Raw genomic sequence first — 113,969 nt, 5'->3', positions numbered from 1 at the left:
TGGCGCCGGTGGCCAGGCGATCGCTGGGGTTGGCATCGGCCGGGTCCCACAGCGCGGTGGAGACGAATTTGTACAGGTACTCGTTCTGCGAGTCGTCACCGCTGTAGAACACCACTGGCTTGCCGGCGGTGGTCAGGCCCGGCCAGCAACCTTCGTGGCGGAAACGGCCGAGGGCGGTGCGTTTCACGGCGCGGGTCGAAGCGTTGTACGGGTCGATTTCAACGATGTAGCCATAGGTGCTGGCTTCGTTGCGGTAGTCATCAGTGGCGGTGGCGCCGCTTGGGGTCACGTCGAAGCGGCTGAACTCACCGTTGACCTCGCTTGGATCACCGGCAACGCTCTCCCAGCGATAGTTGCCGTTGCCGGTGCCCACGCCGATGCGTACCTGGTCTGCCGGGCGGGCGCCACTTTTATTGACGAAAATCCCTGGCCAGTTTTCTTCGCAGGTGAGGTAGGTGCCCCACGGGGTATAGCCGTTACCACAGTTGTTGTTGGTGCCGCGGGTCTGGGTGCCGGTCGGCGAGAATTTGGTTTTTACGTGCTCGGTGCCTTTCATCGGCCCCGCCAGGTCCATGACCGTAGCCGTGGTGAAGCGGCGGTTCAACGGATCGTTTTCCATCACCTGCCAACGGCCGTTGACCTTACTGATGCGCATCACGCCCGCACCGTGGGCGTTGATTTCCTTGCGCACTTCTTCGACCGGACGAACACCGCCGACCAGGGTCGGGCCCGCCGGGTGCAGGGCTTGCGCATCGATGTATTCGTGGTTGATCGCAAGCAGGCCGTCGGTGGAGCTGCCATTGATTGGAAAGAAGTGCATGCCGTCGTGGTGCATGCCTACCGCGTTGGCCTGGTCGGTCGAGGTGTTGCTGCCGTCGCTTTTCCAGGGGGCAGCGTTGCTGTTCAGCGGTGTACCCCAAGGGGCCAGCACGTGGGCGGTGTAGCCGGCGGCCACGGTGCAGGCATCGGTGAGGGAGCCGGGGATCGAGTTGAAGCCCAGTTTCAGTGCCGGCTTTGGCGGCTGGGTAGGGGTGTCGTTGTCCGAGCCACCGCCGCTGTCAAAACAGCCCGTCAGGCCGGTACCGGCAATCATGGCGATCGCGGCGCCGAGCCCGCCCCGTACCACACTGCGGCGGCTCAGGTAGGCAGTGAGTACCGATTCCATCGGCTCATTGAGGCTCAGGTTGCGATTCTGGTTGTCGCCAGTCTCTCGACTCATTTCATCAGGTCCTTTGTAGATCACGATTTTTGAAAGGAGCCCGAACTCTAAGAGCCGAATGTGATGATTCGCGGTCGGTTTTGTTAAAAATGTATTTAAGTTTAATTTTTTTATTTCCTTTTGTTGCAGATTTGCATATTTCACTCCTGTTAAAAAACTGACATTAAACCGTCATTAATTGACCCCCACTATGCCGCCCTTAAAGCAGTTAGCCTCAGGGTGAGAGAACAATGGTTTCAATGGTGCGGCGCGATGTATTGGGATGGATGACGCTGGGCGCCTGTGCCCCGTGGCTGGCCGGCTGCTCCAGCCGGGGGGCTGCGGCGGGGCCTGCGGACAGCCAGCCGGTCGACCTGTTGTATATCGCTGACACCCTCGATGCACGCCTGCCGGGTCGCCCGGTGGTGCCCGCCACACGCCTGGGGCCGGCGACGCGCATCGGCCAGGCACCTTGGATTACCGGGGCCAATGCGCGTTTTCGCCAGGCCGATGGCAGCCAGTTGGATGGCCTGCTGGATGCCTCCTTAAGTGACGGTGTGCAAACCGGCGGCTACGCGGTACTCGGCGCGGTGTTGCAACGCCTGCGCGATGAAGCCGGGCCTGAGAATAGCCTGACCCTGGAAAACGGCCAGTGCTGGAATGGCAGCGGCCTGGCCTACCTGACCCGTGGCCTGTCCGGGGTCCAGGGTAGCCAGTTGCTCGGCAGCGAAGTGCGAGTCAGCAGCGACGAGCGCGTGCTATGGCCCGAACAATGCCAGGGCCTGTACCAGCAATTCGGCCACCCGGTGCTGGGCGCCGGGCTGGCCAGCGCCAGCGCGCAACGCCTGGCCACCCCAGGCATGCAGGTGTTCCGCCGGGGCGGCGTGCGCATCGCCGTGGTTGGCATTACCGACCCTTATGCGCGGGACCAGCAAGGATCCTTGAAACAGTGGTTGCACAGCCTGCAACCGGTGCTCACCCAGGCCCGTGAAGAAGCCGACCTGGTGGTGGCCCTGGCCGATGTCGGTACCGGCCCGGGCTTCTGGCTGGCCGAGCGCCTGAGCCAGGTGGACTTGATGTTGTGTGCCCGTGGCCAGGACCTGTGGCCGCAGCCGGTAGAAATCCTGCAAAGCTCCGGCAAGCGCGTCCCGGTGGTGCTGGGCGGGACCCGGGCCAGCGGCGCCTTCCGTATCCGCTGCCAGGCCCAGGCCGGGCAATGGCGCTTTGATGCGCGCTTTTTTGCGGCCCAGGCCAGTGCGTTGGACGCTCCCGCCCAGGCCCACGCCCAGCGCCTGCAACCACGCCTGCAACAACAGCGCGCAGCCCACGCGGCGTGGCTCGACCAACCCTTGGCCAAGGCCCCGGAAAACCTCTGGCGCCGCGATGTACGCGCCGGCAGTTGGGATCGCCTGTTGCACCAGGCCCTGGCCCGCGAGCCCAAGAGCGCGGTACTGCTGCCGGGCCTGCGCTACGACAGCCCCTTGGCCCGTGGCCAGATGATTACCCGCGAACACTTGATCAGCCTGAGCGCCAGCTACCCGGCGCCGGTCGTGGATGTCCCGGCGCAGCAGGTGCGCCAGGTCCTGGAAAACGGCGCCGAACAGCTGTTTGGCGAACCACTGCTATTGGATAACAGCCAGGACTTGCCACGCTGGCTCGGCCAACCCTGGCAGGTCACCTATAGCCCGGGCGGCAAGCGGGTCAGTGAGTTTGCCGAGCCGGTCGGCACCTGCCGCACCTTTGGCCTGGGCTTTGCCGCCGATGCCGGGCAACCGCTGTGGCAGCACCTTGAAGGCTGGTTGCGCGAGCAGCCGGCGGATTGGCAACTGGCGCCGCTGCAATTGCCCGAAGTGCGCTACGTGCAGGGGCATCCGGGATGGCATCCACGGAGCCTGGTCAGTTGAACCGTGCGGGCAACCTGCTGCTGGCAACGCTCCTGGCCTGGCTGGCAGCGCAATGTGTGCTGCAACTGTGGCACGGCATCGCGCAACCGATCGCGCTAAACCCGCCAGCGGCGCCGGTCGCCGACCTGTTGAGCAACCACTGGACACCGCGTCAGGCCCCCAGCGACGACCTGCCGTTGACCACCCTCAAGGTCGATTACCTGGGCAGCCTCAAGGCCACGCCGTTGCGCGCCACGGTACTGGTCCTGCGCTATCAGCAACAAGAACGCACGCTGACCCTGGGTCAGCGCCTGGCTCCCGGCATCGTCCTGCAAGACATTGATGACCGTGGGCTGATTTTCGACAATCAAGGGCAGCGCGAGCGCTTGCCATGGCCGACTGAGCGACCGGTGATCGGCCTCAAGCGCAAGGAATGAACCGACGATGCACATGATCAATAAATGCCTGGGCCTGAGCGCATTGTGCCTGGCCTTGAGTGTGACTCCAGCCCACGCCGAAGACGCGCCGGCCTTGTATGAAGTGAACTTCATCGACACCGAACTCACGGACTTTATCGACAGCGTGTCGCGCATCACCAACACCACCTTCATCATCGACCCACGGGTCAAGGGCAAGGTCACGGTGCGCAGCCTCGATATGCTTGGTAGCGAGGCCATCTATGACATCTTCCTCGCCCAGTTGCGCGCCCAGGGTTTTGCTGCGGTCAACCTGCCCAATGGCAGCGTGAAAATCGTGCCGGACCAGGCCGCGCGCCTGGAGCCGGTGCCGGTGGAGTCTGCACGCCAGGCCGTGCAAGCCAACGATGGCATGGCCACCCGGGTATTCAGTGTGCGCAACGCCGCCAGTGAACAGATGCTCAATATCCTCAAGCCGCTGATTGACCCCCGGGTGGGAGTGATCAGCCCGTACCCGTCGGCCAACCTGCTGGTGATCACCGACTGGCGCAGCAACCTCGACCGTATCGATGCGCTGTTGCAGCAACTCGACCAGGTCAGCCAGGAGCCCCTGGAAGTGCTGCCCCTGGTCAATGCCAGCGCCAATGACACCGCACAATTGATGACCCGCCTGCTGGCCCGCGAGCAGGGCGCCGATGGCGCGCAGGTGGTTGCCGACCCGCGCAGCAACGCGTTGCTGGTACGCGGCAGTGCCGACAGCCGCCAGCGGGTGCGCGCGTTGCTCAAGCAATTGGACCAGCCACAAACTGCCTTGCGACCTTCGAACACGGTGGTGATGTACCTGCGCCATGCCAATGCGGCTGAGGTGGTCAAGGTGCTGCGCGGCTTGAGCCAGGACACCCCGGGCGCCGGTGGCGAAGGCGTGCCCACCGAAGGTGCGCCCAAGCAGATGGCGGTCAGCGCCTCAGGCATTCGCATGGAGTCGGAGGAGGGCACCAACGCCGTGGTGATGGTCGGCCCGGACAGCGAAATCGCCGCCTACCGCACCATCGTCGAACAACTGGATATCCGCCGCGCCCAGGTGGTGGTGGAAGCAATCATCGCCGAAGTCTCCGACACCCGCGCCCAGGAACTGGGGGTGCAATGGCTGTTTTTGGGCGATTCGTTTGGCGGCGGCGCGGTGAACTTTACCAATGGTGGGACGAGCATCGCTGGCCTGGCCGGGGCCGCTGGCAGCGGCGACACCGCAGGCCTGGGCAAGCTGTTGGCCAATGTGCCAGGGGCGACCGCCGGCTTCGGCAAGCTCAATGGCGGCGGGCTGAACTTCCTTGCGCTGCTCAATGCGTTGAAAAGCGAAAGTGGCTTCAACCTGCTCTCGACCCCGACCCTGCTGACCCTGGACAACGCCGAAGCGTCGATCCTGGTGGGCCAGGAAGTACCGTTTGTGACGGGCTCGGTGACACAGAACAACACCAACCCCTACCAGACCATCGAGCGCAAGGAAGTGGGGATCAAGCTGCGGATCAAGCCGCAGATCAATATCGACAACACCGTGCGCCTGGACATCGTGCAAGAGGTCTCGTCGATTGCCGAGAGTACCGGCGCCAGCGATGTGATCACCAACAAGCGCGAGATCAAGACCAAGGTCATGGTCGAAGACAACGGCCTGGTGGTGCTGGGCGGGCTGATCGGCGACGAGGCCAAGAACAGTGACCAGCGTGTGCCGTGGCTCGGCGATATCCCAGGGATAGGGCGGCTGTTCCGCTCCAACGCCAGCCAGCGCACCAAGCAGAACCTGATGGTGTTTATCCGCCCGCGGATCATGCGCGACGGCGAAACCCTGGCCCAACTGAGCAGCGAGAAGTACCGCAACCTAAAGGTCAATTCGAACCTGGCATTGCCCGCGATCTCCGATAACAACGCCTTGCTGCGCCTGTTCCCGGCCAGCCGCGAGCGTCTCGACGAGGGCGTGTGGTGAGTACGTTGTTGCCCTATCGACTGGCACGCCAGGCGGGCCTGGCGCGGGCGCCGGGCGCGCAAGGCTGGACCTTGTGTTTGCGCGAGGATGTCGACACCGACGCCTTGCAGGAAGTGCTGCGCGTGCATGGCCTGCCGACGCTGGTCGAGCACCTCGATCCGGCCCAATACGAACTGCGCCTTGGGGCGTTGTACCAGGCCGGCGAGTCGGCCACGGCAGCGTTGATCGAGGGCATCGGCGAGCAGGTCGATCTCGACAGCCTGATCAACGAACTGCCACGGATCGAAGACCTGCTGGAGAGTGACAACGAAGCGCCGGTGATCCGCCTGATCAATGGCCTGTTCGCTGAAGGCCTGCGTTTGCGGGCCTCGGATATCCATATCGAGACCTTCGAACAGAGCCTGGTGGTGCGCTTGCGGGTGGACGGCCATCTGCGCGAGATCCTGCGCCCGCCACGGGCCTTGTCGGCCATGCTGGTGTCGCGGATCAAGGTCATGGCGCGCCTGGATATCGCCGAAAAACGCCAGCCCCAGGACGGGCGCATTACCTTGCGCTCCGGCGGGCGCGAGGTGGATATCCGGGTTTCGACCTTGCCCGGCATTCACGGCGAACGTGTGGTAATGCGTGTGCTGGACAAGCAGGCCAACCTGCTGGACCTGAACAACCTGGGCATGCCTGCAGAGGTCGAACAGGTTCTGCGCGCCTGCCTGTCGCGGCCCAACGGGATCTTGCTGAGCACCGGGCCCACCGGCTCGGGCAAGACCACCACGCTGTATGCCAGCCTGAATGCGCTGAACGATGGTTCGTGCAATATCCTCACCGTCGAAGACCCAGTGGAGTACGCGATTACCGGCATCGGCCAGACCGCGATCAACCCCCGCGCCGGCATGACCTTCGCCAGCGGCCTGCGGGCGATCCTGCGCCAGGACCCGGACGTGATCATGCTCGGCGAAATCCGCGACCAGGAGACCGCCCAGATCGCGGTGCAAGCCAGCCTCACCGGGCACCTGGTGCTGTCGACGCTGCACACCAACAGCGCGGTGGGCGCGGTCACGCGGTTGCGGGACATGGGCATCGAACCGTTCCTGATCGCCTCCAGCCTCAAGGGCGTGATGGCCCAGCGTCTGGTGCGGCGTTTGTGCCATTGCGCAACGCCGGCACCGTTGCTGGCCGCCGAACGCCAGTTGTGGCCGGAGCTGGCCCTGCTGGAACACAGCTTTCACCCCCAGGGCTGCGACGACTGCCAGGGCAGTGGTTACCACGGGCGGATCGGCCTCTATGAATTCATCACCCTGGATGCCGGCTTGATCAGCCTGTTGTACGACGGCGCCAGCGAAGCGGCCATGCACGAATACCTCGCCGACAAGCGCCAGAGCCTGACCGCCATGGCCACCGAATGCCTGCGCCGTGGCGAAACCAGCCTGGAGCAGGTTCTGCGTGCGGTGCGCGACTGATGCCGACCTATCGCTACCAGGCGCTGGACCTGCGCGGCAATCGCCGCAAAGCCAGCATCCAGGCGGAAAGCGAGCGCCATGCCCGGCAACTGCTGCGTGAGCAGGGCCTGTTTGCCCGTGAGTTGCAGGTGCAGGGCGCAAGCCTGTCGAGCCCGCGCGGGCAACGGTTGAACCATGGGCAACTGTGCGAATTGACCCGCCAGTTGGCCACGCTGTTGAGCGCCGGCATCCCCTTGGTGGATGCCTTGGCCACCCTGGAACGCCAGTTGGCGGAGCCGGCGATTCGCAACCTGCTGGTGGCGGTGCGCGGTGCCCTGGGCGAAGGCTTGAGCCTGGCCCAGAGCCTGCGCCGCCAGGGTGGGCAGTTCAATACCCTGTATTGCGCACTGGTCGAGGCCGGCGAGCGCTCGGGCAAATTGGCGCCGGTGCTGGAGCGCCTGGCCGAGCACCTGGAGCAAGTGCAGAAACAACGGCACAAGGCGCGCACGGCGTTGATCTACCCGGCGGTGCTGATCCTGGTGTCGCTGGCGGTGGTGATCGGCCTGATGACCTTTGTGGTGCCCAAGCTCACCGAGCAGTTCAGCCACACCGGGCAAAGCCTGCCGCTGATTACCCGGGTGCTGATCGGCGCCAGCGAGGGCCTGGTGATGCTCGGCCCGTGGTTGCTGGGGCTGGGCTTGTTGCTGGCGCTGGGCGCGCGGGTGTTGCTGCGCCAGGCGGTATGGCGCTTGCGCCGCGACAGCCTGGCCTTGCGCCTGCCGCGTATCGGCGTGCTGTTGTCGGTGCTGGAAAGCGCACGGGTCTCACGCAGCCTGGCGATTTTGCTCGGCAGTGGCGTGCCGTTGCTCGAATCCCTGGAGGTGGCCACCGCCACGGTTGGCAACCGGCAGATCCACCAGGCCCTGGAGGCGGTGCGTGAGCAGGTCGAAGGCGGCGTGACCCTGTACCGCGCCCTGAGTGCCAGCGGGCACTTCCCGCCAATGCTGCTGAACATGGTCGCCAGCGGCGAGGCCAGCGGCACCTTGCCCGACATGCTGGAGCGCGTCGCCGACAACCAGGAGCGTGGGTTTGCGCGCCAGGTCGACCTGCTGCTGGCGTTATTCGAACCCCTGATGATTCTGCTGATGGGCGCGGTGGTGCTGTTCATCGTGCTGGCGGTGTTGCTGCCGATCATGCAGCTCAATCAGGGCCTGAGCCTTTGAACAGACAACCTGAAAACGGAGAACTTGAAATGCAAAAGCACGCCATGCCTGGCAATCGTGCGGTCAAGCGTCGCGAGCGCGGCTTTACCCTGATGGAAATCATGGTGGTGATTTTTATCATCGGCCTGTTGATCGCGGTGGTTGCGCCCAGCGTACTCGGCAGCCAGGACAAAGCCATGCGCCAGAAGGCCCTGGCCGACCTGGCGACCCTGGAGCAGGCGCTGGATATGTACCGCCTCGACAACTTGCGATTCCCCACCTCGGAGCAGGGTTTACAGGCCCTGGTCAGCAAGCCGAGCCTGGAGCCCTTACCGCGCAGTTGGCGTGCCGACGGCTACATCCGCCGGCTGCCTGAGGACCCGTGGGGCAATGCCTATGGCTATCGCACCCCGGGGCAGCATGGCCGGGTGGACCTGTTTTCCCTGGGCGCCGACGGCCAGGAAGGCGGCGAAGGCACCGACGCCGATATCGGTAACTGGGACCTCTAGGCATGCAGCGCAGTCGCGGGTTTTCGCTCCTGGAAATGCTGGTGGTGTTGTTGATCGTCGGCTTGTTCAGTGCCCTGGGCGTGGCCTACCTGGACGCCGGCCAGGCGCCGATGCGCCAGGCCCTGGCCCAACTGGCCAGCGAGGCGCGCAGCCAAGCGGCCCAGGCGCGGCATGCCGGGCAGTTGCTGGGCTTGCGCTGGAATGGCCGCAGCCCGGAGTTCGTGCGCTGGCAGGTGGGCCGGGGCGCGCATGGGTGGCAGGTCGCACCCTCGCGCGGCGCGCCCTGGCCGGCCGGCTTGCAACCTGACTGGCCGGTGAGCCGCGAGCCCCAGGTGATGTTCACCCCGTCGGGGCTGGCCCGCCCGGTGTCACTCACCTGGCGCTGGGCCGAGGGCCGCCAGCGTTGGCAATGGCAAGCGGACAACACCTTGCATATCGCGACCCTGCCATGAAGCGCCAGCGCGGCTTTACCTTGCTTGAAGTCATGGTCGCCCTGGGGATTGCCGCGTTGATGGCGGTGATGGTCAGCCAGTTGTTGCGCCAGCGCATCGCCACCCATCAAGCGGTCGCGCAACATCGCCTGGGCAGTTTGTGCGCGCGGGAGCTGGAGACGCGGTTTGGCGTGGAACAGTACTGGCCGCAGATCAATGCGGTGAGCGGCGAGCTGCGTCAGGGGCCTGCCACCTGTTACTGGCAACTGACCCTGGGCAACACCGGGGTCAACCGCTTGCGCCGGGGTGAGTTGAGCTTATTTGCCGATCCCCAGCAGCGTCAGCCCCTGGGTCAGTTCAGCCTGTTCCTGGTGCGCCCATGAAGGCGGCGCAGCGTGGCCTGACCCTGATTGAACTGTTGGTAGCCATGGCCCTTACGGCGGTGGTCGGGGTGTTGCTGGCGGCCTTGGTCAATGGCTGGGTCAAGGTGCGTGAGCGCCTGGACGAGCCCGGCAGCGAACCCCAGGTATTGGAGTTCTGCATGGCCCTGGAGCGCCGCTTCGATGGCCTGGTGTTGCGCCAGTTGTACGAGCAGCGCTTGCCCCTGGACCTGGCGTGGCTGGAGTGGCAGCCGAGCCTTGGGCAATTGCAGTGGGTGGCCCTGGGCGCCTGGCCGCCGGCTGAGGGTGCGTCGCGCGTGCAACGTCAGCGCCTGCTGTTCGATGCGCGCCAGCAGCGCTTGAACCTGCTGGTCTCGGCCGACCTGTACGCCGCCGACAAGCCGCGCTGGCAACTCAAGGAGTCACTGGCGCCGGTCGAGCGCGCCACGTTCAGTTTTTACCAGGGCACGCGTTGGCTGGCCTTTCCTTCTACTGTTGCCGCCCAGCCCAATCGCGGCGTGCGGATCGAGTTCGAGCACCATGGAGCCCCTTATGTCTGTACTTTCGCCTTGCCCGATACCCAGCCATGAGCCGGAGCGCAGGCATGTTTGAGCGTCTGCGGGGCAAACCGCGGGAATGGTTGCTGGTGCGCCCACCGGCCACCGCCGAGGACCGTTGGCAGTGGTTGCATTACAGCGCGCACCGGGCTTGCGCAAGCGGCGCCTGGCCGCCACCGTCGGCGCTGCTGCAATTGCCGGGTGCCTTGATTATTCCAGCGCTCGATTGCAGTCACTTCTGCCTGCCGGCGCCGCCGGGGCTCAAGCGCCACGAGTGGCCGCAGTTGTTTGAAGAGTATGCGCAGCAGCCTGGCGAAGCGTTGCTGGTCAGCTGCCTGTCCCGCGAGGCCGGGCAGCTTGAGTTGTTGGTGATGCAACGCGAGCAGGTCCAGCAATGGCTGGCCGAGTGTGCCGCGCTTGGGCTGCAGATCACCCATGGCTGGGCGGAGTTGCAGTTGTTGCCGCCAGCAGAGCCTGGGCAGGTGGTGGAGTGGCGGCGCGAATCGCTGCGTTGCCTCAAGGCGCATTCCCGGCAATGGTTGGTGTGGCCGCCGGTATTGGGTGAGCGCTTGCCCCAGGCTTGGCGCGACCTGCCTGGCGAGACGCTCGAGGGCGACTGGCCGTCGCGCCTGGCGCGCCTGGAGCAGTTGCCCAGTGTGCTGGAGGGTATGCGGCCGACGCGTACACGGGGGCCGCGAGCGCCACGGGTGAGCCGCGTACAACGACACTTGCTGCTGGGTTGCGTGGTGCTGGCGGCGTGTTGGAGTGCGGTGTATCTGGTGCAGAGTCTGCGCCAGGTTGATGTTTGGAAAGCCCAGGTCAGGGCGCTGGCCGGGCCGGCCAACAACCCGCAACAGGCGCGTACGGCCCTGGCGCGGGTGCAGGGCGAGGCGACCGAATGGCAGGTGCGTCAACAAAAAATCGTGGCCCTGGAGCAGGCGCTCTCGGGTTGGTTGCAGCAGCAACCGGGCTGGTCGGTGTCGCGCATCGAGTTTGACGGCAGCCGTTGGCGCCTGGCCTTGCGCGGCAATGGCCCCCAGCCGCTGCCCGCCGAATGGCAGGCCATGGCCCAGGCTGCCGGCGCGCAATGGACTGACCAGGCGCAACATGTCGCCGGTCAACTGCACCTGAGTTTTGATCTGGGAGAACAACCATGAAAGCCCGGATGCTGGAGTACCTGGCCCACTTCAACCAACTGCCGCCCAAGCGCCGCTATGGCCTGTTGGCCGGCTGGTCAACCGTCGGGCTGTTGTTGCTGGTGCTGGTGACACGGCCGCTGCTGGCGGCCTGGCAGGATGCCCGCCAGTGGCAGGCGTTGGCGCAACAGGCCGGCGCGCTGGTGCCGCCAGCGGCGTTCTCCAACGAGCAGTGGCAGGCCCTGGCCGTGTCGCGCCAATGGGTACTGACCCGCGTTGAACAGCAGGGCGACCGCTGGCAATTGCAGGGCGAGCTACCGGGGCCCCAGGCCCTGCAGCTGCTGCTACGGACCGTGCAAGAGCAGGGTGGGCGACCTGTGCAGTGGAGCCTGGAGCAGGGCGGCGGCCAGGGTTATGCCTTCAGCCTGGAAGTGGCGGCGCGGCCATGAGTCGCGCGGTCATCCTCTGGGGTATTTGGGTGTTCAGCCTGACCGTGCTGCTGGAACTGCCGGCCGCCTTCGTTGCCCGCCAGTTGCCATGGCCGACCGGCTGGCAGCCCAGCAGCGTTTCGGGCAGCCTGTGGACTGGCCGTGCGGCACGCGTCGGAGCCCTGGCGCCGGTGGACTGGAAGATCCGGCCGTGGGCGGCGCAAGTGAACCTGGGCTTTCAACAGCGCATCTGGGAGCTGTCGATCCGTGGCTGGCCGTGGAACTGGCAGGCGCAGATGGCACCGCGTGCGGTCAGCGCCTTGCCCGCGCCGATGTTCGTGCTGGACGGACGTTGGGAAGGGCGATTGCAGGTCAATGGCGCGGGCATGAGTTGCCTTCGGGCCGAAGGTGAATTGCTGGGGCACGAGCTGGCGCTGTTGAGCCCGTGGCTGGTCAAGCTGGGCAATACCCGGATCGAGTTGCAGTGCCGGGATGGGGTGCAGTTGCTAGCGGATCTGCAACTGGCTGGCGAGCATCATTTCAAGGTCGAAGCCAAGCCACAGCGGTTGCAAGTAGACGGGCAGGTGGAGCCGGGTGCTGCCGTGATTCCGCTATTGGTGCAGGCGCGATGGCTGCAGCCCGCTGCCCAGGCGTTCAGCAAGGTGCTGGGTAAACCCTGAGGGTTCGATGGATCACCAAAAACTGTCTATCGTCTATGGGCAGGTAGTCTCGCACTTGCGTGTGCGTGGTGTGATTTTCGGTGCGGGTTGTTAGGGCGCCCTGGCGCCTGGAGCGCTCATGGAAAAGCTCAACGTTGGCCCCAAGTCGTCGCTGCAAGGCAAGGTTTCCAATCTTTCTACTGCACGGGCTTATCTGCTCGCCTGTTCGCTGCTGCTACTGGCCATGTTTCTGTTGGTCGGGGTGTTGCTGGTGTCCATTGCCGAGCACTTGAATCACGATGCCGGCGAGCACAGCCGCATTGATATCGAAAACGCCCTGCTGTCGGTTGAGCGCGTCGCTGGTTCGACGGTCAAGGACTATGCGTTTTGGGGGGATGCCTACGAACACCTGCATCAAAAGGTGGATGTGGACTGGGCGTTTGTCCGGCAAAACATCGGCACGACGCTGTTTTCCGACTTCGGTTTCCAGGGGGTGTTTGTTGTCGATCCAGCCGGTCGCACGGTGTATTCGCTGATTGAGGGCCAACTGCAGAGCGTCGCCGTGCAGGACTGGTTGCACCTGCCGATCGAGCCCCTGCTGGCCCAGGCCCGGCAGGCCGCGACCAACAGCCAATCGGTGACCCGCCTGATACAGGCCGATGGCATGCCGGCGGTGTTGGCCGCCGCTGCGCTGACGCCTGGCACCGATCCGAACGTAGAGGCCGATAGCGGTCCCGCTTCGGTGTTGATCTTCATTGCCAAGCTGGCGCCGCAACGGCTGGCTGCACTGGGCGAGGATTTTGGTGTGCAAGGTCTGCGGGTCGCCCCGGCCGGCGGGGCGGCGGCGGGCGCACCGAGCCTGAGCCTCAGGGACAATGCAGGTGTTGTGCAATGGACCGCGGAGGATCCTGGGCGCCAGTTGCTGGGGCTGGTTGTGCCGCTGGTGACAGTTGCCGGCCTGATCTTTGCCTTGATGGCCTGGGTTATCCAGCGCCGCAGTACCGCTGCCGCGCGGGTCATGGACCTTAATTACGCCACCCTGCAAGCCAGTCGTGCGGCGCTGGCGGTCAGCGAGGAGCGCTTTCGTGATGTGGCCGAAGCGGCGTCCGACTGGATCTGGGAAGTCGATACCCAACTGCGGTTTACCTACCTGTCGGAGCGCTTTGATGTGATTACCGGCCTTGTCGGGGCCAACTGCCTGGGGCTGGCGGTGGATCAGCTGCTGACCTCTGATCAGGGCCTGTTGGCCATCTGGTTCAAGGACCACGCCCATCGCCCGAATGCCATCGTGCAGTGCAGCTATGTGTCTGGCGAGGGTCAGCGACGCATTTGCCGGCTATCGGTGCGCGAGATACCTGGCCAGGGTTATCGAGGCACCGCCAGCGACATCACCGAAGAGGTCGAGGCCCGGCGGCGCATTGAATATCTGTCGCAACACGATGCCTTGACGGGGCTGGCCAACCGCACGCGCATGCAGGAATTCCTCGAGGGCAAGCTCAAGGCGGTGCCGACCCTGGCAAGGCCGTTGGTCATGCTCAGTATTGATCTTGACCGCTTCAAGCCGGTCAACGACCTGCTGGGGCACGCGGCTGGCGATGATGTACTCAATCAGGTGTCCCGGCGTTTGCAGGGCTGCCTGCGTGGGGATGATCTGGTGGCGCGCATAGGTGGCGATGAGTTTATGTTGGTGGTGGCGGGCGTGAGCTCGCCGCTGGAGGTGGAAGGCCTGTGTCGGCGCCTGATCGACTGCATAGAACAACCGTTTTACATCACCGAACATGAAGTGTTTATCAGTGCCAGCATTGGTATTGCCATGGCGCCGGCGGACGCGACCCTGGCCGAAGAGTTGCTGCGCTATGCCGATATCGCTCTCTACGAAGCCAAGGAAGGCGGGCGTAACACCTGGCGCTTTTATGCGGGCGATATGAACGCACGCATTATTGAGCGGCGCCAACTGGAAGCCGATTTGCGCCAGGCGATCAAGCACGGTGAACTGCGCCTGGATTTCCAGCCGCGCTACCGCATTGAAGGCAAGCGCCTGGCCGGTGCCGAGGCCCTGGTGCGTTGGGAGCACCCAAGGCGCGGGCTGCTGGGCCCCGACGTATTCGTCCCCATCGCCGAAGAAACCGGGCTGATCCTGCCGTTGAGCAACTGGGTGCTGCACGCGGCCTGCCAGACGGCCGCAGGCTGGCCTGACGACGTGATGATTTCAGTCAACCTGTCCTCCACCGAGTTCCAGCGTGGGCACTTGGTGTCGCGGGTCAAAGCGGTGTTGCTGGAGACGGGCTTGAACCCGGCGCGGCTGGAGCTGGAGCTGACCGAAAGTGTGATGCTCAATGACGAGAAAGTCGCCTTGAGCATCATGCAAGGCCTCAAGGCCCTGGGCGTGCGCTTGCTGATGGATGACTTTGGCACCGGCTACTCGTCGCTGAGTTATCTGCGCTCATTCCCCTTCGACGGGCTGAAGATCGACCGCAGCTTTGTCGGCGGCCTGACCGCCGGTGGTGGCGATCAGTCGATCATCCAGGCGATTGTCGGCCTGGGCCGGGCGCTCTCGCTGACGGTGACCGCCGAAGGCGTGGAGACCCTCGACCAACTCACGGCGCTGAAGGACGTGCAGTGCGATGAAGCGCAGGGTTTCTACCTCAGCGTGCCGGTGGATGCCCAGGCGATCAGCACGCTGATCACGGGCCGGACTGCTTAGCCGCTCCTGACCCTGCTTGCACTGACCGCATATAGATAATATGTTAACAATATAACTATAAATGGTCTGTGGGAGGGGGGTATGCCTGCCTTGTTCAACCCTTGCGTTGAGTTCGCCAACTGGAATCGTGACTTGCGTGCAGTCTGCGGCAATTTCAGCACCGCGCAGTCAGATCGACACAGTCTGTTTATTGGCAGCGTCCACGGCCAGGACGTGTGTGGCCTGGAGTTGGCGCATATCCGCACCAATGCCGGGCTGATCAGCCGCCATCATACCCACGGCGATGGCGACGATGACCGCCACTGTTTTCTGATCCTGCAGGGCAGCGGCCATCAACGCATCCGCCAGCAGCACCGGGTGATTGACCTGGGGCCCGACGATATCGCCCTGGTGGACTCGGCCCAGGCCTTCGAGATTGAGCCCCAGGGGCTGGTACAGAATATCTCGGTGCATCTGTCCCGCGCCGAGGTCGCCCGGCAATTCGGCCAGCAGCGCCTGTTTGGCAAGCTGGCGCGCAACAGCGTCGCCACCCATATGATTCGTGCATTGGTGCGCTCCCTGGAGGATGCGCAACTGAGTGAAGGCTATGGCGGCGAGAACGATGGCCCGGCCGTGGAGCAGGCCCTGATCGGCCTGGCGGTTGCCGGTCTGGACGAGCGCGCCGAGGGCCAGCCGGGCTTTGCCTGCGTGGGCCAGGACGACATTTATGGCCTGGCCACGCGCCTGGTGGAAGCCTCCCTGCAAGAGACCGAATTGAGCCCCGAATACCTGGCGCGGCACCTGAATGTCTCAGTGCGCCAACTCTACCGGCTGTTCGAGCAGCGGCATGAAAGCATCGCGCGCTACATCCAGCAGCGCCGCCTGGAGCGGGTGGCCCAGGACCTGCGTGCGCGGGATTTGCGGCATGAGTCAATCACCCAGATCGCCTTCAAGTGGGGGTTTGTCGATGCCGCGCATTTCAGTCGCGCCTTCAAGCGGCATTTCCAGCATGCGCCCCGGGACTTTCGTCAGCAGCCGCTATAGGCCGCGCTTTGGCAGGGAATGCCAAGGGCTTTGGCAGCCTCAGTCAAGTGGCCGCAGGTGGCAGACCCTCTAATAGCGTGGCCTGAGTCGATTAATGTTGGAGAACAATAACAATGAATACACGGAGCCTGCTGTTGGGCACGCCTCTGCTATTGAGCGCGTTCGCCACCCTGGCCTTGGCCGGGCCGGCCCAGGTCGATGGGCCGCGCATCATCGCCGCCGACCGTGAGCCCGGTAACTGGATGAGCCACGGTCGCACCTACGATGAACAACGCTACAGCCCGCTGAACAGCGTGAATGCCGACAATATCGGCCAACTGGGCATGGCCTGGACCACCAAGCTGGATATCGACAGTGGCACCGAGGCCACGCCGCTGGTGGTCGATGGGGTGATGTACACCACGGGTGCCTTCAGCATCGTCTATGCGATCAATGCGGCCACGGGTGAGTTGTTGTGGAAGTACGATCCCAAGGTCCCTGCCGAGAACCTTGGCCAGGGCTGCTGCGGTCCGGTCAACCGTGGCGTGGCGGTGTGGCAGGGCAAGGTCTATGTGGGCAGTTTCGATGGGCGCTTGATTGCGCTGGATGCCGGCACTGGCCAGCCGGTGTGGAGCGTCGACACCCTCATTGATCGCAGCAAAAGCTACTCGATTACCGGCGCGCCACGCATCGTCAAGGGCAAGGTATTGATCGGCAACGGGGGCGCCGAATTTGGCGTGCGCGGTTATGTCACCGCCTATGACGCCGACACGGGTAAGCAAATCTGGCGCTTCTACACCGTGCCGGGTGACCCCAAGCTGCCGCCGGAAAATGCGGCGATGGCCAAGGCCATGAAAACCTGGGACGGTGACGGCTGGGTCAAGTGGGGCGGAGGCGGCACGGTGTGGGACTCGATGGCCTACGACCCGCAACTGGACCTGCTTTACGTGGGCACCGGCAATGGCTCGCCGTGGAACTACCAGTTCCGCAGCAATGGCAAGGGCGACAACCTGTATGTGTCATCCATTCTGGCGCTGCGCCCGGACACCGGCGAGTACGTCTGGCACTACCAGATCACCCCGCAGGACCAGTGGGACTTCACCGCGACCCAGCACATGATCCTCGCCGATATCGAGATGAATGGCAGCGTACGCAAGGTGATCATGCAGGCGCCGAAAAACGGCTTTTTCTATGTGCTGGATCGCACCAACGGCAAACTGTTGTCGGCGAAGAATTTCGTGCCGGTGAACTGGGCCAGTGGCATCGACCTGCAGACTGGGCGACCGATCCTTACCGGCGCGGCGGACTATTCCAAGGAACCCAAGGTGGTGCAGCCGAGTTTCCTTGGCGGGCATAACTGGCACCCCATGTCCTACAGCCCGAAAACCGGCTACGTGTACATTCCGGCGCAGTACACCCTGGCCGAGTTGAAGGCGGCCAAGGTCCCGCAGTTCCTGGCGAACAAGTCAGTGGTGAACTTCGGCCTGGATGTGCCGGACCTGCCGGAAGACCCGAAAGTCCTCAACCAGATCCGGGATGCTTGGAGCGGAGAGTTGATCGCCTGGGACCCGGTCAAGCAGAAGGCGGCCTGGAAACAACCCTATGTCAGCGCCGGCAACGGCGGCACCCTCGCCACGGCCGGCAACCTGGTGTTCCAGGGCACGGCCGATGGGCGGGTGGTGGCCTATCGCGCCGACACCGGTCAGCCGCTGTGGGAGCACCGGGCCAACTCCGGGGTGATGGCGGGGCCGGTTACTTATACGGTCAATGGCGAGCAGTACGTGGCGTTTTCCGTGGGGTGGGGCGGGATCCTGCCGCTGTTGACCGGCCCGCTGACCAACAAGGGCAAGGTGCGCGCTGAATCGCGGGTGATTGCCTTCAAGCTCGGTGCCACCGGTGAGCTGCCACCCCCCAAGGCCGCGCCGGTACTGCCGACTACCCGCCAGGTACTCACGGCGACCCCCGAGCAACTGGTGCAGGCGCGTGGCATGTTCAATGGCCTGTGTGCCGGTTGCCATGGCCTGAACGCGATCAGCGGCGGGGTCGTGCCCGACCTGCGTTACCTGGATGACAACAAGCACGCGGCATTTCCGGCCTTTGTCAGTGGCGCGTTGATCAATAAGGGCATGCCGAACTTCTCCGACATTCTGCAGCGCGAAGACATGGAGTTGCTGCGCCAGTACCTGGTCAAGCGCACCCGGGATCTGCAGGCCGACCTCAACGCCATTCACTGATCTCCCCTTGTTTGAACTGTGCCGGGCGACGTCTTTTGACGTCGTCATGGCCGAGTGTTGCCTCCAATAACAATAACGGTACTTGCCATGAAAACACTTAGCATCCTGACCCTGCTCTTCAGCCTGGTTCCATTGGCTCACGCCGACGTCAAGCCGGACCCCGGCGACTATACCGCCTTGCCCCAGGGCACCGATGTGGTGGTGCTGTACCAGCAGAACCCACGGGGCGACAAGGTTTACTCGGGCGGCAAGAAAGTCGCCGACAACCTTGACCTGGACATGACCGTCGGGGTGTTGCGCCTGATCCACTTCACCGAGTTCTTCAACACCGGCCTGACCTGGGACCCGCAAATAGTCATTCCTTTCGGTTACCAGAAGACCGGCGCCAGCGACAGCAAGCACTCAGGGTTGGGCGACATTACGTTTGGCGGCACGCTGTGGACCCTCGCGGACCAGACCAACAACCAGCACCTGGGCTGGTCGGCGTTTGTCACCGCGCCCACGGGCAGTGACAAGAACCAGGGTTTTGCCCTGAGCAACAACCGTTGGGCCCTGGATTTCCAGGTGGGCTATATCAAGGGGCTGACCGACAAAATCACCTGGGATGTGATTGCCGAGACGGAGTTCTACGGTGAACAGCGCGCCACCGATGCCAAGAAAGATCCGCTGCTGCAACTGCACAACCACCTGCGCTACAACTTCACTCCAGAGACTTACGCGGCCATCTCCTATCGGCACAATTGGGGCGCCCGCGAGACGCTGGACCATGAAACCCTGGCCACCAGCCGCAGCAATGGCACGCTGGGCTTCACCGTGGCCACGATGGTGGGCAAGCAGGTACAGGTGCTGGGGCAATTGATGCATGACACGGCGGTGCGCGAAGGGGTGAAGATCGACAATTCGCTGCAGTTTCGCCTGGCGTATTTCTACTGACGCTGTCTGTAGGCGCTGTCTCGCGGGGCGTGACAGCGCGGTCTTATTGTTGGGCGAGGATGCTTTCGAGCAACCCGGGAAATCGTTCGGCCAACACATCGGCCCGCAACGAATTCATATGGGTCGTGCCCACGCTGCGCGTATGCACCAGCCCGGCATCACGTAAAACCCGGAAGTGGTGGGACATGCTGGACTTCGGCCGCCCGCCATCCAACTCGCCGCAACTGGCTTCTTCTACGCCGGCCAGGCAGCGCACGATGTCCAGGCGCACAGGGTCACTCAACGCATAGAGCAGGCGTTCGAGGGTCAAGTCTTCGGGGGAGGGGTGTTTAAAGGCTCGCATGAACCGAATGATAACAGGGCTGGCATTGTTTACCATAGTTCGATTAAGATCGAACTATCGAATCAAACGTCACCCTCGTTTCAGGAGCTTTTTCATGTCTGCATTGTTCGAACCCTTCAAGCTCAAAGACGTTACGTTGCGCAATCGTATCGCCATTCCACCGATGTGCCAGTACGTGGCCGATGACGGCATGGTCAATGACTGGCATCACGTCCACCTCGCCAGCCTGGCCCGTGGCGGCGCCGGCCTGGTGGTGGTCGAGGCCACCGCCGTGGCTCCCGAAGGCCGGATCACGCCGGGTTGCGCGGGTATCTGGAGCGATGCCCATGCCCAAGCCTTTGTGCCCATGGTGCAAGCGATCAAGGCGGCAGGCGCGGTGCCCGGCATCCAGATCGCCCACGCCGGGCGCAAGGCCAGTGCCAACCGCCCATGGGAAGGCGACGACCATATTGCCGCCGACGATGCCCGTGGCTGGCAAACCCTGGCACCCTCGGCGATCGCGTTTGGCGCGAACTTGCCGAAAGTCCCCCAGGCCATGACCCTGGAGGATATCGCCCGGGTGCAACAGGACTTCGTTCAGGCCGCACGCCGTGCCCGTGACGCCGGTTTTGAGTGGATCGAACTGCATTTCGCCCACGGTTACCTGGGCCAGAGCTTTTTCTCGGAGCACTCCAACCAGCGCACCGATGCCTACGGTGGCAGCTTCGACAACCGCAGCCGTTTCCTCCTGGAAACCCTGGCCGCCGTGCGTGAAGTCTGGCCGGAAAACCTGCCGCTGACCGCGCGTTTCGGGGTGCTCGAATATGACGGGCGTGACGAACAGACCCTGGGCGAGTCCATCGAACTGGCCCGTCGTTTCAAGGACGGCGGCCTGGACCTGTTGAGCGTCAGTGTCGGCTTCACCATCCCCGACACCAACATCCCTTGGGGGCCAGCGTTTATGGGGCCGATTGCCGAGCGCGTACGCCGCGAAGCCGGTCTGCCGGTCACGTCGGCCTGGGGTTTCGGTACACCGCAACTGGCCGAAGGGGCGTTGCAGGCCGGTCATCTCGACCTGGTTTCCGTGGGCCGTGCGCACCTGGCCGACCCACACTGGGCATACTTCGCCGCCAAGGAACTGGGGGTGGACAAGGCTTCCTGGACCCTGCCGGCGCCTTACGCGCATTGGCTTGAGCGCTATCGCTAAGGGTGACCGTGTTGTGTGTGGGAGCTATCGAGCTTTAGCGAGGTTGCGATGGCGTCCTGTCGGCGATACATGTATCGACTGATCCAGCGCTATCGCAGGCAAGCCAGCTTGTATGGTTAGACTTGTAGGGGTGGTGGGACTAAAAGCCAGCATCTGACTCTAGCCAGTACAGACCGTGGGAGACTTCGCCCCACCCCTTCACCAAAGCGCCGATAAGGAATGCATCGGCCATGACCGACGATAGAAGCAAGCCAGCGCAACGGTGAAGCCCCGACAAGCCCGTAAACCCTAACCCGGAGCTTTTCTCATGGCAATGACTGTCTCGCAATCAATCATTGGAGTGGATGTCGCTAAAGCCGAAGTAGTTGTTTATCAAAGTGAAACTGCTGAAACAAAGATCGTATCGAACAAGAAAAACGAGCTGAAGGCATGGCTGAAGTCTTTGCCTGCGGGCAGCGCCATCGCAATTGAAGCCACCAATATCTATCACGTGGATACCGTCAATTTGGCTCATTCGATGGGCCATATCGTTTACGTGATTGATGGATATCGCCTTAGCCATTACCGCAAAGGCACAGGTGGTCGCGCTAAAACAGACTTCAGTGATGCGCAGTTGCTGGCTCGCTACTTGAAGAATGAACAGGCTGATTTACGCGCTTGGAATCCGCCGCCGAAGATTTATACCAAGCTTCAAAGCTTGCTGCGTCGACGCGCAGCACTGGTGAAAATGCGTGTTGCACTGAATCAGAGCTGGGCGGGCGAGCCATCACTCAAGGCCTCGTCCAAGAGCATTTCAGCGTGTCTTGATAGGCATGAGGGGCTCATTGAGAAAAGGATATTAGATGCTGTTACTGAGGCGGGGCTTTTGCATCAGGTCAAGCGCTGCCAAACCGTCGAGGGCATTGGTTTTCTGACAGCGGTTGCCCTGGTAATGGCGTTTCAGCGAGGAGAATTTGAAAGTGCTGACGCTTACATCGCGTTCTTGGGAATGGACTTGAGAGTATCCGATTCTGGGCAAATGAGCGGACGCCGCTCATTGAGCAAGAAGGGAGATTCAGAGATACGCAGATTGCTGCATAACGCGGCGTCAGCAGGTATCAGGTCAGAAGCCTGGAAACCTTTATACGAGGGTTATCTAGCCAGGGGCCTGAAAACGACTCAAGCCCTGGTCATCATTGGCCGCAAGCTGGCGCGCATCGCCTTTTCGCTCATGAAAAACCTGAGCGAATACCAGTCAAAAGCGGTTTTGGGGGCTTCCCCAAAACCATAGAATCTCCCACATTGGAGAGTCTTTACTCAGCCGTCGCAGCCTCTGCGACGGCTTTTTTTGTGGGCCATGAAAAGTACAATCTTCCATCCGGAACGTGCATGTTGCGCTGCGACCAAGCGCCACATACTGGGCGTGTCTTTACGAACGTTCCCGGTTGTTTTAAGCCTCCTGCCGAGTGAGCAGGGCGCAGGCAGGCCAGGAATGGGGATATCCAATAATAAAGAGAGCACCCATGAAAAAGCCAAACCCTCTGTTGGAAGACCTCAAGTCGGTCTTGCCCGCGATTGCTGCCAATGCCTTCGCCGCCGAGAAAGATCGCAGCGTACCTGCCGAGAACATCGCGTTGCTCAAGGGCATCGGCATGCACCGGGCATTTCTGCCGAAAAAGTACGGAGGCATGGAAATCTCCCTGCCGCAGTTTGCCCAGTGCATCGCTTTGCTGGCCGGCGCTTGCGCAAGCACCGCGTGGGCCATGAGCCTGCTGTGTACCCATAGCCATCAGATGGCTATGTTCTCGGTCAAGTTGCAAGACGAGGTCTGGGGCGTCGACCCCGACGCCACCGCCAGCAGCAGCATCGCGCCATTTGGGCGTACTGAAGAAGTGCCGGGTGGCGTGACCTTCAGCGGTGAGATGGGCTGGAGTTCGGGTTGTGACCACGCCGAATGGGCGATCATGGGCTTTCGCCGCAAAAACGCCGAAGGCACCCAGGATTACTGCTTCGCGGTACTGCCGCGCAGTGACTATCAGATTCGTGACGACTGGTATGCCGTGGGCATGCGTGGCAGCGGCAGCAAGACCCTGATCGTCGATCAGGCTTTCGTGCCCGAGCACCGTATCCAGAAGGCCAAGGACATGATGGAAGGCAAGTCGGCGGGCTTCGGCCTGTACCCCGACAGCAGGATTTTCTTCGCCCCCTACCGTCCGTATTTTGCCAGTGGTTTCTCCACCGTCGGCCTGGGCGTCGCCGAGCGCATGCTCGAGGTGTTCCGCGAAAAAACCAAAAACCGTGTGCGGGCCTACACCGGTGCGGCCGTCGGCGCCGCGACCCCTGCGTTGATGCGTCTGGCCGAGTCTACTCACCAGGTGGCCGCCGCACGCGCCTTACTGGAAAAAAGCTGGGACGAGATCGCCGAGCACAGCGAGCGCCATGAATATCCAAGCCGCGGCACCCTGGCGTTCTGGCGGACCAACCAGGGCTACGCCACTAAAATGTGCATCCAGGCGGTGGATCGCCTGATGGAGGCGGCGGGCGGTGGCGCCTGGTTTGAAACCAACGAACTGCAGCGCCTGTTCCGCGACGTTCACCTCGCCGGCGCCCATGCCTACACCGACTATGACGTTTGCGCACAGATTCTCGGGCGCGAATTGATGGGCCTGGAGCCTGACCCGGCGATGGTCTGACCACGCTACGCTTACCTATAAGAATAATCAGGGCAGGGCCTTCAGCCTGTCCGGGAGTCTTGCATGTCTATTGAAAACCAAGTCGATACCCGCGCCTTTCGCCGTGCCCTGGGCAATTTTGCCACCGGTGTCACCGTGGTCACCGCCGCCGACGCCAGCGGGCGCAAGGTCGGTGTCACCGCCAACAGTTTTAATTCGGTGTCTTTGGACCCGCCGCTGATTCTCTGGAGCATCGACAAACGCTCCACCAGTCACGCCGTGTTTGAAGCCGCCACGCACTTTGCGGTGAATGTGCTGGCCGCCGATCAGATTGACCTGTCGAATAACTTTGCCCGGCCCCGGGAGGACCGTTTTGCCGAGATCGAATACCAGGCGGGTGCGGGCGGGGCGCCGGTGTTGGCCGACTGTTCGGCACGCTTTGAGTGTGAGAAGTACCAGCAGGTCGATGGGGGTGATCACTGGATCATGATTGGCAAAGTGGTGGCCTTCGACGACTGCGGCCGCTCACCGTTGCTCTATCACCAGGGCGCCTATTCCATGGTCCTGCCACACACCCGCATGACCCGCCGTGAGGAGGGCCAGCCAGCGAGCAGCCATTTCCAGGGGCGCCTGAGCCATAACCTCTATTACCTGATGACCCAGGCGCTGCGGGCCTATCAGGCCAGCTACCAGCCCCGCCAACTGTCCACCGGCCTGCGCACCAGTGAAGCGCGGATGCTGATGGTGCTGGAGAACGATGCCGGCCTGAGCCTGGCCGAGTTGCAGCGCGAAGTGGCAATGCCGGTGCGCGAGATCGAAGAGGCGGTGAACAACCTCAAGCGCAAGGCGTTGGTACGCGATGATCAGGACCGGGTAAAGCTCACCACCAAGGGCATCGACGAAACCGAGTCGTTGTGGACCATCGCCCGAGAGCAGCAGGACACGGTCTTCAGCCAATTCAGCGAGGAGCAACTGGAGACCTTCAAGACGGTACTCAAGGCAGTGATCCGGCACTGAGCGCGACGGGTCAATCCAGGTGTTGGAATTCTTTGACGATAAAGTCGATAAACACCCGGGTCTTGGCCGGCAGGTGGTGTCGTGAGGGGTAGACGAGGTTGATTTCCAGGCGAGGCAGGCTCCAGTCGCTGAGGATCGGCACCAGGCGCCCGGCGACGATATCGTCGTGGATCACATAAGTGGGTTGCGCGAGAATGCCCTGGCCCTGCAGCGCGGCCGCGCGCAACAGATAGCCGTCGTTGGATTCCAGCGCCGGAGTGGCGGGCACCGTGATGGTCTGGTCTTCGCGCTGGAACGTCAGCTCATAGGGATCGGTGGCGTAGGTGTAGAGCAACAGATGATGCTCGGCCAACGCCTGCGGATGTTGCGGGCGGCCGCAGCGCTCGAGGTAGTCCGGCGAGGCAGCCAGTATGCGTCGGGTATCGGTCAGGCGGCGGATCACCAGGCTGGAGTCCGGCTCACTGTCACGGGTGCGCAGGGCGACGTCGATGTTGTCGTCAATGATGTCGTGGTAGCGGTTCTCGGCCACGATATCCAGGCGTACATCCGGGTACTGCTCCTTGAACTTGGGCACCAGCGGCAGGATATGTTGCAGGCACAGGGATAAGGATGCAGTCACACGCAACACCCCATGGGGGTGGTTTTTGCTCGCGCTGACGGCCTCGGTCGCGCCTTGCATCGCCGTGAGGGCTGCCTTGGAATTGGTGTAGAACACTTTGCCGACTTCGGTGACGAACAAGCGCCGGGTGCTGCGCTCGATCAGCCTCACGCCCAGGCGATTCTCCAGTGCCGCCAAGTGCCGGCTGGCCGCCGCACTGGACAGGTCCAGGGCGTCTGCGGCCTTGGTCACGCTGCCCAGCTCCGCGACCTTTACAAACAACTCATATTCGGTCCAGCGATCCATCAGCATTGCTCCACTGCGCGCAAGGGTGTTTTCCAGTTACAGCATTTTTCAGGTGTATGCCGACCGTTAAGCTTTTTTTGCCCCTGCCAGTCTAGCCGTTGAGTGCAGGGAAAAACTTGATTGGAGTCGAAATGAGCAAGCATCTGGATGTGGTGAAAAAGTACTTCAAGTATTGCGTCGACGGTAAGGATGTTGAGCGCGTAGCGGAATTTTTTGCCGACGATGTGGTGGTTCACCGCCCCGATTGTCCGGCACCTATCGTCGGTGTCGAACCGTTCAAACAGGCCTTGCGCCTGAACGTGACCGAGCGCTACGAGTCGATCGCGACAACCTTCCAGAAAGAAGTGGTGGCCGGTGATGTGGTGGTGGTTGCGTTGATGCATCACGCCAAGGGTTCCAACATCTGGCATGGTTTTGATGTGAGCGGCAAAGACCTGTCCTGGAGCGCGTTGACGTACTTCCGGTTCAATGCCGAAGGCAAAGTGGTCGAGGAAATCGTCGAGCGCAATGAGCTGTTCATGGCCAAGCAACTGGGGATTGTCGAGTACGACTGACCCGGGCGATTCCCCTGCAGGGACGCAGGCGCACAGCGCACTTTCACTGTGCCAGTGAAACTCTTGACGCGTGCGGGTGGTTTTTCTCGGCGGGGCGAAGGGTAACGATGGACTTGCTGTTTTTGCCTATTTTGATTGGAGTCCTTTTATGGATCTGGTAAGCCTGTCCAAGCGTCGTTATACAACCAAACTCTTCGATTCATCGCGCAAGATTCCCGTGGCAACCATTGAATTGTTGCTGGAACAACTGCGCAACAGCCCGTCTTCCGTCAACTCGCAGCCCTGGCACTTTGTCATTGCCCACGAAGACGAGGGTAAAGCTCGGATTGCGGACAGTATGCAGGGTGGTTTTGAGTTCAATCGCGCGAAGACCCTCGATGCCTCCCATGTGATTGTGCTCTGCACGCGTACCCAGATGCCCGAGGAGTACCTGCAGGCGCTGCTGGAGCAAGAAGCCAGCGATGGGCGTTTTGTGGATGAGCAGGCCAAGGCCGGGCAGGACAAAGGCCGGCGGCGGTTTGTCGATCTGCATCGTTATGACTACAAAGACCTGCAACACTGGATGGAAAAGCAGACTTACCTGGCCCTGGGCACGCTGTTGCTCGGCGCTGCTGCCCTGGGCCTGGATGCCACGCCCATGGAAGGCTTTGACATTAAGGCGCTGGATGCCGAACTGGATTTGCGCGAGCGCGGCTTTACCAGCCTGGTGGTGGTGAGTGTGGGTTACCACAGCCATGAGGATTTTAATGCGGGCCTGCCCAAGTCCCGCTTGCCGGCGCCGGTGTTGTTCGAATTTATCTAAGGGGGGCTGTGGCGAGCGGGGCAAACCCGCTTGCCGTTCAGCTAAGAGAGGGTGTAGGCAATCGGTAACCTGTGGCGAGGGAGCTTGCTCCCGTTGGGGCGCGAAGCGGCCCTAAAATGCGACTGCTACGCACAATAAGCCATAGGCTCCAAGCTTGCTGTCAGCTCACCGGTGCCAGCCACCCGCGCAGCATCTGCGGATGGCGCGCCAGCCACTCCCTGGCCGCCTCATCCGCCGAGCGTTCACCCCGATTGAATGCATCATCCAGCTCGGCAACGATCGGGTTCGACAGACGAATATTATCCAGCACCTGAATCTCTGCCCGGGTCAGCAACGCCAGGCGATCTTCCCGTGCCAGCAGCACTGCCCGATCCACATTACCGAGCAAACCCCTGGGGTCCTTCAGTTCGCGGATACGGTAGCGGTGGTGCAGGAACTGCGGATGCCACAAGGGCACGATGCCCCAGTGCCCTTGGCGATACAGGGCCTCAAAAGCGTCGATGCAATCGTCCTGAGTGCCGGTGCGGAATTGGTAGCCGGCGTCGCTCAAGCCGTACTCATCCATGATTTTCAGGGAAAACCGGGTAATTCCCGCACCCAACCCAATGCCCTGGATCAGCGGGTGCATGCGCGCGCGAACCTCGGGTTTGCGCAGGTCGTCGATGGATGCCACGTCAGCCTCGCTTACATAGTCGGGCACGCCCCACATGGCATAGGGCTGGTAATGCAGGCCCAGTTCACGGGCGGGCACGGCCTGTCGGTACACGCCATGGCTGCATGGCAGCCAGGCCGAGGCCAACATGTCGATGGTGCCTTCGCGCAAGCGCTCGAAATTCACTTCGTGCAGGGCATATTGCCGTTCGACAGTCAGGCCCATGCGCTGCAGGACCAGCGCCACCACGGCGGCGGTGGCGCGATGGAAGGACAGATCGGTGACGCCCAGGCGCACCACACGCGAGCCGTTGGCGATATTGGCCAGGGAAAAGTCCTGGTGGGTCACGGTCGGCGTTTTTGCTGGGCGCCGGGGTGGGGGTCTGCGCATGTTGCTTCCTTCAAGAGCTGCGGCTGATCACGGAGCTAGAGGGTGGGGGCCGGCGCTGCATCAATCTTCACGCGCAGCAGGCTGTAGGGCTTCTGGCGCAAGTCGCGACCTGCGTGGAAGATGCCCTGGCGATGCAACTGGTTGGCCATGAAGTACAGGTAGCCGTCCGGCCCGATGGACAGGGTGTCGGGCCAGAGCACACGCGGGTCGTGGACGATGGTCTGCCACTGTCCATCCGCCAGGCGTTTGCGCACGCTGTTGTGTTCGTAGTCGCCGGCATACAGGGCGCCGGAGGCATCGGCTTCGAGGCCATCGGAAGCGCCTTTTTCCCCCAGGTCCTTGACCGCCATATCCAGCCGCGCTTCGCTGACCGAGGTGTCACGCAGCAACGCGGTGGGTACCGAGTACAGATGGCGGCTGGACAGCGGGCAGAAGTACAGCGTCTGGCCGTCAGCGGACAGGGCGATGCCATCGGACGCTACCGCAAACGGACGGGTGCTGCCGTCGGTGTTGCGAACCTGCAAGACCTGGCCTTCGACCTTGGGCACGAAGTTCGGGTCTACCGAGGTCGAGGTGGCACCGCTGAGTCGGCGCAGGGCAGTGCCGCTGGCAATGTCCATGACGATGATCGCCCCGGGGCCGCTCAGGGAAGAGTCGGTGATGTAGATCACCCCTTCATCGCCCACCCGGAAGTCAAAACGCATATCGTTGACGTAGGTGCTGGGCAGCATCACGTTTTTCGGGAACACCAGGGTCTTGACCACTTTGTTGGTGGCCAGATCGACGGCTACCAACTTGGCACCGCCCGGCGTTGGCGAGGCGAAACCGGGGGCGGCAGTGTCCAGTATCCAGATCCGCCCGCGACCATCGGCCACCACACTTTGCACGCTGATAAAACCCTTGGCCGGGTCTTTCGGATCGGCCTGGTTCATAGCCAGGTCAGGGTAGGGCACGACCTGGCCATCGCGCAGTTCACCCACGGTGAACGGCACCGCGTCGCCCCAGCGTGGAAAATTGACAAAGATCCGCCCGTTTTCGGCAACGCTGACGCCGGTGGGCATGGCGTCGTGGAAGGCGAACACCTGCTCGAGGGTGCCAATGGTTTGCTCGCTGGGCATCGGTTGGGCCTGAGCCGCCTGGCTGCTGATGGCAATCGACAAGGCCAGGGCAGACCAGATAAAGGAGTGCTTGAAGTGCATGAAAAGCTCCGGGAATCCGCAGGAAGGGGCGCGTTGCAGCCCATGGTGTGCGTTCCCGGTCCATGGAAAAACCCACGAATGGCGCTAACAGTTTCATCGCAATCGAGAAAGTGCAGGGCGTTTGAGCCTTGATTTGCGGCGGTTCCAGGTAAATCTGCGGTTGCATGCGCCACTGTTCGCCCGCCAACAGTCAATCAACAGTTTGCTGATTAACCGTGTGTGGCATGGCTATGGAGCTGTCGCAAAGTGAGGAATCATGGGGTTCTCAATCTTGGCGTAACTCGTGCAACGGAGCGCACCTGGCTATATAACTAACGCATCCACGTCGCTCTGCACGCGGGTTTACACCGGCGCAGGCGATGGCATGAGCATTCTTCGGGCAACCAGTAAGGGCGTATTTGCATGAGTGAAACCGAACGCGGACAGGCGACAAAGGCCATCCGCAACGCCGATGTGCTGATCATCGGCGGGGGCCTGAGCGGCACGCTGCTGGCCGTGCAGCTGTTGCGTTTGCCCGGCACGCGGAAGGTTCTGGTGATCGAGCCGCGCATGGAGCTGGGGCGAGGCGAAGCCTATAGCGCGGTGGAGCTGGGGCACACCCTCAATGGCAATGCGGCGCGCATGAGTGTGGACCCGGACAACGCCGATGACTTGACCCACTGGTTGAGCGAGTACATCGCCGCCGGCGGCTGGCCGGAATCGGACCAGCAGCACGTGCCGGTCAGCGAGCTGTTTCCACCTCGGGGGATCTTTGGCGTGTACGCGCAACAGCGGCTGGCGCAGGCTCGGGCGGGATCGGCGTCAACCGTGGAGCATATTCGCGCCGAAGTCATCGACGTGCAGGTAGAGCCGGGCGGCGTGCGCCTGACCCTGGATGACGGCCAGGCACTGCGCGGTGCCCGGGCCGTACTGGCCACCGGTATGTTTCCGGCGGCGCGCACGCCACAAACCCACTCCAGTGGTGTGAATGCGGCGGCGGTTGATCCGTGGGATGTGCGCGCCATGACGCAACTGGACCCACACGCCACGGTGTTGATCATCGGCTCCGGCCTGACCATGGTCGACGCCGTGGTGTCACTGGAACAGGCTGGCCATCGCGGGCCGATCGAGATCTTTTCGCGCCATGGCCTGTTGCCCCATGTGCGCCGGCAACCCCCTACGTGGGCGGACTTTCTCGCTGACGATCATGGCCTGCGCAGCCCACTGCAATTACTGCGGGCAGTGCGCCGCGAATGCCAGAAAGCCCTGGCCCAGGGCATCGACTGGCAAGCACCGCTGGACACCGTACGCGCCCATATCGGTCGTTTGTGGAGCCAGGCCAGCGAGCGCGAGAAACGCCAGTTCGTGCGCCATGTGCGGCCCTGGTGGGAGAGCCATCATCATCGCTCGCCACCCCTGAGCGCCGAACTGCTGGCGCGCCTGCACGGGGAGGGGCGCCTGCGTATCCACGCGGCCTCGTTCCTGGGCCTGGAGCCCACGGTAAACGGCGAAGTGACCCTGCGCCTGCGCCGTCGTGGCGAACAGCACACCACCCACTTCAGTGGCGCGGCGTTGATCAACTCCAGCGGGATCGAATACGACTGGCGCCGCGTGGCCCGGCCGTTGCCCAGGCAATTGCTGGCCCGCGGCTTGATCAAACCCGGGCCCTTGGCATTGGGGATAGCGGCGGATGCCTCGGGGGCGGTACTGGATGAGCACGGCGTTGTGAGTGAGCGACTCTTCGCCATGGGCCCGCCGCTGCGCGGTATGTGGTGGGAGAGCACGGCGGTGACGGATGTGGCGCTTCAGGCCAAGGCACTGGCGCTAAAGCTGGCGCAACTCTAAAGGTGGGAGCTGTGGTGCATCCAAAATCGCCCCGCCGACAAGGCCCCCTGTGGGAGCGGGCTTGCTCGCGATGGCGGCAGCTCAGTCACCGTTTCTAGCGACTGACCCACCGCCTTCGCAGGCAAGCCAGCTCCCACCTTTGATTTGTGGTGGGGCCAAAACTCTCTGCCCCGCGCAGATCCCCTGTGGGAGCGGGCTTGCCCGCGATAGCGGCAGTTCAGTCACTGTTTCTGGCGGCTGACCCACCGCCATCGCAGGCAAGCCAGCTCCCACCCTTGATTTGTGGTGGGGCCAAAATTATTTGCCTCAGTGAGATCCCCTGTGGGAGCGGGCTTGCTCGCGATGGCGGCAGTTCAGTCACTGTTTTTGGCGGCTGACCCACCGCCATCGCAGGCAAGCCAGCTCCCACATTTGATTTGTGGTGGGGCCAAAATCATCTGCTCCAGTGAGATCCCCTGTGGGAGCGGGCTTGCTCGCGAAAGCGGCAGTTCAGTCACTGTTGCTGGCGGCTGACCCACCGCCATCGCAGGCAAGCCAGCTCCCACATTTGAGTTGTGGTGGGGCCAAAATTATCTGCCTGAGTGAGATTCCCTGTGGGAGCGGGCTTGCTCGCGAAAGCGGCAGTTCAGTCACTGTTTCTGGCGGCTGACCCACCGCCATCGCAGGCAAGCCAGCTCCCACCTTTGATTTGTGCTGGGGCCAAAATTATCTGCTCCAGTGAGATCCCCTGTGGGAGCGGGCTTGCTCGCGAAAGCGGTAGTCCAGTTACTGTTTCTGGCGGCTGACCCACCGCCATCGCAGGCAATCTCCCACCTTTGATTTGTGGTGGGGCCAAAATTATCTGCCCGAGTGAGATTCCCTGTGGGAGCGGGCTTGCCCGCGATAGCGGCAGTTCAGTCACCGTTTCTGGCGGCTCACCCACCGCTATCGCAGGCAAGCCAACTCCCACATTTTGGATCTACGTTTATCTTGGGGCTGCATCCAGCCTGACAAACCCGGGCTTGAGCCCGAATACCTCTACGCCTTGGGCGGTAGACTGGCCCGTGGTGACTGTCATCCGTTCCACCGGCTGGTCCATTGCCGCGCGGTACTCCACGCTCATGGTCCCGGCATCATGGCTGATCGCCTGGGCCGGCACGATGATCGCCTGGTCATTGTTGTAGGTCACGACGGTCAGGCGTGCGCTCATGCCCAGGCGGACCCTTTGCAGTTGTTTCTCGGTCAGTTTGGGAATCGACAGGGTCACCGGAAATTGCGCGCTGCCCTGGCTGTCATTGGCGATCGCCAGGCCGCTGACGACGCTGACCGAACCGCTCAGGTGTTCGCCATCGAAACCGTCGCCCATGACTTCCACCGGCTGGCCCTGATGCAGCTGGTTGATATCCAGCTCCGAGACTTTGGCGACGATCTTCAGGCGTTCGATATTGGCCAGCCCGAACAACACCTGGCCCTGGCTGACCTTGCTGCCCGCCTGTACCGGCGCGTTGCTGTTGCCGCTGCCTTGCGGGGTGGCGCTGCCCGGTGGCGGCACGACGATCCCGGAAAACGGCGCCTTGACCTCCTGGCCTTCGAGCAGTTTGCGCAGGGCGTCGTACTTGACCGTGGCGTTGGTCAATTCCATGTCTGCAATCTGCCGGTATTCACCCTTGCCCTGATCAAGGGCCTGTTGCAGTTCACTGCGGGCGGCGGTCAGGTCCAACTGTTGCTGCTGGGCCTGTTGCTTGAGGTCGTCCAGTTCGTTGCGTGGGATGATGCCGCGCTTGAACAGGTTCTCGCTTTCAACCAGTTTGCGCTGGGTGTTGTCGGCGCTCATTTGCGAGGTGCGCAGGCTGCGTCGTGCGCGGCTGACGGTGGGGCCGCTGTCCCAGTCCTGCATTTCCTGCACGGTCCGCCGGGCCTTGAGCTGGGCGGAGAGCGCTTCACGCAGTTGCACTTCGAGGGTGGCGGGGTCCATGCGTAACAGAACCTGGCCGGCTTCGACCCGTTGCCCCTGTTCCACCAGGTTGGCCTGCACATTGCCGTCGAAGGGGGCTGTCAGGGTGACGGTGGTGTCCGGTTCGATCTTGCCCACCAGGCCGATCTGGTGCACCAGGGCTTCGCGCTTGACCTCCAGCCATTGCTCGGCCGTGCCGGTCTGATCGGCGGCAGGCGTTGGGCGACTGAGCAGCGCGAATCCGCCAGCGCCCAGCAGTATCAGCAGTGCAACGCCCAGCAGGGCTTTTTTAGTAGTCATTGAGGGCGATTTCCCAACTTTCCAAGGTCATGCCCAGCGTCAGGTCGAGCTGGGTCTGGGCATTCAGGTAAGCAATCAGGGCATTGAGGCGGGCGTTTTCGGCGTTGCGCAAGTCCGCTTCGAAACTCAGCACCTGGAAGTTGGTGGAGCGCCCGGCGCCGAGCTTGTCCCGTTCGATCTCGATCTTGCGCCGGGACAGTTCCACCGCCCGCTGGGCAATTTCATACTGGCGCCAGCGGGTGCCAAGGTCGCGCACCACGTTATTGACGCTACGCTCCAGTTCCTGGCGCGCGTCGGTGATCAGGATGGCCTGGTTCTCCACATTGACCCGTGCGCGCACTTCGGCCTGGCGGGTACTGATATCGCCGATGGGAATGCGCACCTGGACCCCGGCATAACTGTCCCAGCGCCGATTGCTGGTACTGCCCGCGTCGTTGTCGGTGTTGGCGCGGATCTGATTGGCGCCGCCCACCAGGTCGACCTGCCAGCGCCCGGAATCCTTGGCCAGCACCAGGTTGAGGTCGGCCTGTTGGCTGCCCAGCAGCGCCGAAAGGTATTCGGGCTGCTGGTTCTGCGCCAGGTTAAAGGCCTCACGCTTGTCGATGTCCATGCGCGTGGCCTCCAGGGCTTCGGTGGCACGGATCGGGGTCGCCAGGTCCAGGGCCAGCAGGCGCAGCAACGCCAGGCGGCTCATGTCCAGTTGGTTCTGGGCTTCCTCGACCCCCAGTTGCTGGGAGGCGATGTCGGCCTCGGTCTGCACGATTTCGAACTCGGCCATGCGCCCGGCATTGATCAAGGCCTTATTCACGTCCAGTAGGGTATTGGAGCGCTTGAGGGCTTCCTGGGCGATGCTCAGTTGCTCCTGGGCACGCAGCAAGTCGCGGTAGGTGGCGATGATCTGGCTGATGGTCTGCGCGACGTTGGCCTTGAGGTTCAGGCGGTTGGCTTGCTCGGACAGGCGTGACAGCCGTAGCGGGGCGGTGGTGGCATCCCAGCCGGCGCCACGCATCAGTGGCTGGATGATGGCCAGGTCCAGGCCGTCGCTGCGGTAGCGCCCGGCATGGTTGGCGTTGTTCAGTTGCTGGGTCCAGCCCATGCTCAGGCGGGTGCCGTACTCGCCGAGCAAGCTGGTGGTGGGTGACAGGTTGGCATTGCGGGCGCGGTCGTCGCTGCCCTGGGTGGTGCGGTAGGCACTGTTGAGCACCAGCTTGGGGTTGAAGGCATCTTCGGCCACTCGCAAGTCGAACTTCTGCGCCACTCGTTGCAGGTAGGCGCTGCGAATCGCCGGGTTGTTGCGCAGGCCCAGGTACACCGCGTCGCCCAGGGTCAGGGTGGTGAGCTGGGCATTGAGCGAGACACTGTGCTCATAGCCGCTGCGGGTGGTGGTCGGCGCCGAAGGGCGGATCACGATATCGGCGGCCACGCAGGGCAGGCTCACCAGGGCAATCAGCCACAGCAGGGGTTTATTCATCGCGCAGGGCCTCCACCGGCTGCAAGCGTGACGCCGAGACTGCCGGGTAGATCCCGAAAAACAATCCCACCAGCAAGGTGCTGCCCACGCCCAGGGGCAGGGCCGACACCGCCAGGGAAAACTGCCAGCCCGACAGCCAGGCATAGAGATAGGCGGCCCCCATGCCCAGCACCGCGCCGCACAGGGCGCCGACGGCGGTGAGGGTCACGGCTTCGAGCAGGAACAGGTTGCGGATGTCGCGCTGGCGAGCGCCGAGGGCCATGCGGATGCCGATTTCCCGGCGGCGTTCCGAAACGTTCATCAGCATCACATTCATCACCCCGACCCCACCGCCCACCAGGGAGATGGCGCCCAGGGCCAGCAACAGATAGGCGAAGGTGCGGCTTTGCCGGGTCATGCCGTCGATCATTTGCTGGGGGATCTGGATCTCGACGGTGTGCTCGGTAAGTTGCGCGCCCAAGGCCTTGGTGGTCTCGACGGCGATGTGCTCCATGTCCTGGCCGGCTGCTGCGCGCAGGACCACGCTGCCAACCTGCGGCGAGGAATAGATACGGCGCATACCGGCTGCCGGGATGAACAGTGACTCGTTGGTTTGCACCGGAATCAGCATCGACCGCGGCTGGTTCTGCAGGATGCCGATGACCAGGTACAGGTAGTCGTTGACCCGCACCCGATCGCCCAGGCGCAGCGGGTCACCGGGCGCGCTTAACGCCTGGGCGATCTGGTCGCCGACCACCGCGTAGGTTTCGCCGCTGTCGAACTCGGACAGGAAGCGCCCTTCGCGCAGCGCCAGGCGCATCGCCTCCTTGAGGCCAGGGGTGCTGCCAATCAAGCCGGCGTTGGTGGTGCGGCCATGAAAGATCACCGGCCCGCTGAATGAGGAAATCGCGCCGATGTGGGCGATGCCCGGCACGGCCTGGCGTACGGCTTGTAGATCGAGGTGGGTGGGCATGTGCGCATTGCTGTTGCCTTTGGGCGGGAACTGCGCCACCAGGGTGTCGGTGCCCATGTCCTTGAAAATCATCGCGGCATCTTCGGCGGCGTTATGTCCGATATTGATCAGCGCGACTACCGATGAACTGCCGATGACGATCCCCAGCAGGGCCAGGATCGAGCGCTTGCCCAGGGTACGCAGGCTGACAAAGGCTTCATGCAACAACTGGCTCAGGCTCTGTTCGACCCGCAGGCTCATACGCACTCTGCCTCGTGGACCACGCCGTTGCGCACCAGGATCTGGCGATCCAGGCGTTCGGCGATATGCGGGTCGTGGGTGACGATGATCAGCGTGACGCCTTGATCGTGGTTCAGGGCCAGCAGCAGGTCCATGATGTCCTGGGCGGTGTGGCTGTCGAGATTGCCCGTGGGTTCGTCGGCCAGAATCACCGCCGGTGCGCCCACCAGCGCGCGGGCAATCGCCACCCGCTGGCGCTGGCCACCGGACAGGTCGGCGGGGCGATGATGGGCCCGTTCGGCCAGCCCAACTTGCTCCAGCATGTGCAGGGCCCGCGCCACCGACTCCTGGCGCGACACACCGCGATAGCCCAGGGGCAGGGCAACGTTGTCCAGGGCGCTGAGGCGCGGCAGCAGGTTGAAACTCTGGAACACAAAGCCGATCTGTTGGTTGCGGATCGCGGCCAGTTGATCCGGCGTGGCGTGGAAAATGTCATGGCCGGCGAAGTGATAGGCGCCGCAGTCGGGCAGGTCCAGCAGGCCGAGGATATTGAGCAGGGTACTTTTGCCGGAGCCCGAAGCCCCGAGAATGCCGCAGCTTTCTCCCCGGGCGATAGAGAGGCTGACGTCATTGAGAATGGCCAGGTGCTGTCCGGCCAATTGGTAGCTTTTGCCGATGCCTTGCAGAGAAATAAAGCCTGGGAGCGTTGGAGTATCTGTCATCATGACTACGCCTTGCGCTGCGGCAATCCGGCTTGCTCCTGAAAATCGTTGTAACATCTTCAGGGCCTGCGTGACGAGTGCCAATAGCTGGTTTTTATTCTTTTTTTAAAAACATTGTTTGAATAGTAACTGTGATGCCACAGCTTCGCCAGCCACAGAAATAGAGCGGTTGTTCTGGTGGCAGAGCCTATACCGGTGGCTGGAAAACGCCTGCTCCTGCCCTGGGCAAGCCGTTTACAGGGCGAGCGGCAACGCGCTTGGATAGTATGGTGCAGTGTCACTACTTGCTTTCAAGCATCCGCCCCGGTATAAAAAATCAAATTTTTTTTTAAAACATATTTCCCCCGTGGAACTTATATGGTCGCGAAGAAACTCAGCGCTCCAAATGTAACCAAGACTCGACTGCTGGATGCGACAGAGGCTCTTTTCATCAAGTACGGCTACGACGCCGTGCTGTTGCGGCAAATCACCGAGAAGGCTCAGGTCAATCTCGCCGCAGTAAATTATCACTTCGGGGACAAGGACTCCCTGATGAAAACATTACTGATGCAACGCCTGGAGCCGCTCAACGAGCAGCGCCTGGAGTTGCTCGCCCGGTGCGAGGCCGAGTCTGACGGCCCGCTCGACTGCGACACCTTGCTGGGTGTGCTGTTCGCCCCGGCCATGGGCCTGGAGCGCAGTGATCCGGCCAGCGGCGAGGGGCGGTCCTTTATTCGTTTCCTCGGGCGGGTCTACAGTGATACCTCGCCGTTTATCCAGGAATACCTCAAGGTGCATTACCAGCCGGTGTTCCAGCGCTTCTTCGAAGCCTTCGCCCTGGCGTTGCCCGACCTGCCGCGCAATGAGCTGGGGGTGCGCCTGCAATTTGCCCTCAAGGCGATTTCCGGGGTGATGGCCGGGACCGAACTGCGCCTGCTGATGAACTCCATGAGCCTCGGGCGCCCGGCCACCGACGCCGAAGTCATGGCCAAGCTGATCACCCTGGTCTCGGCGGCCATTCGTGTGCCGCAGCAAAGCCCGGAAGCTGAAACGGCGCTGGCGCGGGTACTCGATACCCAGCGTGCGATTCGCGGCCAGTCGGCGCTGCCGGCAACCGGTAAAGTTGCGCGCTGAGCAAATCACGCGCAAAAAAAAGCCCGCTGGGGCGGCGGGCTTGATGTACAACGTTTGTAACGGATGAGGCTTCACAGTACGTCTGCGGATGTGAATAAAACGTGAAAAAAATGTGGATCCAATATTAAGTTGCAGCGTTTTTCAGATTTTCCACGCCTTGGCACTTTTTGCCAATCGGGCGTGCATCGCGTCTACATTTGCCGCCAGTTGCGCGGTCAATAACCGATAGCCATCCAACGCACTGTGCACTGGCGCCTCCAGGGCAGCTTGGGGATCAGGCGCAGCAAGGCTGGTTCGTTCCAAGCGTTGCGTGGCGCCGGATTGCAGGGCCCGCGCCATCCCGATCAACTGCACACGAATCTGCCGATGCTCAGCCTTGAGCGCCAGTTGCAAGCGCGCCATGGCCTGCTCATCCCGTGGGTCAGGGCGGGTATTGCCGAGAATTTCCAGGGTGCTGATGCACATCCGTAGATGGCGCTGGATCGCGTCCAGCTCGGTCATGGAAATCCGCACTTCCTTGGACACCGACGGCATCAACGAACGCAGTTGCAACATCGCCGCATTCAAGCGATTGAGCAGCTTGAGGTGCTCGTCATCGGTGACCGACTGGCCACTGATGATCCGGCTGTAGATGCCGGCGCAGTCGCGCAGCGCGCTGGCCAGGTTGTAGCGCCAGGAGTACACGGCATACAGCGGCAGGGCGAAGGAAAACGCCAGGGCCAGGGCGATGCCGATCAGGATATCGACGGTGCGCCACAGGCCATCGGACAGCGGGTTGTCCCCGTGGCCGGCGACGATGAACACGGTGATCCCCGACAGCAACGCGGTGTATCCACCCTTGCCGATGGCGTGATAGGAAAAAAAGCCACACACCACCGACATCAACAGGTAGGTCAACAAGGGTTGGCCCAGATAAGCCTGTTGCGCCACCAGCAGCAGGCCGACACTGGCCCCGATCAGCGTGCCATAGGCCCGCTCCACCGCTTTCTTGCCGATATTGCCGTGGTGCTGCAAGCCGCCAATCACCACCAGCATGGTCACCGAGGCCCATTCACCGTGGGGCAGGTTGATACCGGTGGTCAGCAGGATGGTCGCGAGCAGGCCGATGGACACCCGTACCGCGTGGATCAGTTTGGCATGACGATAACGGCGATAGGGGTCGAGCAGCGGTCGCAACAGGCGGCGGGCGAAGGGCGGCAGATTCATCGGGATTAAGAAGGCCTCATCGGTAGGTGGGAGCTGGCTTGCCTGCGATCGCACCACCTCGGAGTCACTGACACACCGAGGCACCTGCATCGCGGGTAAGCCCGCGCCTACATGGGAGCAGTTTAGAAAATATAGTCGGTGGTCAAAAAGCTCGACGCCCTGTCCCGAATGATATCGCTGATCAGTGCTTTGTTGCTGTCCTGGAACTTGGTTGCCACCAGGGTGCGGATCGAGAACACCCGCAGGGCGTCATGCACCGACAACGTGCCTTCGGCCGAGTTCTTGCGGCCATTGAACGGGAAGGTGTCCGGGCCGCGCTGACATTGGGCGTTGATATTGATCCGGCCCACCTGGTTGGCGAAGGTGTCCACCAGGCGCCCGACTTGCGCCGGGTCGGTGCCGAAGATACTCAACTGTTGGCCGAAATCCGACTCCAGGACGTAGTCAATCACCGTTTCCAGGTCGCGGTAGGGCACGATCGGCACCACCGGGCCGAACTGCTCCTCGTGGTACACACGCATCTGTGGGTTAACCGGGTACAGCACCGCCGGGTAGAAGAACGAGCCACGGCTGGCACCGCCATTGGCGTTCACTACCTTGGCCCCGTGTTGCGCCGCGTCGGCTACCAGACCGTTGAGGTAATCCACCTTGCCTGCTTCCGGCAGCGGCGTCAGCGACACGCCTTCGTCCCAGGGCATTCCCGGTTTGAGGCTGGCGAGTTTGTGGTTGAACTTCTCGATAAAACGTTCGACCACGGCTTCATGCACAAACAGGATTTTCAACGCGGTACAGCGCTGGCCGTTGAACGACAGCGAGCCGGTGACCGCTTCGTTGACCGCGTTATCCAGGTCGACCTCAGGCAATACGATGCCGGGGTTCTTCGCATCCAGCCCCAGGGCTGCTCGCAAGCGATGTGGGCGCGGGTGCAGCTTCTTCAAGTCACTGGCTGCCTTGTTGGTGCCGATAAACGCAAAGATATCCACCTTGCCGCTGGCCATCAGCGCACTGACGGTCTCGCGGCCGCTGCCATAAATCACATTGATGACGCCGGCCGGGAAGCTGTCGCGGAAGGCCTCCAGCAATGGCCGGATCAACAGGACGCCGAGCTTGGCCGGCTTGAACACCACGGTGTTGCCCATGATCAGCGCCGGGATCAGTGTGGTGAAGGTTTCATTGAGCGGGTAGTTGTAGGGGCCCATGCACAGGGCGACGCCCATGGGCACGCGGCGGATCTGCCCGAGGGTGTCCTGTTCCAGCTCGAAGCGGCTGGAGCGGCGGTCCAGCTCCTTGAGGGCATTGATGGTGTCGGTGATGTAGTCGCAGGTGCGGTCGAATTCCTTCTGGGAATCCTTGAGGTTCTTGCCGATTTCCCACATCAGCAGTTTCACCACGGCATCGCGCTGTTCGCGCATGCGCCGCAAAAACGCCTCGACATGCTGGATACGCTCGACCACCCGCATCGTAGGCCATTGGCCCTGGCCACGGTCGTAGGCCCGAACTGCGGCGTCGAGGGCGAGCAGGGCGGTCTCGGCATCCAGCAGCGGCGTGCTGCCGATAATCACTGGGGTGTCGCCGTCGGCACCGGCCAACTGGACAGGGCTGCGCACCTGGGCCAACGGGCCGTTCCAGGTGCATAACTGGCCGTCCACCAGATAGTCGCGTTGCTCGATGGGGGCGGCGAGGCGAAATTGTTCGGGAATGCCTTCGGCGGTCGGGAACAGATTGGCAAGCAGGTGAGTGGTGGTCATGTCGCTACCCCTGGAGTGGTTGCACAGCTTGAGTCAGAGATTCCCCCATCGGAGGGCTCTGTTGCAAGGCTTACACGCATTTCCCTACGCACACTGGGGCGCGGCGGGTAAACTACGCGGCTTTCTTGAAGGAGTTCATATGAGTCAGTACCAGCCGGGCATTCTTGCCGCACCGGTGCCGTTGCAGGCACGCCATCTGTTTTTCGCCATCGAGTCCATCGACGCCGTGCCGGCAGCGCTCGACGCGCTGGTGCAGTTGGTCGACTCGGCAGTGGTGGTGGGTTTGGGTGAGCCGCTGGTCAAGGCACTGGGCGCGCACATCGAAGGGCTGCGCAGTTTTGCGCCCATCTCGGCGCCGGGTGCCCACAACCCATCCACCCAACAGGCGCTGTGGTGCTGGTTGCATGGCGAAGACCGTGGTGAGTTGCTGTTGCGCAGCCGGGCCTTTGAAAAAGCCCTGGCGCCGGGCTTTCGCCTGGTGCAGATGACTGAAGGTTTCCGCTACAAGACCGGCTTTGACCTGACCGACTACGAAGACGGCACCGAAAACCCCCATGACGACGCCGCCGTCGAAGCCGCCGTTGCCGGCAGTGGCGCCAGCTTTGCCGCAATCCAGCAATGGCAACACGACCTGGACGGTTTCGCCGCCTTGCCGGCCCAGGAGCGCGACCACATCATCGGGCGTCGCCATGGCGATAACGAAGAGCTGGACGACGCCCCCGAGTCCGCCCACGTCAAGCGCACCGCCCAGGAGAGCTTCACCCCCGAAGCCTTTGTGGTGCGCCGTTCCATGCCCTGGGCCGAAAATGGCCAGGCCGGGTTGATGTTCCTCGCGTTCGGCCACTCCTTTGACGCCTTTGAAGCTCAGTTGCGCCGCATGAGCGGCCTGGAAGACGGGATTGTCGATGGCCTGTACCGCATCAGCACACCGTTGACCGGTGGCTACTACTGGTGCCCGCCGCTCAAGGATGGGCGTCTGGACCTGGGCGCGATCTTCGCGGCCTGAGCCAAACGCTTGTAGGAGCCCACAAACGGGCTCCTATGAGGTCAGGCGCCGCGCATGGCTTCCAGCCACGCTGGATCCAGGCGCGTTTGTTCAGCCTTGATTCCCAGCGCCTTCATCTGCGCCTTATGTTTCTCGATCTCCCCGACCAGTTGCGCCTGGGCGCTGGAATTGGCGTCCAGTTCATGCATCTGCGTCAGCCCCAGGTGATAGAACCGCAGCAGCTTCATCGCCGTCGGGTCGTTGGCCTGGACCCGCTCGGTCACCTTGTGCATCACATTGGTCACCCGCATCAGGCTGCGCTTGAGCTGCCAGCCATAGATCGCCGGCGCCAGCCAGGCCTGTGACCAGAGCGGACCGCGTACCAGGGCGATAGTCAGCACTACGCCGGCCGCCACTCCCCCGATATTGAAACGAAAGTTGTCGCCGCCGGGCTCGCCAAACAGCATCACGGCCAGGCTCGACAGCAGCATGGCCAGGGCGATGAAGATCACCGCGACAATCAGCGTGCTGCGGCGGGTCTGCTGGCGATAGGTTTGCGGATCGACAGGTTTGATCTCAAACATGCGGGATGCAGTCTCCATGAACTAAGTAGGGGTATTGCGCGGCGCGGCATCTTCTCATGGTTTGTGGGTGGGCGTGAGAAAGTTGAACGATGGCAGCCGGGGTTTTCTCTAACGCATGTATGCATCGTCAGCAAAGCGAAGGAGATGACTGTGACTGAACAATCGAACAAGCCCGATGGCCCGCATTCGTCGGAACACGCCAGTGATCAGCACGATTTGGGGTTTGACCCAGACTCACCGGATGTGGCCGACCCGCAGGTCGACCCGGTCGGCCCGGCCGTTGCGCCGTTGGACAAGAAGCACAAAGCCGGCAAGCAGCCGGCTTATGATCCCTTGGGCGATCTGAAACCATAACTTCACGCCCATCAGTGCAGGAGCTGGCAAACCAGCTCCTGCCGCAGCCCCTACAGGCGCTTGGGGGCGATCCAGGTGACGTCGGTGATGCCGTATTTCTCCGCCCATGGCCGCGTGGTCTTCTTGGTGCGCTCGTGGCCAGGACGGCCAATGCGCCCGACGTGGGCCACCCCGGCGTCACAGCTGGCCCAATGCCATGCCTCGGCGTTATTCATCACCTCCGCACGCACTACAAAAGACTTGGGCTCGCCATGCAGCCTGTATTGGATGGTGTAGATCGTTGCCGTGCCCATATTGCCTCCCTGTTTTGATATGGAGTTGATGCAATTAGGTTCAGAAAGGTTCAGAAAGTTTGCGCCCCATTCCTACGATCTATTGCCACAGATCAGTATTGGCAGCGGCAACGGTTACGGGTATTAGTGAAACCTTCGCCCGCGCCCAAGGATCGCGCCATGTCCCAGGATTCACCGAGCCTGACCCACAGCCGCCTGTACCTGCAACGCCTGGGGTATGACAGCCCGCCAGCACCCACTTTGGAAACCCTGGCGCAGTTGCAATTGCGCCATGTCTGTACCTTCGCCTTCGAAAACCTCTCGGTGCTGGCGCAACTGCCAGTGCCCCTTGATCTGGCCAGCATCGAGCAAAAAGTCCTGTTCGACGGGCGGGGAGGTTATTGCTACGAACTGAACCAGATGTTCCTGGCCTTGTTGCAAGAACTGGGCTTCGATGCTCGGGGCATCACCGGTCGGGTGGTCATAGGCGGGCCGCCTGATGCCCACACCCCGCGTACCCATCGCCTGAGCCTGGTGACCCTGGCGGGTGTGCGCTACATCAGCGATGTCGCGTTTGGTGGCATGGTGCCAAGCAGCCCGCTGCAACTGGACAATCTGGCGCCACAGGCCACGGCCCATGAACCCTATCGCCTGACCTTGAAGGACGGCAGCTACACCCTGTGGGCCCAGGTTGGCGAGGAATGGCGAGGGCTGTACGTGTTCGACCTGCAGCCGCAGTCGCACTTCGACTATGAACTGGGCAACTGGTATGTCTCGACCCACCCCGATTCGCCGTTCATCAAACAGTTGAAAGTGGCGCTGATCGGGCCCGGCCTGCGGCGTACGTTAAACAACGGCAACTACGCCGTTCATCACGTGGGCGGTGACAGCGAAAAACGCTCGATCACCGACGTCGACCAATTGCTGGAACTGCTGCGTGAAGCGTTTGGTTTGCGCGTGCCCAAGCACCCACAGCTACGCCCGCGACTGGCGCAACTATTGGTCGATAGCTGATAGGCCTACTCTGGAAGGCTTGATCCAGAGCCTTCGCTGAAGCGTTTTACCTCCAACTCCAAGGCAAATTAAATCGAACCTTTTGCAAAGCAGGGGGTTCGAACCGTTTCTTGAATAATTTGCCCACCTAAAAAGGAGATGTAAAACGATGTCCAAACTATTCGGAAAAATCCTCAAGAATTCCTCGGTCCTGGCCCTGGTTGCCGCACCGGCGATGGTATTCGCTGCGCCGTCCACCGATCCGATTTCCACCTTCGGTATCCTCGGCAGCTACAACGACTTCAAGCTTGAAGGCGGTAGCGAAAGCGACAAGGACCATATGCCGGAAGCCGGCCTGTTCTATAACTTTGGCAACAAGCTGACTGCCGAATCCGGCTTTATCTACCAGGCCGGCGTGGACGCCAAGTTTGGCAAGAAAAGCGACAACAAACTCAAGGAAGGCCAGGCCGACCTCGACCTGGGCTGGCGCGCCGCGCTGGATGCGCGCAACTTTGTCGATGTGCTGGTCGGCGGTGGCTACAGCTGGACCCGTTATGAGCCGGACTCTGGCGACTACGACATGAAACTCACCAACAAGTCGCCGTTTGCCAAGGCGGCGGTGGGTTACAACCATCAGTTCGACAGCATGACCATGCGCGTCGAAGTGGGCGCCCGCCATACCATTGACGGCCGCGCCAAGCTCAAGGTTGACGGCATTGGCAGCGACACCGTGGACCTCAAGGACCGCACTAATCCCTACGCCGAAGTCAGCTTGCTGATGAACCAGAACGGCGACCTGCCGGTGATGGCGGGCCTGTACTACACCCGTACCGAGTACAAGCTCGACGCGGACTCCGAAGTGGCCGATAACACCAAGCTCAAGCGCGATGAGTACGGCTTCAAGGTCGGTCTGGCTTTCTAAGTCGGCTGTTGCGGGCGCCGGCGTTCTGTAATGGAGCGCCGGTCGCCCGACCCTGTCCGCCCAAGCCCCCCTTTGTGTCCCCCAATACCCTCAACGCCGCGCCGTCCCTGACTTAGTGTGAACCCAGCTGTTCATACTAAAAAAGAGAGGCTGGCTATGTGGTCTACGACCTCCCGCCGCATGGGTTTGCTGCTGGCCTTGCTTGGCCTGCTGGCCGCCTGTGACGACAAACCGCAACATCCCCCGCAGCCTGCCACGGCAAGCAACGCCATGCCTGCCGACCCGGCGCTGGCCCAGCTCTACGACACCAGTTGCAAACTGTGTCACGCCAACCCTGCCTCCGGCGCGCCGTTGACCGGCGACAGCCAGGCCTGGAGCCCGCGTGTTGCCCTGGGCGCGGACACCCTGCTGGACCACACCCTCAACGGCTACAACGGCATGCCGCCGATGGGCCTGTGCATGCAGTGTTCCGAGGACCAGTTCCTGGGGCTGATCAGTTTTATGGCCGGTGTTCATATCCAATAACAACAATGGGGTAGGTAATGGTGCTTTCACGCAGGCAACTGTTGCAGCGCTCGGCGGTGGCCGGCGCATTTCTGGCAATCAGCAGTAACCCGGTGCTGGCCCAATTGGCCCGGGCGCCGCGCTTGATCCCCTGGCGCAATTGGTCGGGCGCCCAAAGCTGCCTGCCCCTTGAGCGGCTGGCGCCCAAGGACCTGGGGGAGTTGGTGCAGATCATTCGCCAGGCACCGGGCAAGATCCGCCCGGTGGGCTCGGGCCATTCATTCAGTGCCCTGGTACCGACAGATGGCACATTACTGTCACTGAGTTTTTTCAATGGCTTGCTCGAGCACGATGCCAGCAGTCTGCAAGCCACCTTCGCCGCCGGCACGCCCATGTCACGCATGGGGCCGGCGCTCAAGGCTGTCGGCCAGGCCCTGCCGAACATGGCGGACATCGACTATCAGACCCTGGCCGGCGCCATTTCCACCTCGACCCATGGCACCGGGGTTGGGTTTACCTCGTACTCAGCCGGTGTCACCGGCCTCCAACTGGTGACGGCGGAGGGCGAGGTGCTGGACTGCGACGCCGGGCGTGAGCGCGAGTTGTTCAACGCCGCACGGGTGTCGCTGGGCGCGCTCGGCGTGACCACCCGCGTGCGCATGCAAAACCGCACCCCTTACCGTCTGCGTGAGCGCCAATGGATAGCGCCGACCGAAGAGCTGTTGGAGGACGTGGCGAACAACACCCGCGAGAACCAGCACTGGGAGATGCTGGTGGTGACACATTCCGACTACGCGCTGTCCATCGCCCTCAACGAAACCACCGACGCGCCAACCCCGCCAATCGACCCGGCAGAGGCGGGCGGCAATGAGTTTGTGTCGATTATCGAGAACCTCGACAAATATGCCAGCGACTTCCCCGCAACCCGCCGCACGCTGCTGAACAGCCTGCGCTATTTCGCCAGTTTCCAGGACCGTGTGGCTGAATCGTTCGAGGTCTACGCCAACGTGCGCAATGTGCGGTTCAACGAGATGGAGTATTCGGTGCCCGCCGAACACGGTCCGGCCTGCCTGCGGGAAATCCTCAAGCTGATCCGCGAAAAAGACCTGCGCACCTGGTTTCCCATCGAGTACCGCTACGTCAAGGCTGACGATATTCCCTTGAGCATGTTTGAAGGCCGCGACAGCTGTTCGATCTCGGTGCACCAGCACTACACCATGGACCATCACAACTTTTTTGCCGCGATCGAGCCCATCTTCTGGAAATACGCCGGCCGGCCGCACTGGGGCAAATTGCACACCCTCAATGCCCGCGCCCTGCAGGCCCTGTATCCGCGTTGGAACGAGTTCGCGCGGGTGCGCCAGGCCCTGGACCCCGGCGGCAAATTCCTTAATGCACACCTGTCATCAATCCTGGGAGTAGCCTGATGAACCGCAGACACTTCATGGTCGGCACCCTCGGCGCCGGTGCGTTGCTGGTGGCGGGCGCGGCGCTGCTGCGTCCGGCTGACCGGGGCTCGCCCTACAGCGAATACTTTCGCCAGTTGAACCAGCAGCTCAAAGCCCATGGGCCGATGCGTCCGGTGCTGCTGATTGACCTGGATCGCCTGGATCACAATATCGACATCGTCATGCAGTCGGTGCAGCGCGGAGGTAAACACCTACGGCTGGTGGAAAAATCCCTGCCTGCGCCGGGCCTGTTGGCCTACATTGCCAAGCGCGCCGGCACCCAGCGCCTGATGTCGTTTCACCAACCCTTTCTCAACCATGACGCCCAGGTGTTTCCCGACGCCGATATCCTGCTGGGCAAGCCGTTGCCGGTGCGTTCTGCCGAGCTGTTCTATCAAGGCCATCAGGGGCCCTTCGACCCCGCCCGGCAATTGCAGTGGCTGCTGGATACGCCACAGCGCCTGCAACAATACCTGGCGCTGGCCCAGGGCCTGGGCACACGGCTACGGATCAATATCGAACTGGATGTGGGCCTGCACCGCGGCGGTATCAGCGATAACACGGTGCTGGGGCAGATGCTGGGGTTGATCAGTGCACACCCCAGGCACCTGGAATTTGCCGGCTTCATGGGCTATGACCCGTTTGTCGGCATGGGCGTGCCGGGCATCCTTGGCTCGCCCCAGACGTTGTTCGACAGGGTCATGCAGCGCTACAACGGCTTTGTCGACTTCACCCGCCAGAAGTTTGCAGGGCTGTGGCATGCCGGCCTGACGCTCAACACCGCTGGCAGCCCCAGCTATGGGATGCATGAGCAGGAGCAGCTGAGCAGCGAAGTTTCCGTGGGCACCGCCATGCTCAAGCCCACGCACTATGATTTGCCATCCCTCAGCGAGCACGTCCCGGCGGCCTACATTGCCACGCCAGTGCTCAAAAGCACCGGCGCGGTCAACATCCCGGCGCTGGATGATAAATCCCGGTTGTTGTCCTGGTGGGATCGCAACCAGCGCGCGACGTTTTTTATCTATGGTGGCAACTGGATGGCCGAGTTCGAGTCGCCTTCGGGGCTGCAAAGTAATGGCTTGTATGGCCGCAGCTCCAACCAGGAGATGGTCAATGGCTCGCCGGGGGTTGGCTTGAACATCGACGATCAGGTGTTCATGCGCCCGACCCAGACTGAATCGGTGCTCTTGCAGTTTGGCGATCTGCTGGCGGTGCGCGGCGGCAAAATTGTCGACAGTTGGCCGGTTTACAGCGGTTGAAATGATGCACTCCTGCGCAGGAACTTGCCTGTGGCAAGGGGGGCTTGTTGTGGCAAGCCCCCTCGCTTCAGGCGGATCCTACAACGCAAACGGAATGGTCAGCTTGGCCCACAACATATCGCCTTCCGGCCGGTTCTCTACATCAAACTCCTTGGCCCAACGAATCTCCGCACTGGCGTACTTGAGAAAGGTGAAGTACACCGCCGGCCCCACCGCAAACACCTGGCCCCGCACCCCATCGTCGACATCTTCGCCGTAGATATTGGTGACAGTGCGCCCGTACTGCTTATCGTCAGTCGTCTGCTTGAGATAGTAGCCATTGATACCCAGGCTCAGGTTGTCGGTCACCTTGTAGCTGGCCGAGTAGTCGAAGTGGAAAATCTGCCCGGAACGGTAGTCCGTGGCGTGGTTTTCCTTGTTGAAACTGTAGGTGGTCTTGATCGACAGCTCAGTGCGCTCGTCAGGCAGCCACGTCACCGACAGCAGGGGCTTGTAGGTGTAGAAATTGTTGCTGGTATTGGCCAGGCGGGAAGCATCGTACTCACCGGTAGGCACGGTGATTTCCACGGCGGCACCCAGGGTCAGGTTTTTGCCCAGGTCCCACAGGATTATCGGCGCGATGGTGGTGTCACCCATGCTTTCGCGTTGGTCAGACATGCCGAACAGCGCCACTTGTTGCTTGAGGTACGGCTGCGCGATGTAGCCGCCCAACCGCCCGCCAAACACCCGCAACGGGCTCAGGTAGTCCAGGCGCGGGATGATCGCGTCCGAGCGGATCTTCACCTGCGGCACTTTGCCCCCCAGGGAACTGATGTCCAGTTTCGTCGCTTCATAGTGGTTGTAGTAAAGGTTGAAAGCGAACATGTGGTCCGGCAGGTGATCGACATCCAGGGGCAGGATGTAAAAGCCGTCGGTACCAGGGCCGATATTGTCTACGCCGCCCTCGGTGGCCAGGGTCGGCAGGCTGATGCTGATAAGCGCCAGGGCAAAGGGCAGGGGGGCAAGCGCACGGGTCGGATTCATGTCAGGGCTCATTATTATTGTTGGAAGGTCGGCCCTCACCGGGGCCAGGCCCATACAAATAAGCCCTTGGCGCCCTAGTGGGCAGGGTATTGGCGGCCACATAAGGGGGCTTTGCCGGACAGCGTTCATTCAGAGTGCGGCGAGCCTTGCAAGCACCTATGATTGTCAGGATGTTTCTAAAATAATAACCAGGCATACAGTCGGGAATCGCAGATCCATGCACAGCAAAACCGTTGATCCACATTACGAATTGGCCCTGGTCTCGCCCTTTCTCCTGCAAACCCTGGGGCAGGTTGTGGCGCAAAAGGGCGCCAATGCCGAGCATCTTTGCCGTGGCCTGGGGTTCACCCTGGCGGACCTGGACGACCCGGCGCTGCGCATTTCCTACCGCCAGGCCGTGGCGATGATCCAGCGGGCCCTCAAGGTCATGCCTGAGCAGGGTCTGGGCCTGTGTGTCGGCAATCAGAATGTGCTGGGCACTCTGGGTTTGCTGGGGCATGTCATTTCGTTGTGCAAGACCCTGCGCGATGCCTTTGCCGTGGGCGAACGGCACCAGCACACCTCCGGCGGCATCGCCACCTCGCGCACCCTTGAAGGCGCGCTGGAGGTCATGGTCGAGGTCGAATGCCTGCTGCCCTATGCCGACGTCCAGGTTTTTGCCGCTGAAGAGTTCTTTGCCAGCCTCATGGTCTACGGTCGGACCCTGGTGGGCAGCGAATTCAAGCCGTTGCGCATGGAGTTCATGCATGCGCCGCCGGTGTATGCCGCCGAGTACCGGCGCTTGTTCGGTGATGATGTGCGTTTTGGCTGCCTGCACAACCGCATGGTGCTTGAGGCCCGCTGGCTCGACGTGCAATTGCCCAATCACCATGCCCTGGCATTGCGCCAGGCCCTTGGCCTGCTGGAACTGGAAAGTGCCCAGCTGCACCGCAAAATGGACCTGATCCAGGCGGTGGAGCGCGCTATTTCCCGCGACTTGCAGGGCAGTCAATTGGAGAAGGTCGCCAGTGACCTGAACATGAGCGGGCGCACCCTGCGTCGGCGTCTGACCGACCACGGGCTGACGTTCGAAGCTTTGCTGGAACAGGTGCGTCGTGCCCGGACCATGGGTTTGCTGGGCAACCCCGGGCTGTCCATCGAGCGTATTACCCAAGAGGTCGGCTACAGTGACGTACGCAGCTTTCGCCGGGCGTTCAAGCGCTGGACGGGGCTCAGTCCCAGTGCGTTTCGCAGCGTGGGGTGAGAGCCGGCGCGTGGCCGTGGATTTGCATTGAACCCTGTGGCGCGGGCAGTGCCACATGATGGCAACGCACACTTATCTGGAGGTTGGCATGCGCACCATTGATCTGGCGGGTACCCCGGTTCCGGTCATCGGCCAAGGCACTTGGCGTATGGGGGAAGATTCTGCACGGCGAACAGCGGAAGTCGCTGCCCTGCAATTGGGTATTGACGAGGGCATGACCCTGATCGACACCGCCGAGATGTACGGCGAAGGCGGTGCGGAAGAAGTGGTCGGGGAGGCGATCCAGGGGCGCCGGGACCAGGTGTTCCTGGTCAGCAAGGTCTACCCGCACAACGCCAGTAAAACCGGGGTCCCACGGGCCTGCGAAGCCAGCCTCAAACGCCTGGGCACCGATCACATCGACTTGTATCTGCTGCACTGGCGCGGGCAATACCCTCTTGCAGAAACGGTTGAGGCCTTTGAGCGGCTGCGCGATGCCGGCAAGATCGGGCGCTGGGGCGTGTCCAACTTCGACGTATCGGATCTTCAGGAGCTGGCATCACCCGCCTGCGCCACCAATCAGGTGCTCTACAACATCGAACAGCGCGGCATTGAGTTCGATCTGCTGCCCTGGTGGCAACAACACAACCTGCCGTTGATGGCGTACTGCCCGATCGCCCAGGGAGGAGACCTGCTGAGCAGCCCCACCCTCAAGCAGATTGCCCGTCGGCACGAGGCCACACCGGCTCAAGTGGCCCTGGCATGGGTACTGCGGCAGGACCGCGTTATCGCCATCCCCAAAGCCGTGAGCCCCGAACACGTGCGCCTCAACGCGGCGGCGGCCAGGCTGGTTCTTGACGAGCATGACCTGGATGCCATCGACCGGGTATTCGGCGCGCCAATCCGCAAGCATCCGTTGGCGATGGTGTGACACACCCGACTGCTACGGCATCGCAGCTTGCGACGCCGTTGCCGCCGGGTCGGGCTTCAGCCGGCCACCGGGCTGCGCCAGTCGTCAGAGCCTGAAGTGCCCGAAACCTCATGGGTCCAGACGATTTTGCGGTAGGTAAAGTGCACATCTTCCAGGTGGGTGAAATGCGCATTTCCCGGATCCTGGCAGTTGGGCATCCGTGACTGGATGTCGACGATGATCGCGTCCTCCAACTCGATGGTGAAGTAGTGCTCCTGGGTACCGGCGGATGATGTGCGATACCACTCAAGGCGGCACTTGACCATTTCCCCGGACGTCAGCGCGCTGAAGAGCAGCGGCGAAGATTTATCGAATACCTTGCTGATCATCAGCGGCTTATGGACACGCTGGCCGGTGGGCTGGCCCGATTGCGGATCGCGGGGAATGATGACCTGATGCTGGAATGCCTCGACCAGGATCTGATCCTCGTGGCCTTCCTGATAGATGTTGCCTACCGAATCCTGGGTGAACGTGCCTGCCGTGATCAAACCTTGCTTGGTGCCGGTGATCGAGAGGTATGCGGGTGTTGGCATGACGGGTTTCCTTGCCTGACAGATAAGTTTGCGCCGAGGGGCGCCGTTGCCGGATGGGCGCTGCTTACTAACAAGAAGTGTGCCGGATTTCAGTCGGCCTAATAAAATAAGGGCGCTTGTTCATGGTGGAGACTTAATAGGTGTCGAGTTAGAAGGGCTTTAGTCTTTGAAGTTGAGTTTGTTTGCGCAGTAGTGCGCAGTTAATTGCCTGGTCAGCGTACGTCGCAGTGTTGATAGGTGGATATATAGTTTTAATGCAGCTTGCCTGGAAAGTGTGCGCAGCTTTTTGCGCAAGGGTGCTGGCAGGTATGTCGCCCAATAAAATGGGCTGTTTTATTGGGTGGGAAGAGGGTCGTTGAGCACGCTTAGTTACAAAATTGCGGGCTGCTTTGATTTTGTAGGAATCTCCTTAAGTGCGCCTGGCTGACTTGCCCAATAAAATACAGCTGGCTATGGTTCGTACTTGTCGCTACACGGAAACGGAATTCAGTAAGTGAGGTGTTGGCGTTTATATAGATGCTTGCCCTACTTTAATTGAGCATTGATCAGCACACTGCGGCCATCATGGTTTATTCAGACAAACTTTCTGCTTATTACTTGAAACTTGCCCGGTCGCCGATTTCGGTTGACTGTTTTGCAGGGGAGGATATGCGTTTTTCGGCGGGATACGAAGCGCTGGAAAGTGAGCTGGAAAAAGCCCGCTCGATCCATGGCAACAGCCAGCCGGACTGGCAGTCCGTAGTGGACCAAAGTGAAGCCTTGTTGCGTCACGAATCCAAGGATTTGCGGGTGGTTGCCTGGTTGACATGGGCTCTGTATCAACGCGAGTCCTTTTCCGGCCTGCTCGCTGGGCTCGGCCTGTTGCGCGACCTGTGTGAGCACCATTGGGCGACGGTTCACCCCCTCAAGCAGCGTACCCGCATTGCGGCCTTTGGCTGGTTGGTACAGCGCATTGAACCGGTGTTGGCGCAGAGTTTTTCGCTCAAGCACCAGCGTTCCCTGTTCCAGTGCCTGGCCGAGCAATTGTCCGACCTTGACCAGTTGTGGGTCAGGCACCTGGGGGACGATGCGCCGTTGCTACTGGCTGCGCGCAGGCAACTGGCGGACAAGCTGCAACAGGCCCAGGAGAACGATCCGCCGCCATCCGGGGTGAGCGGGGTGGTTGCCCAGGTCAAGCAGGTCGCGACCCAACTGCTGGCGCCTGAGCCGGTGGTGAACAACGAAAAAGACGTTCACAGGCTCCTGCGTACGCTGCAGGATGGCGCTCGACCGCTGTGTACCTGGTGGCTGCGCCAGAACGCCACTGACCTGCGGGCCTTGCGCCTGAACCGGACGCTGGGCTGGCTGGGTATCACTGGTCTTCCCGACAGCAACAGCGAACAGATAACGCCGTTGCGTGGGTTGCTGCCCGACAAACTCAAGCGCTACCAGGAGCGCTTTGCCCAAGGGCATTACGCCGACCTGTTGCTGGAGCTTGAGGCCAGCCTGGCGGGCGCGCCTTTCTGGTTTGACGGCGTGCGCATGCTCTGGGAGTGCCTCCAGGCGCTGCAGGCCGAACTGGCGATGGTCGAGACAGAGATTCAGTTCGCCCTGTTGCTGCAACGATTACCGGGGGTCGCTCAATTGCGCTTCCACGATGGAACACCCTTTGCCGACGCTACCACTCGCGGGTGGATCGACAGCCAGGTCAGTCACCACCTGCAGGCAAGGGTGCCGCCCAGGAATATTGCCAGAGTTGGTCCGGCGCCATGGGAGGAGGCCTTGCAGACGGTCGCTCCGTTGCTGCGCAAGGAGGGGCTGAAGGCCGCTGTCCAGGCCTACAAAAACGCCATGCAGGCTGCGCGAGGTGACCGTGCCCGGTTTTATTGGCGCCTGGGCCTGGCTCGGTTGTGTATCCAGGGTGCCAAGCATGAGTTGGCCAGGATCCAGCTTGAACAGCTTGAGCAGGAGTTGCAGCACGGCAGCCTGCATCGCTGGGAACCGGACCTGACCCTGGAGGTGTTGCAACTGTTGTACGCCTGTTACGACGTATTGCCCCAGGGCCATGGTCTGCGCGAGCGCAAGGACGATGTCTATCGCAAGCTGTGCCAGGTCGATCTGGAAGCGGTACTCCAATAGGTTTTCCGTCATTACGCAAAGGAGAAACATCATGGCCAAAGAAGGTTCGGTCGCCCCCAAGGAACGCATCAACATCACGTTCAAGCCGGCCATAGGCGGTGCCCAGGAAGAGGTTGAGCTACCCCTGAAGCTGCTGGTCCTGGGTGACTTCACCCAGCGCGAAGACACACGCAAGGTCGAAGACCGCAAGCCCATCGGTATCGACAAAAACACGTTCGACGAGGTGCTGGCCAAGCAAGCCTTGAGTCTGCAGCTGGGTGTTCCCAATCGACTGCAGGAAACCGATGAAGCCGATGAGTTGCCCATCCAGGTCCGCATCAACGCCATGCGGGACTTCAACCCGGCCCAACTGGTCGAGCAGGTTCCGCAATTGAAAAAGCTGATGGAGTTACGTGAGGCGCTGGTCGCGCTCAAAGGCCCCCTGGGCAATACACCGAGCTTTCGCAAGGCCATAGAAAGCGCCTTGGCCGATGACCAGGCCCGTGCACGGGTATTGGCCGAACTGGGGCTGAACAGCCCCGACCCATGACTTTCTCAGTAAAAGGACACTGACCTTATGACCACTAGCCCTAGCGCCCAGGCCACCCCCCTGGATAGCGCATACAGCATTCTCGACGACATCATCGCCCAGACCCGCCTGACGGCCGATGATGGAACCTACGACATCGCCAGGCGCGGTGTGGCGGCCTTTATCGAGGAATTGATCAAGCCACAAAACCGAGGCGAGCCGGTCAAGAAACAACTGGTGGACCGCATGATTGCCGAGATCGACGCCAAGCTCAGCCGGCAAATGGACGAAATCCTCCACCATCCCGACTTCCAGGCACTGGAAGCGGCCTGGCGGGGTTTGCAGCTGCTGGTGGATCGCACCGACTTCCGGGAAAACATCAAGATCGAGCTGCTCAACGTCTCGCGGCAGGACCTGCTGGACGATTTCGAGGACTCGCCGGAGGTTGTGCAGTCGGGCCTCTACAAACATACCTACAGCGCCGAATACGGTCAGTTTGGTGGTCAGCCTGTCGGCGCCATCATCGCCAACTATTTCCTGTCGCCCAGCGCGCCTGACGTCAAGCTGATGCAATACGTATCCAGCGTCGCCTGCATGTCCCATGCGCCGTTCATTGCCGCCGCCGGGCCGGGTTTCTTCGGTCTGGAGAGCTTTACCGGCCTGCCGGACCTGAAGGATCTGAAAGACCATTTCGAAGGGCCGCAGTTTGCCAAATGGCAGAGCTTCCGCCAGAGCGAGGATGCCCGTTACGTGGCCTTGACGGTGCCACGCTTTCTCCTGCGAACGCCCTACGACCCGGTGGACTGCCCGGTCAAGACCTTCGCCTATAACGAGCATGTGGTCAGCAGTCATGAGCATTATCTGTGGGGCAATACGGCCTACGCCTTTGCCACGCGCCTGACTGACAGCTTCGCCCGCTTCCGTTGGTGCCCCAACATCATTGGCCCGCAAAGCGGGGGCACGGTGGAAGATCTGCCGCTGCATCACTTCCAGAGCATGGGCGAAATCGAAACCAAGATCCCCACCGAGGTGCTGGTCTCCGACCGTCGTGAGTACGAGCTGGCGGAGGAGGGCTTCATTGCCCTGACGATGCGCAAGGGCAGCGACAACGCGGCGTTCTTTTCCGCCAGTTCCGTGCAGAAACCCAAGCGCTTCGGCATCAGCGCCGAGGGCAAGGCCGCCGAGTTGAACTACAGGCTGGGCACCCAACTGCCGTACATGATGATCGTCAACCGCCTGGCGCACTATTTGAAAGTGCTGCAGCGCGAGCAGTTGGGTTCATGGAAGGAGCGCACCGACCTGGAGTTGGAGCTCAACAAGTGGATCCGCCAGTACGTGGCCGACCAGGAGAACCCCAGCGCCGAGGTGCGGGGGCGACGACCGCTGCGGGCGGCACGGGTCGTCGTCAGTGACGTCGATGGCGAGCCGGGCTGGTATCGCATCAACCTCAGCGTACGCCCGCATTTCAAATACATGGGGGCGGATTTCACCCTGTTCCTGGTTGGCAAGCTCGATAAAGAATGAGCCGGGGGCCTGAGATGAGTCACTACAGCGGCTTCCTTGAGCGCCTTGCAGGCACCGCGCCTCAGTCGACGGGGCGCACGCCACTCGCCTGTGTCGCCGCGTCGGTGGCCACCCACCTGGGCAACATGCTCAGCACCCGAGCGGGCAGTGTGCAGACGCTGCCCGACTATGGCCTGCCGGACCTCAATGACATGCGTCTGAGCCTGCACGAATCCCTCAGCCAGGCACGCTTTCTGATCGAGCGGTTTATCGCGGCCTACGAACCGCGCTTGAGCAACGTACGGGTCGTTGCGTTGCCACGGGATCGCGACCCGCTAGCCCTGGCCTTTGATATCCAGGGCGCGTTGACCATCGACGGCGTCGTGCAAACCGTGGTGTTTTGCGCAAGCCTGACGGGCAACGGACGTGTCGAGGTCGCCCCAGGTGTCCTTTAACCGCTATTACCAGAGCGAACTCAATGCCTTGCGGCAGTTGGGGCGACGCTTCTGCGAACGCAATCCGGCGCTTGCCCCGTTCCTCGGGGACAGTGGCCGGGATCCGGATGTCGAGCGGTTGCTTGAGGGCTTTGCGTTCCTGACGGGCCGCTTGCGACAGAAGCTCGACGACCAGTTGCCCGAGCTCAGCCATTCGCTGATGCACCTGTTGTGGCCCAACTACATGCGCCCGTTACCCGCGTTCAGCATGTTGCAGTTCGCACCGCTGCTGCGTGCCGGGCCGGCGGTCACGGTCGAGCGGGACACGCCGGTGGAAAGTCTGGCGATTGACGGTGAGCGTTGCCGTTTTCGCACCTGTTACGCAACGGATGTGCTGCCCCTGCAAATCAGCGCGCTGGATTACTCGGCCCAGGGGGAGGGGGCATTGTTGAGCCTGCGCCTGGAGATGACCGCCGAAGGACATATGGGCGAACTGGTGCTTGAGCACCTGCGCTTGCATTTTGCCGGGGAACGCTACGTCAGCCGAATGCTGTACGTGAGTCTGCTGCGCCACCTGCACGGTATCGAACTGCTGCTACTCGATGGGCAGGGCGAACCGCTGCAGGCCCATGACGGGCAGGTGCGGTCACTGCAACTGCCGGCCTGCGGGGTTCAGCCAGCAGGTTTTTCAGAAGCAGAGGCATTGCTGCCTTATCCGCCGAATGCGTTCACTGGGTATCGGCATCTGCAGGAGTATTTTGCGTTTCCAGAGAAGTATCTGTTTGTCGACGTCGGTGGTCTGGATGTTCTGCAAACCTTGCCGGTTGACGTGCTCAAACAGGTGCGGGGCGTTGAGTTGCGCTTCAAGCTTGGCCAGCGCAATCCCGAGCAGGTGCAGCCCACACTGGACAACGTGAAGCTGTTTTGCACGCCGGTGGTCAACCTGTTCAAGCACGATGGAGTGCCGATCCGACTGGATGGCCGGCAGGACGAGTATCTGCTGCTGGGGGCTGACTATGCGCCAGGTCATTGCGCGGTGTTCTCCGTCGACCAGGTCACGGGATGGCGTCCGGGTGGCCTGGGCTACCAGACGTATGTGCCATTCGAGTCGTTCGAGCACGATGAGCAGACTGCGTGCTACAGCATCCGCCAGCGGCCCTCCGTGCAACACAGCGGGCTGGATACCTACCTGAGCTTTGGCAGTCGCCAGTCCGGTGATCAGGAAACCCTGTCTGTCGAGATGACCTGCACCAACCATGATTTGCCACGCACATTGCGTATCGGTGACATCAATCAAGCGTGCGAGCAAACACCCGAATTCCTGTCCTTCAGCAATATCACGGCAGCCACCCCTGGCATTGCGCCCCCGCTGGACAGCGACTTTCTCTGGAAGCTGATCAGCAACATGTCGCTCAACTACCTGTCCCTGAGCGATATCAATGCGCTGAAAGTGGTGCTCGAGACCTATGACCTGCCGCGCTACCACGATCGCCAGGCGGAAAAAGTCAGCATCCGCAGGCTGGGCGGGTTGCGCTCGATCAGCCAGCGGCCGATTGACAGATTACACGGCGGTTTGCCGATTCGAGGTGTGGCAATCGACCTGACCGTCGACCTCCAGCACTTCCTCGGAGAGGGCGACCTGTTTGTGTTTGCCTCGGTCCTCAACGAGTTTTTTGCCCTGTATGCGAGCCTCAACTCGTATCACGAACTGCGTGTTACCAGCACACAAGGAGAGGTGTACCTATGGCCATCCCGGATGGGCCTGCAGGCTCTGCTTTAACCGAACTGTCGCGGACCATTCGCGAGTACTCGCTGTTCCAGGCGATCTCGCAGGTGATCGAGCGTTTGCGTGACGCCCATCCGTCCCTGGGCGATGAGGCGCTGTATGAACGCCTGGAGTTCCAGGCCAACCCGGGGTTGGGGTTTCCCGGCAACGATATTGACCGGGTGACGTTCTTTGTCGAGGGCGGGCAACTGCGCGCACGTTTGCGCCTCAACGTATTGGGACTGGTGGGGGCGAATTCGCCACTGCCGGCGTTTTATGGTGAACACGCATTGACCGAACGGGCGGGCGGTAATCCTGTCGGCGATTTTCTCGACCTGTTTCACCACCGCCTGCATCGGTTGATGCTGCCTTTGTGGCGCAAGTACCGCTACCGGGCGTGCTTTCGGGCGGGAGCCAGCGACCCGTTTTCCGAGCAGATGTTCGCCCTGATAGGCCTGGGCGGCCGTGCCGTTCGGGGCGCGACGCAACTGGACTGGAAGCGCCTGCTGCCCTACCTGGGCTTGCTGGGTATGCGCGCCCATTCGGCGGCGCTTATCGAAACGGTGCTGCGTTACTACTTCAAGCACCCGCAGTTGCTGATCGAACAGTGCGTCAAGCGCAAGGTGGTGATTGCCCGCAGGCAACGCAACCAATTGGGTCAGGCCAGCAGCCTTCTGGGCCAGAACCTGGTCCTGGGGCGGCAGGTCGTCGACCGTGCCGGCAAGTTCAGGGTGCATATCCAGAACCTCGACTGGCAGCGGTTTCATGATTTTCTGCCCACCGGCGCAAGCCACTCTCCGTTCGGCGCGCTGGTGCGTTTCGCCGTGCGCGATCCGCTGGACTATGACCTGCGTCTGGTGCTGCGTACTGAGGAGGTGCGGGCGCTGCATATAGGCCAGCGCAATGTGTGCCGGCTGGGATGGACCAGTTGGATGGGGCAGGCGCGCGCGGATGGCGTGCTCACCCTGGCCAATAAACTCGGTAGAAACGGATGACGATGATGAATGTGGACTTGCAACAACTGATTCGCGTGTTGACGACACACACTCGCCGAGACCTGGAGCGTGCCGCCGAACGCTGTGTGACCCGGGGCGGGACGCAAGTCCTGGTGGAGGACATGTTGCTGGCGCTACTGGAGCACCCGCAAGGATTGCTGGTGCGCGCGCTGCAAGATGCCGGTGTCGAACAGGGCGAGTTGCAAGCCACCCTGCAGCCCAGGGTGGGCCAGGGCACTTCACGCAATCCGGTGTTTGCGCCGTTGCTGGTGCAATGGTTGCAGCAAGCGCTGGTGGTTGCCCAACTGGAATTGGCGCAATCCCAGGTCGGTGACGCAGCCTTGATCCTCGCCTTGCTGCGTAACCCACAGTCTCACGCAGGCAGTCGTTATCAGGTGCTGCTGGCGCGCCTCGATGCGCAGCGCCTGCTTGAATTCGCCCTGAGCGCCGAGATTGAGGGTTCCCGTGGGACAGCCGGCGCCAACAATGAGTCGTTGTTGCAGCGCTTCACCCATGATCTGACTCAGCAAGCCTTAGAGGGGCGGGTTGACCCGGTATTGTGCCGCGACGCAGAAATCCGCCAACTGACCGATATCCTGGCGCGTCGGCGCAAGAACAATCCGATCATTGTCGGTGAGGCCGGTGTCGGCAAGACTGCGCTGGTCGAGGGGCTGGCCCGGCAGATCGCCTGTGGGCAAGTGCCGCCAGTGCTCAAGGATACGCGCCTGCTGGTCCTCGACATGGGGCTGCTGCAGGCCGGTGCCAGCATCAAGGGCGAGTTCGAGCGGCGGCTCAAGGGCGTTATCGACGAAGTGAATGCCTCACCGGTGCCGGTGATCCTGTTTATTGACGAGGCACACACCTTGATCGGTGCCGGCAGCGCGCCCGGCAGCGGCGATGCGGCGAACCTGCTCAAGCCGGCGCTGGCCCGTGGCGAGCTGCGTACCATCGCCGCCACCACCTGGTCGGAGTACAAGAAATACTTCGAAAAGGATCCGGCATTGGTCCGGCGCTTTCAGCCGGTGCATGTCCAGGAGCCCAGTGTCGATGACGCAGTGACCATCCTGCGGGGTCTCACTGCGGTGTATGAAGCCAGCCATGGCGTGTACGTGCGCGATGACGCCGTGGTTGCCGCCGCGCAGTTGTCTGCCCGTTACCTGGCGGGGCGACAGTTGCCCGACAAGGCCGTGGATCTGCTCGATACGGCCTGCGCCCGTGTGCGCATCAGCCTGGTGACAGCCCCGCCGGCGTTGCAGGCCGTGGCGGCGCAGCTGGCTGAAAGCACCGGCCAGCACCAGGCGCTTTGCCGCGATAGGGACGCTGGGTTACCTATAGATCCGGGCGCGCTGCAGGTTCTGGCTGCACGCCTGCAAACCATCGGTTGCGAACACGAGCACCTCAAGCAGTGCTGGACGCGCCAGCGCGAGATGGCCGAAGCGATACTGGCCCTGCGCATACAGGTGAGCCAGGCTCGTCAGTCGGGGCAGGCAATCGAGGTGCTTGAGCAGCAATTGTGCGAGGCCCACGGCAGTCTGCTGGCCGAGCAATCTCACCAGCGCCTGGTCAGCTTCGAAGTGTGCCCACGGCTGGTGGCGGAAGTAGTCAGCGCGTGGACGGGAATTCCGCTGAGCCAGGTGGCCTGCGAGCACAGCACCCAGGTCCGCGATTTCGCCACCGATCTGCGGGCGCGCATTCTTGGCCAGGCGCACGCCGTACAGGCGCTGGATCGCTCAATGCGTGCGGTTGCGGCAGGCCTGAACCGCCCCGATGCGCCCGTGGGCGTGTTTCTGCTGGTCGGCCCCAGTGGCGTCGGCAAGACAGAAACGGCACTGGCCCTGGCCGAGCTGTTGTATGGCGGTGAGCGGTTCCTGACCACTATCAACATGTCCGAGTACCAGGAGCCACACTCACTGTCGCGCCTGATAGGTGCTCCGCCCGGGTATGTCGGCTATGGCGAAGGTGGCGTCCTCACCGAGGCGGTCAGGCAAAAGCCCTATTCGGTGCTGCTGCTCGATGAAGTCGAGAAGGCGCACTCCGGTGTGATGAACCTGTTCTACCAGGTCTTCGACAAAGGGCGGGCCAATGACGGTGAGGGACGTGAGATCGACTTTCGCAACACCCTGATCCTGATGACCTCCAACCTTGGCAGCGAATGCACCATCGACCTGTGCCGGGCCACACCGCATCCCACCCCACAAGCGTTGCAGGAAGCACTTGCGCCGCTGCTCAAGCAGCATTTCAAGCCGGCGCTGCTGGCCCGTATGCGCGTAGTGCCGTACTACCCGATCAACGGAGCGGTGCTGCGGGAATTGGTAGAAAGCAAATTACAGCGCCTGGCTCAGCGTTTGTTGCAGCGCCAGTTAGCGTTCAGCTATTGCCCGCGGCTGGTCGATTACCTGGCAGAGCGCTGTACCCACACCGACAGCGGGGCGCGGTATGTCGATCAATGGATCGACGCCAATCTATTGCCCCTGGTTGTCGATCGCCTGCTTGAGGCAATGGCCAGGGACGAGCATCTGCAGCGTGCCCACGGGACGCTGGATGGCGACGGTCACGTAATCTGTGAGTTTGCGTGATGAGGGAGAACCCGTTGTCACAGGCGCTTGAACCTGCCGAACAGCTGGTGCAGTGGCTCTTGCACATGGGCATCGACAGCGATCGGGCAAGTATGCCTGGCCAACTTGCCCATGCCGCCGTGCAGTTGAGCCAGTGCTCGCTCAGCCAGGTGTACCTGGCAGATGAGGGCGACCGTGGTCTGGTGCTGGCTGCCGAATACCGGCGAGATGCAGGGCCTGGGGATATCGGCGCACGTGCAGCAGTTGATCAGCAGCACCAGCAATTGCTGCAGTTCGCCCTGGAGCACAAGCGCACCTTGAGCATCCGCGGCCTGCAAGACAGCATTTATGACACGACTTTTATTCCGTCAGGCCCGGCGCCCTGGCAATCGTTGCTGTGCGTCCCCGTCACCCATCGCCACCTTGCTGTGAAGGGCGTGTTGTTATGCGTAACCGAACGCAGCATCGACCTGCAGGGGTACGCCACGACACTGGGGCAGTTGGCGGTGTTTGCGCTGCGCCAGCGGTCGCTGTTACCGGAGCCTTGCCCGCCGCCGGCCCATTCGGCGCGCGATAACGTTCTGCGTCCCAACGGCTTCGGCCTGATCGGCAACAGTACGGCGATGGATGAGACCTGCCGCCTGATCGGCAAGGTGCTGGACAGTACCTATACCGTGCTTTTGCGCGGCGAGACCGGCACGGGCAAGGAGGTGGTCGCGCGGGCGATCCATGCCATGGGCCCGCGCCGGTCCAAGGCCTTTGTCGTGCAGAACTGCGCGGCATTCCCGGAAGGGTTGCTGGAGAGCGAACTGTTTGGCTATCGCAAAGGCGCGTTTACAGGCGCCGACCGGGACCGACCGGGGCTGTTCGATACCGCCAACGGCGGCACGTTGCTGCTCGATGAAATCGGCGACATGCCGATGTCACTGCAAGCCAAGTTGTTACGGGTATTGCAGGAGGGCGAAGTACGCCCGCTGGGCGCCCGCGTCGCCCATAAAGTGAATGTACGGATCATTGCCGCCACCCACCGCGACCTGCCTGCAATGGTGGCCCAGGGCAGCTTTCGCGAGGACCTCTACTACCGGCTGGCGCAGTTTCCAATCGAGCTGCCGGCCCTACGCCATCGCGAAGGCGATGCACGGCAATTGGCTCGCCATTTTGCGGGCCAGGCCTGCGCGACCCAGGGGCGAGCACCGGTGTCCTGGTCGGACCAGGCCCTGGATCAACTGTCCAGCCACAGCTTCCCCGGCAACGTGCGCGAACTCAAGTGCCTGGTGGAGCGCGCGGTGTTGTTGTGCGACGACGGGGTGATCCTGCCGCAACATTTGTCGTTGCCATTGGCGTCCTCCACACAGGCCAGCGACGCAACGCTGCGCCAACGCCTGGAGCGCGTCGAACGTGGCTTGCTGATTGATTGCCTGCACAAGAATCGCGGCAATCGCACCCGCACCGCCCGCGAGCTGGGAGTCGCCAGGCGCACCCTGTTGTACCGCCTCGCGCGGCTGAATATCCCTTTCGGTGAAGCATCAAGGGGGAGCGCTGAATGACACCAGCCCTGACTGACAGGCGCCGGCTGTTGCGCTCGGACGGATTTATTTCAATGGGAGAGGCGTGATGATTGTTTCTCGGTGGCAGGTATTAGTCCTTGTTCTGCTGATGTTGGTGCTGAGTGGTTGTACGGCAAATTACGTGTTTGACGACGATGAATATCGGCCGCTGGGAGATCCGCGGCCCGACCAGTACCCGCAATAAGCCCGGAGGCCCCGTATGCAGTTGATATTTGAGATCTGTGGCAATTGGCAAGGCATGCCCGGCTCGACCCGCAACAAAGTGTTTGACGGCGCCGGCGGGGTGATTGGCCGTGGTGCCGATTGTGATTGGGTCATTCCCGATCCCAGCCGTCAGTTGTCCAATCATCATGCCTTGATCAGCTTTCGTGACGATCAGTACTTTCTGACGGACATCAGCAGCAATGGCATTTGCCTGGGGGACAGCGCCGTGCGCTTGCGCAAGGGCCAGGCCCGGCCTATTGGTCAAGGCATGGTGTTTCGGATGGGCCCGTTTGATATTCGCACGCAGTTGGTGGCGGTGGCTGGCGCCGCGAGTCACAGCGACAACCTGATTCCGGATGATGCGTTCCTGCAGCTGGATCCGCTGTATGCCATGCCCGGCCAGGCCCATCAGTCAGAGGAAACGCGCTGGACGGACACCAGCACGGTCGAGCGCCAGCATGTGACTGTGCCGACCCTGGTAGAGCCTGCCCCGCAGATTGCACCAGCGGCAGAAAGCCCCCCGGCAGGTAACGACCACGCGCTGTTCTGGGGGGCGTTTTCCAAGGCGCTGGGCGTGTGCCTGGACCCGCTCGACGAACCAGGGCGGCAAGCGCTGGCAATCAAGGTCGCGGGCTTGCTCAGGCAGGCCGTCGAAGGGTTGCAGCAGAACCTGCACACCCACGAAGAGTTGAAAAGTGAGTTGAGCGCTTCGCTAGGGCGTCCGAGCGACCAGCCTCCCTTGATGGGCGGTGCCGATTCCCTGGAGGCCATGTTGGGCGGTGAGCGGCAGGGGCTGCCAGCCGAACTGGCGGTTATCCAGGCTTACCGCGATTTGCAGGTGCATCAGGTCGCGGTGCTCGCGGGTTGTCGTGCCGCCGTGCGCGGCGCACTGGCGGCGTTTGCCCCGGGCCAGTTGCTGGTGCGTTTCGAACAGCAGGGCAACACGCCGCGGCTCCCCACCAGCGGCGCCTATTGGCGCGCCTACCTGCGCCACTATCAGCGCCTGGTCGAGGACGAAGGCTGGAGTGAGCGCTTACTGAGCGAGGACTTTGCCAACGCCTACCGGGAGCAGGTGCGCCTGGTTTCCACCCTTCACAGTACTTGTTCTGGATGATCCCCATGTCACGCTTCACCTTTGTTCTGTTACTCGCTGTGATGGGCCTGTTGCCCGGCTGCAGCAACCTGTCCCCCTATTCGAAGCTGACCAAGCTGGACCTGACGCTGAATGCCAGCGATCAGGTCAACCCGGATCTGAATGGTCGGCCGTCGCCTATCGTGGTGCGTTTGCTGGAGCTCAGCAATCCGGTGGCCTTCGAGAACGCGGATTTTTTCAGCCTGTATGGACGTGCCGAAAGCACCTTGCCCAAGGACCTGATAAGCAGCGAAGAATGGGAGTTGCGCCCTGGTGAGCAGGTCCCGCTGAAGCTCAGTGCAACGTCGGGCGGCCGCTACATCGGGGTGTTGGCGGCCTACCGGGATTTGCCCCAGGCACGGTGGCGCTATGTCGTGCCGTTGGCCGTTGGCTCGCGGACCCGTGTAGAGCTGTTGTTCGATGAAGCGGGCGTGCGCGCAGCCGATTGGCAGCCGACCCAGGCAGGTGACTCACATGCTGCTCGATAAAGTCACCTGGCAGGAGGGCATGTTGTTGCGCCCTCAGCATCTGCAGCACAACGACCGTTACTACCACCAGCAACTGGCCCGCCGCAGCCAGTTGTCACAGGGCTATGCCTGGGGCTTCCTGACCCTGGAAATCGACCCGCAGTACCTCGAGATGGGCAAGGTGGTGGTCAGCCAGGCCAGTGGCGTGCTGCCTGATGGGACGCTGTTCGATATGCGTGACCTGAGCGCGCCGCTGGTGCTGGAAATTCCTCCAAACAGCGGCAGTCAGGCGGTGTACCTGGCGTTGCCGATGGTTGCCGGCAATGCCGTCGAGGTTCGCCGCCCGGCGCAAGCTGATGTAGTGGCGCGCTACACCGCGTACGAAGTGGAAGTGGGAGACGCCAATGCCGGCGAAGACACACGCTGCGCCATAACCTGCGCCCGCCCGGATTTTCGCCTGCTGCTTGGCGACGACCATGACGTCCAGACCTACGTCAGGCTCAAAGTCGCACAGGTCCTGGACTGTAACGGCCAGGGCGTTGTAGCCCTCGACAGCCTGTTCTCGCCGACGTTCATGCACCTTCATGGGTCGCCCTTTTTACTGTCCTGCCTCAAGGAGGTGGTCAGCCTGTTGGCGTTCCGCGGGGACGCGATTGCCGAGCGTTTGCAGGACGCTGGCCAGGCGGCCGGGGCCGAGATGGGGGACTTCCTGATGCTGCAGTTGATCAACCGTACGGAGTTGATCCTGCGCCACTATCTGGACCAGACCCGCTTGGGCCCCGACGTGTTGTACCAGGCTCTACTGGCGTTGCTGGGGGAGCTTTCGACGTTTTCCAGCGCTACCAAACGCGCCGGTTTTGATGGGCGCTACCAACATAGCGAGCAGGGACCGAGCTTCCGTGAACTGATGACGGCAATTCGTGCGGTGTTGTCGATGGTACTCGAGCAGCACGCCATTGAGCTGGTGCTGCAGCCCCGTCAATACGGGGTGTTGGTGTGTCCGGTCAACGACTTGAACCTGCTGGGCGCTGCGACCTTCATTGTGGTCGCCAGTGCCCGCAGTGATTCGGAGGTGTTGCGCCAGCGGTTGCCGGCGCACCTGAAAATCGGGCCGGTGGAGCGGATCCGCGAGCTGGTCAACCTGCACCTGGCTGGCATTAGCGTCAAGCCGTTGCCTGTGGCGCCCCGGCAGATTCCTTTCCATGCCGAAAAAACCTATTTCATGCTCGAGCTCAGCCCCCGCGACCTGGAGCAGTTGGCACATTCAGGTGGATTCGCCTTCCATGTCAGCGGCGAGTTTGCCGATCTTGAATTGAAATTCTGGGCTATCAGGAACTGAACCGATGACGATGGAAAGGACATACCCGCAGGATGACAAGACGGTCCTGCTGGATCGTCATGGATTTGGCCCGGCGCAGGGCGCCATCACGGATTTCGAGGCACCACCGCGCTTTGAACAGCTTGAGGACCGGATGATGTACGCCGCCCATTTGCAGGGCGCAGAACACTTCAGGCTGGGGCTCAACCCGCTGGTGACAGCGGCCTGGGACCTGTTGTCGGAGGTGGTCCGGCTCAAGGGCGGCACGGCCCGTGAAGGCCTGCACGCGCTCAATGATCGGTTGTCATCGGGCATTACGTTGTTTGAAACCCGCGCCCGCCACGCCGCAATCCTCGACAGCCAGATCACGGCGGCGCGTTACGTGCTGTGTAGCGTAATAGACGAAGCGGTGGTGATCACGGCCTGGGGCAGTCAGAGCGACTGGTCGCAGATGAGCCTGTTGAGCCGCTTTCATAACGAAACCTTTGGCGGCGAAAAATTCTTCGAGCTGCTTGAGCGATTGTCCAGGGATCCGATCAAGCATCTGGCGCTGCTGGAGTTGATGTACGTCTGCCTGGCGCTGGGCTTTGAAGGCAAATATCGGGTGATGGAGCGTGGCCTGCTGCAATTGGACGGCATTCGCGACGCTTTATACCGGCAGATCATCCATGTGCGCGGCCACGCGCCGCTGGCCAGTGAGCCCCGGCCACCGTCCAGCCGCAAACCCCGGCAGGCGATGCGCATTGTTTCTGCAACCTGGGTCTGGGTCTTCGTCGTAATGGGCCTGGCCCTCATGTATTCAGGGTTCGCCTGGGTGCTTGGAGAACAGCGCGAGAGCGTGCTCAAAGCCTATCTGCCGACCACCACCGACATCATCCGGACACCGCAGTAGCGCAGGGAGCGATCCATGAAAAATCTATTCAAAATGCTGGCCTCTGCCTTGGGTCTGACCTGGGTCTGGAGCTTGCTGCTGGTACTGTTGCTGGCGTGGACCGTGTGGCGGTTCGGGCCGCTCCTGGCGGTCGATGACAAGCGTTTCTGGCTCGGTGCGACATCTCGCTTATTGACCATCAGCGGCTTGTTCCTGGCCTGGGGGTTGGCAATGGTCTTTGCCCAGCGGCGCACCCCCGCACAATCCCCCGCACAGGCTTGCGGCCCGGACCAGGCGCTGCCTAAGTCCCGCAAGGGTCTTGTGGAGCACGAACAGCACAACGTGCGTGGCCGCTTCAAGGAAGCGCTGCACATCCTCAAGGCAGCGCGGCGCTATGGCAAACGCAGCGAACGTTGGCGCAACGAATTACCCTGGCACCTGGTGATGGGCGCCAGCGCCAGTGGCAAGACCTGCCTGTTGCAGGCGGGTGGCATGCAACTGCCATTGGACCGGACTGATTGCGGCGCCCCCCACACTGCCGGCGCAATACCCCATTGCGAGTGGTATTTTGCCGATGAGGGGGTCCTGATCGATACCCCGGCGCGCTACCTGACCCATGCCGACAGTGAGGTCGATGGTAGCGGCTGGGCGACTTTGTTGACGCTGTTGAAAGCCCGGCGCCGTGCGCGCCCGCTCAGCGGCGTGCTGCTGACATTGTCGGTGGATACCCTGCTCAATGGCAGCGAGCAGGACCTGAGCGTTGCCGCGCGCCAGTTCAACAGCCGTCTTCACGATCTGCAGCAGACCTTGCATGTGGAGTTACCGGTCTATCTGGTGCTGACTCAGGCGGACCATTTGCCCGGTTTTGTCGAGTTCTTCGAGCGAACGGAGGGGCAGGGCAGCGACGGTCTGTTGGGCGAGCCCATCGTACCCGGCACGGCGGGAACCGATATTGCCCAGGTGCGCCAGGCATTTGAAGCCGTGCTGCAGCGTTTGAGCGGGGAACTGATACAGCGCCTGCATCTGGAGCGCAGCGGCGAGCGCCGCGGGCGTATGGTGGATTTTCCTCGGCAGGTGGCGCAGATCGGCGAGCGTCTGTGTCTGTTTACCGAACTGGCGTTTTCTGCCCATCGTTACCAGCGCGTCAACGCATTGCGCGGTTTCTACTTGACCAGCGCCGGCGAGCGTCCACGGTTTATCCAGGGCCTGTTCAGCCGGGTGGTGTTCGGCGAGGTCGACCTGGCCGGCCTGGACCACCGGGAGCGCGCGCAGATCCGCCGGCGCCAGCGAGGCCTCGCCCTGGCTGCCTTGCTGGTGCTCGGCGGCGCAGGTTCGCTGTGGATGTACAGCTATTCGCAGAATCATCAACGCCTGGAACAACTGCGGGAGTTGGCGCGGTCTCCGGCTCCTCGGCAGGCGGCAGAAGACCCGAGCGTGGCGATAGTTCCACTATTGGACCGTCGATGGGCGGCCACGCAGGTTTTTCCGGCACCGCAAGGCGCGGGATGGTTGCAGTTTTCAGGTTTGTACCAAGGTGACAGGAGCCGCCCGGTGCTGGACACCGCCTACCGCCAGGCATTGCTCCAGCACCTGATGGCACGGGTCAGCGAGATGCTGGAGGAGCAGGTGCGCAGCAACTTGCACGACCGTCAGCAGTTGCTTCTCAGCCTGCGGGCCTACCTGATGCTCAATCTGCCTGAGCGGCGGGACACACAATGGTTGATGGATCGCGTCGCCGAGCTATGGTCGCTGCGCTACCCTGGCGACACTGCCCTGCAGAAGCGTTTGAATGCACATTTTGCACAATTGCTGGCGCAACCCTTTGTGGCACCCCTCAACGAAACCCTGGTGGCCCAGGCTCGCCAGGTCTTGAAAGCGCAACCTTTGGCTGGCGTGATCTACCGTCTGCTGCGTGAACAGGGCAGCGAGCTTGAACCCTATCGTTTCGCCCAACACCTGGACCCCCAGGAGCAAGTGTTCGCCGGCATTGACCAACCCATTCCTGGCTTCTTCACCCAGCAGGGCTACCGTCAGTTCTTTGCCGTGCAGGGCACTCGGATGGTCGCGGCCATCGTGCGTGATAACTGGGTACTGGGGGAGGGTACAGAACTGAGTGCCATCGGCCTGCGCCAACTGATGGTCGAGCTGGAGCAACAGTATTTCAGCGACTATGCCCAGGCCTGGGGGGCGGCGCTGGCCCAGGTGCGCTTGCAGGAAAACGATAGCCCCCGCGAAATTGCCGAGCAGCTGGCGGGCCTGACATCAGCCCGTTCACCGTTGTTGCAGTTGCTGCAGCAGGTCCGGGAAAACACCCGCTTTTCAAGCCCTGTCGAACGCCTTGAGGCGCTTCAGTCGGGTTCGCCGGTGGCCCAGGCGGCCGTGGACAGTGTCGCGCAACGGCTGCCCGACACCCCGCAGCGCGCAGTGCAGCGGCGCTTTGAATCACTGCATCAGTTGCTCGATGAGCAGGACAACCCTGGGCCAGAATTGTCCCAAGTGTTGCAAACCCTCAACCAGGTGCATCTGCAGTTGGCCGCCCTTGGGCGGGAGAACCGGCCTGAACGAGCCGCCTTTGAGCTGGTCAAGCGGCGCATGCAGGGACAACAGGACGCCCTGGGCAACCTGCGCAATGCTACGGCGCGCCTGCCGGCTCCCCTCAACGGCTGGCTCGCGGGTGTCGCTGATGACACCTGGCGCCTGGTGCTTGACGAGGCCTACCGCCACCTGAACCGACGCTATCAGAGTGAGGTGTATGGGTTCTATGCTTCGGCGATCAAGCAACGCTACCCGTTCAGCGCCCATGCCAGCAGCGACGTGGCCCTGAATGATTTTCGCGAGTTCTTCAAGCCCCAAGGGGTGATGGCGCGGTTTCTTGACGACGACCTGCGGCCTTTTGTGATGGGGGACGGCGACCGCTATCGGTTGCGCAGCCTGGATGGCCGCAGCCTGCCGATGTCGCGGGCGTTGCTGGACCAACTGGCAAAGGCGCGCACCATACGCCAGGCGTTCTTCGCCGATGACCCGAGTGAACCGGGGGTGCGCTTTACCCTGGCGCCATACAGCCTGGACCCCACGGTCAGTCGAGCGATTCTGCGGTTCGGCGACCAACAGATGGAATACCGCCACGGGCCGATTGTCCCGATGCTGTTCCAGTGGCCCACCGATACCGAGGACGGGCGCAGCAGCCTGGTGCTGGAAGGTATGGCGCAACGGCCAATGGGCATCGAGAAAAACAGCGGACCATGGTCGCTGTTCCGCCTGTTTGACTTGCTGCAAGGCGAACCCTCGAATGGCCGCGATGCGCGCCTGCTCAAGGCGGACATCGGCGGCCTGCGAGCCCATTATCTGTTGACCAGCCAGCGCACGCCGAACCCGTTCGAGATGGCGACGTGGCGGACCTTCCGCATACCGGAGCAACTATGAGCCCATGGCAAGACACCTGCCGCAACGCAATGGGCGAGGCGTTGAACCCGGAACCCCCGAATTGATGCTGGATCGCGGGTTCGACGGGGCATTGCGTGGTCAGGCCAGGGGTAATCTGACGGCCCTGGTGATGCAAGCATGATGGAAAACCAGCCCCAGCCTGGCGCCTGTGCCCCGCTCATATCGAGCCCGCTGCCGATGTTGCTGGGCGGCCGCTATCGCCTTGAACGGGTGCTCGGGGAAGGGGGCATGGGGATTGTCTATCGCGCCCGTGATTTGCTCCACGAGCAATTCGGCGAGCCAAGGCCCCTGGTGGCACTCAAGGTTCTCGGTGAAAGCCTTGCCCAGTCACAGGATGCGCACCTGCTGCTCTACAGGGAGTTTTCCCTGACCCGCAGCCTGGGGCACGCGCGCGTGGTACGGGTGTTTTCGTTTGATGTGGATACGGCGAGCGAAGTGGCGTTCTTCACCATGGAGCTGATGAGTGGCGCGACCCTGGACCAGTTGTTGCTCGACTGCCCGCGCGGGGTGCCTTGGCAAGAACTGCGGCGTATTGCAACGGGGCTGCTGGACGCGCTGGGTTACATCCATCGACAAGGTGTGTTGCACGGCGATGTGAAGCCCAGCAATGTCATGTTGGACGATGACGGGGTGCGCCTGTTTGACTTTGGCCTTGCCCAGGCGCTTGCGCCGCCGCTGTCCGGGCTGCCGGCCTTGAACCCACAGCGCTTCACTGCCTGGACACCGGCCTATGCCGCCCCGGAACTGCTGGACGGCGCACCCCTGTCAGCCAGTAGCGAGGTCTATGGTGCAGCGTGTCTGGTGTATGACCTGGCGCTGGGCAGGCGTAGTACACAAGGCGCGCGACTGGCGCCTCCGCGACAACTGCCCCGGCGTTGCTGGCCGGCACTGAAAATAGCGCTCAATGGCGACCCGCAGCGGCGAACCATCACCCTCGACGAGTTGCAGGTGGCCATGCAGTGTGAACATTCGGTGGTGGGCCGCTGGTTCGCTGCCCGTTAAGGTGAACTGTCTGCCAGACCATGCAGCTGACAATACTCAGCCCACTCCAGTCCCGCCATCTGGGCCACTTCCTTGTGAACCTCCAGGCGCTTGGCCTCGAACTCCTGTGGCGACTGGCTGATCAGTTGCAGTGTCAGTTCCCAGGCAAACAGGTTGCGGGCTTCTGCCTCGGCCTCAAAGGCCTCATGCAGGCGCTCGGCCCGGTATTGCGCCATGGTTTCCCGCTTGGCCTGGGCCGCCAAGGGGTTCAGCGTGTCCAGTTCGGTGCGCAGATCGGGGTGCTGGCTCAGGAATATATCCAGGGCAAGCTGAAGGTTTTCGCCAGGTTCAGACAAGGGGGGACTCCGCAAATACAGGTTGCGCGACCTCAGGACGAGGCTTGTTCGTAACGGCTTTTGCGTCGGGCACGTTTACGCAGCCGATTGGCTGTCCACTGTTGCAGTGGATCCAACAAGAAAAAAAACAGGTAGGCGGTCAGCACCAGGGTCAAGTCGATCCAGGTTTTGCTGATAGGCCCTTCGACGGCTTCAACGGCGGCCTTGATCAAAAACAGTACAGCGACCCCACACAACCAAAGCCCTACGGTGAAAACCAGAGGTCGCGCACGATTTGTAAGCCTGCGTTGCATGTTCAATACATCTCCCTGAGAACGCTGGGTCAGTCGGCGTACCGATGCCTGCGGGTGTAAACGTGGCCTGCGGATCGAGTCATTCGATGCCGGCCTGCGGGTCGACAGACCCGTACAGCTCATGACATGAGCGGGTGGCAGTTGGTTCCGAAAACCTGCGGTACCCGCGTGGGCAGCAAGGCCCTCAAGCACGGTATTGTTTCAAAAAGCGTAGGAAATTACACCCTTGTCTGCACGTCTGCTGGTATCCCAGGACGACGTATCGATGCCAAACGCGGCAAAATCCTTTCATTTTCGGGGCCCGGCCGTGTAGCGTTAAGCCCTCGTTGAAGACCGGTGTGATGGCCCGAGGGCAGGGAGATAGTCATGGCGCAGACGCTGTTCAAGCTGTTCTTCACCCAACGCCTGGCAGCCCTGGCAAGCACGGAGTCGCTGCGAGCCATCCGGGAAGGCCTGTTATGGATCTTGCCATGCTTGCTGGTCTCGGCGGGTTTTCTGCTGTTGTCCGAATGCGCCCGCATTCTCGACTTCCCATCGCCGGTCGTGGCATTCCTGGCCGGCCTGCATGCCAAGATCAGTTCCGTGATCCCGCTGCTGGTGGCCGCTTCCATCGGCTATATGCTGGCAATCCAGCACCGCTTAGCGCAGTTGCCAGTAGCGTTTTTGTGCCTGGCACACGTGGTCATTGCCTCCTTTGTCCTGCGAGACTATCCACGTGCGTCGGCAACCTTTGTCCTGTTTATTGCCATCGCCTCGCCGTTGATCAATGTCCCGGTGATTGCCTGGCTGCATCGCTACCGCTGGACCCGCTTGGTCAACGCAGACCTGGTGGGACACAACCTCAGGGGTACGATCAACATGGTGGTACCGGGAGCAATCACCGCATTGCTACTGGTGGTGACGTTGTCGTTGCTGTTGCAGGTTGCTCATGTGGCGCAGTTCCAGGGCCCGGTGATGCTCGATACGCTGCAGTCCCCTTATGGCACCGGTGTGTTTGTCACGGCGATCAATTCGCTGCTGTGGTTTTTTGGCATCCATGGCGTGTACGCGATCCAGCCGCTGTTTGATGCCCTGGACCAGGCCGTGATACTCAATGGCGCGGCATTGGCGGCGGGGGAGCCCGTCCTGTATGCGTTGAATGGCGGTCTGCTGGGGTGCTTTGCCTTTATTGGCGGGGCTGGCGGTTCCCTGTGCCTGTTGCTGGCGATTCTGCTGTTTTCCAAGAGCCAGTCCATGCGGTTGCTGGCGGTGGCCAGCCTGCCGCTGTCGCTGTTCAACGTCAGCGAAGTGCTGCTGTTTGGCTTGCCGATCATTCTCAACCCGCGCCTGTTTATCCCTTTTTTAGCCGTGCCGGTGATCAATACGGTGCTGGCATTGCTGGTGGTGCAGGCCGGCTGGGTCTCGCCAGCGTTGGCCAGCGTGCCGTTCACCGCGCCGGTGCTGCTCAACGCTTACCTGAGTACCCAGGGCGATCTGGCTGCGGTGGCGCTGCAACTGGTGCTGCTGGGAGTCGGGATACTGGTCTATGCGCCCTATGTCCGCGCGATTCATCGGCAGGCGGTGGAGGGCGGTACGGTTTACCTCAAGTCTTTCGACATGACCTTTCGCGGGCTCGAAGAAAAAGGGCGTCTGCTGGAACTGGACCCAGTGCTGACTGCGCACCGGGCGCTAGCACGCCAGGCCAGTGCATTGAGCAGGATCCAGCAGATCAGCGACTACGAGTTCTACCTGGAGTACCAGCCCCAGGTGTCCTCCCTGACGGGTTTGTGCACCGGCTGTGAAGCGCTGATGCGCGCGCGCGATAGCCAGGGCAAGGTGCATTCGCCGTGGGAGTTCCTCCAGTGGCTGGCCCAGGCCCGGTTGATGCCGGACGTGGACGTGTGGGTCGCCTCCCAGGCCGTGCGTCAGTACCAGAAGTGGCAGAAAATCGGCTTTGCCCTACCGATCACCATTAATGTCTCCAGCGCCACCCTGACGAACCCCGCCTATGGCAGGCAACTGGTGGACATCCTCTCCCTGGCCCACGGCCATGTGTCGGTGGAGATCACTGAGGATGCGCTGGTGGGCGATATCCAGGCGACCCGGCAGATGATCCAGAAGCTGCAGGCCATTGGTGCCAAGGTCTATATCGACGACTTTGGCACGGGGTTTTCGGCGCTGAGTTACCTGCACCAGTTCCCGGTGGACTTCATCAAGATCGACCGCAGTTTTGTGGTGGCCCAGCAGGACCCCAAGGGCGCGCAGGTCTTGACCGGCATGCTGCGTTTTTGTGAGGCGCTGAATCTGGGGGTGGTGGTGGAAGGGGTGGAAACCGCTGAGCAGTTGGCCTTCCTCCAGTCGGGCAGGGGGCACGCCGGGGCGGAGTTGATTATCCAGGGCTGGTATTTCAGCAAAGCGTTGCCCGGCGACGCGGTGCAACGATTTGTTCGCGAGCGGGCAGTCAAGATGAATGATGAGGCCGGTGCATAGCCACGTCTTGCATTGATCCTACAAATAAGTCCTGCAAATAATTCCACTCTATATTGAGCCTTGACTTCCCGTGCGCTGGCGCTTGCGCCGAAGTTGGCCGGTGGTTCGAGTTATTCGACTTTCCTACGAGTATAAAGCTGTTGCGTAGGACTTCTCGTAAATGGAGGGTGCCCCTCTGGCGTAAGTAATTTTTTCAGGTAGATTATTTGATACGAGTTTTAAAAAGAAATTTATAAATATAGGCTCTTGTGGAGGCGATTGACTTGTCTGCAATGTTTTTAGGCGCAATTTTCTAGTTTAAGTTTCCGTACTTGCTTGGGGCCTTGTTTGATGTCGGCACTGTTCTGTATCTATGTTCTTTATGGAAGGTGTTGGCAAAGGGCTAATCAAGTCTTGCAGTATCGACCTGTCGCCAATGCCCACCCGGCAGGGCTCCTGGAGTGGGTGTAGCAGTACCAGCATCGTCTTGCTTGATCTGAATGTCGTGGGTTTTTTCGGAGTCGATGGGGCTCACAAACGCTTATTGCCAGAAATTTGTCTGCCTTGGGGTTAGGGACGTTACTGAGTGTATGTGGCGTTAAATAAAGATGCAGCGCGCCCTATGTAAGTGTCCGGCAAGCCAGAAACTATCGAGTGCTAATAAAACAGAGCTGCTCGGGGTTTTGTAAGTTCAAAAAGGTTCCTGGATTGATAAGCGATTTAATGCCGTTATTTGAATTGAGATTTGGTCGGAGAGGGGGGTGTCACAGCTTCAATGTGAACTCTTGCTCATGGCCATTACCCCGGCGAAATAGTTCGCCATCCATGTGAGGAAAAATAATGAAAAGTTTGAAAGCCCTCGTTCGTGTAAGTTCGTTTGCTCTGTTGTTCGGGGCGGCTTCCATGGCCAGCGCCGTGTCGATTATCCCGGAAGGTCCATTTACCACTGAGGCAGGCACGATTGTTGTAACGTCGCCATCTTCCTTCGGGGCTCCCATTACCTGCGGCGTCACTTTCGGCGGCAATGTATCCGCAGGCGTAGCCACCATCACTTCGGCAACGCTCACTGGCGGTGGCCTGTGCAATCTGCCGAAGATGAAAAACGTTCCGTCTCCGGGTTGGGTATTGACCGCGACCAGCTATAACGCGAGCACCGGCATCGGTAGCGGCACCGTCTCAAACGTGGGTTGGACCGTGGCGTTCCCTTCCTCCAACTGCGGCCCGGGTACCCTCAATGGCGAGTGGAACCAGGCGACTCGCACGTTGACCGGTAAAAACCAGCCGCTTTCCGGCAACTGCGCCGTCCAGTCCCTGACCGTCAAGGTCCCGAGCCTTAGCGTGGCGCCTTGAGCCATCGCGCTTGCTAGTGCAAAGGGCTGATCACCCGTGAAAGGCAGGTGCCTTATTCGAGGCACCTGCTGGGGTGGGTAACGATACGACGGAGTGGTGCATGAAACACAACAAACAGCAGGTCCTGGCATTCTTTGCCCTGGCAGTGTTGGGTGGGCTGACGGTTGCGGCGTGCCCGGTCCAGGCCGGCGGGTTCATGACGCCGACTGCCAACACCGCAGGCTGGGGCCGGGCGTTCGGTGGCGGTTCGCTGTTCAGGAACGACCCATCAGCGGCCTTCAACAACCCGGCGGCGATGGCCTTTATCGACCGGCCCGTTTCGCAGTTCACCCTCAACTACGCCAATATCGACATCAAGTACAAAGGCTCGGCGTATGACTACGCGGGCAATCCCGCATCCATTACGGTCCTTGATCCTGATACCGGCCTGCCGACCTCGACGCCGCGCACCGGTGACGGTGGCCAGGGTGGGTTTGAAGCCTGGGCACCGACGGGCTTTACGGTTATCCCGATCAACGAGCGTTTTGCCTTTGGCCTGAGCCAGGTGGTGCCCATGGGGGCCCGCACGACGTGGGACGAGGACTGGAAGGGCCGGGACTTTGCGGTAGACACCAAAATCGAAACCGTGGGCCTGACCGGTTCGCTGTCGTTCAAGGTCAATGATCAGTTCTCCATCGGTGGCGGGGGGATTTTGCAGCACACCACAGGCTTTGTAAGCCAGAACGTTGACCTCTACGCCGCCGCCGCGCAGTCGCCGGACCTGGGCTACACGCCGTTTCCCGCCGGCCAGGGCCTGGCATTGATGCGGGTCAAAGTCGACAACACTTCCCTGGGCTGGTTTGCCGGTATGGCTTGGAAGCCGACCTCCCGGGATACCTTGGGCCTGAACTACCACGCCAAGATCAAGAACAAGCTGGAGGGCAAATACAATATCTACGCCGATGCACTCTCCAGAGATGTCATGACCACCCCTGTGCTGGATGGCAAGACCCTGGTCGAACTGGCCTATCCAGGCCTGCATCTGTATCCCGGTGGCGCCAATGCCTCGGCCCAACTGGACATCCCGGCCAATGCCTCCCTGGATTGGGTACACCAGTTCTCCGACCGCCTGACCCTGGGCGTGAGTGCCACCTGGACCCAATGGTCATCGTTCAAGGCCCTGACCTTGAAGTCGGAGGGCAGCACCCTGGTGTCGATTCCCTACAACTACAAGAACACCTGGATGTACGCCCTAGGCGGCGACTACCAACTCACCGATGACGTCACCCTGCGCAGCGGCGTGGCCTTTGACCAGACCCCGACCCCCAACTCCACCCGTGACCCGCGGATTCCTGATGGCGATCGGATATTTGCGTCCCTGGGGTTTGGCTACAACATCCGGGCGGTTCCGGGCTTGAGTATCGACGGTGCCTATTCACGGCAGTTTGTAGAAACCGTCAAGCTCAAGACCAAGAACGTTGATCGCCTTGGCGCGGCGTCGCTGGACGGCAAGGCCCAGCTCAAGGGCGAAGTGCTCAGCCTGGGGGCTACCTACGCCTTCTGATCCAGATCCCGTGTGGCAGCGGGCCTGCCCGCGATGGCGGCCCTTCAGTCACCGCCGCTACTGGCTGGCACACCACTGTCGCCAGCCATCCAGCCCCCCCATCAATGCGAAGTCCCCTCCGCAAACTCAATCTTGTTCCCCACGTTGTACTTGCCCGAAGGCTTGTTCATGGGGATCCGCTTGACCTCCTGCAACGTCTGGCTGTCATACACGATCAACGCGCCCTCGCGATCCCAGATGCTCAACAGCAAGTAGCGCCCATCCTTGGTGAACTCCACATGTGCTGCGGTCTTGCCCGGCATGGGCCGCAGGGTATGGGCGATTTCCAGGGTCTGCTTGTCGATCAAGTGGATCGCATCGTTGCCGGGTGCGAAAAACACATCACTCCACACATAGCGCGAGTTGCTGTGGCTGCGCATAAAGAACCCCGGCCCGAGGGTGGGAATTTCCTTGATCAGTTTCCAGGTCTTGAGGTCCAGCACCGAGATCTGCCCCTTGCTGATATTCGGCGTGGCAAACACCCACTGCCCATTGCGTTGCCAGTAGGTCCCCGAGCCCAGGTGCGGCATACCCGACAGCGCGATGTCGGTGACCACCTTCCCGGAGTCGAGGTCGATCACTTGCCCGCCACCGGCCTTGCGCGAAGTGGCGAGCAGTTGCCGGTAGTCAGGGGAAAAGGAAAAGTCATCGAGCACGTCCTGGGCCTGGATGCGCCGGGGCTCGAAGCTCGGGGTCGCGGCCGCGTAGGACAACTCCCAGACCTCATTCACATCCTTGAGGGCGACGATAAAACTGTTGCGCGGCGGCGCGGTGTACACCGCGCTGACCCGCGAATTCGTCGGCAGGGTCTTGACCAGCGACAGGTCGCGCGCATCCAGCACCACCAGATTGCCCGGCAGGTAATTGCCCACCAGCACCCAGCGCCCGTCCTTGCTCACCGCCAGGTTGCGGGTATTGAGGCCGGCGCGAACCTCGGCGATCAGCTTGAGGTTATGCAGGTCATACAGGCTGATCCAGCCGTCGCGCGAAGCAAAGTACACAAAGCGCCCATCCGGGGAAAACTTCGGCCCGCCGTGCACGGCAAAGTGCGAGGCAAAACGGTCGAGCACCTCAAAACGGTCACCGTCGAGAATGTCGATGTGATGGTCACCGGATTCCACCACCACAAACAGGTTCAGCGGGTCGGCGTGATGCTGCGGGGTGCTCGGCAGTTGGCTGAGGTCGGCCAGTTGGCGGTGGCTGCTGCGGATATCCTGCTCGTTCCAGGTCGCGGGCGTGGCGGGCGGCTGTTGCAGGAACGTCACCAGGCCGTCGATCTGTTGCGCGCTGAGTTGACCGGCGAATGCCGCCATCTGGCTGGCCGGGCGACCGTGTTCGATGACCTGGCGAATCTCGGCCGGCTTGATCCGCCCCAGGCTCTCCGGCAACAACGCCGGGCCGGTGCTGCCGACCCGGTTGAGGCCATGGCAGCTCTGGCAATGCTGCTGGTAATCGGCGGCGGCATCCGGCGCACCGTGGGCGGCGCTGGCCCAGAGCAGCGGCACCAGCCACAGGCGCTTCATACTGCCACCCTGGGCCGCGCGAGGTGAGCGGGCGCGAGGCTGGCGGGGTAGTGCAGGGGCGCATCGGCAAACAGATCCACCACATGCCCGATCACCGTCAAGGTCGGCACGCCGGGCTCGCACATCAGGGCCAGGGCCGGCAGTTGGCGCAGGGTGCCGCGATGCACTTGCTGGTCGACGCGGGCCCCGTTGCAGATCAGCGCCGCCGGCGTCTCGGCGGACAGCCCGGCGCCGATCAGGCGTTCGGCGATCATCGCCAGGTTCGACAGGCCCATGTAGAACACCAGGGTCTGGCTGCCGTCGGCAAGGCTGTCCCAGGGCAATTTCAACTCACCGTCGCGCTGCAAATGCCCGGTGACGAAGCGACACGAGTTGACCAGATCACGGTGCGTCAACGGGATGCCCGCATAGGCGCTGCAGCCGGATGCTGCGGTGATGCCTGGCACTACCTGGCACGACACCCCTTGCGCCAACAGGTATTCCAGCTCTTCGGCACCGCGGCCAAACACGAAGGGATCGCCGCCCTTGAGCCGCACCACGCGCTGTCCTTGCTGAGCCAGTTCGGCCAGCAGTTCATTGATCTGCTCCTGGGGCAGGCTGTGATAACCGCTGGCCTTGCCCACGTAATGGCGGGCGCAGGTCAGCGGGATCAGGGTCAGCAACTCGGCACTGATCAGGCGATCGAACACCACTGCATCCGCCTGCATCAGCAGGCTCCAGGCGCGCAGGGTCAACAGGCGCGGGTCGCCGGGACCGGCGCCGACCAGGGCGACTTCGCCGGGGTGGAAGGGGCTGTGCAGCGCGTAGGGTAAGGCGTAGGTTGAGTGCATGAGACTTCCTTGGTTCATCATCAGGTTGGCGCTCCCCGGTTGTTTCACCAGGTGAGCGGCCGGTGGTTCAGCGTGCCGAGCAAGGAATCAAGGTGGGCGGGGTGCGGGCGATTTCTGCGTTGCTGAGGTAGCAACCGGGGTCCGGGCCCCAGAGATCGCCGTCGGCCCAGGCGCGGGTGCGCGTGTTGCCGTTGCAGATGTTCAGCCAGCGGCAGTCGGTGCAACGGCCACCGACCTCCCGCGGGTATTGGCGCAGGCGCAGCAGTAACGGGTCGGGGCGTTCCAGCCAGATTTCGCGAAACGAGGTGCGGCGCACATTGCCCACCGAGTGTTGCCACCAGTAAGTGTCCGGGTGCACTTCGCCGGTGTTGTCGATATTGGCGATACCGCTGCCCGAGGCATTGCCGCCCCAGGCATGCAGCAGGTGTTCGAGTTGCGGGTAGTGTTCCGGCAAATGCTGATGCACCCATTGCAGCAACAGCACGGCGTCGGCGTCGTTGTTGCCGCTCACAAAATCGCTGGCCACGCCGTTCTGGACGTCGTTCCAGGCCTGCTGGAAGATCATCAGCATGGCGTCGCGGCTCATCTGCTGATGGGCGTCCAGTTGCCGGCTGCGCTTGCCGCGCCCGCTGTAGTTGAGGTGCGAGAGGTAGAACTTCTGCACATCGTATTCGCGCATCAGCCCCAGCAGTTGCGGCAACTGCGCGTGGTTTTCCTGGGTCAGGGTGGTGCGCAGGCCTACACGAATGCCAGCCTGGCGGCACAGGCTGATGGCATGCATCGAGCGCTCGAAACTGCCCTCGCACTGGCGGAATGCATCGTGGGTGGCCTTCAATCCATCAATGCTGATGCCCACATAGTCAAAGCGCGCATCGGCGATCTGCTGGATATTGCCTTCGTCAATCAACGTGCCATTGCTCGACAGCGCCACGAAAAAGCCCTTGGCGCGGGCATAGGCGCTGAGCTGGAACAGGTCATCGCGCAGCAAGGGCTCGCCGCCCGAGAGGATCAACACCTTGACCCCTGCGTCGTGCAGGTCGTCGATCACCTTCAGCGCGGCCTCGGTATCCAGCTCATCGCGGAACACACTGTCGGCGCTGGTGGCGTAGCAGTGCTTGCAGGTCAGGTTGCAGCGGCGCAGCAGGTTCCAGATCACCACCGGCGCGCGGTCGCTGCCCGGTTTGGCGCTGCGCGGTGGTGGGCATTGGCCGGCCAGGGTGCGCAGGTAATGACTGATCCTAAGCATGGAGTGGTCCTTGTGTGGGGGAGCTGTCTCGCCCTGCGGGGCTGCGTTGGCGGTGGGTCATCCAGCATCTGTGTGGGCAGCTTCCACCGTGGATCGTTGGGTCAGGCGCAGGCCGGTTTTTTTCAGGATGCGACTGCTCACCAACATCTCGCCCGCCCGGCTGGCATCGCCCAGCAAGAAGCGCAGGTGTTCACGATAACTGTCGATCTCTTCGCGGCTGCGGCCATGGACCATGGCGAACAGGTTGTAGGGCCAGTCCGCGCGCCGGGGCCGGCGATAGCAGTGGCTGACAAAGGTTTGGGCGCCGATCAGTTCGCCCAGGCGCGGCATTTGTTCATCGCACACATCCCACACGGTCATGCCGTTGTGGCGATAGCCCAAGCGATAGTGATTGGGCACGGCGGCGATCCGGCGGATCGCGCCTTCACCCTGCAAGCGCTTGAGCAGATCCAGGGTGGATTCGACGCTGATCCCCAATTGCTCGGCGAGCCAGGTCCAGGGGTCTTCCAACAGGGGTAGGCCGGCGTCGGTCAAATGGATCAAGCGCTGGGCCAGGCTCTCGTCAAACCGGGAAGTACAGACCGACATGGTAGGTTTGCTCCTTGGGCAGGTTAAGCACCTCAAGCCCGGTGATGGTGTGGATGTGCGAGAGGGTCTGCTCGAGGTCTTCGGCGGTGCCGCAGGCCAGCACAAACCACATGTTCCAGTGATGCTCGCGCCGGTAGTTATGGGCCACTTGCGGGAGTTCGTTGAGCTGCGCCGCGACCTGTTCAAAGCGTGCTTCAGGTACCGCCAGGGCGGCCAGGGTGAAGGCGCCGCCCAGGCGCTCAATATCAAACATCGGCCCGAAGCGCGTCAGCACGCCGTCTTCGAGCAGCAGGTGCAGGCGGTCGAGCAGTTCGTCGGGCGTGCTGTGCAGCTCTGCAGCCAGTAACTGCCACGGGTGACGAACCAGGGGCAGGCCCCGTTGCAGGCGGTTGATCAACTGACGGTCAAGTTCATCCATGGGCCCATACCTGGGATGGCGGTGGCGCAAAACGCCCGCCGCACTGCTTGAACATGCGTGTGCTGAATAACAGGTGGTGGGGCAGGTCGCTGAGCAGGTGCTGTTGCAACAGTGCCTCGATCTGCGCCTGCACCGCTGCGCGCTCACGCCCGTGGACCATGCAGAACAGGTTGTAGCGCCAGTGCGGCAAGCGCCGTGGCCGCTGATAGCACAGGGTGATGCCCGGCGCGCAACCCAGGCGCTGGCCGACTTCGTCGATCAGCGCATCGGGCACATCCAGCACCAGCATCGCGTTGGCCACAAAGCCCAGGGCGCGGTGGTTGAGCACCAGGCCGACGCGGCGGAACAGGCCCTGCTCCTGCCATTGCTGCATCTGCCGCAACACTTGCTGGTGATGGGCGCCGATCTGCTCGGCCAGGTCTTCATAGGGCCGCGACACCCTCGGCAGGCCGCGCTCCAGGCATTGGCGCAGGTCGAGCAGTTGCTCGTGGTTCAGCGGCGCGATCACAGGTGGCCTCCCAGGGCAAAGCCCAGGTCGATGCGGTAGGAGGTGAGCATCGGCAGGTCCAGAGGGATCAGGCCGGTGTCTTTTTCCAGTTCGTCGAGAATCTGTTCCAGGTGCCGGCGATTGGGCCCGGTCAGCACAAACCATAGGTTGTAGTGATGCTCGCGGGCGTAGTTGTGATTGACCTCGGGATAGCGACTGATGCGCGCGGCCACCTGCTCCAGGCGTTCGGCGGGCACCGCCAGGGCGGCCAGGGTACTGGCCCCGGCGCGGCTGTGATCGAACACCGGCCCGACCCGTGACAGTGCGCCTGCCAGTTCCAGGCGTTGCAGGCAGGCCATCAACTGTTTCTCGCTGCAGCCGAGGGTGTTGGCCATTTCCCTGTAAGGCTCGGCGCACAGCGGCATGCCATGTTGATAGCGGTCGATCAGGCGCGTGGTGAGCTCGTCAAGTTCCATCTCAATACCCCATTTTTTGCGCGCGGCTGCTGAAGAAGATTCCGCTGGGGCTTTCGGCCGGCAGGGTCTTGAGCAAGGTCAAGCGATAAGGATCCCAGACCTGCACCTGTTGGCCGTCGCGAACCGACAGCCACAGCTGCTCACCGCGCCCGGTGAATTCCATATGCAGCACACCAGGGCCGGGACGCAGGTCCGCGACCACCTGGTGGGTTTCAGTGTCGAGCACCTGTACCCGGTCGTTGTCCGGGTAGGCGAAGTTGACCCACAACTGGCGCCCGTCGGGCCGTGCGGTGACAAAAATCGGTTGGCCGGCCACGGCAATGGTGGCGGTCTGTTGCCAGGTGCGCGCATCCATCACCAGCACCTGATGGCGGCCCACGGCGGGCACGAAGGCCTGGTTATCGGCCACGGCCCAGCCTTCCAGATGCGGCATCTTGTACACCGGCAGTTTTTGCTGGCCGCGACCGTAGTCGGCGAGCACATGCTTGACCCCATGTTCGGGGTGCCACAAGTCGAGCTGGGCCATGCCGTCCTCGCCAAACAACCCGGCCATGTAGTAACGGCCATCGGCGGTGATCAGCGCGTCATAGGGCTGGCGACCAATGCCAGTGAAGCGGGTGATGGCCGGGGTGTTGCCCTGGCTGAAATCGGCGCTCCAGATTTCGTCGGTATCGAACAGGCTGAACACAAAGCGTTGCCCCGGCGCATCCACCAGGCCCACCACCCGCGAGCGTTTGCCGTCGGCCAGGGGCGTGGCCGGGATATCGGCCACCTGTTGCAGGGTCACGGCGTCGAACACCTTGACGCCACCGGGCTGGTAGTTGGAGACGGCAATCAAACGCCCGTCCTGGCTGATCGCGCCACCGATGCTGTTGCCCCCCTGGATCAGGCGTTTGTCGATGCGCTGGGTCAGCAGGTCGACCTTGGTCAGCCCGCCGTCACGGCCAAACAGGTAGGCGTAGCGCTGGTCCCGGGAAAACACTGCCGAGGCGTGGGACAGGTCGCCCAGCCCCGCGACCCGTGCCAGGCGGGCCTGGTGGCTGCTGTCGATAATCAGCAGGCTGCCGCTGGCGCGCTCCACCACCAGGCCCAGGTCGCCGCTGCCGCGCAACGGTGGATGGGAGCAGGCGGTGAGCAACAGGCCGGCAATGCAGGCAAGCAGGGGACGGATCATGGCGCGGGGGTTCCTTGCAGGAGGCGATCCACCAGCCAGGCAATATCGCCGGCATTGAGCAACGGCGCCCAGCCGGGCATCGCCAGGGCAGGGCGGCCATAGGTCACGGTGGCAATCAGGCTGTCGCGGGTTTGCCCGGACAGGGCTTGCGGGGTCAGGGCCGGGCCCAGGCCACCGGTCAGGTGCAGGCCGTGGCAGGCGCCACAGTCCTGGGTCAACAGGTGTTCCAGTTGGACCTGGCGCGCAGGCGCCGGTGCTCCGTGCACCGGCGCAGGAATGAGAAAGAGCAGCGCCATGGCCGAACCGATCATCGAGATTTGCATGGCGCGCTCCTTGTGCTTATTTCAGACTCAACACCCATTGGGCGAGGGTCAGGGCTTCGGCATCCGTGACGGGGTTGGCCGGCATCGGAATCGGTCCCCAGTTACCCTGGGTGCCGTTCTTGATGTGGCTGGCCAAGGTTTTGTCAGCGTCCTTGACGCCGGCATTTTTTGCCGCCACTTCCTTGAGCGCCGGGCCCACCATCTTGCTGTCGATGGTGTGGCAGGCGGCACAGGGTTTGCTCTTGAACAGCGCCGCGCCGTCATCGGCCATTGCGGTGGACAGGCTCAGGGCCGCGCCCAGGGTCGCCAGTGCAAGCAGGATATTTTTCATTGGTTTGCCTCTTGTTGATGAAGCTCAATAAATGTCGAATTGGGTGTTGTAGACGTTGAACTTGCCGGTCGGGGTAATCAGGCGCTTGTCCCGGATCACGTTCTTGAGCTTGAGGGTCTTGTCATCGACCACCACCAGCGCCGACTCCTCTTCCTGGCCGTTCCACACCGAGAACCACACTTCATCGCCTGCCTTGTTGTATTCCGGCTGCACCACGCGCAGGGCGCCTTGCTTGATGCCCGACCATTCGGCAATCGGCAGTACGGTGTAGCCAGCGTCGAGCTTGTCGATGTTGAACACCGCGACCGACTGGCTGAGCTTGGTGTCGGGGTTGAGCGTGGTGTCGACATACAGGTGCCGCGAGTTGGGGTGGGTCTTGATAAACAGCGAGCCACCGCCCTGGCCGTTGAGCGAGGTCACTTGCTTCCAGGCGTACTGCGGGTGCTTGACCGGGTCGGTGCCGATCACCGAAACCCCACCGTCACCCAAGTGACTGGTGGCCCACACCGGACCGTATTGCGGGTGTACAAAGTTGGCGCCACGGCCGGGGTGCGGGGTCTTGCCGACATCCACCAGAGCGGTGAGCTTGCGCTCCTTGGAGTCAATCACTGCAACCTTGTTGGAGTTGTTCGCCGCCGTCATGAAGTAGCGATGGGTGCTGTCCCAGCCGCCGTCGTGCAGGAAGGGCGCGGCGTCGATGGTGGTGATGGTGAGGTTTTTGATGTCTTGGTAATTGACCAGCATGACCTTGCCGGTTTCTTTGACGTTGACGATGAACTCGGGCCATTCGTGGGACGCGATGATCGCCGCCACCCGTGGTTCCGGGTGGTATTCCTGCTTGTCCACGGTCATGCCGCGGGTCGAAACGATCTGCTTGGGCTCTAGGGTCTCGCCGTCCATGATGGTGAACTGCGGCGGCCAGTAGGAACCGGCAATCGCGTACTTGTCTTCATAGCCTTTGAACTTGGAGGTCTCCACCGAACGGGCCTCGATGCCCACCTTGATCTCGGCGACTTTGGTCGGCTCGGCAGGCCACAGGTCGATCATGTCGATCTTGGCGTCACGGCCGATCACCAGCAGGTAGCGGCCCGAAGCGGAAATCCGCGAGATGTGCACGGCGTAGCCGGTGTCGATGAGCTTGACGATTTTCTTGCTGTCGCCGTCGATCAGGGCGATTTTGCCGTCGTCACGCAGGGTCACGGAGAACAGGTTTTCCAGGTTCAGCTGGTTGAGCTGCTTCTTCGGACGGTCTTCGGGTTTGACCAGCAGCTTCCAGGTCTTGAGCGTCTCGGCCATGCCCCATTCCGGTGGGGTGGGCGCGGTGTGCTGGATGAAGGTCGCCATGCTGGTGATCTGCGCCTTGGTCAGCGCATTGGAGGTACCCCAGTTCGGCATGCCGGCGGGGGAACCGTAGGTGATCAGGGCTTCCAGATACGCCTGGCCCCGGGCCTGGGTGATGTCCGGGGTCAGCGGCTTGCCGGTGGCGCCTTTGCGCAACACACCATGGCAACCGGCGCAGCGCTCGAAGTAAATCTGCTTCGATGCATCGAACTCGGCTTGGCTCAAGTCCGGTGCGCCAGGGCTCTTGACCATGGCTGCAGCCGGCGCGGGAGCCGCGGCGAAGGCCTGTGTTGAGAGGGCCAGGGCCAGCGCGCAGCTGAGCCTGGCCAGCGTCAGTACGAAGGGTGTTTTGTTGCGAGTCAGCATTCCATATCTCCTCAGGCAAGACCTTTGCGATCTGGGTAGAGCGCAGGTTCTTAGTGCCAGCAGAGACTATGTCGCGGCGGGTGAATGACCGCTTGACGGCGATCAAGTTTGCCCTGAGTACGGCTTGCCAGGTTGTCGCAGGCCCCCGTAGCGTGGCTGCCAAACCCGCTGTCCATGCAAGGTGCGCTATGACCGAACCCTTCTACCAAGCCGTCAACAACGAACATGAGTTGTTCGAGCACGCCTGGCGTCACCGCATGCCGGTGCTGATCAAGGGCCCCACCGGCTGCGGCAAGACCCGCTTCGTCCAGCACATGGCCCACCGTCTGCAATTGCCGCTGTATACCGTGGCCTGTCACGACGACCTCAGCGCCGCCGACCTGATCGGCCGCCACCTGATCGGCGCCCAGGGCACCTGGTGGCAGGACGGCCCGTTGACCCGCGCAGTGCGTGAAGGGGGCATTTGCTACTTGGACGAAGTGGTCGAGGCACGGCAAGACACCGCCGTGGTCCTGCACCCGGTGGCCGATGACCGTCGCGAGCTGTTCCTGGAACGCACGGGCGAAGTCCTCAAGGCGCCGCCGTCGTTCATGTTGGTGGTGTCCTACAACCCCGGTTACCAGAACCTGCTCAAAGGAATGAAACCCAGCACCCGCCAGCGGTTTGTGGCGATGCGCTTTGGTTATCCCGCGACAGCCGAAGAAGAGCGCATCGTCGCCCGCGAAGCCCAGGTGGATGGCGCCTTGGCGGCCCAGGTGGTGCGCCTGGGGCAGGCCTTGCGCCGGCTGGACCAGCATGACCTGGAAGAAGTGGCGTCCACGCGCTTGCTGATCTTCACCGCCCGCCTGATTGCCGCTGGCATGCTCCCGCGCGAAGCCTGCATGGCCTGCCTGGCGGAAGCGCTGAGCGACGACCCACAAACCGTCGCGGCCCTGATGGACGTGGTTGATGTTCATTTCAGTTGAGCGGCGGCTGCCGGGTGATTTGGCGATGTGGTTCTTTATCCTCGCCGAACTCTCGGTGTTTGCGATTCTGATCCTCGCCTTTGCCGTGACCCAGACGCTGCGGCCCGAGGTCTTTGCCGAGGGCCGCGCACAGTTGGATACCTCCACCGGCCTGGCGATGACCCTCAGCCTGCTGACGGCCGGCCTACTCGCCGCGTTGGCACAGCAACAGGTCATTGCAGGTCGCCCACGGCGGGCAGGTGGGTTATTGGCGTTGGGACTGGCGGTGGCGGCGGTTTATGTGTGGATCAAACTTGGCGAGTACGGGCACCTGGCTGCGGCCGGCCTGGGCCTGGAGCGCAGCACGTTCTTTACCCTGTACTGGATTTTGACCGGGTTTCATTTTCTGCATGTGCTGTTGGGCATGCTGATCCTGGCGTGGTTGGCGTTGCGCTGCTGGCGCCGGGCCTATGGTCCGGGGCGTCAGTCGGGTTTCGAGTCCGGGGTGTTGTATTGGCATATGGTGGATCTGGTGTGGGTGGTGCTGTTTCCGTTGGTGTACGTGTTGTGAAGTTGCTGGCGTGCTGGGCCGGGCTGGTGCTGCTCAGCGTGGGCACCGTCATGTCCGGTGCGGCGGGCTGGTGGTGGCTGGTGGTGTTGGCAGCGGTGGCCAAGGCCTGGGTGATTGCCGATGGGTTTATGGAACTGCGGCATGCGCCTTGGGGATGGCGGGCGGCGATGTTGGCGTGGCCGGTGGTGCTGGTGGCAGGGATGGTCGTGATGCGTTGATGACGATGATGGACCTCCTGGCTGTGGGAGTGGGCAAAGACTTCAAGGAGAGCCGGCGGTCTGCCCGGTAAAAAGATCATGGTGTGGCGCAGGGATATTAAATAGAATGAATCTCATTTGAGACTCACTCGCGCCGCCCAGGGTTCGCTTGCCATGAATGATGCCGTATTGCCAACGACCGCCGCAGAACCCAGCCTGAGCACCTTGTACCGCGACCATCGCAGCTGGCTGGAAAGCTGGTTGCGCCGGCGCCTGGGCAACGCCTGGGATGCCGCCGACCTGAGCCAGGACACCTTCCTGCGGGTGCTGGCCAGCGCCCAGCCAGTGGCGCAATTGCAGGAACCACGGGCCTATCTGGTGACGGTGGGCAAGCGCCTGCTGGTCAATTTCCACCAGCGCCGCAGCCTGGAGCAGGCGTATCTGAATGCCTTGGCACGCCTGCCTGAAGAGTGCGTGCCGTCGCCGGAGCAACGCTGGTTGCTACTGGAAACCCTGCAGGCCCTGGATGAATTGCTTGACGGTCTGGCGCCGGTGGTGCGCCGGGCGTTTCTCTGGAGCCAGCTCGAAGGCCTGGGCTACCGGGAGATTGCCGAGCGTCTCAAGGTCTCGGAGCGCACGGTCAAGCGCTATATGGCCCAGGCCTACGAACATTGCCTGCTGGTGGAACTGTGAGCCGTACCCCAGCGGATGTGGCCCGGGCCGCGGCGCACTGGCTGGCGCTGTTGGAATCCGGCACCGCTGGCGAGCGCGACCATGCCGGCTTGCAACAATGGCGCGACAGCCATCCCCAGCACGAACAGGCCTGGCAAAAAGCGCAACTGCTGCGCCAGCGCTTTGCCGACTTGCCATCCTCCCTGGCCATGGCCAGCCTCGACCGCCCGCAACCGGGCCGGCGCGCCGTGCTCAAGCGTGCCCTGGGCGTGGCTGCGCTGGTGCCGGCGGCCTGGTTGCTCAGTCGCCAGTTACCCCTCGACGTATGGCGTGCCGACCTGCATACCGCCACTGGCGAGCGCAAGCGCGTGCCGCTGGTCGATGGCAGCACCCTGCAACTGAACACCGCCAGCGCGGTGGATGTGGACCTCGCTGCGCGGCGCCTGACCCTGGTCGAAGGGGAGATGGCGCTGACTGTACCCGGTACGGCGGCGCTGAACGTACACAACCGTTATGGCCAGGTTATCGCCAGCCAGGCCGTGGTCTGCGTGCGCCAGTTGGCGGATGCTTGCCTGGTGTCGGTACTCAAGGGCCGGGTACAAGTACTCGACGGGCACGGGCGTGCTGCCTGGGTGCAAGGTGGGCAACAAATACGGCTGCAACCTGTGGGGCTGGGGGCGCCGATGCCGTTCGACGTGCAGCAACTGGGGTGGCGCGACGGTGTACTGACGGCGCAGAACCAGGCGCTGGGTGACTTCCTGCGCGAACTGGATCGCTACCGCCCGGGCGTCCTGCGCTGGGACCCGAGCCTGGAAACCTTGCGCGTCACCGGCAGTTTCCGCCTGGACGACACCGACTCCATCCTCAGCCTGTTGGCCACCACTCATGGGCTGCAGGTGCAGTTCCGCACACGCTATTGGGTCACGCTGCAGCCGCGCAAAACCCTGGGCTGATCGCGATCTTATTGTCCCGGCAGATCCCATGGGGGAGCGGGCAAGCCCACTCCCACACAAGCCCTTTCCCACCTTTTTATCGGCCAGTTCGCAAGACCGTGGCCCTTTTTTTCGGCTCGCCTGTCATCCAAGGCAAGTGAACGAAAACAGAGAGCCTTTTAATGCCCGTCGTCCCGCCATCATTGTTGCGCCTGAGTTTGGTGCTGAGCCTGAGTGCCAGTCCGTTGTTTGTTCCTGTGAGCTGGGCCGAGGACGCGGCCCGACGCAGTTATCAGGTGCCGGCCGGCACCCTGGGCAGTGCGTTGACCCGCTTTGCCGGGCTGGCCGGGGTCAATCTGTCGGTCGATCCGGCCCTGGTCGGCGGCCGCCAAAGCGCCGGGATCTCCGGTGAGTTTGCCGTCGAGGAAGGCTTCGCGCGTCTGCTGCAGGGCTCGGGCCTGCAATTGCAGGCGGTGGGTGAGCGTGCCTACACCTTGATCCCCGCGCCGCAGGGCGGTACCTACCAGTTGCCAGCCACCTCGATTCTCGGGGCCGCGAACACACCCGTCGCCGAAACCTACGCCGGTGACCAGGTCACGCGCAAAGGTGCGCAGGGCATGCTCGGCGACGGCGACTTTATGGATACGCCGTTCAACCTCACGTCCTATACCGCCAAGGCAGTGAAAAACCTGCAGGCGCGGACCCTCGGCGAGATGGTTGCCAGCGATCCTTCGGTGCGCATCACCAACCCGGCCGGCGGGCGTTTCGAGCAGTTCTCGGTGCGCGGTTTCAGCCTGTTCAACAGTGATGTGTCCTACGGCGGCCTGTATGGCGTGCTGCCGACCTACGCCATCGACATGGAAATGGTCGAGCGCGTCGATATCCTCAAGGGCCCCGGCGCCTTGCTCGGTGGCATCGCGCCTCGGGGCAGCATCGGTGGCGGGATCAATATCGAGCCCAAGCGCGCCGGCGACACACCGCTCACCGAGTTCACCGGCAGCTATGCCTCGGCCGGGCAGTTCGGGGGGGCGGTGGATATCGGTCGGCGGTTTGGCGATGAGCAGCAGTTTGGCGTGCGCTTCAATGGCGTGAAGCAGTCCGGCGATACCGAATGGGATCATCAGGAGGTGGACCGTGAAATGACAGTGATCGGCCTCGACTACCGCAAGGAGCGGGTGCGCCTGTCCCTCGACCTCGGGCGCCAGGAACGCACCGGCGACGCACCTCAGGAGCGCGTGGAAATCGCCAAGGGTAGCGTGATGCCCAAGGCCAAGGACATCCGTGACAACTTCGCCCAGTCCTGGACCTATTCCCATACCAAAGACACCTTTGGCGCGGTGCGTGGCGAGTTTGATGTCAGCGATTCATTGATGGTCTATGCCGCAGCCGGGGCGCGCAAAGGCAACTACGACTTCCTGCGCCACGGCGTGCAGGCAACCCAGAGCAATGGCGACTTCACCGTGGTGCCGCGCAGCTTCCGTCGCGACGAAGACGTCAAGACCGTCACCGTCGGCGCGCGCAGTTGGTTCGACACCGGCTCGGTAGGGCACACCCTCAATGTCAGCCTCAATCAGTTCAATATGGATTTCGACAATGCCGGCGAGCGCTACACCCCCGGCAAGAGCAACCTCTACAACCCGGTGGTTTTGCCCCACCCAGGCAAGGCCGTGCGCTGGGACACCAGCACCCACACCGAAAACCGTTTCACCAGCCTGGCCCTGGCCGACACCCTGGCGTTTTTTGATGAGCGGGTGCTGCTGACCCTCGGCGCCCGCCTGCAAAAGGTCCAGGTCACCTCCTGGAGCAATGGCATCAAGGACCAGCCGGAGTACGACGAACAAGCTACCTCGCCGGCCCTGGGCCTGGTGGTGAAAGTCACCGATCAGTTGTCCCTGTACACCAACTACATGGAAGGCTTGAGCCAGGGCGAGACCGCGCCATCGAGCGGGGTGCGCAATGAAAACGCGATCTTCCCACCGACCAAGAGCAAGCAGGTGGAAGTCGGCGCCAAGTACGACATGGGCAGCTTCGGCATGAGCGCCAGCGTGTTCCGGATCAAGCAGCCGGCCTATGGCATCGACAGCCAGGGTTTCTTCAAGCCCAACGGCGAATTGCGCAACCAGGGTGTGGAACTGAACGTGTTTGGCGAGCCCCTGACGGGCGTGCGCCTGCTCGGTGGGGTGATGCTGCTCGACAGCGAACAGACCAAGACCGCCCAGGGCCTGACCGACGGCAAGCGCGGCACCGGTGCGCCGATTGCCAACGTCAACCTGGGCGCCGAATGGGATATCCCACGCCTGCAAGGCGTGACCCTGACCGCCCGTGCGATCCATACCGGCGCGCAGTACCTGGATGCGGCCAACCAGCAGAAAATCGACAATTGGGAACGCTATGACCTGGGCGCGCGCTACACCTTCAAGGTCAAGGAAAACCCGGTGACCCTGCGCGCGACCGTGGAGAATGTGCTGGACACCACTTACTGGGCGTCGGCCGCGACCTCCAGCGACAGCGCGCCGGGCCTGACACTGTCGACGCCGCGAACGTGGCTGGTGTCGGCAACAGTGGGTTTTTAATATTCAAAAAAGGAATAAATAAATAGTTATTTATTCCTTTTATTGTTGGTGCGGAGGGCGCATTTTAAAGGCCTGCGCATTCGTGCGGATTGACCCAACATTGAAAGGAAAACCCACATGACCATCAAAGCGATCAACGTGCGCAACCAGTTCAAGGGCGTGATCAAGGAGATCCTGCTCGGCGAAGTGGTGTCCGAAATCGACGTGCAGACGGCGTCCGGAATCGTCACTTCGGTGATCACCACCCGCTCGGTGCGCGACCTGGAGTTGAAGGTGGGCAGCGAAGTGATTGCCTTCGTCAAATCCACCGAAGTGTCCATCGCCAAGCTCTGAGTCCAGCCCTTGCAGGCGTCGGCAAGCCGGCGCTTACAAGGTTTTCAGCGCACGTTCCAGGCGTGAAATACCTTCTTCGAGCAACGCCCGCGGGCAGCCGAAGTTCAAGCGCACGAACTGCTGGCTGTCATCGCCAAACTCCACACCTGCACTCAAACCCACCTTGGCCTGTTCCAGGAAAAACCGCTGTGGGTCGTCCAGGCCCAGGGCGCTGCAATCCAGCCAGGCCAGGTAGGTGCCTTGCGGGGCATGCATGACCACGCCGGGCAGGCGTTTTTGTACGGCATCCAGCAGGTAGTCGCGGTTGTCTTGCAGGTACGCCACCAACGCTTTCAACCATTCATCACATTGGCTATAGGCCGCCCAGGTGGCTTCCAGGCCCAGGGGGCTGACGCTGTCGACCATGCCGCAGCGCGCCTTGTTGAAGCGTTCGCGGATAAGTGGGTCCTGGACAATGGCAAAGCAGGTCTTCAGGCCGGCGACGTTGTAGGCCTTGCTGGCTGACATCAGGGTAATGGTGCGGCGGGCGATTTCTGCGCTCAGCGACGCGATGGGGATATGCCGGCGCCCGTCAAAGCACAGCTCGGCATGGATTTCGTCAGAGATAATCAGCGTGCCCTGATCCAGGCAGGCGTTGGCCACGGCCAGCAGCTCCTCGCGGGGGAACACCTTGCCCAGTGGGTTGTGGGGGTTGCTCAACAGCAACGCACCGGCGCCTTTCAAGGCCTGGCGCAAAGCGGGCAGGGGGGTGAGGTATTCGCCCTGGTCGTTCAGTTCGAAGGGCACTTCGATCTTGGGCAGGTTCCAGTTGCCCGCGGCATGGCGCAGCGGCGCATAGTTGGGGGTTTGCAACACCACCGACTGGCCTGGCTGGACAAAGGCGTGCAGGGCCATGTTGAAACCGGGCTCGACGCCCGGCAGGAACAACAGTTCATCGGGCTGCACGCGCCAGGCGTACTTGTCCCACAGGTCGCGGATGATCGCTTCGCGCACTTCTGGCCGGGCGACGCTGTAGCCGAGCATCTGCTGGTCCAGGCGTGCGTGCAGGGCCTTGAGGATCGCCGGTGGCGCGGCGATATCCATGTCGGCAATCCACATCGGCAAGACATCTTCTGGGTAACGGCTCCACTTGGTACTGCCGGTGCCGAGGCGAGGGTGGATCGTGTCGAAATCAAAGCTCATGGGGGCGCTCGTGTCAGGAAGGCGGGCGAAGAATGCCGTCGATTCTAAGTCAGCCGGCCTGATAGGTCATCAATTGCTCCTCGCACATAATGCGGATGGTGCGCCGTTGCACTTCAATCAGCCCGGCGTCCACCAGCCGATGCAGAATCCGCGAAAACGTTTCTGGCTGAATCCCCAGTTTGGAGGCCACCAGGCGCTTGGGCACTTGCAGCACTACATCGCCACTGGCCAGATCGCGCTCCTGGATCAGGAAGCTGATGACCCGGCGGCTGGCGTTGGCCAGGCTCAGGGTGTCGATGTCCTTCAGGCGTTGATGCAGGTGGATGCTCATCGTGCCGAGGATCGCCAGGCAGATCTGCGGCTGGTCCTCCAGGGCCTTGCGGTAATGATGGCCCTCGATGCTCACCAGCACGCTGTCCTTGAGCGCCGTGGCACTTACCGGGTACGCCTTGGCCTGGCTGAACAACAGGGCTTCGGCAAAAGTCTGGCCGGGGCGGATGACTTCCACCAGATGCTCCTGGCCTTCGCCGGTGACCCGGTGCAACTTGACCTGGCCGCTGACCAGCAGGAAAAACCGATCGGCAGGGTCGCCCTGGTGCATCAGGGTCACATGCCCGGGCAGACGCTTGAGGTTGGCCAGGGTGCAGACGTCCTGGAAGATCTTCTCCGGCAACGGACTGAACAGATGATGCCGGCGCAGGGTTAAGACGATGGATGGGTGGGTCAACATGGCGTACCTCCGCTCCCGCCCATGGTAGGGCGTGCGGCCGGCGGGGCCTATGCCTCGTTGGAGGTAGCTCCGTAGAGGGAGTGTTCGCGCAGCAGTGCCGAAAATGCGTCCCGGGCCGGGTGACAACCTGCATGGGCGTGCCAGTAAAACCGGTTGTCGATGTGCGTCAGTTCCGCGAACTCATGGCCTTGCCAGTTGGCACCCTGGCGGTATTGCTCGTAGATCCCCCGAGGCACCAGCGCGGCGCCGCTGCCAGCACTGACACAACCGACAATCGTGCCGTAGCTGGCGATGCTGACGATGGGGCAGACCTGGTCGTGGCGAGACAACCACTGCTCCAGCGCCAGGCGATAGGGGCAACCTGAGGGCCACATAAACAGGGTCAGGCCCTGCAGATCCGCGACGCTGCGCACCGGGCCCAGCGACGTGGGGGCAATCAGTACCAGGTCTTCGCTGTACAGCACCGCGCTTTCCAGCCCGGGGCGTTGCACATCCACGGCGACAATCGCCGCGTCCAGCCGATGGTGCTGGATATCATCGAGCAACTGCGACCAGGTGCCGGTGCTCAACTCCAGCGACACTTGGGGGTACAACGCGTGATAACGCGCCAGCAGCTGTGGCAAGCGCCCGGTTGCACTGGACTCGATAGCACCGATGCGCAGTCGCCCATGGGGCGCGCCACCGGGGGCGACGGCACGCCGGGAGGCTTCGGTCAGGTCGAGGATTTTCGTCGCATATTCGATAAACACTTCGCCGGCGGGGCTGACCCGCAGACCCCGGCCCTCGCGCACAAACAGCGCGACGCCGAGTTCCTGCTCGAGGGACTTGAGCCTTGCGGTGATATTGGACGGCACGCAATGCAGCTGCTTCGCCGCACGGGCGATGCTGCCCAGTTCGTAGACCGCCTTGAACATGCGCAGTTGGGACAGTTCCATGGTTCACCTGGAGTGAAGAGTGGGCTCAGTTTAAGTCACTTTTTTCCGGGGCTGGGGTTTCTCATACTTTTGCCAGGCAGTGCCTGTGCGCTGCCACGTCCCTGAGAACGCTCATGCCCCGTGCAAAAATTATCCTGGCAACACTCTTCGTCATTCTCTGCTGGGCGTATTCGCCGATCGGCATCCATATCGCGTTGCAAGCTTATGCGCCCGATAACCTGGCGTTGTTGCGTTTTTTGATCGCCTCCGGGTTCATGGCCGGTGTGGCCTGGATCAAGGGGATTTCCCGGCCCAGACTGCGGGATTTGCCTTTGTTTGCGGTGCTGGGATTGTTTGCCGTGACGCTGCACCACATCGCCCTCAACTACGGCCAGCGCGGTGTGAGTGCCGGCGCTGCCAGCGTCCTGGCGCAATCCACGCCCTTGTTCAGCGCGTTACTTGCCAGCACGCTGTTCAAGGAGCGGCTCGGGGCCTGGCAGTGGGGTTGCGTGCTCGGCGGCCTGCTCGGCGCCGGAGTCGTGGCGGTAGGGGATCGCGGCTTGGGCGAGCTGGATGGGCATGGGTTGTTGATCCTGCTGGCGGCGGCGTCCTGGAGCCTGTATTTCGCTCTGCAAAAGCGTTATTCCCAGCATTACGACGGGCTGACCCTGGTGTGTTTCACCCTCTGGTCAGGTACGGCGTTGCTGCTGGTGTATCTGCCAGGGCTGCCGGCGGAGTTGGCCCAGGCTTCGGTGTCGGTGAACCTGGCAGTGCTGGTGCTGGGCATCTTTCCCAGTGCGCTGGCGTACCTGGCCTGGGCTTATGTGCTGACGCATAGCCAGGTCAGTCGGGCAGCGATTGCGCTTTATCTCATACCGCCGGTGGCGATGCTGATGGCGTGGGTGATATTGGCGCAGCGGCCTTCGGTAATGGTGATTGTGGGGACGGTGATTGTCCTGGCGAGTGTGGGGGCGTTGACGGTGAAAGTGCGGTGACGTAACTGACTGTCGCCGTTGGGTGGCTGGCGATGGCCATGTTTGGGTTGGGGTACAGATCCGTTGTTGCGATGGCGGTACATCAGTCCCTAACCAGCCTGACGCAAATGCTCCATCGCCCACACCGCCGCTTCCACCCGCGAGCGCAACCCCAGCTTGTGCAGCAAGTTCTTCACATGCACCTTCACCGTGCCCTCGGTAATCCCCAGTTTGTGCCCGATCACCTTATTGCTATACCCCCCGGCAATGGTCTTCAACACCTGCCGCTCGCGCTCGGTCAGTTCCACCGCCGCATGGGGCTGGGGCGAGCGCAGGGCCTGGGCCAGCACCCGAGTCAGGCCGGGGCTGATCACCAGGGCGCCGTGCAGGGCATCGCGGATGTACTGGATCAGCAACTCCGGCTCCATGTCCTTGAGCAGATACCCATTGGCATCCAGGCGCAGGGCGTCGCGGATGTCGTCTTCGGCATCGGACACGGTAAACAGCAAGACCTTGCCGCCATAGGCCATGGCCCGCAGGCGGCGCAGGGTTTCCAGGCCGTTCATCTGCGGCATGTTGTTGTCCAGCAGCACCAGGTCCGGTTGCAGCGATTCGATCAGGCCCAGGGCTTCTTCGCCATTGCCGGCTTCGCCCACCACGTGCAGGTCATCTTCCAGTTCGAGCATCTGGCGCATGCCGTGGCGCATCATCGGATGGTCGTCGACGAGCAGGATGCGGTGGCGGACTGATGGGTTGATGAGCGCCGTGTTCATGACAAGCTACCTTCTTGTAGGGAGGGCCCGAGAAATTCCGGGCGAAACAGCAAGTGCACCCGAGTGCCCTGGGGCTCGCGGGAGGAAATGTCCAGTTGGCCGTGCAGGCTGCGGGCGCGTTCGTCCATGATGGTCAGGCCGTGGTGTTCACGTTGGTCCACCGGCTCGCTGAAGCCGCGGCCATCGTCTTCAATGCTCAGGCTGACGGTTTCGCCATGCTGGCGCAGTTGCAGCCAGGCATTCTCGGCATGGGCATGGCGCAGGCAGTTGGACAGGGCTTCGCGGGTCACCTGCAACAGGTGGATCTGTTCACTGGCCGACAGCTGGAAGGCCAGGGCATCCACGTGCAGGTGTACCTGGAACTCGCCACGCCGGGAGAATTCCTCGGCGGTGTCTTTTAGCTCCTGGACCAGCCCGGCATCGTGGATTTGCAGGCGGAAGGTGGTGAGCAGCTCCCGCAGTTGCCGATAGGCATTGTTCAGGCCTTCGCGCAGTTCGCCGGTGACGGTTTCCAGGGTGGCCTTGGGTTCGTCGCGGCGCAGCAGGGTCTGCATGCGGCTGACTTGCAGCTTCATATAGGACAGGGCCTGGGCCAGGGAATCATGCAGTTCGCGGGCGATGATGGTGCGTTCGTCGAGCAGCAGAAGGCGGTGGTCCTGTTCGCGCTGGCGTTTGAGGGACAGCGAGGTGCCGATCAGGTTGGCCAGGGCCTGGATCAGTTGTTGCTCCCAGGCCTGGGGCGCATGGCCGTCGACAAAGTGCGCCTTGAGTTCGCCCAGTTCCGCGCCCTGGTTGCTGATGCTGAACACCTGGGGCGGGGCCACGTGATGGCGCTCGCAGGTCGCGCAATCGCCAATGGCGCAGACGTTGCGGCTGTTGCCGCCGTGCAGCGCGAGCATCTGTTGCGCCGGGGCGAGGAAGTGCCCTTGCAGGCACAGCGACAGGCGCAGGCCCGGCAGGCGTTTCTGGAAGCGCCGGATCAACTCGTCGAGACCTTCGGCGTTGGCCAGGCGCGTGGCCAGGCTGCGACTGCTCTCGTAGAGCAATTCCAGGGCGGCGTTGGCCTGTTGCAAATTGAGGGTTTTTTGCTGCACCTGGCTTTCCAGGGTGCGGTGGGACTGCTCGATGGTTTCGGCCAGGGTGTTGAAGCTCAGGGCCAACTGCCCCAGCTCATCCTGGGAGCGGTGATTGACCCGGGTCTGGTAATCCCCCTCACGAAAGCGCCGGGTGGCGTCCACCAGTTCCTTCAAGGGGGTGACCACGCCGTACTGCAATTCATACAGCCCAAGCAGCAGGATGATCAGCGTGCTGAACAGCGCCAGGCCCTGGATCAACTGTTGCCAGCCTTGTTTGTGCTCGCTCTGTTGCTGCAACAGGCTGACGAACTGGTTCAGTTGCTCGACAAAGGCCGGCGCGCGTTCGCGGAAGAGGGCGCCGTCGTCGCGCTCGATGGCCGGGCGCAGCTCCTGGTTCCAGTGTTGCTGGATCTGCCGGTAGCTCTGTTGCAAGGCGCTGTGGGGGCCGTCTTCCAGTACCGCTTTCAGCGACTGGCTGTCGAGGCGCCGTTGCAGGCTTTGAGTGATGGCCTGGATCTCGTTGGCGGGGGCATGGTCGGCGAGCTTCCAGCTCAGGTGGTAGGTCTCCATGCGCACCGAGCCTGCGGTGTTGATGGCCGCGCCATCGCCCTGGCTGAACCAGGCGATCAGCCCGGCGCTCAGGGAACTGGCCAGGGCCAGGATTGCAATCAGGATCACCGCGACACCGGCGCGTGCGGGCAGGGAGCTGCGCAGCCAGTTAAACATCACGGCGTAATCGAAGGGGTAAGAACAGCAGCATGACGGCACCTGGCACGGGAAACAGCATTGAATTGTGCATTCCCTGGCGCACTACCTCTAAAGAGTTGCCGGCGGACCCTCCCACGGGAAAAAGCCGGCACAAGAGATCAATCCATTGATAAATAAAGACTTTCTCTTGTTATTGGGCCTACCTCCTTAGAGGTAGACGGGCTAAGCATAGGCCAATACCCCCCAGGCGGACGTTGATCTGGGTCAAGTTCCTGGAGGGCCTCGCCCCTAACCTGCGCTCATGGAATCACTTCTGGGAGCGCAAACCGTGACTCAACCCCGTGTAAGACAGGGCCTGGTGCTGGGCATGAGTACACTGGCCTTCACCGTGTGCTTTATGGTCTGGATGATGTTCGCCGTCCTCGGCGTGCCGATCAAAGAGCTGCTGCAACTCAACGAAACCCAGTTCGGCCTGCTGGCCGCCACCCCGGTACTGACCGGCTCCCTGGTGCGCCTGCCCCTGGGCCTGCTGACTGACCGCTTCGGCGGGCGCATCGTGTTCTTTGTCTTGATGCTCACCTGCGTGCTGCCGCTGTACTTGATCACCTACGCCACCGCCTTCTGGCAATTCCTTGTGCTGGGGCTGTTTGTCGGCCTGGCCGGCGGCTCGTTCTCGGTGGGTATCGCCTACGTCGCCAAGTGGTTCGACAAAGACAACCAGGGCTTTGCCATGGGCGTGTTCGGCGCCGGCAACGCGGGGGCTGCAGTCACCAAGTTTCTGGCGCCGGCCCTGATTGCCCTGGGGACCTGGCACCTGGTGCCGAAAGTGTTCAGCGCGATCCTGTTTATCACCGCGCTGCTGTTCTGGTTCCTCACCAGCGAGAACAAGGCCCACCGCAGTGCCGGTGGCGCGACCTTGCGCGAGCAACTGCTGTGTCTCAAGGACCCGGCCGTGTGGCGCTACTGCCAGTACTACTCGATTGTGTTCGGCGGCTACGTGGCCCTGGCGCTGTGGGCGACCAAGTACTACGTGCAGGAATACGGCTTCAGCCTGCAAAGCGCCGCGCTGTTGGCCGCGTGCTTTTCCCTGCCCGGTGGCGTGCTGCGCGCTGTGGGCGGCTGGATGTCCGACCGCTGGGGCGCACAGAGCGTGACCTGGTGGGTGCTGTGGGTCAGCTGGATCTGCCTGTTCCTGCTCAGCTACCCGCAGACCCAGTTGCAGGTGCAAACCGTCAATGGCCCGCTGGACTTCCATATCGGCCTCAACGCCACCCTGTTCACCGTGCTGCTGTTTGTGATGGGCATCGCCTTCGCCTTCGGCAAGGCCTCGGTGTTCAAGTACATCGCCAATGACTATCCGCAAAACATGGGCGCGGTGTCCGGCATCGTCGGCCTGGCGGGCGGCCTTGGCGGCTTTGTCCTGCCAATCATGTTCGGCGCCCTGGTGGACCTCACCGGCGTGCGCTCCTCCTGCTTCATGTTGATGTACGGCGTGGTCTGGGTATCCCTGACCTGGATGTACTTCAGCGAAATCCGCAAGCAACCGCTGCTTGGTAAAGCGGCGGCCCAGCCTCTCCAAGGAGAATCCGCATGACTATCGCGCAAAAGCCCAACTCGGGCCCGGTGATCCACGACTGGCGCCCTGAAGACCCGGCGTTCTGGGGCGCCAGCGGCAAGCAGACCGCGACCCGCAACCTGTGGATCTCGATCCCGGCGCTGCTGTTGGCCTTCGCCGTGTGGATGGTGTGGAGCACGGTGATCGTGCGCCTGAACGCCATCGGCTTCAGCTTCACCACTGACCAGCTGTTCTGGCTGGCGGCATTGCCCGGCCTGTCTGGCGCCACCTTGCGCGTGTTCTATTCGTTCATGGTGCCGATCTTCGGTGGCCGCCGCTGGACGGCCCTGAGCACTGCGTCGCTGCTGATTCCATCACTGTGGATGGGCTTCGCGGTACAAGACCCGAGCACCTCCTACAGCGTGTTTGTATTGATCGCGCTGCTGTGCGGCTTCGGTGGCGGCAACTTCGCCTCGAGCATGTCCAACATCAGCTTCTTCTATCCCAAGTCCCAGCAAGGCACGGCCCTGGGCCTGAACGCCGGCCTGGGTAACCTGGGGGTGTCGGTGATGCAGTTCTGCGTGCCGCTGGTGATTACCTTCGGTGTGTTCGGCCTGATTGGCGGCCAGCCCCAGACCCTGGAAGACGGCAGCCAGTTGTGGCTGCAGAACGCCGGGTTTATCTGGGTACCGTTCATCATCACCGTGACCCTGTTTGCCTGGTTCGGCATGAATGACCTGTCCAGCGCCCGCGCTTCGTTCAGCGAGCAGGCGGTGATCTTCAAGCGCAAGCACAACTGGCTGATGTGCTGGTTGTACCTGGCCACCTTCGGCTCGTTCATTGGCTTCTCGGCCGCCTTCCCGATGCTGATCAAGACCTCGTTCCCAGACGTCAACGCCTTGAAATTCGCCTTCCTCGGCCCGCTGGTAGGTGCCCTGGTACGCCCATTGGGTGGCTGGCTGGCCGACAAACTGGGCGGTGCGCGGGTGACCTTGTGGAACTTCGTGCTGATGATCGTGATGGTGTTCGGCGTCCTGCACTTTTTGCCCCTGAACGGCGAGGGCGGCAGCTTCTACGGCTTCCTCGGCATGTTCATGCTGCTGTTCATCACCACCGGCATCGGCAATGGCTCCACCTTCCGCATGATCCCGGTGATCTTCCGCACCCAGCATGAAAAGGCCAGCGCCGGCAAACCTGCCGCCGTGCGTGAGCAAGCCCTCAAGGATGCCAGCAAGGAGTCGGCAGCAGTGCTGGGCTTCAGCTCGGCAATGGGCGCCTTCGGTGCGTTCTTCATCCCCAAGACCTTTGGCTCGTCCATGGCCTACACCGGCAGCCCGGCCATGGCGTTCTACATGTTTGTCGGCTTCTACCTGACCTGCATCGTCGTGACCTGGTGGTGGTATGCGCGCAAAGGCGCCGAGACCCCCTGCTGAGTCGACCCCGAATTCAAACCTTGCGTGGGCGGGGCACAGAACCCCGCAGCAAGCCTGAGAGGAAAGCACCATGAGTCATTTACTGGATCAACTGCGGTTCTTCAATCGCAAGCAAGACGAGTTCTCCGAAGGTCACGGCGAGACCCGCAAGGAGTCCCGCGACTGGGAAAACGTCTACCGTTCGCGCTGGCAGTACGACAAGATCGTGCGCTCCACCCACGGGGTGAACTGCACCGGCTCGTGCTCGTGGAAGATCTACGTGAAGAACGGCCTGATCACCTGGGAAACCCAGCAGACCGACTACCCGCGCACCCGTAACGACCTGCCCAACCACGAGCCGCGCGGCTGCCCCCGTGGTGCCAGCTACAGCTGGTACATCTACAGCGCCAACCGCCTGAAATACCCGAAAATCCGCAAACCATTGCTCAAACTGTGGCGCGAGGCGCGCCTGACCCTGTCGCCGGTCGAGGCCTGGGCGAGCATTGTCGAGGACAAGGTCAAGGCCGACTCCTATAAAAGCAAGCGTGGCATGGGGGGCTTCATCCGTTCCAACTGGGATGAAGTCAACGAGATCATCGCTGCGTCCAACGTCTACACCATCAAGCAATACGGCCCGGACCGTATCGTCGGCTTCTCGCCGATCCCGGCCATGTCCATGGTCAGCTACGCCGCAGGTTCGCGTTACCTGTCGCTGATCGGCGGTGTGTGCCTGAGCTTCTATGACTGGTACTGCGACCTGCCGCCAGCCTCGCCGATGGTCTGGGGCGAACAGACCGACGTGCCGGAATCGGCCGACTGGTACAACTCCAACTACATCATTGCCTGGGGTTCCAACGTTCCGCAGACCCGTACCCCGGACGCGCACTTCTTCACCGAGGTGCGCTACAAGGGCACCAAGACCGTGGCGATCACGCCTGACTATTCGGAAGTGGCCAAGCTCACCGACCTGTGGCTCAACCCCAAGCAGGGCACCGACGCGGCACTGGCCCAGGCCTTCAACCATGTGATCTTCAAGGAATTTCACCTGGATAAACCGAGCGCCTACTTCACCGAATACGCCAAGCGCTATACCGACTTGCCGGTGCTGGTAATGCTCAAGCCGATGACCGGTTTTGCGCCGGGTGCAGGCTTCCAGCCGGACCGCTTCCTGCGCGCCTCGGACCTGGTCGACAACCTGGGCCAGGACAACAACCCGGAATGGAAAACCATCGCCCTCGACGAAAGCGGCGAGCTGGTTTCGCCACAAGGTTCCATCGGCTATCGCTGGGGCGAGAAGGGCAAGTGGAACATCCTGGCCAAAGAAGGCGGTGAAGGTCGCGAGATCGACCTGAAACTGAGCCTGATCGGCGATGACGTCGCCGAAGTGGCGTTCCCGTATTTTGCCGGTGAAGCCCACGACTACTTCCAGCACGTGGCCGGCGATGCCGTGCAATTTCGCCGGGTACCGGTACACAGCGTGACCCTGGCCGATGGCACGGTGGCCAAAGTGGCAACGGTGTTCGACCTGTCGGCGGCCAACCTGGCCATCGACCGTGGCCTGGGCGGCAACAACGTGGCCAAGGACTACAACGACGCCAGCGTACCGGGCACGCCAGCCTGGCAGGAGGCAATCACCGGGGTCAGCCGCGAGAAGGCCATCCAGATCGCCCGTGAGTTTGCCGACAACGCCGACAAGACCCGTGGCCGCTCGATGATCATCGTCGGCGCGGCGATGAACCACTGGTACCACATGGACATGAACTACCGCGGGCTGATCAATATGCTCATGCTCTGCGGTTGTGTCGGCCAGACCGGCGGCGGTTGGGCGCACTACGTGGGCCAGGAAAAACTGCGTCCGCAATGCGGCTGGCTGCCCCTGGCATTCGGCCTGGACTGGAACCGTCCGCCACGCCAGATGAACGGCACCAGCTTCTTCTACGGCCACAGCTCGCAATGGCGCCACGAGAAGATGAGCATGCACGACATCCTCTCGCCGCTGGCCGACAAGTCGCAGTTCCCGGAACACGCCCTGGACTACAACATCCGTGCCGAACGCGCCGGTTGGTTGCCCAGCGCGCCACAACTCAATACCAACCCGCTGCATATCTGCCGTGATGCGGCGGCTGCCGGTATGGACCCCAAAGACTACGTGGTCAAATCCTGGCAGGACGGCACCCTGCGCTTTGCCTGCGAGCAGCCGGACAGCCCGGTGAACTTCCCGCGCAACATGTTTATCTGGCGCTCCAACCTGCTCGGCTCGTCGGGCAAGGGCCACGAGTACATGCTCAAGTACCTGCTCGGCACCAAGAACGGGGTGATGAACGAAGACATCGGCCACAGCACCGAATGCAAGCCAACCGAGGCCGAATGGGTCGAAGACGGCGCCATCGGCAAGCTGGACCTGGTGACCACCCTGGACTTCCGCATGTCCTCGACTTGCGTGTATTCCGACATCGTCTTGCCGACCGCGACCTGGTACGAAAAAGACGACATGAACACCTCGGACATGCACCCGTTCATTCACCCGCTGTCGGCGGCGATTGATCCGGCGTGGGAATCGCGTTCGGACTGGGAAATCTACAAAGGCATCGCCAAGGCGTTCTCGGCCATGTCGGTCGGCCACCTGGGTGTGGAACAAGATCTGGTCACCGTGCCGTTGATGCATGACAGCGTGGGTGAACTGGCCCAGCCGTTTGGCGGCACTGACTGGAAAAGCGCCGGTGTGGCGCCGCTACCGGGCAAGAATGCGCCGAACATGGCGGTGGTGGAACGGGACTACCCGAACATCTACAAGCAGTTCTCGTCCCTCGGCCCGATGCTGGAAAAACTCGGCAACGGCGGCAAGGGCATCAACTGGAACACCGATGAAGAGGTGCAGTTCCTCGGTGAACTCAACCACCACGAAGGCGACGCGGGCATCAGCCACGGCCGGCCAAAAATCGACACGGCGATTGACGCGGCCGAGGTGATTCTGTCCCTGGCTCCGGAAACCAACGGCAAGGTCGCCTTGAAAGCCTGGGCGGCGCTGTCGGAATTCACCGGCATCGACCACAGCCACCTGGCGATTTCCAAGGCCCACGAAGCAATCCGCTTCCGCGATATCCAGGCACAGCCGCGCAAGATCATCTCCAGCCCCACCTGGTCGGGCCTCGAAGACGAACACGTGAGCTACAACGCCGGCTACACCAACGTCCATGAAAACATCCCATGGCGCACCATCACCGGCCGCCAGCAGTTCTACCAGGATCACCCGTGGATGCAGGCGTTCGGCGAGCAGTTGATGAGCTACCGGCCACCGGTCAACACCCGCACCATCGAAGGCGTGAAGGGCAAGCGCAGCAATGGCGAGACCGAGATCGTCCTGAACTGGATCACGCCGCACCAGAAATGGGGGATTCACAGTACCTACAGCGACAACCTGCTGATGCTCACCTTAAGCCGTGGCGGCCCGATTGTGTGGCTCTCGGAAATCGACGCCAAGCGCGCCGGGATCGAGGACAACGACTGGATCGAATGCTTCAACGTCAACGGCGCGCTGACCGCCCGTGCGGTGGTCAGCCAGCGGGTCAAGGAAGGCATGGTGATGATGTACCACGCCCAGGAACGCATCGTGAACGTACCGGGTTCGGAAACCACCAAGACCCGTGGCGGCCACCACAACTCGGTCACCCGTGTGGTGCTCAAGCCGACCCATATGATCGGCGGCTATGCCCAGCAGGCCTACGGTTTCAACTATTACGGCACGGTCGGCTGCAACCGCGATGAATTCGTGGTGGTGCGCAAGATGGTCAAGGTCGATTGGCTCGATGGCTCCAGCGGTGATGATCTGCCGCGTCCATTGCCGACCGATATCGAGGAGAACTGAGATGAAGATCCGCTCACAAATCGGCATGGTCCTGAACCTGGACAAATGCATCGGCTGCCACACCTGCTCGATCACCTGCAAAAACGTGTGGACCAGCCGTGAAGGCATGGAATACGCCTGGTTCAACAACGTCGAGTCCAAGCCCGGTATCGGCTACCCGAAAGAATGGGAAAACCAGGACAAGTGGAAAGGCGGCTGGATCCGCAACGCCAACGGCTCGATCAACCCACGCATCGGCGGCAAGTTCCGCGTGTTGGCGAACATCTTCGCCAACCCCGACCTGCCGAGCCTGGACGACTACTACGAACCGTTCGACTTCGATTACCAGCACCTGCACACCGCGCCTTTGGGCGAGCACCAACCGACTGCGCGGCCGCGCTCGGTGGTGTCCGGCAAGCGCATGGAAAAAATCGAGTGGGGCCCCAACTGGGAGGAAATCCTCGGCACCGAGTTCGCCAAGCGCCGCAAGGACAAGAACTTCGACCAGATCCAGGCCGACATTTATGGCGAGTACGAAAACACCTTCATGATGTACCTGCCGCGCCTGTGCGAGCACTGCCTGAACCCGGCGTGCGCGGCATCGTGCCCCAGCGGCGCGATCTACAAGCGTGAAGAAGACGGTATCGTGCTGATCGACCAGGAAAAATGCCGCGGCTGGCGCATGTGCATCAGCGGCTGCCCGTACAAGAAAATCTACTTCAACTGGAAGAGCGGCAAGTCCGAGAAGTGCATCTTCTGCTACCCACGGATCGAAGCCGGCATGCCTACCGTTTGCGCAGAAACCTGCGTCGGGCGTATCCGCTACCTCGGCGTGCTGCTGTATGACGCCGACCGCATCAGCGAAGTGGCCAGCACCGCCAACGAGCACGACCTGTACGAGAAGCAGCTGGAAATCTTCCTCGACCCGAATGACCCGGCGGTGATCCGCCAGGCCCTGGCCGATGGTGTACCGCAGTCGGTGATCGACTCGGCCCAGCGTTCGCCGGTGTACAAAATGGCCGTGGACTGGAAGCTCGCGCTGCCGCTGCACCCGGAATACCGCACCTTGCCGATGGTCTGGTACGTGCCGCCACTCTCGCCGATCCAGAACGCGGCCGCCGCTGGCACCGTGGGCATGAACGGGGTGATCCCGGATGTCGACAGCCTGCGTATCCCCCTGCGTTACCTGGCCAATATGCTCACCGCCGGTGACGAAAAACCGGTCAAGCGTGCCCTGAAACGCCTGCTGGCCATGCGCGCTTTCAAGCGTTCGCAGCAAGTGGATGGGGTTGAAGACCTGCAAGTGCTGGCCGACGTGGACCTGAGCGTGGCCCAGGTGGAAGAGATGTACCGCTACCTGGCGATTGCCAACTACGAAGACCGTTTTGTGGTGCCCAGCGCCCACCGTGAAGACGCGATGAGCGATGCGTTTGCCGAGCGTTCCGGCTGTGGTTTCAGCTTCGGCAGCGGCTGCAGTGGCAGCTCCGACACCAATATGTTCGGCGCCAAAAAGGCTAACCGCCGCGACGTGTTGAAAACCGTCCAGATCTGGGAGGACTGAGCCATGCGCATTCTTAAAGTGATCTCGTTGCTGCTGGACTATCCCACCCAAATCCTGGTCGACGGCCATGATGAGCTGGAAAAGGCGATTATCGAATCGCGGGAAATCAGCCCCAAGCAGCGCGGTGCGCTGTTTGAGCTGCTCGAACTGATCTGCAGCAATGACCTGATGGACGGCCAGGAGCACTACGGCGCGCTGTTTGGCCGTGGCCGCTCGCTGTCGCTGCTGTTGTTCGAACACGTGCATGGCGAGTCGCGGGACCGTGGCCAGGCCATGGTCGACATGATGGCCCAGTACCAGGAAGCCGGGTTTGCCATCGGCGTCAAGGAGCTGCCGGACTACATCCCGCTGTACCTGGAGTTCTTGTCCACCCGCGAAGACATTGAGGCCCGCGAGGGCCTGGCGGATGTGGCGCACTTGCTGGCCCTGCTGGCGGCGCGCCTGGACGAGCGTGAAAGCGCTTACGCCAGTTGCTTCCGTGCGCTGTTGCAGATCAGCGGCGCCGAGCCGCACCAGGCCATCGCCGAGTTGCGTGCCCAGGTCGCCGCTGAAGTCCGCGACGACTCCCTCGAAGCCCTGGACAAGGTCTGGGAAGAGGAGGCCGTGGACTTTATGCAGGCCGAGCAGCAGGACCGTTGCAGCTCGATGCCCAGCGCACCGGGCAAGGCCCGCGAAGAAAGTGCGGTGCCCTTGCACTGGGTGGATTTTCAGCACGAAGGGCTGGCCGCTGTGCCAGCCAAGGAGGTGGGTAATGTCTAAGTGGAATTTGTTGGTATTTGGCGTGTATCCGTATGTCGCCCTGGCCATTTGCCTGTTGGGCAGTTGGGCGCGGTTTGACCTGTCCCAGTACACCTGGAAGGCCGGCTCCAGCCAGATGCTCAGTAACCGTGGCATGCGCGTGGCGAGCAACTTCTTCCATATCGGTGTGCTGTTCGTGCTGGCCGGGCATTTTGTCGGTCTGCTGACCCCGGCGTCGATCTACCACCATGTGATCAGCACTGAGCACAAGCAACTGCTGGCGATGGTTTCCGGTGGTTTCTTCGGCCTGCTGTGCCTGGTGGGCCTGCTGATGCTGGTCAAGCGCCGCCTCACCGATCCACGGGTACGGGCCACGTCGAGCCCGTCGGACATCTTGATCCTGCTGGTGTTGCTGGCGCAGCTGGTGCTGGGCTTGCTGACCATCGTCGCCTCCACCGGGCATATGGACGGTTCGGTGATGGTGATGCTCGCGGACTGGGCGCAGAACGTCGTGCTGCTGCGACCTGTGGAAGCGGCCGCCGCGATTGCCCCGGTGAGCCTGATCTACAAGTTGCACGTGGCGCTGGGTTTGACCCTGTTTGTGCTGTTCCCGTTTACCCGTCTGGTGCATATGGTCAGCGCACCGATCTGGTACCTGGGGCGTCGTTATCAAATCGTGCGGCAGAAGTGAGGAGAACGTCATGACTACAGGATGCGGATGTGGTGGCGGCGGTGCAGGCGGTGGCGGCTGCAGTTCTTCGGCCAAGGCTGTGGACGTTGTGGTACCCGAAGTCGAGGTGGCGGTTGAGCCGCAACTGATCGCCAGTAGCGAGCAGGAATGGCCGATTGTCAGCGTCAACGGGGTGGTGATCACCCCGGAAAACATGGCCCAGGAGTTGCAATATCACCCGGCTGAAAGCCGCGAGGAGGCGGTGTTCCTGGCTGCCCGCGCGCTGGTGATCCGTGAGCTGTTGCAGCAGCGGATTCGCGAGTTGGGTGTGCAACTGGAAGTCGGCGCCGGCGAGAACGAAGAGGAGGCGGCGACCCGCCTGTTGCTGGAGCGCGAAGTCCAGGTGCCGGACTGCGACGAGGCCACTTGTGTGCGCTACTTCGAGAGCAATCGCGGGCGCTTTCACAGCGCGCCGTTGCTGGCGGTGCGCCACATCCTGCTGGAGTGCGCGCCGGATGATGCTGAGGCGCGTCATCAGGCCCATGCCCAGGCCGAGGTGCTGTTGCAGAGCCTGGAAGAGTCGCCCGGCAGCTTTGCCGAGCTGGCGCTGCAGTATTCGGCGTGCCCCTCCAAGGCCCAGGGCGGCTCTCTGGGGCAGGTCAGCAAAGGCCAGACCGTGCCGGAGCTGGAGCGCCAGTTGTTCACCCTGGCCCCGGGCCTGGCCGGCAAACCCCTGGAAAGCCGCTACGGCTGGCATGTGATCTGCGTCGATCAACGCATCGAAGGCCAGGCGCTGCCATACGAGGCGGTGGCCACGGCGATCCGCACCCAGTTGCAGCAAGGGGTATGGCAGAAGGCATTGGTGCAATACCTGCAAACCCTGATTGGCGTGGCCGATGTGCGTGGCATCGCGTTGCAGGGCGCCGACTCGCCGTTGGTGCAGTGACATGAGCCTGGTGGATGGTGTGGGCCGTTCCATTGACTACCTGCGGTTGTCGGTGACCGATCGTTGTGATTTGCGCTGTGTGTATTGCATGGCGAAAAACATGACGTTCCTGCCGCGCCAGCAGGTCCTGACCCTGGAGGAGCTGCAACGGCTGGCGACGGTGTTCGTCAGCCAGGGTGTGCGCAAGATCCGCCTGACGGGGGGCGAACCGCTGATCCGTCCAGGCATTGTCGAACTGTGCCGCCATATCGCCGCGTTGCCCGGCCTGCGTGAGCTGGTGATGACCAGCAACGGCACGCAACTGGGGCGCCTGGCCCGGCCGCTGGTAGAGGCTGGGGTCAAGCGTATGAATATCAGCCTCGACAGCCTCGACCCCGAGCGCTTTCGCGCGATTACCCGCAACGGCGACCTGCGCCAGGTGCTGGACGGCATCGAGGCGGCGCGGGACGCCGGGTTCGAGCGGGTCAAGCTCAACTGCGTGGTGATGAAGGGGCGCAATTTCGATGAAGTCCCGGCGCTGGTGCAATACGCCATCGACCAGGGCATTGATATCAGCTTTATCGAAGAGATGCCGCTGGGCGATGTAGGGCGCTCGCGGGGCGAATCCTTTTGCTCCAGCGAACAGGTGAGGGCGGTGATCGCCGAGCATCATGGCTTACTCGACAGCACCGAAAACAGCGGCGGCCCGGCGCGCTACGTGCGCCTGGCCCGCCATCCGCGCACGCGCATCGGCTTTATCTCGCCCAACTCCCATAACTTCTGCGCCAGCTGCAACCGGGTGCGGATGACGGTGGAAGGGCAGTTGCTGTTGTGCCTGGGGCAGGACAATGCGGTGGATTTTCGGGCGTTGGTACGCCGTTATCCACTGGATGACCGGCCGTTGGTGGAAGCGCTGCACAAGGCGTTGCGGGGCAAGCCATTGCGCCATGATTTCACCGGGCAGGGCGAGGTGCAGGTGGTGCGGTTTATGAATATGAGTGGGGGGTGAGGCTGGCCAACGGTAGTTCCCATTGTTTTGTATCAAGGGCATTCCGCTGGCCCGCGTGGCTTTTTTCGGTCGTTACCATTGCCGGTTTCTACAACGAGCACTATCGAAAAGGAGTTAGGTATGAATCGACCCCCTGACGGCCTCACCGCACCACCTGAGGGATATGGCGACTGGTTGAAAGAACTGAAAAGCCGCATCCACTCTGCCCAACTGCGTGCATCTCTGGCGGTAAACCGTGAACTGGTGCTGCTGTACTGGCAGATTGGCCAGGACATATTGACCCGACAGGCGCAGCAGGGATGGGGAGCAAAAGTCATCGAGCGTCTGGCGCGGGATTTGCGTTCAGCTTTTCCTGATATGAAAGGTTTTTCGCCACGCAACCTCAAGTACATGCGCGCATTTGCTGAAGCCTGGCCGGACGCTGAGTTTGTGCAAGGGGTGCTTGCACAATTGCCTTGGTATCACCAATTAGCGTTGCTCGATAAGCTACCCGGCCCCGAAACCCGTCGCTGGTACGCCGCCCAAGCCATTGAACACAACTGGTCACGCAACATTCTGGTCATGCAGATCGAGACCCGTTTGCTCGAGCGCAGTGGCAATGCTGTCAGCAACTTCGAAACCCTGCTGCCCAAGCCCCAGTCGGACTTGGCCCGCGAGTCGCTGAAAGATCCTTACCGTTTCGACTTTCTGGGACTGACCCTGGACGCGCAGGAGCGCGAGATCGAAAGCGCACTGATCAGGCATGTGACCGACTTTCTACTGGAGCTGGGGGCAGGCTTTGCCTTTGTCGGCAAGCAGGTGCTGCTGGATGTGGGCGGCGAGGAGTTCTTCCTTGACCTGCTGTTTTATCACCTGAAACTGCGCTGTTACGTCGCGATCGAGCTCAAGGCGGGCAAGTTCAAACCAGAACATCTGGGGCAGTTGGGTTTTTACCTCGCTGCGGTGGACGCCCAGCTCAAGCACCCACAAGACAGCCCCACCATCGGCCTGCTGCTGTGCAAAAGCAAAAACAAGATAGTGGCTGAATACGCTTTGCGTGACAGCGCTCGCCCCATCGGGGTGGCGGAGTACCAGTTGGTCGACTCCCTCCCGGCAGAACTCCAAATCAGCTTGCCCAGCATTGAACAGATTGAACGTGAACTGGCCTGTGACGATACGTCTTCGCAAACTTGACCCTGGTCAATTGCAACCCGGCATTCACTGCGTACCATCACTGCATCTTGTGTTTATACGAACTATTAAATCTATATGTAGTGTTTGGAGCCCCCAATGCAGATCACCTCAAGCCCGCTGGTCAGTACCCGCCTACACAAGCGCGATGGCACCCAGGTCGCCTTTGACGCCGAAAAAATCCGCCGGGCGATAATCGCCGCCGGTAACGCCACCGGCGAGTATCAGGAGGCCGAGGTCGATCTGTTGTTGGGGGCGGTGCTCGCCAGGTTGCGCGGGATCGCCCGGCTGGATGTGGAGCAGATCCAGGACAGCGTCGAGCGGGTGTTGATGGATGCCGGGTACTTTATGGCGATGCGCGCCTATATCGTCTACCGCGAGCAGCACGGGCGCCTGCGCCGGGATCGCAAGACCCTGGTGGAGGTCGCCACCTCGATGAACGAGTACCTCGACCGCGAGGACTGGCGCGTGCAGGCCAATGCCAACCAAGGCTATTCCCTGGGTGGGCTGGTGCTTAATGTGTCGGGCAAGGTCACGGCCAATTACTGGCTGGACGAGGTCTACAGCCAGGAGATCGGCCAGGCTCACCGTGAGGCGGACTTGCATATCCACGACCTGGACATGCTCGCGGGATACTGCGCCGGCTGGTCCCTGCGCACGCTGCTGCACGAAGGCCTCAATGGCGTGCCTGGCCGTGTCGAAGCCGGGCCACCCAAGCATCTGGGCAGCGCCCTGGGGCAGATGGTCAACTTCCTCGGCACCCTGCAAAACGAGTGGGCCGGCGCCCAGGCATTCAGTTCGTTCGACACCTACCTGGCGCCCTTTGTGCGCAAGGACCAACTGACGTTCCCCGAGATCCGCCAGGCGGTGCAGGAGTTCATCTACAACCTCAATGTGCCGTCGCGCTGGGGCACCCAGACACCGTTTACCAACCTCACATTCGACTGGGTCTGCCCGGAAGACCTGCGCGAGCAGATCCCGATTATCGGCGGCGAAGAAATGCCGTTTGCCTACGGCGATCTGCAAGTGGAAATGGAGCTGATCAACCGCGCCTATATCGAAGTGATGCAGGCGGGCGACGCCAAGGGCCGGGTGTTTACCTTCCCGATCCCGACTTACAACATTACCCATGACTTCCCGTGGGACAGCGAAAACGCTGACCGCCTGTTCGAGATGACCGCGCGCTACGGCCTGCCGTACTTCCAGAACTTCCTCAACTCCGATATGCAGCCCAACCAGGTGCGCTCGATGTGCTGCCGCCTGCAACTGGACGTGCGCGAGTTGCTCAAGCGTGGCGGCGGGTTGTTCGGCTCGGCGGAACAGACCGGTTCATTGGGGGTGGTGACGATCAATTGCGCGCGCCTGGGCTACCTGTTCAAGGGCGATACCAGTGGCCTGCTGCAACGCCTGGACCACTTGATGGAACTGGCGATGGAGAGCCTGGAGGTCAAGCGCAAAGTGATCCAGCACCATATGGACGCCGGCTTGTATCCCTATACCAAGCGCTACCTGGGCACCTTGCGCAATCACTTCTCGACCATTGGCCTGAACGGCATGCACGAGATGCTGCGTAATTTCACCGGCGACGAGGAGGGCACCCATACCGCCCGTGGCCGCGAGTTTGCGCTGCAGGTGCTGGACCATGTGCGCGCCACGTTGCTGCGCTTCCAGGAAGACACCGGCCACCTGTACAACCTGGAAGCCACACCGGCCGAAGGCACTACCTACCGGTTTGCCAAGGAAGACCTCAAGCGCTACCCCGACATTCTCCAGGCCGGCAGCCTTGATGCGCCGTACTACACCAACTCCTCACAACTGCCGGTGGGCTTTACCGAAGACCCCTTCGAAGCCCTGGAGCTGCAAGACGAACTGCAATGCAAATACACCGGCGGCACCGTGTTGCACCTGTACATGGCCGAGCAGATTTCCTCGGCCCAGGCCTGCAAGCAACTGGTGCGCAAGGCCCTGGGACGCTTCCGTCTGCCATACCTGACAGTAACCCCCACGTTCTCCATCTGCCCGGTGCACGGCTACCTGGCGGGCGAACACGAGTTCTGCCCCAAGTGCGACGAAGCCCTGGGCCTGCCCCATTAATCAGTGGTTACCACAAGTGCCTGTTGCCGGTTTGGCAATAGGCTTCACCCCAAGGAGATTGACCATGCAAACCTCTCAG

At 62.1% G+C, this 113,969-nt stretch carries 103 protein-coding genes (2 of these 103 cut by a window edge); 70 read left to right on the top strand and 33 right to left on the bottom strand.

Going from position 1 to position 113,969, the window contains the following annotated elements; translation table 11 throughout:
- Positions 1–1,219, bottom strand: the 5' portion of a protein-coding gene (locus PSH73_RS14130) for a PhoX family phosphatase (RefSeq protein ID WP_186625214.1). It extends 812 nt beyond the left edge of the window; the window shows 1,219 of its 2,031 coding nt (coding positions 1–1,219); it begins with the start codon at positions 1,217–1,219; the stop codon falls past the left edge of the window.
- Positions 1,220–1,449: 230 nt separating this feature from the next.
- Between PSH73_RS14130 and PSH73_RS14125 the strand changes: the two genes are divergently transcribed.
- The 16 genes from PSH73_RS14125 to PSH73_RS14050 all read left to right on the top strand — a co-directional run bounded on the left by PSH73_RS14125 (position 1,450) and on the right by PSH73_RS14050 (position 19,083).
- Positions 1,450–3,102, top strand: a complete 1,653-nt coding sequence (locus tag PSH73_RS14125) for a lipoprotein UxpA (RefSeq protein ID WP_305460761.1) — start codon at positions 1,450–1,452, stop codon at positions 3,100–3,102.
- Complete coding sequence (locus PSH73_RS14120; protein ID WP_057440946.1) at positions 3,075–3,518, top strand: hypothetical protein; 444 nt, start codon at positions 3,075–3,077, stop codon at positions 3,516–3,518. Before PSH73_RS14125 ends, PSH73_RS14120 begins: the two co-directional genes overlap by 28 nt.
- Positions 3,519–3,525: 7 nt before the next feature.
- Positions 3,526–5,475, top strand: a complete 1,950-nt coding sequence (gspD, locus tag PSH73_RS14115; protein WP_143110470.1) for a type II secretion system secretin GspD — start codon at positions 3,526–3,528, stop codon at positions 5,473–5,475.
- Between the two features lie 5 nt (positions 5,476–5,480).
- A complete protein-coding gene (locus PSH73_RS14110; RefSeq protein ID WP_305462716.1) occupies positions 5,481–6,929 on the top strand; it encodes a GspE/PulE family protein in 1,449 nt (482 codons plus the stop codon).
- Positions 6,929–8,131 carry a type II secretion system inner membrane protein GspF gene (gene gspF, locus PSH73_RS14105; protein WP_120733348.1) on the top strand — a complete coding sequence of 401 codons (1,203 nt, stop codon included), beginning with the start codon at positions 6,929–6,931 and terminating at the stop codon, positions 8,129–8,131. The genes PSH73_RS14110 and gspF overlap by 1 nt, the downstream gene beginning before the upstream one ends.
- 29 nt (positions 8,132–8,160) lie before the next feature.
- Positions 8,161–8,619: a type II secretion system major pseudopilin GspG gene (gspG, locus tag PSH73_RS14100; RefSeq protein ID WP_269835616.1), complete on the top strand. Its 459-nt coding sequence runs from the start codon at positions 8,161–8,163 to the stop codon at positions 8,617–8,619.
- A 2-nt stretch (positions 8,620–8,621) separates the two neighbouring features.
- Positions 8,622–9,071 (top strand): type II secretion system minor pseudopilin GspH, encoded by a 450-nt coding sequence (gspH, locus tag PSH73_RS14095; protein WP_057959300.1) that lies wholly within the window; start codon positions 8,622–8,624, stop codon positions 9,069–9,071.
- Positions 9,068–9,433: a type II secretion system protein gene (locus tag PSH73_RS14090; protein WP_057440952.1), complete on the top strand. Its 366-nt coding sequence runs from the start codon at positions 9,068–9,070 to the stop codon at positions 9,431–9,433. The genes gspH and PSH73_RS14090 overlap by 4 nt, the downstream gene beginning before the upstream one ends.
- The gene (locus PSH73_RS14085; protein ID WP_057440954.1) at positions 9,430–10,020 is read left to right on the top strand and encodes a prepilin-type N-terminal cleavage/methylation domain-containing protein; all 591 of its coding nucleotides are present in this window, start codon (positions 9,430–9,432) and stop codon (positions 10,018–10,020) included. Before PSH73_RS14090 ends, PSH73_RS14085 begins: the two co-directional genes overlap by 4 nt.
- Before the next feature lie 14 nt (positions 10,021–10,034).
- The gene (locus PSH73_RS14080; protein ID WP_162947735.1) at positions 10,035–11,144 is read left to right on the top strand and encodes a GspL/Epsl periplasmic domain-containing protein; all 1,110 of its coding nucleotides are present in this window, start codon (positions 10,035–10,037) and stop codon (positions 11,142–11,144) included.
- A complete protein-coding gene (gspM, locus tag PSH73_RS14075) occupies positions 11,141–11,572 on the top strand; it encodes a type II secretion system protein GspM (RefSeq protein ID WP_170044174.1) in 432 nt (143 codons plus the stop codon). Before PSH73_RS14080 ends, gspM begins: the two co-directional genes overlap by 4 nt.
- Positions 11,569–12,231 (top strand): general secretion pathway protein GspN, encoded by a 663-nt coding sequence (locus PSH73_RS14070; RefSeq protein WP_200656195.1) that lies wholly within the window; start codon positions 11,569–11,571, stop codon positions 12,229–12,231. Before gspM ends, PSH73_RS14070 begins: the two co-directional genes overlap by 4 nt.
- A gap of 118 nt (positions 12,232–12,349) precedes the next feature.
- Positions 12,350–14,914, top strand: a complete 2,565-nt coding sequence (locus PSH73_RS14065) for an EAL domain-containing protein (RefSeq protein ID WP_057959310.1) — start codon at positions 12,350–12,352, stop codon at positions 14,912–14,914.
- Between the two features lie 81 nt (positions 14,915–14,995).
- Entirely contained in the window at positions 14,996–15,937 is a 942-nt protein-coding gene (gene feaR / locus PSH73_RS14060) for a transcriptional regulator FeaR (protein WP_057440965.1), read from the top strand.
- A 113-nt stretch (positions 15,938–16,050) separates the two neighbouring features.
- Positions 16,051–18,150: a PQQ-dependent dehydrogenase, methanol/ethanol family gene (locus PSH73_RS14055; RefSeq protein ID WP_169960644.1), complete on the top strand. Its 2,100-nt coding sequence runs from the start codon at positions 16,051–16,053 to the stop codon at positions 18,148–18,150.
- Positions 18,151–18,237: 87 nt separating this feature from the next.
- Entirely contained in the window at positions 18,238–19,083 is an 846-nt protein-coding gene (locus tag PSH73_RS14050) for a transporter (protein ID WP_115128378.1), read from the top strand.
- Between the two features lie 43 nt (positions 19,084–19,126).
- Here PSH73_RS14050 and PSH73_RS14045 read toward each other — a convergent pair whose 3' ends face one another.
- On the bottom strand, positions 19,127–19,462 hold the full coding sequence (locus tag PSH73_RS14045; protein WP_057440971.1) for a helix-turn-helix transcriptional regulator: 336 nt from the start codon (positions 19,460–19,462) through the stop codon (positions 19,127–19,129).
- A 58-nt stretch (positions 19,463–19,520) separates the two neighbouring features.
- On the opposite strand from PSH73_RS14045, the gene PSH73_RS14040 reads away from it, so the two are divergent.
- The 4 genes from PSH73_RS14040 to PSH73_RS14025 all read left to right on the top strand — a co-directional run bounded on the left by PSH73_RS14040 (position 19,521) and on the right by PSH73_RS14025 (position 24,280).
- Entirely contained in the window at positions 19,521–20,612 is a 1,092-nt protein-coding gene (locus PSH73_RS14040; RefSeq protein ID WP_198792233.1) for an NADH:flavin oxidoreductase/NADH oxidase, read from the top strand.
- A 307-nt stretch (positions 20,613–20,919) separates the two neighbouring features.
- Complete coding sequence (locus PSH73_RS14035; protein WP_305460755.1) at positions 20,920–21,882, top strand: IS110 family transposase; 963 nt, start codon at positions 20,920–20,922, stop codon at positions 21,880–21,882.
- A gap of 232 nt (positions 21,883–22,114) precedes the next feature.
- The gene (locus tag PSH73_RS14030) at positions 22,115–23,284 is read left to right on the top strand and encodes a p-hydroxyphenylacetate 3-hydroxylase oxygenase component (RefSeq protein ID WP_057440975.1); all 1,170 of its coding nucleotides are present in this window, start codon (positions 22,115–22,117) and stop codon (positions 23,282–23,284) included.
- A gap of 63 nt (positions 23,285–23,347) precedes the next feature.
- Positions 23,348–24,280, top strand: a complete 933-nt coding sequence (locus PSH73_RS14025; RefSeq protein WP_115128375.1) for a p-hydroxyphenylacetate 3-hydroxylase reductase component — start codon at positions 23,348–23,350, stop codon at positions 24,278–24,280.
- Between the two features lie 10 nt (positions 24,281–24,290).
- Here PSH73_RS14025 and PSH73_RS14020 read toward each other — a convergent pair whose 3' ends face one another.
- Entirely contained in the window at positions 24,291–25,184 is an 894-nt protein-coding gene (locus PSH73_RS14020) for a LysR family transcriptional regulator (protein WP_057959325.1), read from the bottom strand.
- A gap of 131 nt (positions 25,185–25,315) precedes the next feature.
- Here PSH73_RS14020 and PSH73_RS14015 point away from each other — a divergent pair, with 131 nt between their 5' ends.
- Together PSH73_RS14015 and PSH73_RS14010 are read left to right on the top strand one after the other, a co-directional pair.
- Positions 25,316–25,738: an ester cyclase gene (locus PSH73_RS14015; RefSeq protein WP_169960646.1), complete on the top strand. Its 423-nt coding sequence runs from the start codon at positions 25,316–25,318 to the stop codon at positions 25,736–25,738.
- A 148-nt stretch (positions 25,739–25,886) separates the two neighbouring features.
- Positions 25,887–26,540: an oxygen-insensitive NAD(P)H-dependent nitroreductase NfsB gene (locus tag PSH73_RS14010; RefSeq protein WP_057959317.1), complete on the top strand. Its 654-nt coding sequence runs from the start codon at positions 25,887–25,889 to the stop codon at positions 26,538–26,540.
- Positions 26,541–26,700: 160 nt separating this feature from the next.
- Here PSH73_RS14010 and PSH73_RS14005 read toward each other — a convergent pair whose 3' ends face one another.
- Both PSH73_RS14005 and PSH73_RS14000 read right to left on the bottom strand, forming a co-directional pair.
- Positions 26,701–27,582, bottom strand: coding sequence for a glycine betaine ABC transporter substrate-binding protein (locus tag PSH73_RS14005; RefSeq protein WP_305460752.1), 882 nt, complete (start codon positions 27,580–27,582; stop codon positions 26,701–26,703).
- 35 nt (positions 27,583–27,617) lie between these two features.
- On the bottom strand, positions 27,618–28,781 hold the full coding sequence (locus tag PSH73_RS14000; protein ID WP_115128373.1) for an L-dopachrome tautomerase-related protein: 1,164 nt from the start codon (positions 28,779–28,781) through the stop codon (positions 27,618–27,620).
- A gap of 402 nt (positions 28,782–29,183) precedes the next feature.
- On the opposite strand from PSH73_RS14000, the gene PSH73_RS13995 reads away from it, so the two are divergent.
- Complete coding sequence (locus PSH73_RS13995) at positions 29,184–30,605, top strand: FAD/NAD(P)-binding protein (RefSeq protein ID WP_273873025.1); 1,422 nt, start codon at positions 29,184–29,186, stop codon at positions 30,603–30,605.
- 964 nt (positions 30,606–31,569) lie between these two features.
- Here PSH73_RS13995 and PSH73_RS13990 read toward each other — a convergent pair.
- The 4 genes from PSH73_RS13990 to PSH73_RS13975 are packed head-to-tail and all read right to left on the bottom strand — an operon-like array spanning position 31,570 to position 36,205.
- Positions 31,570–32,838 carry an efflux RND transporter periplasmic adaptor subunit gene (locus tag PSH73_RS13990; RefSeq protein ID WP_057959327.1) on the bottom strand — a complete coding sequence of 423 codons (1,269 nt, stop codon included), beginning with the start codon at positions 32,836–32,838 and terminating at the stop codon, positions 31,570–31,572.
- Entirely contained in the window at positions 32,828–34,309 is a 1,482-nt protein-coding gene (locus PSH73_RS13985; RefSeq protein WP_057959328.1) for a TolC family protein, read from the bottom strand. Before PSH73_RS13985 ends, PSH73_RS13990 begins: the two co-directional genes overlap by 11 nt.
- Positions 34,302–35,501 carry an ABC transporter permease gene (locus tag PSH73_RS13980; protein WP_169960650.1) on the bottom strand — a complete coding sequence of 400 codons (1,200 nt, stop codon included), beginning with the start codon at positions 35,499–35,501 and terminating at the stop codon, positions 34,302–34,304. The genes PSH73_RS13985 and PSH73_RS13980 overlap by 8 nt, the downstream gene beginning before the upstream one ends.
- Positions 35,498–36,205: an ABC transporter ATP-binding protein gene (locus PSH73_RS13975; RefSeq protein WP_057959330.1), complete on the bottom strand. Its 708-nt coding sequence runs from the start codon at positions 36,203–36,205 to the stop codon at positions 35,498–35,500. The genes PSH73_RS13980 and PSH73_RS13975 overlap by 4 nt, the downstream gene beginning before the upstream one ends.
- A 354-nt stretch (positions 36,206–36,559) precedes the next feature.
- On the opposite strand from PSH73_RS13975, the gene PSH73_RS13970 reads away from it, so the two are divergent.
- Positions 36,560–37,315, top strand: coding sequence for a TetR/AcrR family transcriptional regulator (locus PSH73_RS13970; RefSeq protein WP_057445041.1), 756 nt, complete (start codon positions 36,560–36,562; stop codon positions 37,313–37,315).
- Between the two features lie 141 nt (positions 37,316–37,456).
- Here PSH73_RS13970 and PSH73_RS13965 read toward each other — a convergent pair whose 3' ends face one another.
- Both PSH73_RS13965 and PSH73_RS13960 read right to left on the bottom strand, forming a co-directional pair.
- Positions 37,457–38,521, bottom strand: coding sequence for an FUSC family protein (locus PSH73_RS13965; RefSeq protein ID WP_057959331.1), 1,065 nt, complete (start codon positions 38,519–38,521; stop codon positions 37,457–37,459).
- Positions 38,522–38,643: 122 nt separating this feature from the next.
- Positions 38,644–40,269: an NADP-dependent glyceraldehyde-3-phosphate dehydrogenase gene (locus tag PSH73_RS13960; RefSeq protein ID WP_305460750.1), complete on the bottom strand. Its 1,626-nt coding sequence runs from the start codon at positions 40,267–40,269 to the stop codon at positions 38,644–38,646.
- A 139-nt stretch (positions 40,270–40,408) separates the two neighbouring features.
- On the opposite strand from PSH73_RS13960, the gene PSH73_RS13955 reads away from it, so the two are divergent.
- Entirely contained in the window at positions 40,409–41,275 is an 867-nt protein-coding gene (locus PSH73_RS13955; RefSeq protein WP_057959333.1) for a Dyp-type peroxidase, read from the top strand.
- 41 nt (positions 41,276–41,316) lie between these two features.
- On the opposite strand, the gene PSH73_RS13950 is transcribed toward PSH73_RS13955, so the two are convergent.
- Positions 41,317–41,838, bottom strand: coding sequence for a DUF3087 domain-containing protein (locus PSH73_RS13950; RefSeq protein ID WP_057959334.1), 522 nt, complete (start codon positions 41,836–41,838; stop codon positions 41,317–41,319).
- Positions 41,839–41,988: 150 nt separating this feature from the next.
- Here PSH73_RS13950 and PSH73_RS13945 point away from each other — a divergent pair, with 150 nt between their 5' ends.
- Positions 41,989–42,192 carry a DUF6021 family protein gene (locus PSH73_RS13945; protein WP_305460748.1) on the top strand — a complete coding sequence of 68 codons (204 nt, stop codon included), beginning with the start codon at positions 41,989–41,991 and terminating at the stop codon, positions 42,190–42,192.
- Between the two features lie 50 nt (positions 42,193–42,242).
- Here the strand turns inward: PSH73_RS13945 and PSH73_RS13940 are convergent, their stop codons facing one another.
- Entirely contained in the window at positions 42,243–42,485 is a 243-nt protein-coding gene (locus PSH73_RS13940) for a DUF6555 family protein (protein ID WP_057436926.1), read from the bottom strand.
- A gap of 159 nt (positions 42,486–42,644) precedes the next feature.
- Between PSH73_RS13940 and PSH73_RS13935 the strand changes: the two genes are divergently transcribed.
- The 5 genes from PSH73_RS13935 (at position 42,645) to PSH73_RS13915 (ending at position 47,590) form a co-directional block, all read left to right on the top strand.
- Entirely contained in the window at positions 42,645–43,478 is an 834-nt protein-coding gene (locus PSH73_RS13935; RefSeq protein ID WP_057959335.1) for an arylamine N-acetyltransferase, read from the top strand.
- A 148-nt stretch (positions 43,479–43,626) separates the two neighbouring features.
- Positions 43,627–44,379 carry an outer membrane beta-barrel protein gene (locus tag PSH73_RS13930; protein WP_057436922.1) on the top strand — a complete coding sequence of 251 codons (753 nt, stop codon included), beginning with the start codon at positions 43,627–43,629 and terminating at the stop codon, positions 44,377–44,379.
- Between the two features lie 156 nt (positions 44,380–44,535).
- On the top strand, positions 44,536–44,904 hold the full coding sequence (locus PSH73_RS13925; RefSeq protein ID WP_115128364.1) for a cytochrome c5 family protein: 369 nt from the start codon (positions 44,536–44,538) through the stop codon (positions 44,902–44,904).
- Between the two features lie 17 nt (positions 44,905–44,921).
- On the top strand, positions 44,922–46,310 hold the full coding sequence (locus PSH73_RS13920; protein WP_305460746.1) for a D-arabinono-1,4-lactone oxidase: 1,389 nt from the start codon (positions 44,922–44,924) through the stop codon (positions 46,308–46,310).
- A 68-nt stretch (positions 46,311–46,378) separates the two neighbouring features.
- Positions 46,379–47,590 carry a DSD1 family PLP-dependent enzyme gene (locus PSH73_RS13915; RefSeq protein WP_192842065.1) on the top strand — a complete coding sequence of 404 codons (1,212 nt, stop codon included), beginning with the start codon at positions 46,379–46,381 and terminating at the stop codon, positions 47,588–47,590.
- Between the two features lie 78 nt (positions 47,591–47,668).
- Here the strand turns inward: PSH73_RS13915 and PSH73_RS13910 are convergent, their stop codons facing one another.
- Positions 47,669–48,613 (bottom strand): transporter, encoded by a 945-nt coding sequence (locus PSH73_RS13910; RefSeq protein WP_057959339.1) that lies wholly within the window; start codon positions 48,611–48,613, stop codon positions 47,669–47,671.
- Positions 48,614–48,830: 217 nt separating this feature from the next.
- On the opposite strand from PSH73_RS13910, the gene PSH73_RS13905 reads away from it, so the two are divergent.
- Together PSH73_RS13905 and PSH73_RS13900 are read left to right on the top strand one after the other, a co-directional pair.
- Positions 48,831–49,856, top strand: coding sequence for an AraC family transcriptional regulator (locus tag PSH73_RS13905; RefSeq protein ID WP_057959340.1), 1,026 nt, complete (start codon positions 48,831–48,833; stop codon positions 49,854–49,856).
- A gap of 88 nt (positions 49,857–49,944) precedes the next feature.
- Entirely contained in the window at positions 49,945–50,766 is an 822-nt protein-coding gene (locus PSH73_RS13900) for an aldo/keto reductase (protein WP_057959341.1), read from the top strand.
- 56 nt (positions 50,767–50,822) lie between these two features.
- On the opposite strand, the gene PSH73_RS13895 is transcribed toward PSH73_RS13900, so the two are convergent.
- A complete protein-coding gene (locus PSH73_RS13895; protein ID WP_029291189.1) occupies positions 50,823–51,338 on the bottom strand; it encodes an Hcp family type VI secretion system effector in 516 nt (171 codons plus the stop codon).
- 564 nt (positions 51,339–51,902) lie between these two features.
- Here PSH73_RS13895 and tssA point away from each other — a divergent pair.
- The 15 genes from tssA to PSH73_RS13820 all read left to right on the top strand — a co-directional run bounded on the left by tssA (position 51,903) and on the right by PSH73_RS13820 (position 71,222).
- The gene (gene tssA / locus PSH73_RS13890; protein ID WP_169989798.1) at positions 51,903–53,456 is read left to right on the top strand and encodes a type VI secretion system protein TssA; all 1,554 of its coding nucleotides are present in this window, start codon (positions 51,903–51,905) and stop codon (positions 53,454–53,456) included.
- A gap of 31 nt (positions 53,457–53,487) precedes the next feature.
- Positions 53,488–53,985 (top strand): type VI secretion system contractile sheath small subunit, encoded by a 498-nt coding sequence (gene tssB / locus PSH73_RS13885; protein WP_057959343.1) that lies wholly within the window; start codon positions 53,488–53,490, stop codon positions 53,983–53,985.
- Positions 53,986–54,012: 27 nt separating this feature from the next.
- Positions 54,013–55,488 (top strand): type VI secretion system contractile sheath large subunit, encoded by a 1,476-nt coding sequence (tssC, locus tag PSH73_RS13880; RefSeq protein ID WP_305460743.1) that lies wholly within the window; start codon positions 54,013–54,015, stop codon positions 55,486–55,488.
- A gap of 14 nt (positions 55,489–55,502) precedes the next feature.
- Entirely contained in the window at positions 55,503–55,922 is a 420-nt protein-coding gene (gene tssE / locus PSH73_RS13875) for a type VI secretion system baseplate subunit TssE (RefSeq protein ID WP_115128358.1), read from the top strand.
- On the top strand, positions 55,912–57,681 hold the full coding sequence (gene tssF / locus PSH73_RS13870) for a type VI secretion system baseplate subunit TssF (protein WP_305460740.1): 1,770 nt from the start codon (positions 55,912–55,914) through the stop codon (positions 57,679–57,681). The genes tssE and tssF overlap by 11 nt, the downstream gene beginning before the upstream one ends.
- Positions 57,645–58,661, top strand: a complete 1,017-nt coding sequence (gene tssG / locus PSH73_RS13865) for a type VI secretion system baseplate subunit TssG (protein WP_057959347.1) — start codon at positions 57,645–57,647, stop codon at positions 58,659–58,661. Before tssF ends, tssG begins: the two co-directional genes overlap by 37 nt.
- Positions 58,662–58,663: 2 nt before the next feature.
- Positions 58,664–61,237, top strand: coding sequence for a type VI secretion system ATPase TssH (gene tssH / locus PSH73_RS13860; RefSeq protein WP_305420599.1), 2,574 nt, complete (start codon positions 58,664–58,666; stop codon positions 61,235–61,237).
- The gene (locus tag PSH73_RS13855) at positions 61,237–62,763 is read left to right on the top strand and encodes a sigma-54-dependent Fis family transcriptional regulator (RefSeq protein ID WP_305460739.1); all 1,527 of its coding nucleotides are present in this window, start codon (positions 61,237–61,239) and stop codon (positions 62,761–62,763) included. Before tssH ends, PSH73_RS13855 begins: the two co-directional genes overlap by 1 nt.
- Positions 62,764–62,830: 67 nt before the next feature.
- Positions 62,831–62,968, top strand: a complete 138-nt coding sequence (locus PSH73_RS13850; protein ID WP_115128353.1) for a type VI secretion protein TagU — start codon at positions 62,831–62,833, stop codon at positions 62,966–62,968.
- 15 nt (positions 62,969–62,983) lie between these two features.
- Positions 62,984–64,102, top strand: a complete 1,119-nt coding sequence (tagH, locus tag PSH73_RS13845; RefSeq protein WP_305460736.1) for a type VI secretion system-associated FHA domain protein TagH — start codon at positions 62,984–62,986, stop codon at positions 64,100–64,102.
- Positions 64,103–64,107: 5 nt separating this feature from the next.
- A complete protein-coding gene (tssJ, locus tag PSH73_RS13840; RefSeq protein WP_128592973.1) occupies positions 64,108–64,608 on the top strand; it encodes a type VI secretion system lipoprotein TssJ in 501 nt (166 codons plus the stop codon).
- Complete coding sequence (gene tssK / locus PSH73_RS13835; RefSeq protein ID WP_128592974.1) at positions 64,595–65,926, top strand: type VI secretion system baseplate subunit TssK; 1,332 nt, start codon at positions 64,595–64,597, stop codon at positions 65,924–65,926. The genes tssJ and tssK overlap by 14 nt, the downstream gene beginning before the upstream one ends.
- 4 nt (positions 65,927–65,930) lie before the next feature.
- The gene (gene icmH, locus PSH73_RS13830; RefSeq protein WP_164844811.1) at positions 65,931–66,797 is read left to right on the top strand and encodes a type IVB secretion system protein IcmH/DotU; all 867 of its coding nucleotides are present in this window, start codon (positions 65,931–65,933) and stop codon (positions 66,795–66,797) included.
- A 15-nt stretch (positions 66,798–66,812) separates the two neighbouring features.
- Positions 66,813–70,199 carry a type VI secretion system membrane subunit TssM gene (gene tssM / locus PSH73_RS13825; protein WP_198817513.1) on the top strand — a complete coding sequence of 1,129 codons (3,387 nt, stop codon included), beginning with the start codon at positions 66,813–66,815 and terminating at the stop codon, positions 70,197–70,199.
- 141 nt (positions 70,200–70,340) lie between these two features.
- On the top strand, positions 70,341–71,222 hold the full coding sequence (locus PSH73_RS13820; protein WP_233093294.1) for a serine/threonine-protein kinase: 882 nt from the start codon (positions 70,341–70,343) through the stop codon (positions 71,220–71,222).
- Here PSH73_RS13820 and PSH73_RS13815 read toward each other — a convergent pair.
- Both PSH73_RS13815 and PSH73_RS13810 read right to left on the bottom strand, forming a co-directional pair.
- Complete coding sequence (locus PSH73_RS13815; RefSeq protein ID WP_057959356.1) at positions 71,219–71,557, bottom strand: DUF6388 family protein; 339 nt, start codon at positions 71,555–71,557, stop codon at positions 71,219–71,221. The two genes, PSH73_RS13820 and PSH73_RS13815, sit on opposite strands and share 4 nt — an antisense overlap.
- 32 nt (positions 71,558–71,589) lie before the next feature.
- Entirely contained in the window at positions 71,590–71,850 is a 261-nt protein-coding gene (locus PSH73_RS13810) for a hypothetical protein (protein ID WP_057436888.1), read from the bottom strand.
- Positions 71,851–72,216: 366 nt separating this feature from the next.
- Between PSH73_RS13810 and PSH73_RS13805 the strand changes: the two genes are divergently transcribed.
- The 3 genes from PSH73_RS13805 to PSH73_RS13795 all read left to right on the top strand — a co-directional run bounded on the left by PSH73_RS13805 (position 72,217) and on the right by PSH73_RS13795 (position 77,191).
- Positions 72,217–74,319: an EAL domain-containing protein gene (locus tag PSH73_RS13805; protein WP_170044150.1), complete on the top strand. Its 2,103-nt coding sequence runs from the start codon at positions 72,217–72,219 to the stop codon at positions 74,317–74,319.
- 819 nt (positions 74,320–75,138) lie between these two features.
- Positions 75,139–75,648, top strand: a complete 510-nt coding sequence (praB, locus tag PSH73_RS13800) for an alkane oxidation protein activator PraB (protein WP_057436883.1) — start codon at positions 75,139–75,141, stop codon at positions 75,646–75,648.
- Between the two features lie 100 nt (positions 75,649–75,748).
- A complete protein-coding gene (locus tag PSH73_RS13795; RefSeq protein ID WP_216312071.1) occupies positions 75,749–77,191 on the top strand; it encodes an outer membrane protein transport protein in 1,443 nt (480 codons plus the stop codon).
- Between the two features lie 101 nt (positions 77,192–77,292).
- Here the strand turns inward: PSH73_RS13795 and PSH73_RS13790 are convergent, their stop codons facing one another.
- The 11 genes from PSH73_RS13790 to nirS form a co-directional block, all read right to left on the bottom strand.
- The gene (locus PSH73_RS13790; RefSeq protein ID WP_057959359.1) at positions 77,293–78,753 is read right to left on the bottom strand and encodes a cytochrome D1 domain-containing protein; all 1,461 of its coding nucleotides are present in this window, start codon (positions 78,751–78,753) and stop codon (positions 77,293–77,295) included.
- Positions 78,750–79,583 (bottom strand): uroporphyrinogen-III C-methyltransferase, encoded by an 834-nt coding sequence (gene cobA / locus PSH73_RS13785; protein WP_115128345.1) that lies wholly within the window; start codon positions 79,581–79,583, stop codon positions 78,750–78,752. The genes PSH73_RS13790 and cobA overlap by 4 nt, the downstream gene beginning before the upstream one ends.
- A 67-nt stretch (positions 79,584–79,650) precedes the next feature.
- On the bottom strand, positions 79,651–80,829 hold the full coding sequence (gene nirJ / locus PSH73_RS13780; RefSeq protein ID WP_115128344.1) for a heme d1 biosynthesis radical SAM protein NirJ: 1,179 nt from the start codon (positions 80,827–80,829) through the stop codon (positions 79,651–79,653).
- A gap of 57 nt (positions 80,830–80,886) precedes the next feature.
- A complete protein-coding gene (locus tag PSH73_RS13775; RefSeq protein ID WP_057959362.1) occupies positions 80,887–81,417 on the bottom strand; it encodes an Lrp/AsnC family transcriptional regulator in 531 nt (176 codons plus the stop codon).
- Complete coding sequence (locus tag PSH73_RS13770) at positions 81,392–81,835, bottom strand: Lrp/AsnC family transcriptional regulator (protein WP_057959363.1); 444 nt, start codon at positions 81,833–81,835, stop codon at positions 81,392–81,394. The genes PSH73_RS13775 and PSH73_RS13770 overlap by 26 nt, the downstream gene beginning before the upstream one ends.
- Positions 81,828–82,343, bottom strand: coding sequence for an Lrp/AsnC family transcriptional regulator (locus PSH73_RS13765; RefSeq protein WP_057436868.1), 516 nt, complete (start codon positions 82,341–82,343; stop codon positions 81,828–81,830). The genes PSH73_RS13770 and PSH73_RS13765 overlap by 8 nt, the downstream gene beginning before the upstream one ends.
- Positions 82,340–82,798, bottom strand: coding sequence for a hypothetical protein (locus PSH73_RS13760; protein WP_057445047.1), 459 nt, complete (start codon positions 82,796–82,798; stop codon positions 82,340–82,342). The genes PSH73_RS13765 and PSH73_RS13760 overlap by 4 nt, the downstream gene beginning before the upstream one ends.
- A 1-nt stretch (position 82,799) precedes the next feature.
- Positions 82,800–83,972 (bottom strand): cytochrome D1 domain-containing protein, encoded by a 1,173-nt coding sequence (locus tag PSH73_RS13755; RefSeq protein WP_305460730.1) that lies wholly within the window; start codon positions 83,970–83,972, stop codon positions 82,800–82,802.
- Entirely contained in the window at positions 83,969–84,295 is a 327-nt protein-coding gene (locus PSH73_RS13750) for a cytochrome c (RefSeq protein WP_169960664.1), read from the bottom strand. The genes PSH73_RS13755 and PSH73_RS13750 overlap by 4 nt, the downstream gene beginning before the upstream one ends.
- Positions 84,296–84,311: 16 nt before the next feature.
- Positions 84,312–84,626: a c-type cytochrome gene (locus PSH73_RS13745; protein WP_057436867.1), complete on the bottom strand. Its 315-nt coding sequence runs from the start codon at positions 84,624–84,626 to the stop codon at positions 84,312–84,314.
- Positions 84,627–84,650: 24 nt separating this feature from the next.
- Positions 84,651–86,219 carry a nitrite reductase gene (nirS, locus tag PSH73_RS13740; RefSeq protein ID WP_232544800.1) on the bottom strand — a complete coding sequence of 523 codons (1,569 nt, stop codon included), beginning with the start codon at positions 86,217–86,219 and terminating at the stop codon, positions 84,651–84,653.
- Between the two features lie 302 nt (positions 86,220–86,521).
- On the opposite strand from nirS, the gene PSH73_RS13735 reads away from it, so the two are divergent.
- The 7 genes from PSH73_RS13735 (at position 86,522) to PSH73_RS13705 (ending at position 92,555) form a co-directional block, all read left to right on the top strand.
- Complete coding sequence (locus PSH73_RS13735; protein ID WP_120733275.1) at positions 86,522–87,298, top strand: CbbQ/NirQ/NorQ/GpvN family protein; 777 nt, start codon at positions 86,522–86,524, stop codon at positions 87,296–87,298.
- Positions 87,282–87,848 (top strand): cytochrome c oxidase subunit 3, encoded by a 567-nt coding sequence (locus PSH73_RS13730; protein WP_198817521.1) that lies wholly within the window; start codon positions 87,282–87,284, stop codon positions 87,846–87,848. The genes PSH73_RS13735 and PSH73_RS13730 overlap by 17 nt, the downstream gene beginning before the upstream one ends.
- A gap of 50 nt (positions 87,849–87,898) precedes the next feature.
- Positions 87,899–88,066: a cytochrome C oxidase subunit IV family protein gene (locus PSH73_RS13725; RefSeq protein WP_081044231.1), complete on the top strand. Its 168-nt coding sequence runs from the start codon at positions 87,899–87,901 to the stop codon at positions 88,064–88,066.
- A gap of 153 nt (positions 88,067–88,219) precedes the next feature.
- Positions 88,220–88,738, top strand: a complete 519-nt coding sequence (locus PSH73_RS13720) for a sigma-70 family RNA polymerase sigma factor (RefSeq protein ID WP_057436856.1) — start codon at positions 88,220–88,222, stop codon at positions 88,736–88,738.
- Positions 88,735–89,670 (top strand): FecR domain-containing protein, encoded by a 936-nt coding sequence (locus PSH73_RS13715; protein ID WP_057959368.1) that lies wholly within the window; start codon positions 88,735–88,737, stop codon positions 89,668–89,670. Before PSH73_RS13720 ends, PSH73_RS13715 begins: the two co-directional genes overlap by 4 nt.
- Positions 89,671–89,831: 161 nt before the next feature.
- The gene (locus PSH73_RS13710) at positions 89,832–92,222 is read left to right on the top strand and encodes a TonB-dependent receptor (protein ID WP_305460727.1); all 2,391 of its coding nucleotides are present in this window, start codon (positions 89,832–89,834) and stop codon (positions 92,220–92,222) included.
- A 117-nt stretch (positions 92,223–92,339) separates the two neighbouring features.
- Positions 92,340–92,555 (top strand): molybdopterin-binding protein, encoded by a 216-nt coding sequence (locus PSH73_RS13705; RefSeq protein WP_003173733.1) that lies wholly within the window; start codon positions 92,340–92,342, stop codon positions 92,553–92,555.
- Between the two features lie 33 nt (positions 92,556–92,588).
- On the opposite strand, the gene PSH73_RS13700 is transcribed toward PSH73_RS13705, so the two are convergent.
- The 3 genes from PSH73_RS13700 to PSH73_RS13690 are packed head-to-tail and all read right to left on the bottom strand — an operon-like array spanning position 92,589 to position 95,402.
- Positions 92,589–93,737: a MalY/PatB family protein gene (locus tag PSH73_RS13700; RefSeq protein ID WP_305460725.1), complete on the bottom strand. Its 1,149-nt coding sequence runs from the start codon at positions 93,735–93,737 to the stop codon at positions 92,589–92,591.
- 49 nt (positions 93,738–93,786) lie between these two features.
- Complete coding sequence (locus PSH73_RS13695; protein WP_057959371.1) at positions 93,787–94,467, bottom strand: Crp/Fnr family transcriptional regulator; 681 nt, start codon at positions 94,465–94,467, stop codon at positions 93,787–93,789.
- A 47-nt stretch (positions 94,468–94,514) separates the two neighbouring features.
- Positions 94,515–95,402 (bottom strand): LysR family transcriptional regulator, encoded by an 888-nt coding sequence (locus PSH73_RS13690; protein WP_198817527.1) that lies wholly within the window; start codon positions 95,400–95,402, stop codon positions 94,515–94,517.
- Between the two features lie 113 nt (positions 95,403–95,515).
- On the opposite strand from PSH73_RS13690, the gene PSH73_RS13685 reads away from it, so the two are divergent.
- Entirely contained in the window at positions 95,516–96,376 is an 861-nt protein-coding gene (locus PSH73_RS13685) for a DMT family transporter (RefSeq protein ID WP_057959373.1), read from the top strand.
- Positions 96,377–96,465: 89 nt separating this feature from the next.
- On the opposite strand, the gene narL is transcribed toward PSH73_RS13685, so the two are convergent.
- Positions 96,466–97,113 carry a two-component system response regulator NarL gene (narL, locus tag PSH73_RS13680; RefSeq protein ID WP_081044232.1) on the bottom strand — a complete coding sequence of 216 codons (648 nt, stop codon included), beginning with the start codon at positions 97,111–97,113 and terminating at the stop codon, positions 96,466–96,468.
- Between the two features lie 11 nt (positions 97,114–97,124).
- Positions 97,125–98,930 (bottom strand): ATP-binding protein, encoded by a 1,806-nt coding sequence (locus tag PSH73_RS13675; RefSeq protein WP_115128332.1) that lies wholly within the window; start codon positions 98,928–98,930, stop codon positions 97,125–97,127.
- 310 nt (positions 98,931–99,240) lie between these two features.
- Here PSH73_RS13675 and PSH73_RS13670 point away from each other — a divergent pair, with 310 nt between their 5' ends.
- From PSH73_RS13670 to nrdD, 11 genes are all read left to right on the top strand, one after another.
- A complete protein-coding gene (locus PSH73_RS13670) occupies positions 99,241–100,506 on the top strand; it encodes a nitrate/nitrite transporter (RefSeq protein WP_081044233.1) in 1,266 nt (421 codons plus the stop codon).
- Positions 100,503–101,900, top strand: a complete 1,398-nt coding sequence (locus PSH73_RS13665; protein ID WP_057959377.1) for a NarK family nitrate/nitrite MFS transporter — start codon at positions 100,503–100,505, stop codon at positions 101,898–101,900. The genes PSH73_RS13670 and PSH73_RS13665 overlap by 4 nt, the downstream gene beginning before the upstream one ends.
- Before the next feature lie 70 nt (positions 101,901–101,970).
- A complete protein-coding gene (locus PSH73_RS13660; RefSeq protein ID WP_305460722.1) occupies positions 101,971–105,744 on the top strand; it encodes a nitrate reductase subunit alpha in 3,774 nt (1,257 codons plus the stop codon).
- A 1-nt stretch (position 105,745) separates the two neighbouring features.
- A complete protein-coding gene (gene narH / locus PSH73_RS13655) occupies positions 105,746–107,284 on the top strand; it encodes a nitrate reductase subunit beta (protein ID WP_029291316.1) in 1,539 nt (512 codons plus the stop codon).
- A 3-nt stretch (positions 107,285–107,287) separates the two neighbouring features.
- Positions 107,288–108,043, top strand: coding sequence for a nitrate reductase molybdenum cofactor assembly chaperone (gene narJ / locus PSH73_RS13650; RefSeq protein ID WP_057436843.1), 756 nt, complete (start codon positions 107,288–107,290; stop codon positions 108,041–108,043).
- Positions 108,036–108,713, top strand: coding sequence for a respiratory nitrate reductase subunit gamma (gene narI / locus PSH73_RS13645; protein ID WP_057436841.1), 678 nt, complete (start codon positions 108,036–108,038; stop codon positions 108,711–108,713). Before narJ ends, narI begins: the two co-directional genes overlap by 8 nt.
- Positions 108,714–108,723: 10 nt before the next feature.
- On the top strand, positions 108,724–109,638 hold the full coding sequence (locus tag PSH73_RS13640; RefSeq protein WP_305460720.1) for a peptidylprolyl isomerase: 915 nt from the start codon (positions 108,724–108,726) through the stop codon (positions 109,636–109,638).
- 1 nt (position 109,639) lies between these two features.
- A complete protein-coding gene (gene moaA / locus PSH73_RS13635) occupies positions 109,640–110,626 on the top strand; it encodes a GTP 3',8-cyclase MoaA (protein WP_057959380.1) in 987 nt (328 codons plus the stop codon).
- 120 nt (positions 110,627–110,746) lie between these two features.
- Positions 110,747–111,799 (top strand): YhcG family protein, encoded by a 1,053-nt coding sequence (locus PSH73_RS13630; RefSeq protein ID WP_128592999.1) that lies wholly within the window; start codon positions 110,747–110,749, stop codon positions 111,797–111,799.
- A gap of 96 nt (positions 111,800–111,895) precedes the next feature.
- Positions 111,896–113,890, top strand: coding sequence for a ribonucleoside triphosphate reductase (locus tag PSH73_RS13625; RefSeq protein WP_186625158.1), 1,995 nt, complete (start codon positions 111,896–111,898; stop codon positions 113,888–113,890).
- Positions 113,891–113,954: 64 nt separating this feature from the next.
- Positions 113,955–113,969, top strand: partial view of an anaerobic ribonucleoside-triphosphate reductase gene (gene nrdD / locus PSH73_RS13620; RefSeq protein ID WP_038441552.1) — the start only. Its footprint extends 141 nt past the window's final position; only the first 15 of its 156 coding nucleotides appear in the window; its start codon is at positions 113,955–113,957; the stop codon falls past the right edge of the window.

This window comes from Pseudomonas sp. FP2294 (assembly GCF_030687625.1).
In the GTDB taxonomy this organism is placed as follows: domain Bacteria; phylum Pseudomonadota; class Gammaproteobacteria; order Pseudomonadales; family Pseudomonadaceae; genus Aquipseudomonas; species Aquipseudomonas shahriarae.
The sequence above is the reverse complement of the archived record's forward strand: the minus strand, read 5'-3'. Positions and strand labels throughout refer to the sequence as shown.

What these genes read in the sequence shown, in the direction of transcription:
- PSH73_RS14125 (WP_305460761.1), top strand. Translation starts at nt 1,450, where the DNA reads ATGGTTTCAATGGTGCGGCGCGATGTATTGGGATGGATGACGCTGGGC.
- PSH73_RS14120 (WP_057440946.1), top strand. Translation starts at nt 3,075, where the DNA reads ATGGCATCCACGGAGCCTGGTCAGTTGAACCGTGCGGGCAACCTGCTG.
- gspD (WP_143110470.1), top strand. Translation starts at nt 3,526, where the DNA reads ATGCACATGATCAATAAATGCCTGGGCCTGAGCGCATTGTGCCTGGCC.
- gspF (WP_120733348.1), top strand. Translation starts at nt 6,929, where the DNA reads ATGCCGACCTATCGCTACCAGGCGCTGGACCTGCGCGGCAATCGCCGC.
- gspG (WP_269835616.1), top strand. Translation starts at nt 8,161, where the DNA reads ATGCAAAAGCACGCCATGCCTGGCAATCGTGCGGTCAAGCGTCGCGAG.
- gspH (WP_057959300.1), top strand. Translation starts at nt 8,622, where the DNA reads ATGCAGCGCAGTCGCGGGTTTTCGCTCCTGGAAATGCTGGTGGTGTTG.
- PSH73_RS14090 (WP_057440952.1), top strand. Translation starts at nt 9,068, where the DNA reads ATGAAGCGCCAGCGCGGCTTTACCTTGCTTGAAGTCATGGTCGCCCTG.
- PSH73_RS14085 (WP_057440954.1), top strand. Translation starts at nt 9,430, where the DNA reads ATGAAGGCGGCGCAGCGTGGCCTGACCCTGATTGAACTGTTGGTAGCC.
- PSH73_RS14080 (WP_162947735.1), top strand. Translation starts at nt 10,035, where the DNA reads ATGTTTGAGCGTCTGCGGGGCAAACCGCGGGAATGGTTGCTGGTGCGC.
- gspM (WP_170044174.1), top strand. Translation starts at nt 11,141, where the DNA reads ATGAAAGCCCGGATGCTGGAGTACCTGGCCCACTTCAACCAACTGCCG.
- PSH73_RS14070 (WP_200656195.1), top strand. Translation starts at nt 11,569, where the DNA reads ATGAGTCGCGCGGTCATCCTCTGGGGTATTTGGGTGTTCAGCCTGACC.
- PSH73_RS14065 (WP_057959310.1), top strand. Translation starts at nt 12,350, where the DNA reads ATGGAAAAGCTCAACGTTGGCCCCAAGTCGTCGCTGCAAGGCAAGGTT.
- feaR (WP_057440965.1), top strand. Translation starts at nt 14,996, where the DNA reads ATGCCTGCCTTGTTCAACCCTTGCGTTGAGTTCGCCAACTGGAATCGT.
- PSH73_RS14055 (WP_169960644.1), top strand. Translation starts at nt 16,051, where the DNA reads ATGAATACACGGAGCCTGCTGTTGGGCACGCCTCTGCTATTGAGCGCG.
- PSH73_RS14050 (WP_115128378.1), top strand. Translation starts at nt 18,238, where the DNA reads ATGAAAACACTTAGCATCCTGACCCTGCTCTTCAGCCTGGTTCCATTG.
- PSH73_RS14045 (WP_057440971.1), bottom strand. Translation starts at nt 19,462, where the DNA reads ATGGTAAACAATGCCAGCCCTGTTATCATTCGGTTCATGCGAGCCTTT.
- PSH73_RS14040 (WP_198792233.1), top strand. Translation starts at nt 19,521, where the DNA reads ATGTCTGCATTGTTCGAACCCTTCAAGCTCAAAGACGTTACGTTGCGC.
- PSH73_RS14035 (WP_305460755.1), top strand. Translation starts at nt 20,920, where the DNA reads ATGGCAATGACTGTCTCGCAATCAATCATTGGAGTGGATGTCGCTAAA.
- PSH73_RS14030 (WP_057440975.1), top strand. Translation starts at nt 22,115, where the DNA reads ATGAAAAAGCCAAACCCTCTGTTGGAAGACCTCAAGTCGGTCTTGCCC.
- PSH73_RS14025 (WP_115128375.1), top strand. Translation starts at nt 23,348, where the DNA reads ATGTCTATTGAAAACCAAGTCGATACCCGCGCCTTTCGCCGTGCCCTG.
- PSH73_RS14020 (WP_057959325.1), bottom strand. Translation starts at nt 25,184, where the DNA reads ATGGATCGCTGGACCGAATATGAGTTGTTTGTAAAGGTCGCGGAGCTG.
- PSH73_RS14015 (WP_169960646.1), top strand. Translation starts at nt 25,316, where the DNA reads ATGAGCAAGCATCTGGATGTGGTGAAAAAGTACTTCAAGTATTGCGTC.
- PSH73_RS14010 (WP_057959317.1), top strand. Translation starts at nt 25,887, where the DNA reads ATGGATCTGGTAAGCCTGTCCAAGCGTCGTTATACAACCAAACTCTTC.
- PSH73_RS14005 (WP_305460752.1), bottom strand. Translation starts at nt 27,582, where the DNA reads ATGCGCAGACCCCCACCCCGGCGCCCAGCAAAAACGCCGACCGTGACC.
- PSH73_RS14000 (WP_115128373.1), bottom strand. Translation starts at nt 28,781, where the DNA reads ATGCACTTCAAGCACTCCTTTATCTGGTCTGCCCTGGCCTTGTCGATT.
- PSH73_RS13995 (WP_273873025.1), top strand. Translation starts at nt 29,184, where the DNA reads ATGAGTGAAACCGAACGCGGACAGGCGACAAAGGCCATCCGCAACGCC.
- PSH73_RS13990 (WP_057959327.1), bottom strand. Translation starts at nt 32,838, where the DNA reads ATGACTACTAAAAAAGCCCTGCTGGGCGTTGCACTGCTGATACTGCTG.
- PSH73_RS13985 (WP_057959328.1), bottom strand. Translation starts at nt 34,309, where the DNA reads ATGAATAAACCCCTGCTGTGGCTGATTGCCCTGGTGAGCCTGCCCTGC.
- PSH73_RS13980 (WP_169960650.1), bottom strand. Translation starts at nt 35,501, where the DNA reads ATGAGCCTGCGGGTCGAACAGAGCCTGAGCCAGTTGTTGCATGAAGCC.
- PSH73_RS13975 (WP_057959330.1), bottom strand. Translation starts at nt 36,205, where the DNA reads ATGATGACAGATACTCCAACGCTCCCAGGCTTTATTTCTCTGCAAGGC.
- PSH73_RS13970 (WP_057445041.1), top strand. Translation starts at nt 36,560, where the DNA reads ATGGTCGCGAAGAAACTCAGCGCTCCAAATGTAACCAAGACTCGACTG.
- PSH73_RS13965 (WP_057959331.1), bottom strand. Translation starts at nt 38,521, where the DNA reads ATGAATCTGCCGCCCTTCGCCCGCCGCCTGTTGCGACCGCTGCTCGAC.
- PSH73_RS13960 (WP_305460750.1), bottom strand. Translation starts at nt 40,269, where the DNA reads ATGACCACCACTCACCTGCTTGCCAATCTGTTCCCGACCGCCGAAGGC.
- PSH73_RS13955 (WP_057959333.1), top strand. Translation starts at nt 40,409, where the DNA reads ATGAGTCAGTACCAGCCGGGCATTCTTGCCGCACCGGTGCCGTTGCAG.
- PSH73_RS13950 (WP_057959334.1), bottom strand. Translation starts at nt 41,838, where the DNA reads ATGTTTGAGATCAAACCTGTCGATCCGCAAACCTATCGCCAGCAGACC.
- PSH73_RS13940 (WP_057436926.1), bottom strand. Translation starts at nt 42,485, where the DNA reads ATGGGCACGGCAACGATCTACACCATCCAATACAGGCTGCATGGCGAG.
- PSH73_RS13935 (WP_057959335.1), top strand. Translation starts at nt 42,645, where the DNA reads ATGTCCCAGGATTCACCGAGCCTGACCCACAGCCGCCTGTACCTGCAA.
- PSH73_RS13930 (WP_057436922.1), top strand. Translation starts at nt 43,627, where the DNA reads ATGTCCAAACTATTCGGAAAAATCCTCAAGAATTCCTCGGTCCTGGCC.
- PSH73_RS13925 (WP_115128364.1), top strand. Translation starts at nt 44,536, where the DNA reads ATGTGGTCTACGACCTCCCGCCGCATGGGTTTGCTGCTGGCCTTGCTT.
- PSH73_RS13920 (WP_305460746.1), top strand. Translation starts at nt 44,922, where the DNA reads ATGGTGCTTTCACGCAGGCAACTGTTGCAGCGCTCGGCGGTGGCCGGC.
- PSH73_RS13910 (WP_057959339.1), bottom strand. Translation starts at nt 48,613, where the DNA reads ATGAATCCGACCCGTGCGCTTGCCCCCCTGCCCTTTGCCCTGGCGCTT.
- PSH73_RS13905 (WP_057959340.1), top strand. Translation starts at nt 48,831, where the DNA reads ATGCACAGCAAAACCGTTGATCCACATTACGAATTGGCCCTGGTCTCG.
- PSH73_RS13900 (WP_057959341.1), top strand. Translation starts at nt 49,945, where the DNA reads ATGCGCACCATTGATCTGGCGGGTACCCCGGTTCCGGTCATCGGCCAA.
- PSH73_RS13895 (WP_029291189.1), bottom strand. Translation starts at nt 51,338, where the DNA reads ATGCCAACACCCGCATACCTCTCGATCACCGGCACCAAGCAAGGTTTG.
- tssA (WP_169989798.1), top strand. Translation starts at nt 51,903, where the DNA reads ATGGTTTATTCAGACAAACTTTCTGCTTATTACTTGAAACTTGCCCGG.
- tssB (WP_057959343.1), top strand. Translation starts at nt 53,488, where the DNA reads ATGGCCAAAGAAGGTTCGGTCGCCCCCAAGGAACGCATCAACATCACG.
- tssC (WP_305460743.1), top strand. Translation starts at nt 54,013, where the DNA reads ATGACCACTAGCCCTAGCGCCCAGGCCACCCCCCTGGATAGCGCATAC.
- tssE (WP_115128358.1), top strand. Translation starts at nt 55,503, where the DNA reads ATGAGTCACTACAGCGGCTTCCTTGAGCGCCTTGCAGGCACCGCGCCT.
- tssG (WP_057959347.1), top strand. Translation starts at nt 57,645, where the DNA reads ATGGCCATCCCGGATGGGCCTGCAGGCTCTGCTTTAACCGAACTGTCG.
- tssH (WP_305420599.1), top strand. Translation starts at nt 58,664, where the DNA reads ATGATGAATGTGGACTTGCAACAACTGATTCGCGTGTTGACGACACAC.
- PSH73_RS13855 (WP_305460739.1), top strand. Translation starts at nt 61,237, where the DNA reads ATGAGGGAGAACCCGTTGTCACAGGCGCTTGAACCTGCCGAACAGCTG.
- PSH73_RS13850 (WP_115128353.1), top strand. Translation starts at nt 62,831, where the DNA reads ATGATTGTTTCTCGGTGGCAGGTATTAGTCCTTGTTCTGCTGATGTTG.
- tagH (WP_305460736.1), top strand. Translation starts at nt 62,984, where the DNA reads ATGCAGTTGATATTTGAGATCTGTGGCAATTGGCAAGGCATGCCCGGC.
- tssJ (WP_128592973.1), top strand. Translation starts at nt 64,108, where the DNA reads ATGTCACGCTTCACCTTTGTTCTGTTACTCGCTGTGATGGGCCTGTTG.
- tssK (WP_128592974.1), top strand. Translation starts at nt 64,595, where the DNA reads ATGCTGCTCGATAAAGTCACCTGGCAGGAGGGCATGTTGTTGCGCCCT.
- icmH (WP_164844811.1), top strand. Translation starts at nt 65,931, where the DNA reads ATGACGATGGAAAGGACATACCCGCAGGATGACAAGACGGTCCTGCTG.
- tssM (WP_198817513.1), top strand. Translation starts at nt 66,813, where the DNA reads ATGAAAAATCTATTCAAAATGCTGGCCTCTGCCTTGGGTCTGACCTGG.
- PSH73_RS13820 (WP_233093294.1), top strand. Translation starts at nt 70,341, where the DNA reads ATGGAAAACCAGCCCCAGCCTGGCGCCTGTGCCCCGCTCATATCGAGC.
- PSH73_RS13810 (WP_057436888.1), bottom strand. Translation starts at nt 71,850, where the DNA reads ATGCAACGCAGGCTTACAAATCGTGCGCGACCTCTGGTTTTCACCGTA.
- PSH73_RS13805 (WP_170044150.1), top strand. Translation starts at nt 72,217, where the DNA reads ATGGCGCAGACGCTGTTCAAGCTGTTCTTCACCCAACGCCTGGCAGCC.
- praB (WP_057436883.1), top strand. Translation starts at nt 75,139, where the DNA reads ATGAAAAGTTTGAAAGCCCTCGTTCGTGTAAGTTCGTTTGCTCTGTTG.
- PSH73_RS13795 (WP_216312071.1), top strand. Translation starts at nt 75,749, where the DNA reads ATGAAACACAACAAACAGCAGGTCCTGGCATTCTTTGCCCTGGCAGTG.
- PSH73_RS13790 (WP_057959359.1), bottom strand. Translation starts at nt 78,753, where the DNA reads ATGAAGCGCCTGTGGCTGGTGCCGCTGCTCTGGGCCAGCGCCGCCCAC.
- cobA (WP_115128345.1), bottom strand. Translation starts at nt 79,583, where the DNA reads ATGCACTCAACCTACGCCTTACCCTACGCGCTGCACAGCCCCTTCCAC.
- nirJ (WP_115128344.1), bottom strand. Translation starts at nt 80,829, where the DNA reads ATGCTTAGGATCAGTCATTACCTGCGCACCCTGGCCGGCCAATGCCCA.
- PSH73_RS13775 (WP_057959362.1), bottom strand. Translation starts at nt 81,417, where the DNA reads ATGTCGGTCTGTACTTCCCGGTTTGACGAGAGCCTGGCCCAGCGCTTG.
- PSH73_RS13770 (WP_057959363.1), bottom strand. Translation starts at nt 81,835, where the DNA reads ATGGATGAACTTGACCGTCAGTTGATCAACCGCCTGCAACGGGGCCTG.
- PSH73_RS13760 (WP_057445047.1), bottom strand. Translation starts at nt 82,798, where the DNA reads ATGGAACTTGACGAGCTCACCACGCGCCTGATCGACCGCTATCAACAT.
- PSH73_RS13755 (WP_305460730.1), bottom strand. Translation starts at nt 83,972, where the DNA reads ATGATCCGTCCCCTGCTTGCCTGCATTGCCGGCCTGTTGCTCACCGCC.
- PSH73_RS13750 (WP_169960664.1), bottom strand. Translation starts at nt 84,295, where the DNA reads ATGCAAATCTCGATGATCGGTTCGGCCATGGCGCTGCTCTTTCTCATT.
- PSH73_RS13745 (WP_057436867.1), bottom strand. Translation starts at nt 84,626, where the DNA reads ATGAAAAATATCCTGCTTGCACTGGCGACCCTGGGCGCGGCCCTGAGC.
- nirS (WP_232544800.1), bottom strand. Translation starts at nt 86,219, where the DNA reads ATGGTCAAGAGCCCTGGCGCACCGGACTTGAGCCAAGCCGAGTTCGAT.
- PSH73_RS13735 (WP_120733275.1), top strand. Translation starts at nt 86,522, where the DNA reads ATGACCGAACCCTTCTACCAAGCCGTCAACAACGAACATGAGTTGTTC.
- PSH73_RS13730 (WP_198817521.1), top strand. Translation starts at nt 87,282, where the DNA reads ATGTTCATTTCAGTTGAGCGGCGGCTGCCGGGTGATTTGGCGATGTGG.
- PSH73_RS13725 (WP_081044231.1), top strand. Translation starts at nt 87,899, where the DNA reads ATGTCCGGTGCGGCGGGCTGGTGGTGGCTGGTGGTGTTGGCAGCGGTG.
- PSH73_RS13720 (WP_057436856.1), top strand. Translation starts at nt 88,220, where the DNA reads ATGAATGATGCCGTATTGCCAACGACCGCCGCAGAACCCAGCCTGAGC.
- PSH73_RS13710 (WP_305460727.1), top strand. Translation starts at nt 89,832, where the DNA reads ATGCCCGTCGTCCCGCCATCATTGTTGCGCCTGAGTTTGGTGCTGAGC.
- PSH73_RS13705 (WP_003173733.1), top strand. Translation starts at nt 92,340, where the DNA reads ATGACCATCAAAGCGATCAACGTGCGCAACCAGTTCAAGGGCGTGATC.
- PSH73_RS13700 (WP_305460725.1), bottom strand. Translation starts at nt 93,737, where the DNA reads ATGAGCTTTGATTTCGACACGATCCACCCTCGCCTCGGCACCGGCAGT.
- PSH73_RS13695 (WP_057959371.1), bottom strand. Translation starts at nt 94,467, where the DNA reads ATGTTGACCCACCCATCCATCGTCTTAACCCTGCGCCGGCATCATCTG.
- PSH73_RS13690 (WP_198817527.1), bottom strand. Translation starts at nt 95,402, where the DNA reads ATGGAACTGTCCCAACTGCGCATGTTCAAGGCGGTCTACGAACTGGGC.
- PSH73_RS13685 (WP_057959373.1), top strand. Translation starts at nt 95,516, where the DNA reads ATGCCCCGTGCAAAAATTATCCTGGCAACACTCTTCGTCATTCTCTGC.
- PSH73_RS13675 (WP_115128332.1), bottom strand. Translation starts at nt 98,930, where the DNA reads ATGTTTAACTGGCTGCGCAGCTCCCTGCCCGCACGCGCCGGTGTCGCG.
- PSH73_RS13665 (WP_057959377.1), top strand. Translation starts at nt 100,503, where the DNA reads ATGACTATCGCGCAAAAGCCCAACTCGGGCCCGGTGATCCACGACTGG.
- PSH73_RS13660 (WP_305460722.1), top strand. Translation starts at nt 101,971, where the DNA reads ATGAGTCATTTACTGGATCAACTGCGGTTCTTCAATCGCAAGCAAGAC.
- narH (WP_029291316.1), top strand. Translation starts at nt 105,746, where the DNA reads ATGAAGATCCGCTCACAAATCGGCATGGTCCTGAACCTGGACAAATGC.
- narJ (WP_057436843.1), top strand. Translation starts at nt 107,288, where the DNA reads ATGCGCATTCTTAAAGTGATCTCGTTGCTGCTGGACTATCCCACCCAA.
- narI (WP_057436841.1), top strand. Translation starts at nt 108,036, where the DNA reads ATGTCTAAGTGGAATTTGTTGGTATTTGGCGTGTATCCGTATGTCGCC.
- PSH73_RS13640 (WP_305460720.1), top strand. Translation starts at nt 108,724, where the DNA reads ATGACTACAGGATGCGGATGTGGTGGCGGCGGTGCAGGCGGTGGCGGC.
- moaA (WP_057959380.1), top strand. Translation starts at nt 109,640, where the DNA reads ATGAGCCTGGTGGATGGTGTGGGCCGTTCCATTGACTACCTGCGGTTG.
- PSH73_RS13630 (WP_128592999.1), top strand. Translation starts at nt 110,747, where the DNA reads ATGAATCGACCCCCTGACGGCCTCACCGCACCACCTGAGGGATATGGC.
- PSH73_RS13625 (WP_186625158.1), top strand. Translation starts at nt 111,896, where the DNA reads ATGCAGATCACCTCAAGCCCGCTGGTCAGTACCCGCCTACACAAGCGC.